Source organism: Finegoldia sp. P3-F-LR (assembly GCF_052932165.1).
Genome location: NZ_JBRFJE010000007.1, coordinates 1 through 81,178, shown reverse-complemented (window position 1 = coordinate 81,178; position 81,178 = coordinate 1). Strand labels below are relative to the sequence as shown.

Here is an 81,178-nt window from a genome sequence, read left to right as displayed (position 1 = left end):
ACATCTATTATTACAATAACGAAAGAATTCAGAAGAAAACAAAATGGATGCCACCTACAAAGTATAGGTTAGCATCCACTACAACTAATTAATTAAATATTGTGTCCAGTTTTATGGGTACACATCATGATTTGCCTGACCGATTTTTTGTTATAGTATAGATATAACAAATCAATTTAAAGGAGAGATGAGAACTTGATAAAATTTTTAGCACAATGTATTTGGTGGCAAGATATTAGAAAACCAAAGAAAATTTCTGAAAATATTTTAAGAATATTGTATATTGCATTAGAATTATTTATCAGCTGGTTGTTGATAATATATTTGACAAATTTCAGCTTGAATAAAGTTGTTTATGTGATTTTGTCTGTTTATGTAGTGTTATCTTTGTTGACATTCGGGGCTATTAAATCGTATGAGTTGGAAATATCTGAAGACAAACCTCTTTTATCTTGGGGATTGTGGATTTTGGGTTGGCCACTATCTTTAGTCGGGTTATTCTTTTTAGCTTTTAATAAAGAAAATATTTTGAAAAAAACTGAAAAATAATTTTAAGGAATTCTAAAACGAATTCCTTTTTTGTTTGTGATTGATGTGTGTTTGGGGTATTATATAAAGAGAGGTGATTTTATGTGTAATTGGGATTTGTCCAAGATGTATAAGGACAAGAACGCAATCGAAAAAGATATTAAATTAGTTAACGAAAATATTAATAAAATTGATGAATTGAAGAAAAATGAAAAGGATAATTTCGTAGAAATATTGGATTTATTTTTCGAAACTGATAGAGTTATGGATAATTTGTACACTTACGCTTCAATGAAAAAGGATGAAAACAGCAAGGTTTCTGAAAGTGTAAAATTGGAATTGGAATTATCATCATTGTACAACAAGCTACAATCAAGATTTTCTTTTGTTGAACCATTTGTTTTATCATTAAAAGAAGATGAACAAGACAAACTTATCAGAGAAAATCCAAGTTATGAAATATTCTTCAAAAAGATTTTGAGATTTAAGGAACACACTTTATCTGCAGAAGAAGAAAACATTATTTCTCTTATGAGTGAAGCTATGTCAAGCCCACACAATGATTTCTACAGTTTGCAAAACACAGATATGGAATTTCCTTATGTAGAATCAATCGATGAAAAGCTTACAAATGCTAATTTTGTTCCACTATTATCTAAGCTTCCACGTGAACAAAGAAAAGAAGTTTTTGAAAAATATTACGATGAATTAGCGAAGTACAACAATACATTTGGATCCACTTTGTATGCAAATATCAAAAATTTGGTTATACTATCTAAAATCAAAAAATACGACAGTGCAAGACAAATGGAATTATTCAACGACGATGTTGAAGAAGTTGTGTACGATAATTTAATCGACATTGTGCACGAATACTTGCCATACATGTATAAATACTACAAGGCAAGAACAAAATTGTTAGGATTAGATGAACACCACATGTACGATGTTTATGTTCCATCTACAAAAGGTTTTGACCGTGAAATCCCATTTGAAGAAGCTAAGAAAATGGTGATTGAAGCTGTAAAACCAATGGGAGAAGAATATCAATCTATCATGAAGAAAGCTTTTGAAGAAAATTGGATTGATGTATATCCAAAAGATGGCAAGAAGCCAGGCGCTTACAGTTGGGGATCATACGATTCTTATCCATACATTTTATTAAACTACACAAATGATGTGGATTCTGTGTTCACTTTGATTCACGAATTGGGTCATTCGATTCATTCATATTATTCAAGGGCTAACAATGAGTTCAAATATGCAGGTTATACTATATTTGTTGCAGAAGTTGCAAGTACTTGTAACGAAATGTTGTTGTTGGATTATATGATTAAAAATGCTAAAAATGATGATGAAAAATTATACTTGTTAGATCATCACATCAATTCATTCAAATCAACAATTTTCAGACAAACTATGTTTGCAGAATTTGAAAGAGAAACTCACAAATTAGTTGAAGAAGAAAAGGCATTAACTGGAGAAGATTTCAACGAAATTTACCTTAACTTAAACAAAAAATACTTCGGAGATAGTGTTGTATCAGATGATTTGATTAAGTACGAATGGTCAAGAATACCTCATTTCTACACTAATTTCTATGTGTACAAATACGCTACAGGTCTTAGCTCCTCATCCATCTTGTCACAAAAGATTTTATCTGGAAATGAACAAGATTTGGAAAACTACAAGAATTTCTTGAAAGATGGTAACAAAAATTATCCTCTAGTACAACTTAAAAACGCTGGTGCAAACATCAAAGATAAGGAAGTTTTGAGAACTGCTTTTGAAGTTTTTAAAGAAAAAGTATTAGAATTTGAAAAGATTGTCAATAAATAGGGAGAAATTCATGAAATATAAATCATTACACACATGTATCAGAGTAACTAATTTGCAAAAATCAATCGAGTTTTATGAAAAAGCATTGGGAATGGAAGTTACAAGCAAGAAAGATTTCCCTGAAGATGAGTTCACACTTGTGTATATGACAAGCGATCACAACTACGAAATAGAATTGACTTATAACTACGGGAAGACAGATTATACTCATGGAGATTTCTACGGTCACATGGCTTTTGAAGTTGAAGATTTGAAAAAATCACACGAATATCACAAATCTTTAGGTTATGAAGTTGATGAATTAGGTGGACTTGAAGGTGTTGCAACATTTTATTTCATGAAGGATCCAGATGGATTTAACATCGAAATAATTGGTAAATAGTATGAATCTTGAGTTAAAACATGTGAATAAATCTTTTGGAGATAACAAAGTTTTAACCGATATTTCATTTAAAGTTGAAAGCGGACGTGCTTTTGGGTTTTTGGGTAGAAATGGAGCCGGAAAAACTACAACTATGAGAATCATTACGGATGTTTTGAGTGCTGATAGTGGACAAGTTTTGATTAACGGCTCTCCCATTAATTATAATGAAGTTAATATCGGATATCTTCCAGAAGAAAGAGGGTTGTATTCCAACGAAAAAGTGTTTACACAATTGTATTATTTTGCCAGACTCAAAGGTACAGATAGAAGAAGTGCTCTTCAAAATGTAAGATATTGGCTTGACAGATTTGACCTTGCAAAATACAAGAACAGAAAATTGTCCACTTTATCAAAAGGTTTAAGGCAAAAAGTTCAAATCATTTCTGCTCTTTTAAATGATCCAGATATTTTGGTTCTTGATGAGCCGTTTTCTGGACTTGATCCAATCAATGCCCACGAACTAAAATTGGCTGTTGGAGAATTTATACAGAATCAAAAAATAGTTATATTCTCCAGCCATTTGATGAGTTATGTAGAAGAATTTTGCAGAGATATATGCGTTATTGAAGAAGGTAGAATTATTTTGAATGGGGATTTGAATGAAATCAAAACTTCTATGGCTGAGAAGAAGATGCTACTTAATGCAAACAACATGGGAATTTGGGAATTAAAAGAACTGTTAGAAGCAGAAAATTTGATTTATCCAGATGCAGTTGTCAGAGAGTTCAAACTTTTGGTTAGACTTACTGAAAATGTAACAAAAGAAGATATATTGGAATTTATGATGCTCAATCAGATTGACATCAATTGTTTCAGCCAATATGAACCAAGTCTTCAAGATGTGTTCGTGTCAAAGGTTGGTGTTACAGAATAATGAAAAAATTTAGTAGAGTATTTAATTTTGAATTTAACTCCATAATCAGACACAATTCTTACTTGATTGCGACATTGGTAATTACGGTATTGGTATTTGCTTTGTCTTTTTTGCCAAGATTTATGCCATCTATTTTTAATAACGCCAATGCAGGGGCAAACAAAAACGCAACCGTTGATATTAATGCACTCACTTTTAAAAACACATGCATTTATTCATCTAATAAGAATATTGATGTTGAATATTTGAAGACTATAATGGGATTGGATAGCAAAGATGTGCTTACATCTGAGGCTGATGTAAAAAAAGCTGTAGAAAATGGTGAATACAATATAGGATTTGTAGTAGAAACTCCAACAAAGTTCAATTCTTATATCAAAAACAAAGAATTTATGGACGATCATTCCGAAAGGTTTACAAGGACTTTGGAAAAGTATAATTACGACAAAAGTTTAATTAATAATGGAGTTGATCCTGGAATAATTGAAAAAAATTCAAAAGCGGAGATTAATTTTACAGAAAAAGTTTTGAATAAAGACAGGTCGCATTCATTTGTGTTTTCCATTGTTTTTGTTATTCTTTTCGATTTAATGATACTGTTCTACGGTAGTGTCATGAGTAACAATATTTCTAGAGAAAAGAAGGACAAGACAATTGAAGTGCTCTTATCATCTGCAAAACCAAGTGTGTTTGTGTTTGGCAAACTATTAAGTTCAGCAGTTTTGGGAATAATCCAATACTTTATATTTATTATTGCGGGAATAGTCGGAATATTTGTCAATAAAAACTATTATCCAGAAGGCATATGGACGTTTTTCACAAATACTTTGAGTCTAAAATTCTTGTTGACTATACTTTTGTTTGTAGTGTTTGGATTTGTTGTGTATTTGATTTTGTTCCAAATTCTTGGGCTTGCAGTCAAAAGAGCGGAAGAAGTTAATTTCCTAATAGTTCCAATATTTTTGGTACTCGTTGGATTATTCTTTGTAATAATCAATTCGTTAGGAAAAGACAGCGATATATTGATTAAAATATTATCATTTGTGCCTTTTTCATCTGCAACCTTGATGCCAGTTAGATTTTTATTGAATGATGTGAAGTTATTGGAAATAGGAATATCATTTGGATTGATGCTTGTAGTGATAGTTTTGTTGTTAATGAAAGTAATAAAAATGTATCGCAAAAGCGCAATGGAAAATATCGATTAAAACACTTGACAGAATATGCAAATAGTGTTAGTGTTATATTGTAACAATTATATAATTATCTTATTAAGAGCAGTGGAGGGAATGGGCCCTATGAAACTCAGCAACCTATTAAATTAGGTGCTAAATCCCACAGGAAATCCTGAAAGATAAGTTTACACATCCTTACCTTTTCAGGTGAGGATTTTTTTATGGAGGTATTATGAAAAACATATTTTTAACATCTGAATCAGTAACAGAAGGTCACCCAGACAAAGTTTGTGACCAAATTTCAGATGCAATATTAGATGCAATTATTAAAGAAGACAAAGATGCAAGGGTTGCTTGTGAAACTTGTTCAACAACAGGACTTGTTATGGTAATGGGAGAAATCACTACAACAAGTTACGTGGACATCAGATCAATAGTTAGAAAAACTTTGCAAGAAATCGGCTATGATAATGCAGATTATGGTATTGATGCAAGAACTTGCGCAATCATCACTTCATTGGAAGAACAATCTATAGATATCGCACAAGGCGTTGATGAATCTGAAGAATACAAGGGCAACAAATCAGACGAATACGATAGATATGGTGCAGGAGACCAAGGAATGGTATTCGGATATGCAACTAATGAAACAGAATCAGGATTGCCATTGCCATTGGAATTATCACACAAATTAGCTAGAAGACTTGCTACTGTAAGAAAAGAAAAAATCTTGAATTATTTGAGACCAGATGGCAAAACACAAGTAACTGTTGAATACGAAAACGACGCTCCAAAAAGAATTGAAGCTATCGTAGTTTCAACACAACACGATCCAGATGTTGATTACGAACAATTAAAAGAAGACATCAAAAGAGAAGTTATCTTGAAAATCGTAGATGAATCTTTGATTGATGAAAACACAAAATTCTTCATCAACCCAACAGGAAAATTCGTAATTGGTGGACCAATGGGAGATGCCGGACTTACAGGAAGAAAAATAATAGTAGATACTTACGGTGGATTCTGTAATCATGGTGGTGGAGCATTCAGTGGAAAGGACCCTACGAAAACAGATAGATCAGCAGCATATTTTGCAAGATATATCGCAAAAAATGTTGTAGCAGCTGGACTTTGCGACAAATGTGAAGTAGGTTTCTCTTATGCAATCGGAGTTGCAAAACCAATCAGTATGTTCATCAACACATTTGGAACGAATAAAATCGAAGAAGAAAAAATTATTGAAGCAATAAATGAAAACTTTGATGCAAGACCAAAAGCAATAATCGACAAATTGGATTTACAAAGACCTATTTACAGAGATGTTGCAAGCTATGGACATTTCGGACGTAATGATTTGGATTTATCATGGGAAAAATGTGACAAAGCTGAAGCTTTGAAGAAATATCTATAAAATAAAAATCAGTGAATGTTAAAATATTTCAACATTCACTGATTTTTTTAGTACTTTTTTAGTGCTCCAAAAAAATAGATAGCTAAAATTAGCTATCTAGAGTATGTTTGGCGGGAATTGGTAGGAATCGAACCTACCCGGGCAGCTCCTAACTACCTGAGACGGTTTTGAAGACCGCAGGGCACACCAGCACCCATCAATTCCCAAATACCTTAATATTATACCAAAAACAAAGTTAATTTACAAATTATTTTACAATTAATTCACAAAAATGTAATAAATACATAATAGATTAGGGCAATGCACAAGCAAAGCCCAGTTCTATTATTTAAAATCTTTTACTTTAACCCTGTCATTTTCAATTCTTTTAGTGTAGCCTTTAATGTCCAATGTTTCTAAAAGAGTGATTGCACTCTTTCTTGACATATTAAGCATATCTTTGAGTTCTTTTACATTCAAAGTTTTGTTGTTATTGAAATGATTATCGACAGTTTTGATGAATTTGTCGTAACATTTTTTAGAAATCAAAAAGTTATCTCTCAAAATTACGACGTCCTTTTGCAATAAAATTCCCAAAATAGTCTTGTCCTTTTGGTTGTGAACAACATTGTCTATCTTCAATAATTTGTCGAATTGGTTTTGACAAATATCTTGAAGCATTTTCTTTCTGATTTTTTCATCTTCATCACTTAACTGAACTTTGTGAGATTTAGAAGATATTATACCACTTTCTTCCATCAAAACCTCTTGATCGTTTAAGTCTTTAAGCATGTAATTGAAGAATGGTCTATCGTCATCAAGTTGTAATTTTTTAAGAAGTTCTTCCTTGTTAATACCAGGTAATAAAGGATTTGTCTTGTGGAATGATATCACAAACATTTTTAATTTACCTAATAATTTTAAGTAAGCTTCTTTTTCTAATACTTTATCATTTCTAATTACAACTTTATCTTCTTGTTTTAGTTCGTCTAATTCTTTTAAAACTTTGTCTTTTGATTCCGAAGAATAGAATACCAAGTCATCAATTTTAGTAGGAAAAATCTCGTCTCGCAGATAATTTAAGATGATGTCTTTGATTTTACCTTCTTCTTTGATCTTTAGATTTTCAATGATTTCTTCATCGAATAATTTATGTTTTCTAACAGAACCATCTATTATAATTCCGCCACCAATTGTAACTTGTGGTGAAAATTGTCTCAAAATAAATGGGTCAGATGTTTTTGCATAAATTTTTTCTTCAAGTCTTATTTGAACCAGTGCTTGAGTTCCTGGTTGGATTACTTGCTTATCAAGAGGAACAACTCTTCCGAAAATTTCTTTTGTTCCGTGGAATAGTCTGACTCTGTCCCAGTGGTTAAGTGGAGAGGCACTTTCAAGTAGCGTAAGTCTAACATCTATCATATTGAAAGCTTTCAATGAGTTTTTCTTAGCTATTACGTAACCTCTGTCTATTTCATCCAAATTAAGATTTATATTCAAAGCAACCCTCTGTGATGGGTGAGCGACGTTTACATTTTTATTGTGAACTTGAATATTTTTAATGTTGATATCTTTTTCTATTGGATAAATAAAAGATTCTCCCTTATGAATGTCTCCGTCTAATAAAGTTCCTGTAACAACTGTTCCAATTCCTTTTACGTTGAACTTTCTGTCGATATTCATTCTGTAATCTCTTTCTGCATGTTTTTGCTTTAAATTCTTGGATTCAGAATCTATCATTTGAATCAAATTATCTATTCCTCTTTTCGAAATAGAATCTACTTCGCAAATAGGACAATTTTCAAGGAAAGTTCCTTTTACTAATTCTTTAACTTGTTCGATTGTTTTTTCAGTTTCTTCATCAGTTGCCAAGTCTCTTTTGGTTAAAACGACGATGCCTTCGGTTTTATTTAAAAATCTAAGTATATCCAAATGTTCAACAGTTTGTGGCATAACGCCTTCTTTACTGTCAATACATAAAAGGATCATATCCATTCCAAAAGTACCGGTCATCATATTTTTTACGAATTTTTCGTGACCTGGTACGTCAATTATTCCAGCTCGTTGACCACTTGGAAGATCAAAATAGCTAAAACCTAAATCGATAGAAATTCCTCTCTTTTTTTCTTCCGGTAGTCTATCAGTGCTATTTCCGGTTAAAGCTTTTATTAATGTAGTTTTTCCATGATCAATATGGCCTGATGTACCTATAATAAAATCCATATAACCTCCAATTAATTTACTAATTCATATTATATCATATTTTTCTATTTTGTATAAAACATAAGGAAATTATTTTCATAAATTTTTGTACAAACATATTAATTTAATTAAATGAAGTAATAACAATTCAAACTTATCAATTACTTTATCAATATAACAAAGTTGATTATCCGAATAATGCATTACAAAGAATACTTATGCAATAAAAGTACGGGAATATGATAATATTTAAAATGATAATGAATATTAATGTGATTTTCAAATATAATACTAATTTACTTTAGGCAATATAAGTGGTATAATTTAAAATATAAAAGAAAAAATAATTTTAATAACGGAAGGAAAACAATTTTTTTAGGAGGATTTTAATGAGTTTTACATTTGACTTAAAAGAACATGCTTCTCAAGTCGAAGAATTTCGAGAATTTGTAAAAAGCAAAAAGGATATTAAAGGTCCTTTGATGCCCGTTTTACAACGTGCACAAGATGAATTTGGTTATTTGCCTAAGGAAATTATTACAATGATTTCTAAAATATTAGACATTCCTTTGTCAGAAATTTACGGTGTTATAACTTTTTATGCACAATTTTCTTTGATTCCAAAAGGAAAATACGATATTCAAGTTTGCGAAGGAACTGCTTGTTATGTAAAAGGAGCTCAAAGAGTTTCTGAAAAACTACAAGAGATTTTGAAGATTCCAGCAGGTAGCACTACTGAAGATCAAAAATTTTCCATCACACCATGTAGATGTGTTGGTTTGTGCGCATTAGCTCCAGTTATTGTTATTAACGGCGATGTGTACGGTAAGGTAGCTGTTAATGAATTAGAATCAATTATTAGTAAATATAATTAGTTATTAGGGGATTTGTTATGAATATTGAAAAACTTAATGAGATAAGAGACGAGTATGCAAAAAATATTAAAATGCGTGAACTCGTAAAGGATAAAATTTATGTTGAACATACTAATCCAAAAGAAAAACAAATAGTTGTGTGTGGTGGAGCTGGTTGTGAAGCTACAGGCGCTAAATCTTTGATTGATGAGTTTAACAAATATATAGAAGAAGAAAAAATTGAAAACGTAGTGGTTGTTCCAGTAGGATGTATTGGACTTTGCGAAACTGGTCCTAATGTTGTTGTATATCCTGAAGGAATTTTCTACACAAGAGTTAAATTATCAGATGTTAAGAGCATTGTCGATAAATCTATTATAAATGACGAAGTTGATGAAGACGTAGTTTACGAAAATGCAAAACAAGACGATAAGATTTTGAAATACAATTCAGTTGATTTCTACGATAAACAATTTAAGATAGCTTTAAGAAATGTAGAAAAAATTCAATTAGAATCTTTGAACGAATATATTGGTGCAGATGGTTATCAAGCTTTACATAAAGCCATTTTTGATTTAGACCAAAAAGAAATAATTGAAGAAATGAAGAAATCCGGATTGAGAGGTCGTGGAGGAGCAGGTTTCCCTACAGGTAGAAAATGGGAATCAGCTTATAAAGTAGAGAATAATCAAAAATATGTTATCTGCAACGCGGACGAAGGAGATCCTGGTGCTTTTATGGACAGAGCAATCCTTGAAGGAGACCCTCATTCAGTATTAGAAGGTATGGCTATTTGTGGTAGAGCTATAGGTGCTAATCAAGGTTTTATCTATGTCAGAGCAGAATATCCAATTGCAGTTAAAAGATTGAGAATTGCAATTCAACAAGCAAAAGAAATGAATCTTTTAGGAAACAATATTTTTGGATCTGATTTCTCATTCGATATCGAATTGAGATTGGGTTCTGGAGCTTTCGTTTGTGGTGAAGGTACTGCATTGATGGAATCTATCGAAGGTAGACGTGGAATGCCTCGTACTAAAATATTCAGAACTGCTGAAAGAGGATTGTGGGATAAGCCAACTATTATAAACAACGTTGAAACATTTGCTAACGTTCCAGCAATCATGTACAAAGGTGCAGATTGGTTTACAAGTTATGGTACAGAAGGTTCTCCAGGAACTAAAGTATTCGCTTTAGGTGGTAAAGTTGTAAACACTGGTTTGGTAGAAGTTCCAATGGGATCTACTTTGAGAGAAATAATATTTGATATCGGCGGCGGAATTAAAGATGGAAAGAAGTTCAAAGCTGTTCAAACAGGTGGACCATCTGGTGGATGTATTCCAGAAGAATTCCTGGATACCCCAGTTGATTTTGAATCGTTAGCAAAAATCGGTTCAATCATGGGATCAGGTGGAATGATTGTTATGGATGAAGACGACTGTATGGTAGATATTGCTAGATTCTTCCTTGAATTTACTGTAGATGAATCTTGCGGTAAGTGTGTTCCATGTCGTGAAGGTACTAAGAGAATGCTTGAAATTCTAGAAAAAATCACTTCCGGAAAAGGTGAAGATGGAGATATCGAAGCCTTAGAAGAATTGTGTGATACTATCACATCTGCTTCACTTTGTGGTCTTGGACAAACGGCTCCAAATCCAGTTATCTCAACATTAAAATACTTCAGAAATGAATATGAAGCTCACATTTACGATAAGAAATGTCCTGCTCATGCATGTAAGGCACTTTTATCATATGAAATTACAGACAAATGTATAGGTTGCACTAAATGTGCTAAAAATTGCCCTGTAAGTTGTATAGAAGGAGAAGTTAAGAAACAACACGTTATCGACAAATCTCAATGTATAAAATGTGGTAATTGCGAAACTGTATGTCCTGTTCACGCAGTAGTTAGGAGATAGATAGTATGATTACTGTAACTATTGATGGAAAAGTAATTCAAACTGATAAGCCTAAATTCATTATCGATTTAGCAAGAGAAAATGGAATAGATATTCCAAATTTATGTTACGATAAAAATTTGGCTGTAGTGAGCGCTTGTAGACTTTGTTTAGTTGAAGTTGAAGGAAGCAAAAAATTAATGACTGCTTGTTCTACTTTGGCAAAAGACAACATGGTTGTTCATACTAAAACTGATAGATTAATAAAACACAGACAAAGAATTCTTCAAATGTTGTTGGATTCTCATCCAAATGATTGCTTGACTTGTCAAAAATCCGGTGAATGTCAATTACAAAAATATTCTTATGAATATGGAGTAAAATTCAGAGAACATGACGGAGCAAGAAGAGAAAAATTAGTAGATGATTCTTCTCCATACATCATTAGAGATGATAGCAAGTGTATACTTTGTGGAAAGTGCGTAAGAACTTGTAATGTCATGGACGATAGAAAAATTCTTAATTTCTCAAATAGAGGATACGAAACAAGAATTAACTTAGATATTAACGATACATTTGAATCTTCTTATTGTATATCTTGCAATAGATGCGTAGTAGCTTGTCCAGTAGGTGCATTGATGGATAAGAGAGCTATGAATTTAGGAAGAAAATGGGAGTTAGAAACTAAGAAAGTTCAATGCAAAGTTTGCGAATACGGTTGTGAATTTGAAGTCTTGAGAAAAAATGGAAAGAATCTTGCATTAAGAGCATTAAGTCCAGAAAATGGCAGACCACTTTGCTTAAAGGGGAGATTGACTACAGAATTATTGAATGTGGACAACCCAAAACAACCTTACAAAAAGATAGGTGGAGAATTTGTCGAAGCTAGCTGGAATAATGTATTAGGTTTGGATAAGATTCTAGACAAAATCGAAAAAATAGATAATTAATGTATAAATAAATAGAATGAATAGGTGAAATAATGAATAGAGAACAATTAATATCAATTATTGATGATGCTGTAAATAGAGAAGATGATTCATATACATTTTACAAAGATGCAGCTGAAAAAGCCGAAGATCCACAAACTAAAAGTCTTTTTGAAAGGCTTAGTAAGGAAGAATTGAAACACAAAGATTACTTACAAAAATTTTTAGAAACTAAAGCTGAAACTATCAAAATTGATGATAGTGAAGATTATAATTTATCACAAGACATTGATAGACCAAGAATGACTACAGAAATGGACTTCAGAGATGCTATCAAATTAGCTATCAAAAGAGAAGAAGAAGCTATGCAATTGTACGCTGATATTGCAAATTCTTGCTTAGATAAAGCTGAACAAGATATTTTTGCTGGATTATCAAAAATGGAAAAATTGCATAAAACTGAACTAGAAGAAATATTTTTGAATGTAGGATTTAACGAAGTTTGGTAGGTGTAATATGTTAAATATAAATATTGATGGTATTGATGTTCAAGTTGAAGAGAATACCACTGTATTAGAAGCGGCGCATAAAATAGGGATTGATATTCCGACATTGTGCCACGATAAATACCTGAGCGAATTTGGTGGTTGTAGAATGTGCCTAGTTGAAATAGAAGGATCCAGAAAACTTCAAACGTCATGTTCTACAATGGTCAAAGACGGAATGGTTGTTAAGACAGAAACTGATCGTTTAGTAAAAACTAGACAAAATATACTTAAACTTTTGATGATGAATCACCCTAAAGATTGCCTAACTTGTTCAAAAGTTGGTAGTTGTAGATTACAAGACTTGTGCTACAGATATGGTGTTAAAAATCCAGAAGTATTAGGGAAATACGGTAATTATGACATAGAAGTTCAAAATCACGAAGTTGATGACACAAATCCATTGATTTTTAGGGACCAAAACAAATGTATTTTGTGTGGAAAATGCGTCAGAGTTTGTGAAGAAGTTCAATGTACACATACAGTAGATTTTAAAAATAGAGGATTTGATTCTTATATTTCTACAGCTTTTGATCTTCCTTTATCCAAGGAAAACTGTCGTATGTGTGGACAATGCATAAGCGTGTGTCCAACAGGTGCATTAATCAATAAACAATTAAAAGATACAAGACCTTGGGAAGTTGAAAAAGTTAAGACAACTTGTCCATTCTGTGGAACAGGATGTCAATTCAATTTAATTGTAAAAAATGGAAAAGTTCAAGGTGTTGAACCCTGTGATGGTTATGTAAACCAAAACGCACTTTGTATCAAAGGTCGTTTCCATACAGATATGATTCACTCGGACGAAAGATTGACTACTCCATTGATTAGAAAAAATGGAGAACTGGTTGAATGTAGTTGGGATGAAGCTATAGGTTATGTTGGAAATAAACTAAGAGATATCAAGATGGAATTTGGCCCAGATTCTATTGCTGGTTTAAGTTCTGCTAGATGTACAAACGAAGATAACTTTGTATTCCAAAAAATGATGAGAGCAGCGATTGGAACAAACAACGTCGATCACTGCGCCAGAACCTGACACGCTCCAACAGTTGCAGGTCTTGCAGCTACATTAGGAAGTGGAGCTATGACAAACTCTATAGAAGAAATTCTGGGTGCAGAATTATTGTTTGTTATAGGTTCTAATGCTACTGAAGCGCATCCTATTATTGGTAATAAGATGAAACAAGCAGTTAAAAAAGGAACTAAACTTATAGTTGTAGATCCAAGAAAAACTGGCTTGGCGGAAGAAGCGGATATTTGGTTAAGATTAAATCCAGGTACGGATGTATTCTTATTAAATGCTATGATGAAAGTTATCATAGAAGAAGGATTAGAAGCCAAAGATTATATTGAATCACGTGTTGAAAACTTTGAAGGCTTGAAGAAAACAGTAATGAAATACGATTTGGATGAAGCTGAAAAAGTTACAGGTGTGGACAAAGAATTAATCAGACAAGCAGCTTTGTTGTACGCAAAGACTGAAAAAGCTGGTATATTTTACACGCTTGGTATCACAGAACACACTCATGGAACAGAAAATGTAATGAGCTTGGCAAATCTAGGAATGCTAACTGGACACGTTGGAATTGAATCTGGAGGAATCAATCCTATCAGAGGTCAAAACAACGTACAAGGAGCATGTGATTTAGGAGCATTACCTAACACTTATCCTGCTTATGCAAAAGTTACTGATCCAAAAGCTCGTGAATTTTTCGAAAGCGTATGGAAGACTCCATTGAGTCCAAATCTTGGATACCAAATCCCTGAAATGTTTAATCAAGCAGTGAAGGGAAATGTTAAAGCAATGTATATAATGGGAGAAGATCCTGTTTTATCAGATCCAGATGCAAATCACGTTAAGAGAGCTTTGAACAATTTAGATTTGTTAGTAGTTCAAGATATATTTATGTCTGACACAGCAAAGCTTGCAGATGTTGTATTCCCTGCAACTTGCTACGCAGAAAAAGATGGAACTTTTACAAATACTGAAAGAAGAGTTCAAAGAGTTAGAAAAGCTGTTGCTCCTCCGGGACAAGCTAGAAATGACTGGTCAATTTTATGCGATGTAAGTAAAATCATCAATCCAAATGTATTCTTTGATTATGAAACGAGTGAAGATGTATTTGAAGAAATGAGAGTAACTATGCCAAGTTACAGAGGTATGACTTACGAAAGAATCGACAATGTTGGATTACAATGGCCATGTCCTACAACATCTCACCCTGGTACAAAATACTTGCACAAAGGAATATTTGCAAGAGGTCAAGGTCAAATGATGGAAATAGAATACAGACCATCAGAAGAATTGCCAGATGAAGATTATCCAATGATTTTAAGTACAGGAAGAATGTTGTATCATTACAATATAACTACGAGATACTCAAAAGATTTGGATGGAGTAAGTCCTTACGAACTTGCAGAAATCAATCCAGTGGATGCAGAAAGATTGGGAGTAAAAGATTTGGATACTATTAGAGTTACATCCAGAAGAGGAAGTATCGTAACTCGTGTTGTAGTAACTGACAGAGTGTTACCTAATATGATATTCATGACATTCCACTACAGAGAATCTCCAGTAAACGAAGTGACATCAAATCACTACGATCCAATTACAGGAACTGGTGAGTATAAAGTGTGTGCAATTCATGTTGAAAAAGTTGATTTGCATCCAGATCATGAGGATACAATTCAAAGATTTGTTAATATGGCAACTTTATTATCAGACGAACACAAAAAAGATAAAAAAGTAATTTAAACAAACAAAAAAAGATCTCAGATTTTTAAAATCTGGGATCTTTTAAATTGCGATTATTTTAAAATATCTTCAATCAATTTTAGAAATTTGTCGTTTGATTGCTCATCCAAAATACAAAATCTAAAAAAGTATTCACTCAAATTATTAAATGATGCACAGTCTCTTATGATAAGAGCATGAGGAATTAATTTTTCTCTTAATTCATGTGCAGTTAATTTTTTGTCCAATATTTCGCATAGTACGAAATTAGATTTTGAAGGATAAACTTTCAAGCAATCTATTTTTTCTAAAGTAGATATCATTTTTTCTTTTTCACTATTAATAAATTCGAACACGTTTTTGTGGTAATAAGTATCCGTGAACATCTCGCCACCAAGAATGTCGGCAAAGATATTTATGTTCCACAAATTGGTGTGTTTATTTATTTCATCGTAAAGTTTTTTATTTCCAGTTATTCCGTAACCCAATCTTATTCCTGCAGCTGCGAAAAACTTCGATGTAGAACGTATAACAAGTAGATTATCACATTTTTCAGTTAAATTTACTGCTGAATATTTGTCTACATCTGAAAACTCAACATAAGTTTCATCTATCATAAAATAGCAATTGCTTGATTTGATGAGTTCTTCAAGCTTTCTGTTTTCAATAGCGTATCCTGTTGGATTGTTAGGATTGGTTAATATTACAAGACTTACGTCATTTTCTTTTATCATTCTCGATAATTTCTCACAATCTATCGCAAAATCATTTGATTTATCCAAATCGTAAGAAATTATATTGGAGTTGATTTTGTTGAGTTCTCTTTCGTACTCAGAATAACTAGGGTTGAATATTATTGCGTTTTTTGGATTGATTAGAGATATAAATGATGAAATCAAATTAGTGCTACCAGATGTAAGCAAGATTTTGTCTCGTGATACGTTGGTGTATTTTTCAATAGATGATAATAATTGATCGTAATTTGGGTCAGGATATACTCCGACTTTATTAAGATTTTTTTCGAGCTTAGTCATGGCTTTAGGACTTGGCCCCAAAGGATTGACGTTTGAACTGAAATCCTTGATTTCATCTATATTAAATCCGTATTCTTTTTGAATTTCAAAAAGATTTGCTCCATGAGATGATTTCATTTTTTCTCCTTATAAAATATTAATACCTCTGGTTTTATCTAATAAAATTGAGATAGATTCTTCTCTGTTGATGTGGTGAATAAATTCGCTCATCAATTCGCTCATATCTACAGCGTGGAACCATTCTTTGTTTTTGATTGACTCTGGTACGTATGTTAAGTTTGTAGAATAAACTCCGTCGATGTAGCCTTCTTTATTCATTTGATCGAATTTGTCAGGACCTTCAGTAAATAGTGCGAAACTTACTGCGCAGAATATTCTGTTTGCTTTTTGTTTTTTCAATTGTTTTGCAATATCAATAACAGATCCACCTGAGGCAATCATATCGTCTACGATTAATATGTCTTTGCCTTCTACTTCACGTCCGATGTATTTGTGTTCAATAATAGGGTTCTTGCCATCGACTACTTTAGTGTAATCACGTCTTTTGTAGAATAATCCTATGTCTTGTTTTAAAATATTAGAATAATAAATTGCTCTATCCATTGCACCGGTATCCGGTGAAATAATAATCATATTTTTCTTGTCTAATTCATCAGTAGTAATATTTTCTTTTTCTAAGAAGTGAGTAACTATTTCTGCTGTAGGATAGATATTTTCAAATGTCATCAATGGGATTGCGTTTTGTACGTTTGGATCGTGTACATCAAATGTGTAAATTCCATCTACTCCCATGTCTTCTAATTCTTGAAGTGCCATTGCACAATCAAGTGATTCTCTGGATTTACGTCTGTGTTGACGTGATGAATATAAAAGAGGCATCATTACATTGATACGAGAAGCCTTTCCATTAATTGCGGAGATAACTCTTTTGATATCTTGGAAGTGTTCATCTGGACCGATTATAGTTTGTTCGCCAAACATATTGTACTTTAATCCATAATTTCCAACGTCTGAGATGATTAAAATATCACGACCTCTAACTGATTCATCGATTGTAACTTTTCCTTCACCGTTACTAAATCTGGATTCTGTTATCTTTAACAAATAACTTTCTGTTGCACCGTTTTTTTTCATTAAAAGTTCGTCAACTTCTTTTGCCAAACCTTCAATGTTCTTCATTGCTATGATTCCAAGTTCTCCGTATGGAAACTCTTCGAATTTTGATTCTGACATAAGTCCTCCTTAAATACTACATTATATATAAAGAATATCACAAACAATTTCCGTATTCAAATTTAAATAACACAAACTTTTTGATATAATCGGATAGGAAAGGTGTTTTATAAATGATGAATAATGATGATGAAAAATTCATGATGAAAGCTATCGAACAAGCGAAGATTGCATTTGATATGGACGAAGTTCCAGTTGGATGTGTTATTGTAAAAAATGGCGAAATAATTGCTCAAGCTTATAACAGTGTGGAAACAGATAACAATGCGACAATGCATGCAGAATTAAAAGCTATCAATCAAGCAACTAAAGTTATTGGAAATTTTAGGCTTGATGATTGCACAATGTATGTGACATTGGAGCCTTGTGTGATGTGCACAGGAGCCTTGATATATTCGAGGATACCAAAAGTTGTGTTCGGAGCCTTTGATAAAAAAAGAGGAGCTTGTGGGTCTTTACTATCATTAAATGATTACGAAGGACTCAATCATAAAATAGAAGTAAAAAGTAGTATCATGGAAAAAGAGTGCGTAGAATTGTTGCAGAGTTTTTTCAGGGGGATTCGTGAAAAAAATAGAAATAAATAGATTAAGTGATTATTTGAAAAAAACATACGGAACGAAAGTTTACAAATTACCGCTAGATGGTGGATTCAGTTGTCCTAATAGAAAAAATTCTAACGGTTGTATTTTCTGTTCTGAAAGTGGATCTGGTGAATTTACTTTTAATGAATATTCAATCAAGGACCAAGTCGAATTGCAAATTAAAAGATTATCTGAAAAGAAAAAAGCAGACAAATTCATTGCGTATTTTCAATCGTTCACCAATACTTACAAGCCAGTAAATGAACTTAGGGAAATTTACTCAGATGCTATTGATAACGAAAATGTGCTGGTGCTTGATATAGCCACCAGAGGAGACTGCTTAGATGATGAGAAGATAAAACTTTTGAGTGATATAAACAAACAGGTGGATGTGTGGGTTGAAATGGGCCTTCAATCCACTAAAAAGTCTACGATAGAATTAATCAATCGTGCTTAAAGCAATGATATTTATTTTGATATGGCAAAAAAACTTATGGATAATGACATTAAAGTAATCTCGCATGTAATTGCAGGCCTTCCCTATGAAAGTGAGGATGATTTTTTGGAAAGTGTGTATCAAACGCAAATGCATGATATTTGGGGAATCAAAATTCATTCATTATATATACAAACAGATTCAAGGTTGTACGATTATTATCTAAAAAATAAATTTAAAATTTTGACGATGGATGAATACACTGATTGGGTTGTAGATAGTTTCAAAATTTTAAATGAGGATACAGTTGTGCACCGATTGACAGGAGATGCTTACAAGCCAAAACTTTATCTTCCTAAATGGTCTTGTGATAAATTGAAAGTAATTTCTGAGATAAATAGTAAAATTAAAACATACAATACATAAAAAAATTTATTGAAGTTTTTGTGCGTTTGAAATATACTAACTTAGTATAGGAATATGGAGGGAATAACAAAAATGAAAATCCACATGGGATTAGATGTAGGTTCAACTACTGTCAAGCTTGTCATTATAAATGAAAACTACGAAATTTTATTTCAAGAATACACTAGACATCGTTCTGACATAGAAGAAACTACCAAAAATGTTCTTAAACAAGCATACGATTCACATCCAGAGTTCAAAAACAGCGATTGTACAATTATGGTCACTGGAAGTGGCGGAATGTATGTTGAAGATAATTTGAATATCGAATTTATACAAGAAGTTGTGGCTGGAACTACAGCTATTAAAAAATATATCCCTAATGCCGATGTGTGTATTGAGCTTGGGGGAGAAGACAGTAAGATAACTTATCTAAAAGGAAACGTAGAACAAAGAATGAACTCCATCTGCGCAGGTGGAACTGGAGCATTCATAGACCAAATGGCAGCTTTGTTAAAGACAGATGCATCTGGTCTTAACGAATTAGCCAAAGATTACAAGAAAATATTTTCGATTGCAAGTAGATGCGGAGTATATGCAAAAACTGACATTCAAGCTTTGATCAACCAAGGCGCAACAAAAGAAGACATGGCAGTTAGTGTTTTCCAATCTGTTGTCAATCAAACAATATCAAATCTTGCTTGTGGTAGACCTATTGAAGGAAATATCGTATTTTTGGGTGGACCACTTTATTTCTTATCAGAATTAAGAAATAGATTCATCACGACACTAGATGATGGTGTGAACACGTTCTACAGTCCTGAAAATGCTCAAGTATTTGTGGCATTGGGAGCAGCTATTGCATCAATGGATGAAAAAGTTGTGAAGTATGAGGATTTGTTGAACAGATCTTATGACAAAAAACAAGAAATTAGCGATGAGTTAATACTTGAGCCGTTATTTAAAAATGAGAAAGAAAAAGAAGAATTTTACGAAAATCACAAGAAATCAAACGTCAAATTCAAAAATCTTGACGAAGTACAAGGAAACTTGTATTTGGGGATTGATGCAGGTTCAACTACTAGTAAAATTGTAGTAATTGATGAAGATTGCAACATTGTTTACGATTTTTATGCAAATAACCAAGGAAATCCACTTGATTTAGTTAAGGAACAATTATCTGTAATTTATTCTAAACTAAATGATAACCAAAAAATTGCAAGTAGTGGTATAACAGGTTATGGAGAAGATTTTATAAAACAAGCTTTATCGGTCGATTTTGGTGAAGTAGAGACAATAGCGCATTTGACTGCTGCAAGATATTTTGATCCAGATGTTGATTTTGTTTTGGATATTGGCGGTCAAGACATGAAAGCTATGCATGTAAATGATGGAATAATTGATTCTATTCAATTAAATGAAGCGTGTTCTTCTGGTTGCGGATCATTTATTGAAACATTTGCTCATAGTTTGAATTTATCCGTACAAGAATTTCAACAAAAAGCACTTGAATCAGAGAATCCTGTAGATTTAGGTTCAAGATGTACAGTATTTATGAATTCGAAAGTAAAACAAGCGCAAAAAGAAGGCGCTAGTGTCAGTGATATTGCAGCGGGTTTATGTTATTCAGTAATCAAAAATGCAATCCAAAAAGTTATCAAACTTAGAGATCCATCAAAATTAGGTGAACATATCGTAGTTCAAGGTGGTACATTCTACGGGGATGCTATACTAAGAGCTTTCGAAAAAATTACAGGTAAAGTTCCTACAAGACCAAATATTTCTGGACTTATGGGAGCTATGGGAATGGCTTTGATTGCAAAAGAAAAATCAACAGGATATTCTACGATTTTATCTGAGGATGAACTTCAAAAATTTGAATATACTCAAGAACAAGCAGAATGTAAATATTGTTCTAACCATTGCAAATTAACTATCAACAAATTTGCAAATGGCAAAAAGTTTGTTACTGGAAATAGATGTGAAAGAGGAGCTGGAATTAGTCTGGATAAAAAAGACAAGCTTCCAAATATGTACGATTATAAAAACAAGAGATTATTTGGATATAAGAGCATTCCAAAAGATAAAGCAAGAGCAACTGTAGGAATTCCTAGAGTGTTGAATATGTACGAAAATTATCCTTTCTGGCATACATTCTTCACGAATTTAGGATACAGAGTTGTATTGTCTTCTAAATCATCAAGAGAAATTTACGAAAAAGGAATTTCTTCTATTACAAGTGAAACATGTTGCTATCCTGCAAAATTAGTTCACGGTCACATTGAAGATTTGTTAGAAAAAAATGTCGATATGATATTCTATCCTTCGGTATTTTTTGAAAAACAAGAATACGATAAGGCGAATAACCACATTAACTGTCCAGTAGTTACTGGATATCCGGAAGTTATTAAAAATAATGTCGATGGATTGAAAAACACGAAGTATTTCAACCCATTCATATCATTCCAAGATAAAAATAAATTAAAGACAAGACTTATCGACGAATTAAAAGAGCTAGGACTTTCTGATAAGGACATATCAAACAGCGTTGATAGAGCGTGGGATGAACTTGAAAAATACAGAAAAGATGTAAAGGTTGAAGGGAAGAAAGCTTTGTCCAAAATTCGTGAAATGGGCAAAAAAGCAATTGTGTTAGCTGGTAGACCATATCATGTCGATTCAGAAATAAATCATGGAATTCCTGAACTGATTACTTCATTAGGCCTTGGAGTTTTATCAGAAGATTCTATAATTGATTATGATGATGACGTTGATAGCGATTTGAGAGTATTGGATCAATGGGTATATCACTCCAGACTTTACAGAGCAGCAGAAATTGTTGGAAACAGTGAAGATTTGGAAATGGTTCAACTTAATTCATTCGGTTGCGGAATAGACGCTGTAACTACAGATCAAGTTAATGAAATATTGTCTGCTAAAGGAAAAATCTACACTGTATTAAAAATCGACGAAATTAGTAACTTAGGTGCTGTTAAAATCAGAATAAGATCATTGATACAAGCACTTGAAAAGAAAAACTTCGTTCCAAATGTTAAAAAATCATATCACGTTGAAAAAGTCGAATTCACTAAGAAAATGAAAGAAGAATACACGATCCTAGCACCACAAATGGCGCCGGATCACTTTGAAATAATGGAATCTTTATTCAAAGATAATGGCTATAAAGTGGAATTTTTGAAAGATGTTAATTCAAAAGTAATCGACGAGGGATTAAAATATGTAAACAACGACGCTTGTTATCCATCTATAACTGTTGTTGGACAAATGATGGAAGCTATAAATTCTGGTAGATATGACACTGACAAACTAGCTTTGTTAATGAGTCAAACTGGTGGAGCATGCAGAGCAAGTAACTATGTTGGTTTCATAAGAAAAGCATTAAAAGAAGCGGGATATGAAAATATTCCTGTAATTGCTATTTCTTGGCAAAATATCGAAACAAACGAAGGCTTTAACCTTTCTCCATTAGTATTACAAAAAATGATTGTTGCAGTATTATATGGGGACTTGATAATGAGATTATCAAACTTCACAAGAGCCTACGAAAAGGAAAAAGAAACTGATACTTTAAAACAAAAATGGATTGAAGAATGTCAAAAGAGAGTTTTGAAATCAAGTTCAAAACTATTTAGACAAACTGTCGATGAAATTATTGAAGATTTTTCAAAAATAGAATTATTGGATATACAAAAACCAAAAGTTGGTATTGTAGGAGAAATCCTCGTAAAATATCTTCCTCAAGCCAATAATAATTTGCAAGATTTATTGGAAAAAGAAGGCTGTGAAGTAGTAATGCCTGATTTGACAGATTTTGTACTTTATTGCTTGAGAAATGAATATCATAAGGGAAACTTCTTATCCAAATCCAAATTCACAGGATTCATGTGCAATATGGGAGTAAATTTGATTGAACATTACAGAAAATACATCAGAAACCAATTAATAAAATCGAAGTTTACTCATCCGCTTAAGATACAAGAACTTGAAGATTACGCACAAGAAGTTGTATCACTAGGAAATCAATACGGTGAAGGATGGTTGTTGACTGCAGAAATGATAGAATTAATTCATATCAATGCTAACAACATTGTATGTATTCAACCATTTGGTTGTCTTCCAAACCATATCACAGGAAAAGGAGTCATTAAGAGAATTAGACAATTGTATCCACAAGCAAACATAATTCCAATTGACTACGATCCTGGCGCAAGTGAAGTAAACCAAATTAATAGAATTAAACTTATGCTTTCACAAGCAAAGGAGAAAATTAATAATTAAAACTTACAAAAAATCAAATTTAATGTAAATTTTCATTGTTTTTGATATAATTAAATAAGTGTTATGGCAAAGCACCGGTGAATCCGAGTGCTTTGTTCATTAAGAAAGTAATTGGAGGAAAGAATGAAAAAAAGAGCTGTTATTGTCTTTTTTATTTCGCTAGCACTATTTTTGGGAGTTTATTTCGGTGCTGGTAAATTTTTGGGAAGCTTAAAAACAACTGGCTCTGATATTAAAGGCGATGAATTAGGAAAAAACAATGTAATTGAACAAAATATACCGGATGAATTTTTATTTGTCCTTCTAGGAATTGACAAAGAAGTAAGCACAACAGATCATCAAAGATCTGATACTATAATGGTTTGCAAAGTTAACTTTAATTCTGGTAATGTGGATATACTGTCTGTACCAAGAGATACTCAGATTAGATTGAATGGAAATATCCACAAAGTAAATGCTGCCCATGCTTATGAAGGAGCGAAGGGATCTTTAAAAGCGTTGAGAGATTTATTGGGAATAGATTTGGATTATTACGTTGAAGTTGATTTTGATAGTGTAGAACACATCGTAGATGCTATGGGTGGAGTTGAAGTTGATTCACCAGCTGAAATAGTTGTTGAATCAAGACATATCCGTATCCCAAAAGGAAAATCAAAACTAAACGGAGATGAAGCGTTACAATATGTGAGGGCACGTCATCCATTAGGTGGATCTGATGAAGCGAGAATTGAAAATCAACACTATTTTATAAAAACATTGATAGATCAATTATTGAGTCCTGCAAATATTACAAAAATGCCAAAGATGGTTGAAATATTCAAAAGAGATGTTAAAACGAATATTCCATTGGGAGATATGACGGCTTATCTTACAAAAATTCCTAACTTTTCATCTAGCAAAATACATAGCTATATACTACCTGGAGATTATAAAGATGATGGAATTAGTTGGTATATGGCGGATGAAGAACAATTACCAGAAATTGTAGACAGATTATTTGCTGAATACAAACTGGATGATCAAACCACTAATCAAGACAATGATAAAAAAGAAGATGAGGAAGAATCTCAAAATAATTAGTGGTTTTGTTTTTGGGAGGTATTTTTGTGGAAAGAAAGCAAGAACACATTGAAAATTATTTAAAATCAGAATACAAGGGCAACAATTTATTTGATTGTGTGTATTTAGAGCATACATCACTACCAGAATTAGATTTGAATGATGTCGATTTGTCGATGGAATTTAACGGCAAGAAAATTGACTATCCTTTTATGATAAACGCAATGACTGGTGGTGGAGATTCCTGTTGCGACATCAATGAAGACTTGGCTAGATTGTGTAAAACATTCAACATTCCAATGGCAGTTGGCAGTCAAAAAATTGCTCTTGTGGAAGATGAAGCGATTGAAAGTTTCGAACTTGTACGAGAAAATTTGATTAAAAACGAAAACATCGTAATAGGAAATCTTTCTGCAAGAGAAAGCTTGGAATCAGTTCAAAAAGCGATTGAGATGATAGATGCTGATATGTTTGGCCTTCACTTGAATCCAATTCAAGAATTGATTATGGAAGAAGGAGACCGAGAATTTTCCGGAATAAAAGATAACATTAAAAATATAGTAGAAAATGTAGATGTGCCTATAATCGTAAAAGAAGTAGGTTACGGAATGAACAAAAAAACAATCTATGATTTATACGATTTGGGTGTTAGATACATTGATATTGCTGGTTTTGGTGGAACAAATTTTTCTGAAATAGAAGATAATAGAAGATTCGATATGGAATTTTCTGAATTTTACTGTTGGGGGATTCCTACGGCGAAGATTTTATTGGACATGCAAGATAAACCTGACGATTTGTTTTTGATTGCAAGTGGTGGGATAAAAACATCAATTGATATTGTAAAAGCGCTAGTCCTTGGTGCAGATATGACAGCGATGAGTGGCGAAGTATTATCTTATTTAATGCATGGTGGTTATGAATTTGCTAAGGAATTTTTGGATAGCTTGATTTATAAATTAAAAATGCTTATGGTAATGCTCGGAGCAAAAAACATCAATGAGCTTAAAAATCTGGACTACAAAATATTTGGAAAATTAAAAGAAATTACAGAATAAATAAAGTCATACAAATTTGATTTTAATATCAAACTTGTATGACTTTTTTAAATGTATTTTTCTACTCTTTTTGTAACAAAACTAAAAACCAAAGCTTTTAACATATCTCCAGGTAAAAACACTATCATACCAGTGAATAATAATTTCCATAAGTCGAATTGTTTATTAGATAATTTGAACAATACTCCCATGTATATCACACCAAAAGCGTAAATTATAAGTGATGACACCATGAACATAATAAAAAGGTTTAATTGTGACAGGTTGCGGTCTTTGAATTTTACATAAAAAGTTTGTACTAAAAATCCTATTACATAACCAAAGCTAGGTGAAAATATTGCTTGTATACCACCCTTTCCTCCTGCAAAAACAGGAAGACCAATAAGCCCTAATACAATATACAATAAAACTGACATATTCGCGTATTTTTTGCTTAAATAATATCCAGATGATATTGCAAATAAACTTTGTAAGGAAATAGGAACTGGAAATAATGGAATTATTATATAAGATCCAATTACTATGAGTGCGCTAAACAAAGCGATTTTTATGAGTTCTTTTGTATCGATACTTCTACTCATCTTGCTTTTCTCTCATATCTTGTCTGTAATTTGCCATTACTTCGTGGAAAATTTCTGCTGATGTTGGTGGAGTATAACTTAAAGCATTTGCTCCAGCATTTATCGTATCAATAACATTTTGCTCATTATCACCGCCTGTTGCAATTATTGGAAATTCATATCCAACTTTTTTCCTGATTTCTTCAACTAAAAATGCAGTTTTCTTTCCACCAGATACATTTAAAATATCTGCACCAGAATTGATTTTTCCTTCGATATCATCATATGCAGATACTATTGTAGCGACGATAGGTATGTCTAAAACTTTTTTCATCTGAACAATAGTCTCGTTTTTCATAGGGGCATTTACGATTACTCCATATGCTCCTAACATCTCTGCTTGTAATGCCATATTTACACTTCTAATTCCAGATGTAATTCCACCACCTACTCCAGCAAAAACTGGAAGACTTGAAGACATTATTATAGCATTTGTGATTGATAATGTTGGTGTGAAAGGATATACTGCCATTATTGCGTGACCATTTGTATTATTAATTATTGCAATGTCTGTTGTAAAGACAAGAGTTTTTATTCTTTTACCTAAAACTGTTATGCCAGATGCTTTGTACATAGCTTCTGGAATATGTACCATTCTGTGTCTCAAATTAGATTTTACTTCTGGTATAAATTTCTTTTCCATAAGATGCCTCCATAAAATGAATTTCATATTTATATTATAATAGATAAAGCCATTCTAGCAAATCATAAAAACTAAAAAATATTTTGGGAATTTGTTGTAATTCTTAGAAGATTATGGTAATATATATAGGTAAATCCTTGCTCCGGATAGGGGCCAAATAGACCACAAGGAGGTGTCATATGAATAAATATGAATTAGTGCTAATCTTTAAGCCAGAATTATCAGAAGAAGACAGAAATACTGTATTCTCAAGAATTCAACAAGTAATTGACGAAAATGGTAAACTTGAAGAAGTTCACGATTGGGGAAAAAGAAAATTAGCTTATGAAATTAACTACATTAAAGAAGGATACTATTATATTGTAAACTTCGATTTAGATCCACAATTTGTTAAGGAAATCGAAAGAAGATGTAGATTATTCGACCAAATCATTAGATACATGGTTGTTAGAGTAGACGAACAATAATCGTAAGAGGAGGAAATGTTTTGAATAATGTTAGTTTGATGGGTAGATTGACAAGAGACCCTGAAGTGAGATATTCAGCGAATACTCAATTAGCTAACGCTAGATTTAGTGTTGCTGTAGATAGAAGATTATCTAAAGAAAAAAGAATGGAAGCTGAAAACAACAATCAACCAACTGCGGATTTTATCAACTGCGTTGCTTTTGGAAGAACTGCAGAAGTTATTGGACAATATTTCCACAAAGGAAATAGAATTGCGATTACAGGTCACATTCAAACGGGATCTTATGAAAACCAACAAGGACAAAGAATTTATACAACTGATGTAATTGTCGATCAATTTGATTTTGTTGAATCAAGTAATTCACAACCAAATTCAGGTAACTATCAAGGTTACAACAATAACCAATCATTCAACAATAATTCTTTCCAAAACAATAATTTCCAAAATTCAAACGATATTCATAAGAGTAATGACGATTTCGGAATGGGAGACAATGCAGTTCCGACTGATATTGACGAACTTCCATTCTAATAGTAGGAGGTTTTAAAGATATGCAAAGAAGATTTAGACCTAGAAAAAAGATAGATCCATTCCAAAAGGATAAAACAAAAGTTATTGATTATAAAGATGTAAATATGCTTAAAAACTATATCAGCGAAAGAGGTAAGATTTTACCAAGAAGAGTAACTGGATTAAACGCAAAACATCAAAGACAAATAACTGATGCTATCAAAAAAGCTAGACAAGTTGCACTATTACCATACAGTGCTGAATAAGACAAAATTAAGCTACCTTGATGGTAGCTTTTTTTACATATAAGGAGATATAAATGAGTTTAAAAATTGAAAAAACAACAACACCAAAACAAAAATACTCTAATAGTGAAGAATTGGGATTTGGAAAAATATTTACAGATCACATGTTAGTAATAGATTACGACAAAGAAAAAGGTTGGCACGATGAGAGGATAATTCCATATCAAAATATTTGTCTTGATCCTTCTTCTATGGTTTTTCATTACGGACAAACTGTTTTTGAAGGAATGAAAGCTTATAAAAATTACGGCAAAGTATATTTGTTTAGACCATTAGAAAATTTAAAAAGATTAAATAAAAGCAATGATAGATTGTGTATTCCAGAAATCGATGAAGAAAAAGTTTTGGAATATTTGTACAAATTTGTCGATTTGGAAAGAGATTGGATACCTGAAGAAGAAGGTTGCTCATTGTATATCAGACCTTTTATCATTGCAACTGATGCACAATTAGGAGTAAAGGTTAGTAATGAATACAAACTTATCATAATAGCTTCTCCAAGCGGATCTTATTACAAAAATGGTTTGAGCCCTGTTAGTATTTATGTAGAAAAAGATTATGTGAGAGCTGTAAGAGGTGGAATGGGAATGGCAAAAACTGGTGGAAATTATGCAGCTAGCATGAAAAGCCAAGATATTGCTCACGACAGAGGTTATTCACAAGTTTTATGGCTAGACGGTGTGGAAAGAAAATACATCGAAGAAGTAGGTGCGATGAATATATTCTTTGTGCTAAAAGACAAAGTTATAACGCCAATGATTAATGGAAGTATTTTGGAAGGAATAACTAGAAAATCTGTTATCGAATTACTAAGATACGAAGGTATGGAAGTTTCAGAAGAAAGAATTTCCATTGACGATATCGTAGATTATTACAAAAATGGAGAGCTTCTAGAAATATTTGGAACCGGAACTGCAGCTGTTATCAGTCCAGTTGGAAAGCTATTGTATGATGAATATGAAATGATTATTAACGATGGTCAAATCGGAAAGACTAGCCTTCACGTTTACGAAACATTAACTAATTTACAATTTGGAAAGATTGAAGATAACTTTAATTGGAGAGTTGAGATTTAAACGTTAAAGTCATTTTCCAAATAATTTTATCTTGTATTTATGGTATAATGAATACGATAAGTAATATTTGTCAGAGGAGTTAAAATGAATAAATACAGAAATATAGTATTGGCAATTTTAGATGCTATAATTATTAATATATCGTACGTTGTAGGATTGCTTTTAAGATTTGACGGACAAGTACCTCCAAGATACATGAGTTACTATCTTAAGTATGCAGCCGTAGTTACAATAATACAAATTTTGATACTTTTTATTTTCAAAATGTACAAGGTAATGTGGAGGTATGCAACATTTGAAGACTACCTAAAAGCTGGTGTATACACTGTTATTGCGAGTGTTGGTTCATCATTGTTTTTGATTTTGGTAAAATCAACGCTTCCAAGATCAAGCTTTTTGATTGCGCTTGTTTTTGAAGTTGTATTAATTTTAATAGTTCGTATGATTGCAAGAACTCAAACTGATAAAAAATCAGCTGTCGAACAAACTATCGAAGGACAAGTTAATTCAATGGTAATAGGAGCAGGTGCTGCGGGAGTTTTGGTTGTACGTGAGATGCTAAATCATCCTGAAATGAAATCTAAACCTGTGTGTATACTTGACGATGATAATACGAAAATAAACAAAAGCATATCTTCGGTTCCGGTTGTTGGTGACACAAGTGATATTGTTAAAAAGGCACATGAGTACAACGTTGAAGAAATTGTTCTAGCGATACCAACTATAGATTCAGAACGAAAGAAACAAATTCTTAATGAATGCGAAAAGCTTAATGCAAAAGTTAAAATAATGCCTGGTTATTATGAATTTATAGATTCCAAGGTTGATTTGAAAGATTTAAGAGATGTTCAAATCGAAGACTTGCTTGGACGTGACCAAGTAGTATTGGACAAAGAAATCCTTAATGAATTTTTGAACAATAAAGTCGTAATGGTAACTGGCGCAGGTGGATCAATAGGTAGTGAGCTTTGTAGACAAATATTAAAATATAAACCAAAAAAATTGGTGATGATTGATATCTATGAAAACACTACTTATGATATACAAAATGAAATTTTGAGAAATGATCCTGATGCACCAATTGATGTTATTATAGAGTCTATAAGAAACTTCGATAGAATGAATGCGATTTTTGGAATTCACAAACCAGATGTTGTGTTCCACGCTGCAGCTCACAAACACGTTCCTTTGATGGAACATTCACCACAAGCAGCTGTTTTGAACAATGTATTTGGAACGAAAAATATAATAGATTGCTGCGATATTCATAACGTCAAGAAATTCGTATTAATATCTACAGATAAGGCGGTTAATCCGACATCTGTAATGGGTTGCACAAAGAGAATTTGTGAACTATTAGTACAATCTAAAAATCAAATTTCTAAAACAGAGTATGTGGCAGTTAGATTTGGAAACGTACTTGGATCAAATGGTTCAGTAATTCCACTATTCAAAAAGCAAATTCAAGAAGGTGGACCAGTTACTGTTACTCATAAAGATATCATCAGATATTTCATGACAATTCCTGAAGCTTGTCAACTTGTTATGCAAGCTGGAGCAATGGCAGAAGGTGGAGAAATATTTGTGTTAGATATGGGGGATCCTGTTAAAATAGTAGATTTGGCTAAAAAATTGATAAAGTTATCAGGTTTGGAATTGGACAAAGATATCAAGATAGAATTTACAGGACTTAGACCTGGAGAGAAACTTTACGAAGAAACTTTGATTGAAGCTAATAATATAAGTAAGACAAAATATGATATGATATTTGTAGAAGAACCGGTGGTTCACGATATAGAAAAATTATCTGACGACTTAGTAGATTTGAAGAAAACTACAGAACAAAACTCTAAGTTAGTAATTGTAGAACAATTGCAAAAAATCGTACCAAATTATACTCCGGATGTAGAACATCAATAAAAGAGGTGGAATATGGCTGACAAGAAAAGAAAATCAAGTTACAGTGATATTAATAAAAAATACGATTTTTCAAGCGGAAGAGTTTCAGAAAGCGAAATGAGACGCAGAAAGAAAAACGCCGAGAAAAATCGTAGAGAAATGAGACGACAAAGAAATAGTTACAATCATGAACAAGACATGGGCAAAACGATAGTTTTGACTCCAGAAATGGTTGAAATGGAAAGAAAAAGAATAGCTAGACAAAAAAGAATAGCTAGAAAGAAAAAGTTGAGAAGAAGAAGAATTATTTCCGCAATCGTGGCAATAGTTTTGATACTTTTAATAGTTTTTGCGGTTAAGAAGGTTGCAAATAAAAATAACGCAAAACCAAAACAACAAACAACAATAACTAACCAAACACCAGTAAAACCACAACCGATTGTTCAATCATTAGTTAAGTTCTCAAAGACAAATAAAATGACTAATTTGTATGAAAAGAGCGAAAAAGTATCCACTGTCCTTGAACAAATCCCTAACAATGCATATGTAAAGTATTACTCAGATCAAGGAGATTTCTCATACGTAGTGTATAATGGAAAAAAAGGATATATTTTAAAATCTGATTTGTCAGATATAGAAAACAAAAATCAATTCAAAGTAATCAAAGGAGTTTTGATTGTAAACAGTGACTACACATTGCCATCAGATTACGATCCAGGAATTGATGAAGATGCTCGTAAATCATTTACTTTAATGGTTAATGATGCAAACAAAGACGGTGTAATACTAAGAAGTGTTAGCGATTATAGATCATTCGAACAACAATCTAAGTTAGAAGATGTAGAAGATGTAAAATTTGTAAAAGCTGGTACTTCTGAACATCAAACAGGGCTTGCTTATGATTTGATAGGTGAAGATTACACACTTAAATACAAATTAGATTTCTCAAAATCAAAAGAATACAAGTGGTTGATGGACAATGCTTATAAATACGGTTTTGTGTTGAGATATCCTGAAGGAAAGAAAGATACTACAGGATTAAGCTTTGCTCCCTGGCATTTTAGATATGTAGGAATTGATTTGGCGAAAATCATTCACGATCAAAATTTGACATTGGAAGAATACCTTAAAGTTGCAGATGAAAATGTAACAAACACAGACAACAACAAAGAAGATAGCGACAAACAAAACAACGAAGAAAAAGAACCATCAAATTCTGAAGAAAACTCTGAGAGAAAAACAGAAAATGATAACTCAAATAATAACAGAGATAATTCTGATAATGAAAACTCAGAGAACTCCGATAGGAAGAGAAACAATCAAAATTCTGAAGATAATGGACAAAATAATAATCAAAATGACAGAGATAACGACAACAACGACAACAATGATAACAATAATTAGAGGTGAAATATGATTTATTTAAACAATGAAAACTTTGATGAAGAAGTAATTCAAGCAAAAGGTAAAATTTTGGTAGATTTCTATGCGGATTGGTGTGGACCATGCCAAGGACTCGCTCCAATAATTGAAGAAATTGATGAAGAAAACAAAGACGAAAACATCAAAATCTGCAAACTAAATGTAGATGGAGCACAAGAAATTTCTAGAAAATACAAAGTAATGAGTATTCCTACAATTTTGGTATTTGAAGATGGAGAAATCATAAAATCTACTGTAGGTATGGTTGAAAAAGAATATATCTTGGATATGCTAAAATAACAAATCAAATATAAACAAATGAGAACTAATCTAGGACAAATAGATTAGTTCTTTTTAAAAAGTAAAAAATCGAAGAAAACACTTATATTTTTAAGAAAAAAATTGTATAATAATGGTGAGATAGAATATAAAGAAATTGTAAATTTTATGTAAAAACTTACAAATATTTTAAGTTATAAAATTATGGAGGTATAATATGATAAACAAAAAAATAATTAGCGTAGGTGCAGGAATAATAGCAGGAGCTATTGGTGGAAAAGTTTTAAATTCAAAGCTAGCTAAAAAAGCTGCTGTTAGTACAGTTGTTGGAGGATTAAAAGTTAAAGAATCTATCGATAAAACTGTTGAAAATATTAGAGTTTCTGCAGAAGATGTTATTGCAGAAGCAAAAGATGTAAAAGAAAGAGAAGAAAAAGAAGAAGCTAAGAAAAACGATGAAATGGACATCGAAAAAGTAGCTGAAGAACAAGAAGAAAAAACTGAAGAAAAAGTTGAAGATAAAAAAGAGGAAGAAAATAAATAATGAGAGCGTCAATAGCCCACAGAATAAAGGGCAGATGCCGTTTTGTTTATGAGGATGATTTAAAAAAAGAAAATCTTAATAAACTCAAATATTGTATAGAAGAAGTTAGTGGAGTGAGATCATGTAAGATTTCACTTCTTACTAATTCTATTACTGTTAGTTATGATGAAAACTGTGTTTCGAAATTGGCGAAGTTTATTCTTGATTTAGATATAGATACAATTGAGAATACATCAATAGATAATGTAGATTTTCAAGCACAATCAGAAAATGATTTGTTTAATATTCTGAGAAATGCGATGTATCGAAGAATCTTTTTCAAATATATGCTTCCTGCTCCAATAGGAACAGTTGCATTGTTCTTTAGAGCTTATCCGTTTATAAAAAATGGAATTAAATCTTTACTCAATAGAAAACTAAATGTTGAATTGTTGGATGCAACAGCTATTTCTGTATCTCTTGCAACAAGACAGTTTGCAGATGCTGCAAATATTATGTTCTTGTTAGGATTAGGTGAAGAAATAGAAGATTACACAATGAAAAAATCTCAAGAAAACTTGGCACATTCTTTGGCATTGAATATAGATAATGTATTTGTCGTTGAAAATGACGAAAAAATCATTAAAAATATTAAAGATGTTGAGATTGGAGATATTGTCGAAGTTGAAATGGGTAATAGTATTCCTGTTGATGGTAAAGTCATCAAAGGTGTTGCAATGGTAAACGAATCTTCATTCACCGGAGAATCAAATCCTGTCAAGAAAACGTCGGGTAGTGTTGTGTTAGCTGGAACTGCAATTGAAGAAGGTTCTATTCTAATCGAAACGGCAAAAAAACACGATGATTCAAGATTATCTCATATTATAAGTTTGATTTCAGAAAGTGAAAAGAACAAGTCACTCGCTCAAAAGAAAGCTGAGAACACGGCTGATAGTCTTGTGAAGTATTCATTTATAGGCACAGCATTGACTTATTTATTCACAAGAAATCTTCAAAAAGCTAAGTCCTTCTTAATGGTGGATTTCTCATGTGCATTAAAATTAACTATTCCAATTGCCGTAATGAAGGCGATTAGTCAAGCATCTGAAGAAAAAATCCTTGTAAAGGGCGGAAAATATTTGGAAAACTTGTCTGAAGCAAATACAATCGTGTTTGACAAAACTGGTACGTTGACAAAATCTGAGCCAAGAGTAGCAAAAGTAATAGCTCTCGATAAAATTTCGGAAAATGAGTGCTTAAGAATAGCGGCTTGTCTGGAAGAACATTTCCCACATTCGATTGCTAAAGCCGTGGTTGAACACGCAAAGCATAAAAATTTGAAGCACGAAGAAATGCACTCTAAACCAGAGTACATTGTTGCTCACGGAATCAGAACTAAGATTGTTGACAAGGATGCCTTGATTGGATCTGAACATTTTATTCTTGATGATGAGGGAATAAAAATTAATGATGAAACAAAACAAATTATAGATAAATTAAAAGAAGATTATTCGCTATTGTACTTGGCATTTGCCGGTAGATTAATCGCTGTAATTTGTATTGAAGATCCTCTAAGAGATGAGGCTTGTGATGTTGTAAAATCATTGAGAGATTTGTCGTTTAAAAACATCACGATGTTAACTGGCGATGCAGAAAATTCTGCTCACAGTGTTGCTTCACTATTGGATTTGGATTATTATCAATCACAAGTTTTACCTGAAGATAAGCAAAACTATATCTTGCAAGAAAAAGAAAAGGGAAATAAGGTTGTAATGATTGGCGATGGTATTAACGATTCTGTTGCATTATCTAGCGCAGATGTGGGAATTTCAATGCATCAAGGAGCAGATATTGCGAAGGAAATCTCGGATATTTCGATTGGATCAGACAGCTTAGAAGGGCTTGTTGATGTTGTAAAATTATCAAAAGCTATGAAAAATAGAATTGATTCTGATTATAGACAAATCGTAGGATTCAATTCAACTTTGATAATATTAGGAGTTATGGGAATATTGACCAATACTTCATCGGCACTCCTTCACAATTTATCAACGGTTATGATTGCCGGTAGAAATATGAATAAATACAAAATATAATTTAAATAAAAAAATCTCGTAATCGACAAATGTAATGCCTCTTTAAATCCGGACACGGAAATAAGGGGGCAGTACAAAATTGGTTACGAGATTTTTGTTTATTAATCTTTAATATTTTGTATACTTTTCGAAAGTATTATCAATTTTTTGTATGATATAATTTATTAAAGTGATTTTAAGGCTTCTATAGCTTTATCGTAATCAGGGTGATTTGTATTTTCTTTTACGTATTCAACGTATTTAACTTCGTTGTTTTCATCTAAAATTACAATACCTCTGTTAAGAAGACGGAATTCTTCCATAACGAAACCATACTTCAAACCAAAATCTAAATCTTTGTGATCGCTTAGGACTAATAGGTTGTCGATTCCTTCAGCTGCACAGAATCTTGATTGTGCAAATGGTAAATCACAGCTAATTGTAAATATAATTGTGTTGTCAAATTCACTAGCTTTTTTGTTGAATTCTTTAGTTTGGAATTCGCAAACACCAGTATCAATTGATGGTACTACAGAAATTAATTTTTTCTTTCCGTCATAATCAGATAATTTTACTGGTTTTAATTCTGCATTTAAGCAAGTGAAATCTTGCGCTTTATCTCCTACGTTTACTTTAGTTCCTAATAAAGTCACAGGGTTGTTTCCAAATGTTGTTTCTTGTCTTTTGTCCATGTTATAGACCTCCTTATAATTTCATTTTCATTCAAATGGTTTATACCCAAAAAATTATTTAAATAAACAAGAGGAGTTGATTTTAATGAGCACAGCTACAATTATTATTGTATTAATTAGCGTTGCGATTTTGGCGTTATTCTTTAAGATTTCTTTTAAATTGGGGATGCATGCACTTTCTGGTTTTGTAGGAATTTTTATTTTAAATATTTTCTTAAGTTTTTTTAATATGCATATTCCATATAATTTGATTGATATGTTGATTGTCGGTATTTTTGGAGTTCCGGGATTGGTTGTTTTATTCTTATATTACTTTGTTGTCTAGTAAGAAATTATCAACTAAAATATTAAATTTGTTGCGAAGAAATCACTTATTTGGTATAATTAATAGAGATTTTAGATTACTTAGGAGGAAAATAAATGACTAACTATAAATTAGATATGCAAAAAAGAGACAAAGTTGGCTCTAATGCAGTTAGAAAATTAAGAGTAAAAGAAATGGTTCCAGGAGTTATTTACGGAAAAGACTTAGAACCAATTAATGTATGTGTTGATGAAAAAGAGTTAAGAAAAGTTCACTTAATGGCAGGAACTTCAAGTTTAATCGATGTTAAAGTTGATGGTGAAGATCACACTGTAATTATAAGAGAAGTTCAAAAGCATCCATTTAAAAATCAATATGTTCACGTTGATTTCAAAGCAATCAAAATGGGAGAAGTTGCAAACTTTACTATTCCAGTTGTATTAGAAGGAAGAGATGAAATCAGAGTTCAACCATCTGTATTAATGCAATTCTTGGACGAAATCGAAATCGAATGTTTACCAAAGAACTTACCAAACGAAGCTGTTGTATCAGTTATTGATATGCAAATTGGCGATACTTTCGAAGTAAAGGATTTGGATGTATTCAAAAATGCTGACATAACAGTTCTTGAAGACGAAACTGAAGCAGTATGTTCATTATCTGAACCAAAAGAAGAAGTAATTGATGATGAAGATGAAGAAGTATCTGCAGATGTTCCAACAGTTGGTGAAACTGAAGAAGAAGACGCAGAATAATAAATAGAAAAAATAAAGCGAGTTAACTCGCTTTTTTTATAGGATAAATTATGTTTATTACTTTTGAAGGTCCTGACGGCAGTGGGAAATCAACCATAATTCAAAAAGTTTACGATTATTTAATCGAGAATAATTACGATGTAATTAAAACTAGAGAGCCTGGTGGAAGTCCCATTGCTGAAAAGATCAGGAATTTGATACTTGATACTGAAAACACCGAAATGGGTTATAGAACAGAAGCCTTGTTATATGCAGCTTCTAGGGCACAACATGTTGAAGAAACAATTCTACCTGCATTAAACGAGAATAAAATTGTTTTGTGTGATAGATTTCTTATATCTTCCCTTGCATACCAAGGTGTAGGAAGAGATTTGGGAATTGAAAATGTTAGAAAAATTAATGAATTTGGTATAAATGGAGTGTTTCCTGATTTCGTTTTGTTTTTCGATGTTGATCCTATTACTACTTTGAAGAGAAAATCTTCCTTGGATACAGCAGATAGACTTGAAAAAGAGGGTAATAATTTCCATGAAAGGGTATATAATGGATATAAAGAGATTCTAAATTCTGAAAAGAATATAGAAATTATTGATGCAACTCAATCTGTAGAAGACGTATTTAATCAATGTATAAAAGTTTTAAAAAGGAGAAATGTTTTATGAAACTAGTTGTTGCAATTGTTCAAGATCAAGATGTATATAATTTAAATGCAGATCTTACTGAAGCTGGTTTTAGAATTACAAAGTTGGCTTCAACTGGCGGATTTTTGAAGACAGGAAACAGCACTTTGTTAATAGGTACTGAAGATGAAAATGTAGATAAATGTTTGGAAATCATTGAAAATGATTGCAAATCAAGAGAAACTACAACTTCAATGCTTTCTGTTAGTATGCCAGGAACTAACTACATATCATATCCTGTAGAGGTTATGGTAGGTGGAGCTACTGTATTTTTACTAGAAGTAGATAAGTATTTGAGATTTTAGGTGATTTTATGAAACTTATAGTTGTAATTATGGAAGATGACTTGAGCCATATTCTTTCAAAAGAATTGTTGGAGAACAAAATTTCTTCTACTAAATTATCATCAACAGGTGGTTTTTTGAAAAAAGGAAATACTACAATGTTGATAGGTACTGATGTGGAAAAAGAACAATCTATTTTAGATTTGATTAAAAAAGTATGTGACGAAAATGATATTGAGTCTGATAATGAATCAAAGGCTAATATTTTCGTTATGGATTTAGAGGATTTTAAAAAGTTTTAATGTTACCGAAAAACAAAACTTTGATAAATCAAGTCAAGAATAATAAAATTTCTAACCAATATTTACTATATGGTGAGAATTTAAGCGAAATAAATTATGATGCTGAGGCTTTGATATACAATTTACTTGTTAGTAATTCAAATTTGAAGTTGAAGTTTGACAGAGATAAGTTATCCGATCTGTTGGTTATAGAACCTGAGAAAAATTCTATAACCATAGACAAAATCAGAGATATTTCAAAATTTGTATCCACAAAGCCTTTTGAATCTAATAACAAGGTCGTGTTGATAAAACAGGCTGATTTGATGAGGACAGAGGCTTCTAACGCTCTTTTAAAAAATTTGGAAGAGCCAAAGCCTTTTGTGTATTTTATATTACTTACAGACAATAAGAATAAACTTCTCAAAACTATTATTTCCAGATGCCAAGTAATTAATTATCTAAGTGAAAAAGAAAATGAAGAATTTGATTATACGATAGCTTTGGACATTTTGGATAAATCTATGGGGCAAAATCTTCTTACAATGTTAGATTCTAAGGAATATTTGTCAGATTTTCAAAAAGACACAGATGTATTGTTTGATTTTTTGATGGAGTTTTATTCGTCGTTTTTGAAATTTGTGAAGACTAAGGACGAGTCTTCTTTGAATAAAGATTTTGTGAAATTGTACAAGAAATATCCAAATGCTAATGAGAGAATTATCGTGGATACTTTGGACAAGATTGAGTCTGTAAGAGGATATTTTAAAGTTAATGCGAATTTTGAGCTTTCTATGGAAGAGCTTTTATTGTATATAATGGAGGAAAACTATGCTTGATGCAACTGGTGTTAGTTTTAGACAAGCTGGTAAAGTGTATTACTTCGACTCCAATAATCTTCAATATAAACTAGGAGATCATGTAATTGTAGAGACTGCTCGTGGTATTGAGTATGGGGTTGTTGTAAAAGAAAATTTTGAAATTAATGAAAAAGAATTATCGTCTGATCTTAAACCAATTATAAGATTGGCCGATAGTGCAGATGATTATATTTATATGGAAAATAAGAAGAAAGCTAAGGAATCTATCGAAGTCTGCAAAGAAAAGGTAAAAGAATTCGGCTTGGATATGAAATTAGTGGACTGTGAATATACATTTGATAACAATAAGGTTATTTTTTATTTTACTTCAGATGAAAGAGTTGATTTTAGGGAATTAGTAAAAGAATTAGCGAGAATTTTCAGAATCAGAATAGAATTGAGACAAATTGGAGTGAGAGATCAAGCAAAGATTGCAGGAGGAATTGGTCCTTGTGGTCAAAGATGCTGCTGCAACAGATATATGAGAAATTTCAATCCAGTTAGTATCAAAATGGCAAAAGACCAATCATTATCTCTCAATCCTTCAAAAATCAGTGGACTTTGTGGAAGACTTATGTGTTGTTTGAATTATGAGCAAGAAGGCTATGAGTGCAAATTAAAGAAAATGCCACACGTTGGTCAAAAAGTTACTACTGAGATGGGCGAAGGAGTTGTGACTGAAACTAATACTCTTTTGGAATCTGTGAAAGTAAAAGTGATGACAGAGGATGAAACAGAAGAATTAATTCAAGTAAATGTAGACGAACTAATCGATTTTAATAAGTGCGGTGGATGTAATCATAAATGTCATTAAACACTTGCATTTATTCTAATAGTGTGTAATAATGATTGTAGAGCATAAATACATAATACGCTCTAAAATTACAAGGGGGTAAAGCAATATGGCTTATAAAATTTCTGACGATTGTATCGCTTGCGGACAATGTAAACCTGAATGTCCAGTAGATTGTATTTCTGAAGGGGACATTTATACAATTGATCAAGACGCATGTATCGATTGTGGTTCTTGTGCTGACGTATGTCCAGTAGATGCTCCACATCAAGACTGCTAATTTTAGGGGAGAATTAGACTACTCATTTTTGAGTGGTCTATTTTTTTAATATGAAAAGAGAACATTTTATACCAAAAACAGATTTAAAAATAATTGCTGATGATGAGAAATTTTCTTTTACGATTGATTCCATTTTACTCACAGATTTTGCAAAAATGAAAAAAGGCACCAATCTAATTGATATTGGCTGTGGGACGGGAATATTGATGTTGAGATGTAATGCAATGTATAATTTGTCAAAATGCATCGGAATTGAAATTCAAAAAGATGTTGCAGATATGTTGGTTGAAACAATCACGATTAATAATTTGGAAAATGTCGATATTATCAATGATGATTTTAAAAATGTCTACATCAAAAACGATTCAATCGACAATATAATAGTTAACCCTCCTTATCAAAAAAATGGTCATGGTATTTCTAATAAAAATACTAATTTTCACACATCGAGATACGATAATGAGATGAAATTGGAAGATTTATTTGAATTTGCTAAGTTAAAGCTCAAATCAAACAGGTCTTTGTTTATGATAAATAGATGTGAGAGATTGGTCGATTTATTAAGTATTGCAAGAAAATATAATATGGAAGCAAAGAGAATTAGGTTTGTGCAATCGAGAATTAATGATAAGCCCAATCTTGTCATGATACAATTTGTGAAAAATCAGAAACCTTTCTTGACTTTTGAGAAAAATCTGATTATTTACGATGGTGAAGACTACACGGAAGAAGTGATGAATATATATGGAATTACAAAAGTCTAAAATTTACGTCGTGCCTACTCCAATTGGAAACTTGGCAGATATGACTTTGAGGTCGTTGGACGTTTTGAAGAATGTGGATGTGATTTATTGCGAAGATACCAGAAATACATCGAAATTACTGAATTATTACGACATCAAAACGCCTCTTGTAAGTTATCACAAACATAACGAACAAAGCAGATCAGAAGAAATTATCGACAAAATTTTATTGGAAAATATAAATTGTGCGGTAGTAAGTGATGCGGGGATGCCTTCTATCAGTGATCCGGGACAAATTTTATTGGAAAAAGCTATTGATCGTGATGTCGATATTGAAGTGCTGCCAGGTGCAAGTGCTGCAATTACTGCTTTGGTGAGAAGTGGATTCGATAGTTTGCAATTTGCATTCTTAGGATTCGTACCTAGGAAAAACGCTGACAAAAATAAGTTTTACGAACAAATCAAAAACGCGACTATGACCACAATAATATACGAATCAGTTCATAGAATTGAGGCGACAGTGCAAGAACTCAGTGAGTTTTTGGAAGATAGAAAGATTTGTGTTTTAAGAGAACTAACGAAAATTCACGAGTCCGTTATGAAAGGGACTTGTGCTGAAGTTATCGAAATGTTAAAAAACGAAACTGTAAAAGGTGAATTTGTAATTGTAATCGACAAACTCATTGAAGAAGATGAAGATATAGATGTAAAAGAAAAACTTACAGAACTCATCAATGATGGAATGTCAAAAAAACAAGCAGTGAAAATCGTCAGCGATGTGTACGGTTTGAAGAAAAATGATGTCTACAAAGAGAGCTTAGAATTATGATTTCAAAAGATTTGATGGATGAAGTCTCTCATTTAAATGAGAGACTTAAAAATAGAAAAAATGTCTCTCGATTAAACAGAAAAGATGTAAGAAATTTAGTTACAAATGAGATTGGGAACATCAAAGTTTATGATAGATTTGATGTTAATAAGTTAAAAGAAATTAAAGAATCAGGTAGTATTTGCGTCGTAGATGGCTCAGTTAATAGAATCGGGGCAAATTATCCAAACTATGTGGAGTTTTTTCAGTCTATGGCTCTTCTAAGTTCTGATCAAGAACCTTTGGTTAAGGCGGATATTTTGTGTCCGTTGGTGGATGAATATTCGGAACGTGATCAATTCCAAATCTCAAAAGAAAAATTGTGTGCGACAGAACTTGCTGTAGCGATTGAAGCAGTTTCACATCACGACATCAAAATACTTATGATGGATGGAACTTTAATGAGATATAGCCTTGAAGCGGAAGATTTATATGAAGATTTGGTGAAACTTTGTGATATGAAAGGTGTTTTGTTAGTTGGAGTTGTCGAGGAAATCAGCACGAAGATTATCATGAACACTTTTAACGAAAATGATAATTATGTGGGGATGCTTTTCGACAGGGAAGCTTTGTTCAATGCATTGGATATGGATGAAGGGTTTGTCGTAAAAAACCATAAATCCAGAAAAGAAGAGTACAATATAGAACAAGCTTTCATCAGAACTTCCAAGGATCCTTGTGTAATAGCTATCGACATTCCTTCACAAAACATGGATGATTTTGATGAAATAATTTCTTTTGTGCTTACGATGTCCGATGAAAATACAAGAGGAGTGCCATTTTTGTTAGATTTGGTAGACAAGAAAACTAGGATTGACAACAAACAAGCTGAAATATTGGCGAAGAAATACTTGGATACAGAAATGTACCAATCGATATTTAGATCTCAAAGGAGTAAAAGAGTTATATAATGAATGATTTAGACTTTAGAGTAGTCGGAATGACCGACCAAATCGAATGTTTTGTAGCTAGTAAATACGATAGACTTAGAATCAATGAGTATATGATTGTGGAAGATATCAAACAAGGGGATATTTTGTGTCAAGTCACAGAAACTCACAGTGTTAATGAATTTATGGAGTCAAACACCGCCGATTCTTATATAACCAAAGAACAAATTCTAAAACTTCAAGCAGTAGGATACAACATTTCTGAAGGAATCAAATACATTTACAAATTCAGAGTGATGGACGATCCAGCATTTGCGATTGAAGCAGGATCTACAGTTAGAAAACCAAAGTTCGATGAGATTAAACACTTGTTTTATTCTGGTATAATTGACAAATCACTTGAAATAGGAATTATAAAAAATACTGAAGAGATTTATAAAACATGTCCTGAAGAATACAAAAATTTGCTTAAAATCATGGATTCTAACCAAAAAATCCACGACCAAGAAGAATTGGTGTATTTATTTAATTATTACAATATGATTGAATATCCGCATATTGGTATTTTTGGAGGATCAGGATCTGGTAAATCATACGGGCTGAGAGTAGTAATTGAAGAATTAATGAAAAAATATGTTCCTACGATAGTGTTTGATCCACATAATCAAATGGTATTTAAGGATAGAACGCTTGAAAATTATGGGGTTGATTTTTCTGACAAATTTGAAGTTTTAAAAGTTGGGGAAGATTTGGGGATTAATTTTCCTGATTTGAACAGATATGAGCTTATCAGTTTGATAGAAACACAAGGAGAACTCACGGAATCCATGAAATCTGCTTATGAAGCTATCCTTGATAAAGACGCAATAACACAATCGAGTGCTAATGCATTTTTGGGTTATTTGACAACCATATCCAGAACCTTGTCAGATAAGGAAGATGACACGACGGGATACTATGAAAGATTTTCACAACTTGTAAACGTGGATTCACTTCAAGCTGTTATCAGGAGATTTAATAGATTACTGAACACAGATATATTTTTGAACACTTCACAAAAACTTTTCGAAGCATTAAAAGACGGTAAAACAGTTATCATACAGGGTACGCAAAAGATGCTAAATTTGTATGCATCGTACGCAGTAAATTCTTGTTACAGAAAAAGAAGAAGATATGTAGATGCTATGACAAACGAATATTTTCCGATTATTTGTATGGTTTTTGATGAAGCCCACAATTTCTGTGGCAGCGATCAAATATCTGTTACAAGAAGAATAATTAAAGAGATTGCCCAAGAAGGTAGAAAATACGGAGTGTTCCTAATATTAGCATCGCAAAGAATGGCCGCAATCGAGCAGACTACAATTGCACAGTTGTCTACAAAATTTATTTTTAGAATTTCAACCGAAAAGGACCTTGAAGTTATCAGAAAAGAAACTGATTTGTCATCTGAAGAAATACGAAGACTTCCATATCTATCAAATGGTGATGTATTCATTTCCCAAGCTCAAATCGGAAAAACATTATTTGCAAGAATTAGACTTGCATACACTACACAACCGAAATTTAAAAATCCTTTTGATGAAATGTATCGAATGCTGGAAATAAATGTTCAAAAGAAAAATGAATCGGATATGGAATTATTTAAAATGTTGAAAGAAGATAACGTATTTCCAATAACTCTTGATTTATTTAGGATTTGTAAGATTGTTGAAGAAAGACACAATATAAAACTGAGTGTTAGTGAATTGGAAGACAAATTAAATAAACTTAGCAATGATGGATATATTACCAAGAAAAAATCTATAATGGGAGAAAGTTACTATTTAAAAGAGGAGTAATATGAAAGTTAGTTTAAATACGAAAGTTATGAACGTTTTTTGTGGGACAAATTCAAAAATAAGATTGAACAAGTTATTCGATTATATGCTTGAATGTTCCATTAAACAGGAAGAAATTCTTAAAGAAGAGCTTAAAGATTTGAATGGGAGTTGGATTATATATCAATGGGATGTTGATATACATGACATGCCTGAAAGATTTGACGATTTGACAATACAAACTTACCACACTTATACTAGAAAATTCTACGCTTTTCGTAACTACGATGTTTTTAAAAACGGAGAACTAATTGTAAGAGCTAAAACAAAATGGCTACTTGTAAATCCTGAAAAGAAGCTTCCAATTAGGATAAGCGATACACTTGGAGAGATTTACGGAAGAGAAGATGGTTATGAAATAATAGAAAAAGATGTGGAAATGTTAGACGGCGATTATAAAAAGTGTGGCGAATATATTGTAAGAAAAACGGATATAGATTACAATTATCACGCAAACAATGCTAGATATATCGAATGGATTGAAAATTATCTGGACGATGACACAATTAAAAAGGTGGAAGTTGTATATAAGAAAGAACTTAAACTAGGTGAAAGTGTGGAGATTTATAGATTAGTAGAAGATTCCGTCATTTGTTTCAAATTAATTACAGATGGAGTTTTGAAAACAATTATAAAAATTACGAAATAAATTTTAACTCACAAAATGAATTTTTTGTTTTGTGAGTTTTTTTCTTTTAAATTTTAGAAAATAGCCAAAATTTCGTAAAAAAAATAATTGACAAAATAAAACTGTTGTTATATAATTCTAAGATACAGTATAAAAATGGATAATTATGCTATAAAGTAGATTATTTAGGAGTTTAAGATAGTATAAGGGGTGAAGTATATGCATACTGAAAAGTATGGAGTAACGGACAGAGTTAGCTTTTCTAGGAACAAAAATGTTTTGGGACTTCCAAATCTTATTGGTATTCAAACTGACAGTTTCGATTGGTTTGTAAAAAAAGGTATTAAGGAAGTTTTTGAAGATATTAGTCCTATAAAAGATTATGCGGGAAGTCTTGTTTTGGAATTTGTGGATTATTATTTTGAGGAAAATCCAAAATATACAATCCAAGAGGCAAAAGACAGAGATACTAACTATTCTTGCCCGTTAAAAGTGAAAGTAAGATTAATTAACACCGACACAGAAGAAGTAAAAGAACAAGAAGTTTTTATGGGTGATTTCCCTTTGATGACAGACAGCGGTACATTTATCATCAATGGTGCTGAAAGGGTAATTGTAAGCCAACTTGTAAGAAGTCCTGGTGTTTACTTCGCCGAAGAAATTGATAAATCAGGTAACAGCAACTTCGCATCTACAGTTATTCCAAACAGAGGTGCTTGGCTTGAAATGGATACTGATGCAAGTGGTGTAGTGAATATTAGAATCGACAGAACTAGAAAACTACCTGTTACTACATTACTTAGAGCTTTATTATTTGACACTGATGAAGAAATAATTGAAGCTATGGGAGATTCTGAAATTTTAAGAAAAACTCTCGAAAAAGAAATTTCAAAAGACAGAGAAAGTGCTTTAATTGAAATTTATAAGAAATTAAAACCGGGAGATCCTGCATCTTTAGAAAGTGCAGAACCTTTGATAAATAATATGTTCTTCGACAGTAGAAGATACGACTTAGCAAAGGTAGGACGTTACAAATTCAATAAAAAATTATCTTTGAGAGACAGAATTACTAATCAAAAAGCAAAAGAAGATGTTGTAGATACATCAACAGGAGAAATATTAGCTACTGCAGGAGATTTGATTACTGAAGAAATGGCAATCGAAATCGAAAACGCAGGCATAAATGTTGTTGATGTTATCGGACACGAAGGTCAAAGTGTTCGTGTTATTGGTAACCACTTTGTCGATTTGGATAGTTTTGGTTTGGATATGGATTTATCTGATTTGAATTTGTCAGAAAAAGTTTATTATCCTATTATGGAAAAAATCTTGGAAGAAAATGATGACGAAAAATCAATCAGAAGAGCAATTGAAGAAAATGTTCACCAATTATCTCCAATTCATATAATCCATTCAGATATTTTGGCATCCATTAATTACGAATTCAACTTATTCTTTGGAATTGGTTCAACTGATGATATCGACCATTTAGGTAACAGACGTGTAAGAACTATTGGTGAATTGTTGCAAAATCAATTTAGAATTGGTTTATCAAGAATGGAAAGAGTTGTAAGAGAAAGAATGAGTACACAAGACCCAGACTTGGCAACTCCACAATCATTAATAAACGTTCGTCCAGTTACTGCAGCAATCAAAGAGTTCTTTGGTTCAAGTCAGTTGTCACAATTCATGGAACAAACAAACCCATTGGCAGAACTTACTCACAAGAGAAGATTGTCAGCTTTAGGACCAGGTGGTTTGTCAAGAGACAGAGCAGGCGTTGAAGTTCGTGACGTTCACGACTCTCACTATGGTAGAATCTGTCCAATAGAAACACCAGAAGGACCAAACATCGGTCTTATAACTTCCATGACAACTTATTCTACTACTAATGAATATGGATTCTTAGAAACTCCATACAGACGTGTTGACAAAGAAACTGGAGAAGTTACTGAAGATATTGTTTATTTGACAGCTGATGAAGAAGATAAATATATAATTGCACAAGCGAACGAACCATTGGATGAAAACTCTAGATTTGTAAATGAAAGAGTTTCTGGTCGTGGTATCAACGGCGAAAATGATATTTATCCAAGAGAACTTATCGACTACATGGACGTTAGTCCGCAACAAATCGTATCTGTAGGTACAGCTATGATTCCTTTCTTGGAAAACGACGATGCTACTCGTGCATTGATGGGCTCAAACATGCAAAGACAAGCAGTTCCATTGTTGGCAACTCAAGCACCAATTATCGGTACTGGAATTGAACACAAAGCTGCTAAGGACTCTGGTGTAGTAGTTAAAGCAAAACACAAAGGTACAGTTACAAAAGTTTCTTCTGATATGATTGAAATAACTCGTGATGAAGATAGAAAAGTTGACAAGTACACTATTCGTAAATTTAAAAAGGCAAACCAAGGTACAACTTTCAACCAAAGACCTATCGTAAATAAAGGGGACAAGGTTGATGTTGATGATATAATCGCAGACGGTCCAAGTACAAACATGGGAGAAATGGCTTTAGGTAAGAACATTCTCATTGCATTCATGACTTGGGAAGGATACAACTACGAAGATGCGATGTTATTAAACGAAAAATTAGTTGTTGATGATGTATTGACATCAGTTCATATAGAAGAACACGAATCAGAAGCTCGTGAAACAAAATTAGGCGCTGAAGAAATCACTAAAGATATTCCAAATGTCGGAGAAGATATGAGAAAGAATCTTGATGATGAAGGAATTATTAGAATTGGTGCTGAAGTAAAATCAGGAGATATTTTAGTTGGTAAAGTTACTCCAAAAGGAGAAACAGAATTATCTGCTGAAGAAAGATTATTGAGAGCTATATTTGGCGAAAAAGCTAGAGAAGTAAGAGACACTTCATTGAGAGTTCCTCATGGCGAATCAGGTGTTGTTGTTGATGTTAAAACTTATTCAAGAGCAAACGGCGATGAATTATCACCAGGTGTTAACAAGGTAGTTAGAGTATACGTGGCTACTAAGAGAAAAATCATGGTTGGGGATAAAATGTGTGGTCGTCACGGTAACAAAGGTGTCGTTTCAAGAATTATGCCAGAAGAAGACATGCCATACTTACCGGATGGTACACCAGTTCAAGTAGTTCTTAACCCATTAGGGGTACCAAGTCGTATGAACATCGGACAAGTACTTGAAGTTCATTTGGGACTTGCAGCTAGTAAATTAGGTTGGAAAGTTGCTACACCAGTATTTGATGGTGCAAGTGACATTGAAATAGAAGATGCTTTGGAAGAAGCAGGATATCCAAAGACAGGAAAGATTTGGTTAAGAGATGGTAGAAGTGGAGAATACTTCGACAACCCAGTAACTGTAGGATACATGTATATGTTGAAACTACACCACATGGTTGCAGAAAAAATCCACGCTAGATCAACTGGACCATACTCTCTTGTAACTCAACAACCATTGGGTGGTAAAGCTCAATTTGGTGGTCAAAGATTTGGAGAAATGGAAGTTTGGGCATTAGAAGCATATGGTGCAGCTCATACTCTTCAAGAAATTTTAACTGTAAAATCAGATGATGTTGTAGGTCGTGTTAAAACTTACGAAGCTATTATTAAGGGCGAAAACATTCCTGAACCAGGAATTCCAGAATCATTCAAAGTTTTAATTAAAGAACTTCAATCATTATCTTTGGATGTTAAATTACTTGATGAAAATAATGAAGAAGTCGAATTGATAGAAGAAGACGATGATTCTACAGAATTCGGCAGCGATGATAGACTATAAGAAAGGAGAGGGCTCCTTGGTACAAAAAAATACTTTTGAAGCTATGAAAATTGGTTTGGCTTCACCAGACAAAATCAGACAATGGTCTTGGGGAGAAGTTAAAAAACCAGAAACTATAAATTATAGAACACTAAAACCTGAAAAAGAAGGTTTATTCTGTGAAAAAATATTTGGACCTACAAAAGATTACGAATGTAATTGTGGTAAATACAAAAGAATAAGATACAAGGGTATTGTATGCGAGAAATGTGGTGTAGAAGTTACTAAATCAAAAGTTAGACGTGAAAGAATGGGACACATTGAACTTGCAACTCCTGTAAGTCATATCTGGTATTTCAAAGGAATTCCATCACGTATGGGATTGTTATTGGATATGAGTCCTAGAGCACTTGAAAAAGTTCTTTATTTTGCATCATTTGTAGTAATAGATCCAGGTAAAACTGATTTATACGAAAAACAATTATTAACTGAACAAGAATACGAAGAATACTGTGATAAGTACGAAGAAGATGTTGATTTCAGAGCCAAAATGGGAGCTGAAGCAATCAAAGAACTTCTTCAAAAAATAGACTTACAAGAAGAATACAAAAATTTAACTGAAACTTTCGAAGGGGCAACTGGACAAAAGAAAGTTAGGATTTTAAGAAGACTTGAAGTTGTAGAAGCATTCATTGAATCAAAGAATGATCCTTCATGGATGATTATGGATGTAATCCCAGTTATTCCACCGGATATCAGACCAATGGTACAACTTGAAGGTGGAAGATTTGCTACTAGTGATTTGAATGATTTATACAGAAGGGTTATTAACAGAAATAATCGTCTAAAAAGATTATTGGACATTGGATCTCCTGAAATCATTGTAAGAAACGAAAAAAGAATGCTTCAAGAAGCAGTAGATGCACTTATAGATAATGGTAGACGTGGTAAACCTGTAACAGGACCTGGTAACAGACCGTTAAAGAGTTTGTCAGATATGCTTAAAGGTAAATCTGGTCGTTTCAGACAAAACTTGTTAGGTAAGAGAGTTGACTATTCTGGTCGTTCAGTAATAGTTATCGGACCAAACTTGAAATTCTATCAATGCGGTCTTCCTAAGAAAATGGCTCTTGAATTGTTCAAACCATTTGTAATTAGAGAATTAGTTAAAAGAGAAATTTCACATAACGTTAAGAATGCTAAGAAATTAGTTGAAAGAGAAAACGACAAAGTGTGGGATGTTTTGGAAGATATTATAGTCGATCATCCAGTATTGTTAAACCGTGCACCGACATTGCACAGACTTGGTATTCAAGCATTTGAACCAATATTAGTTGAAGGAAAAGCTATCAAACTTCACCCATTAGTATGTACTGCATACAATGCGGACTTTGACGGTGACCAAATGGCAGTCCATTTGCCACTATCTCCAGAGGCACAAGCAGAAGCTAGACTTTTGATGTTAAGTACGAACAACATTCTTGCACCAAAAGATGGTAAGCCAATCACGACTCCTTCACAAGATATGGTATTGGGCTCATTCTATATGACTACAAGAAAAGAAGGTCAAAAAGGACAAGGCCTAATCTTCAAAGATATAGATGAAATGATGTTAGCTTATGCAATGCATTATGTAACATTGCAAACAATAGTAAAAGTTAAACGTGACAGTGTGAATAACGATGGTACAAGTAAAATTGTAGAAAGCACTGTTGGTAGATTTATCTTCAACGAAGGAATCCCTCAAGATTTGGGTATGGTGAACAGAGAAGAAGATCCATATTCACTTGAAGTTGATTTGCAAGTAGACAAGAAAATGCTATCTAAAATCATCGATTTAACTTTCAGAAAATATGGAAATATTAGAACTGCTGAATTGTTAGATTACATCAAATCTATGGGATACAAGTATTCTACAATTGGTGCGTTGACAATATCAATGGGAGATATTACAATTCCAGATTCAAAGAAAGTTATCATTGAACAATCTGAACAAAGAATTGATATGGTTCAAGATATCTATCTTCAAGGGGATATTACAAACGAAGAAAGATACAAGAAAGTTATCGAAATTTGGGAACAATGTATTAAAGATGTAACTAAAGCATTGATGACAAACCTTCCTGCTGATAATAACTTGAATATAATGGCCGTTTCTGGAGCCCGTGGTAGTGAAAACCAAATCAGACAATTAGGTGGTATGCGTGGTCTTATGTCCGATACTGCTGGTAATACAATCGAAATTCCTATCACATCAAACTTCCGTGAAGGTCTTTCAGTACAAGAGTTCTTTATTTCAACACACGGTTCAAGAAAAGGTCTATCAGATACAGCGCTTAGAACTGCAGACTCTGGATATTTGACAAGAAGACTTGTAGATGTATCGCAAGATGTAATCATAACTGAAGATGATTGTGGTACTGATGAATATATAGTTGCAAAAGAAATCAAAGACGGTAACAGACAAGTTGAAGATTTGAAATCTAGAATTATTGGTAGATACGCATTCGAAGATATTCTCGATTTGGATACTGGAGAAATCATAGTTCATAAAAATGATATGATCAATGAAGCTATTGCGGAAAGAATAGAATCAAAAGGTATCAAAGAAGTTAAGGTAAGAAGTGTTCTTGGATGTAAGATGAAACACGGTGTTTGTGCTAAATGTTACGGTAGAAACTTAGCTACTGGTAAGCCTGTAAACATTGGTGAAGCAGTTGGTATAATTGCCGCACAATCAATAGGTGAACCAGGTACACAATTGACAATGAGAACTTTCCACTCAGGTGGTATCGCCGGAGTAGGAATCACATCAGGTCTTCCTAGAGTTGAAGAATTATTTGAAGCTCGTAAACCAAAAGGACTTGCTTACATTACTGAAATAGAAGGTACTGTAAAAATCCAAGAAAACAAAAAGAGAAATGATGTTATCGTAACTGCTGAAGACGGCGAAGAAAAAGTTTATCAAATTCCATACGGCGCTCACATTAGAGTTAACGACGGAGATCATGTTGAAAAGGGAGAACCATTAACAGAAGGTTCAATCAATCCACAAGATATTCTTAGAGTTAACGGGGCTGAAGGCGTTCGTGATTATATAATTAGAGAAGTTCAAAAAGTTTACAGATTACAAGGTGTAGACATTGACGATAAGCACATTGAAATAATAATCAGACAAATGATGAGCAAAATTAAAATCGAAGAAAGCGGAGATTCAGGGTTCTTATCAGGTAGTGTAGTAGATGCGAGAGATTTCAAGATGACTAATGAACAACTTGTCAAAGAAGGAAAAACTCCTGCAACAGGAACTCATTCACTAATGGGTATCACAAAAGCATCACTTGCAACTGAAAGTTTCTTATCTGCAGCATCATTCCAAGAAACTACAAGAGTATTAACAGAAACATCTATTAAAGGAAAAGTTGATCACTTAATAGGCTTAAAAGAAAATGTAATAATTGGTAAACTAATACCTGCCGGTACAGGAATAGCAAAATATGACAGAATTGAAGTAGATTATGACGGTAAAGCTGAAGAAGATATGATTGAAGCTGAAAAAGCACAAGAAATAAATGAATCTGAAGTAGAGGAAGAATCTACAGTAAAATCTGGAAATTACGAATTATTACAAGATGAAGATAAATAATATTTAAGAATTAAGGGATGTGTATTAGCATCCCTTTTTTTATAAAATTGAGGAGTTTTGATGAAAAAGGATACAAACATCATAGAAATAAAAAACTTAAGTTTTCAATATGAAGGTTCATCAAAAAAAGTATTAAAAAACTTAAACATAGATATTAAAGAGGGAGAATTCATCTGCGTATTAGGCCACAACGGATCTGGGAAGTCTACATTAGCAAAACTCATTAATGCTCAATATATTCCAACAGAAGGGGATATTTTAGTTGGGAATATGAATACAAAAGATGATGATAGCTTGTGGGATATTCGTGAAATGTGTGGGATGGTATTCCAAAATCCTGACAACCAATTGGTAGCGACAATCGTTGAAGAGGACGTGGCATTTGGGCCTGAAAATTTGGGAGTTCCAAGAGAAGAACTTCGCAAGAGAGTAGATGAATGTCTTGAACTTGTGGGAATGAGTGAGTACAAGCGACATTCACCAGCACTATTATCTGGAGGTCAAAAACAAAGAATTGCTATTGCAGGCATATTAGCAATGAATCCAAAGTGTTTATTAATGGATGAACCAACGGCAATGCTCGATCCACAAGGACGAAAAGACATATTAGATACTGTGTTGAAATTAAGAGAAATGGGCAAAACTATAATCCATATTACTCATTACATGGAAGAATGTGTAAATGCAGACAGAATAATCGTGATCAATGAAGGAAATGTAGTTCTAGAAGGAACTCCTAGGAAAGTTTTCTCAAATGTTGTACAAATGAAAGAAATTGGCCTAGATGTTCCAGAACCTACAGAAATAAGCTACCTTTTAAATAAATCAAATATAAATGTCAGAGCTGATGTCCTTACTGTAGACGAACTCGTTGAAGCTTTGGAGAGTGTTAGGTGATAGATATGAAGATAGAATGCAAAAATTTAGAACATATTTATAACAAATCAAATCCATTTGAAAAAGTAGCCCTCAAAGATATCAATTTAGAGATAAATCTTGGAGAATTTATTGGAATTATAGGACACACTGGAAGCGGCAAATCAACACTAGCACAACATTTGAATGGATTATTGGAACCAACAGGTGGCGATGTTTTGGTTGACGGAATATCAACCAAGACAAAAGTAAAAACAGATATAAGAAAAAATGTTGGATTAGTATTCCAATATCCAGAGTATCAACTGTTTGAAGAAACTTGCTACAAAGACATTGAATTTGGTCCGAAAAATTTGGGGCTTACAGATGAAGAAATCAAAGAACGTGTAGAGTGGGCTTGCGATGCTGTTGGATTAGATGTTGAACACATGAAAGAAAAATCACCATTTGAATTATCTGGCGGACAAAAAAGAAGAGTAGCAATCGCCGGTGTTTTGGCGATGAAACCAAAATTTTTAGTACTAGATGAACCAACTGCAGGGCTCGATCCATTGGGACGCGATATGATTTTAAATCAAATAAAACAACTTTTTGAAAGAGAAGACATGACAGTTATTTTGGTAAGCCATAGCATGGAAGATATCGCAAAACTTTGCAACAGAGTAATTGTTATCGACAAAAGTCAGATCTTTATGGATGATAAGCCGGAAGTTGTGTTTAGCAAAGAAAAAGAGCTAAAAGAAATTGGACTTAGCATCCCACAATCGACACAAGTTGTGAGAAGATTGAAAGAAAAAGGACTAGATGTCAAAACGGATTGCTTGAATGTTGAACAAGCTTATGAAAGCATAAAAAAAGCTATGGAGGCAAAATCATGATAAAAGATATAACAGTTGGTCAATATTTTGCATCTGATAGTATTATTCACAAGCTTGATCCAAGAGTAAAGGTAACATTTGTATTTTTATATATTATTGCGATATTTCTTATAAGTAAACTTTGGGTATACGCACCTGTATTGGTGTTCCTAATAGCTATAATCAAAATTTCAAAAATAAAACCAAATTTTGTATTCAAAGGAGTTAAACCACTTCTCCCAATTATTTTGTTGACATTTATACTTAACGTATTGATGACACCGGGTGAAGTTGTTTGGAAATGGAAAATATTTACTGTTACAAAATCCGGATTGAACTTGGGATTTTTTATGGCATTTAGATTGATATTCTTGGTTTTAGGTACGAGTTTATTGACCTTGACAACATCACCAATCGAATTGACAGATGCTATGGAAAAAATGCTTCATCCTTTTGCTAAAATAGGATTTCCTGCTCATCAATTTGCAATGATGATGACAATAGCACTTAGGTTTATTCCGACACTATTTGAAGAAACAGACAAAATAATGAAAGCTCAAATGGCTAGAGGCGCAGATTTTGAATCGGGAAATATAATCAAGAGAGCTAAAAACCTCGTACCACTTCTAGTTCCACTGTTTATAAATGCTTTAAAAATAGCAGGAGAACTTGCAATAGCCATGGAAGCTAGATGTTATCGTGGAGGAGAAGGAAGGACAAGACTTAATGAATTATCGTATCAAAAACGAGATTTCATAGCTTATGGAGTTATTATTTTATTATTCATTTTAATTATTGTGAGTAGAATAATATGAAAAACATAAAATTGACAGTTCAATATGACGGTTCAAAATTTTACGGATGGCAGAAGTTGAATGATTTGCCATCCGTACAATTAGAAATAGAAAAAGCAGTGACAAAAATGGTTAATCAACCAGTCAAAATAAATGGAGCTGGAAGAACTGACAAAGGAGTTCATGCAAAAGGTCAAGTATGTAACTTCATTGTTGACACAGATATTTCAGCAAACCAATTTCTAATGGGAGTCAACCACTTCACGAGTGATTCAATTGTCATAGTAAAATCAGAAGAAGTGGATTTGGATTTTCATGCGAGATTTAGTGCAAAATCAAAGACATATAAATACATTTTATGCAACAAATACTATATGGAGCCTTGGTTTAATGATTATAAGGGTCACAGAAAATACTACTTAGATTTTGATTTGTTGCTAAAATGCAGAGATATACTCATTGGAAAACATGATTTTACATCATTCGTTAATGATTTGGAAGAAGATACGAATCCAATTAGAACTATTGATGAGATTACAATCGAAAGAATAGACGACGATATTGTATTTACATTTAAGGCGGAAAGCTTTCTTAGGAATATGGTTAGAATTTTGGTTGGAAGCATGGTTGATGTAGCCAGAGGGAGAAAAAGCATAGAATGGCTTAAAAATGCTTTGGAAAATAAAGACAGACAGTCTGCAGGAATTACGATTGAACCTTGTGGATTGTATTTAATGGATATCGAATATTAAAAGGGGGAGTAAATGAAAAACTTTACCAGAAAACTCATCAGCGTACTTATGATACTAATGATGATGTTTGTTTTCATTGACACCGAATCTTTTGCAGAAAAAGATACATTTGTAATAGGAATGGAGGCGAACTACGCACCGTTTAACTGGTCACAATCGACAGATGAAAATGGAGCCTATCCTATTGAAAACAGCAAGGGTGAATATGCAAACGGATACGACTTGCAAATAGCTAAAAAAATCGCCGACAGTTTGGGCAAGAAATTAGTTGTAGTAAAAATGGAGTGGGACGGACTTGCACCGGCAGTTATGAGCGGAAAAGTTGATGCGATAATTGCAGGAATGAGTCCAACAAAAGAAAGAAAAGAACAAATTGATTTTTCGGATACTTATTACAGTTCTGATTTGGTAATTGTAACAAAAAAAGACAGTAAATATATCAAAGCAAAATCATTAAATGATTTAAAAGATTTTAAAATTACTGGTCAATTGAACACATTCCACTATACAGTAATTGATCAAATCAAAGATTGCGACAAACTACCAGCAATGGAAAGTTTTCCATCAATGCTGTCTGCAGTTTTGGCGGAGAAGATAGATGGATATGTGGCCGAAAAACCACAAGCATTAAGTGCAGAAGCATCTAATGCTGAGCTTTCATACATTGAATTTGAAAAAGGTTCGGGATTTGAAACATCAGCTGAAGATACATCAATTGCAATCGGTGTGAAGAAAAATTCTGATTTGACAGAAAAAATCAATGAAGCTTTGAAGAAAATAAGTCCAGAAGAAAGAGATAAGTTGATGCAGGAAATGGTAAGATTGAACGTGGAAAAAGACCAACCACAAGGATTCTTATCAAAAGTAAAAAGCATTTTTAATGAATACGGATCACTTTTCTTAAAAGGTGCTTTGATGACATTGTTTATAGCCAGTGTATCGACAATTATTGGATTTCTAATCGGAATACTGGTTGCAGTTATTAGAAATATGAAACTAGATAAAGATAAAAATAAATTCACTTATTATCTTCACAAAGTTATCAATTTTATTCTAGCTTGCTATGTTGAAATATTCAGAGGAACACCAATGATGGTACAATCAATGTTGATTTATTTTGGAGCCAAATTATATCTTGGAATAGACATGGCGCCAATTAGTGCAGCTTTGTTCATTGTTAGTGTCAACACAGGAGCTTATTTGTCTGAAGTTGTACGTGGTGGAATTAACTCTGTGGATGTCGGACAAATGGAAGCTTGTAAGGCTTTGGGAATGACACACGGTCAATCCATGATTAATGTAATTTTGCCACAAGCAATCAAAAATATTTTGCCTTCTATAGGAAATGAGTTTGTAATCAACATTAAGGATACATCGGTATTGAACGTAATCAGTGTTACAGAATTATTCTTCGTATCTAAATCAATTGCAGGCTCAACGTATAATATATTTGAAACTTATGCAGTTACTTGCATTATATATTTCGTGTTGACATTCTCTTTAACAAGACTTTTATTATTTATTGAAAAGAAATCAAATAACAGAGAATACGTAATGGAAGCTACTACTGGAGGAATGTTCAATGGAAAATAAAATAATAGAATTACAGCATTTGAAAAAAAGTTACGACGGAGTAGAAGTTCTAAAAGATATCAACTTTACGATATCAAAAGGAGAAGTTCTATCTATAATCGGATCATCAGGTTCTGGTAAGTCTACTATGTTAAGATGCATCAATTTACTTGAAAAACCAACAGGTGGAGATATTTTATATCATGGAGAATCCATACTTTCTTCCAAATTTAATCAAAATAAATTCAGATCTAAAGTAGGTATGGTATTTCAACAATTTTATTTGTTTGAAAACATGAGTGTAATGGATAATTGCACTGTCGCTCAAATCAAAGTTTTGAATAGAGACAAGGAATCGGCTGTTAAAGAAGCTAAAAAATATTTGGAACTTGTAGGAATGATTGACCATGCACATAAGAAACCAAGCATGTTATCAGGTGGACAAAAACAAAGAGTTGCTATTGCAAGAGCACTGTGTATGAATCCAGAAGTTTTATTGTTTGACGAACCAACATCTGCACTAGATCCTGAAATGGTTAACGACGTATTGCAAGTAATGTCAAAACTTGCAGAATCTGGAATGACAATGGTAGTAGTAACACATGAAATGCAATTCGCAAGAGATGTGTCTACAAGAGTTTGTTTCATGAATGAAGGCTACATCATTGAAGATACAGATCCAAAAACAATGTTCACAAATCCAAAACACGAAAGAGTTAAAGAATTTTTGAAGAATTATTTGAATAACTAAAATAGACGCCCTTTATCACATACGATAAAGGGCGTTAATTTTATCTAATATTTCTAATGTAATTGTGAATTACATAATTGTTGTTATATTTGCTATACAAATTATACGGACTGTAGATTGAATTGAATTGAAGTTTATCTGAACTACCAAATGAAACCTTCAAATCAAACGAAGTGTTTGGATTTGATTCACACCAAGCTTTTACTGTGAAATCTGTTGGTGATGTTGCAGTTTGTTGTTTTATAAACATGGTTGCAACACCATTCGAATCAGTTGTTTTAGTAATTGTTTGATCGAATCCTTTTTGATTTCTAATTCTAATATTTAATTTTAAATTTGCGATTTTCTTGTCGTTTTCATCTGTAGCAAATATTTTAATGTTCGCTGTATCAGTAAGATTATAAGATTTTTTATCTGTTTCGAACTTTAACTTTACGGTTTGTTTTGTTTCAGGTTTGTTTTCAGTATCTTTTACAATAAGTGTTGTATTTGCTGAAGAATTTTTGTAGCCTGTTTTTGAAACTGTGGCTTCAATATAATATCTTCCTGGTTTTTCTGGTCTGAATGTGTAGTAACAATTACCGTAGCTATCAGTTCTAAATCTTTTTTCTTGTTTATTATCATTTTCATCAGTGATGCTTAATACTACATCTGCACCTGAAATTCTTCTTGTATTAGTCTTAGAAGTTACAGTTATCATAGAATTTTGGTTCAATTTGATTTCTGTATTGTCCAAATCAACTTTAGTTTCAAAAGTTATTCTGTTATCTTTTACTTCAAAATTTACATTATCTTCGTTAGTATTGCCTTTTGAATCTGTAGCTGTGATATTTACATCGTAAGTTCCAGCTTCATCTAATTCGTCGGATTTTAAATATAGTATAGATTGTCCACGGTAGTTTGTAGTCAATTCTTTTTCTATTAATTTCTTAGACGGTTTGGTAATTGTGAATTTGACTTTTGCATCTTTTATGTTTCTTTTGTTTGAATCTGTTACTACAGCGGAAATATTATTAGTATTACCTATAGATATTGAATTTCTGTAGACATTGGACTTAATATTTACTGCCATATTGCTTTCAGGGCTGTCACCTTCTACATAAATTACAGCAAAGTTTGAAACGTTTGAACCGTCTTTTGATTTGGCAAATATTTTTACTTTACCTGGATTGTTGCATACAACCATAGCGTTATCTACTGATGCGATGTTTTCGTCCGAACTTTCCCAAGTTATATCGCGGTTTTTGGCATTTGCAGGTAATATTCTAGTATCAATTCTGAATTTGTCGCCTACTTTTGTTTTTTTATAGGAAGGATACATAATAATACTTTGGACTTTGACATCCTTGTCAACACTATCATCAATATTTGGCTTTTCATTTTCTAGTACGTTAACTCTGATGTATTGCAAAATTCTAGGATTGTCTGCAGACTTAACAGTTACATAACATTGTCCGGGACTTAAAGCTCTTATTAATCCAGAATTATCTACAGCACACACATTCGTATTAGAGGATGACCACATCAATTCCTTGTTTGTCGCATTTTCTGGATAAACTTTTGTATTTATTTGAGAATCTTCTCCAACTCTTAAAGTAATATTGTCTTCTGACACTGTGATTTTATTTACTCTAATTTCTTGATCAGGTTCAGGAACATCTGGTTGTGGAGTAGGATCCACTGGATCAGGGTCTGGTGTTGGATTGACATTGGTTCCTGAATAAGGTTTTGTGAAAGCTTTCAAGCATACATTTGCGTTTGCTCTGTTTCTCGCCAAATCAGACCAATTATATCCATCGTTAGAAATAAATGATTGATTGTATCCAGCTCTTGCTCTTGAAGAATATCCGTAAATCATAGATTCAATTGGAATAGGGTAGCTGTAACCAGGAGTTGTAAGTTTTACAATTGGTGCAAAATAAGCTCCTGCATTTATTTTTTGTGGATTGAATTTGACAGTTGTATATCCTGCGTTTTCCACAGTTCCACGTGCAACCAAAACTTTATCATTGAAACCACTATTTCCACCGATATTTGTATTTACATAAATTTCGTATTGGGCACCGTTTGATGGAACGAAGAAACCAACCTCGTCGATTTGGCTAGTTCTACTAACAGGACCAAAAATATTTGAAAACCAACCAGTTTGATTGTAGCCGATGCTATCTGTCATTCCCAAATCATCATAATACCAGATGGATTTATTTCTATCTTTTTCTTTTAAAACAAAAATACAGTTTCCCTTAGAAATGTGAGCATCATAATACGATACATGATAATATCCACCTTGATTTCCCCAACGATCGCCCCAACTATTTTTTACAAGCCAAGCACCATCTCCAGGAGGAGTTATACCGAAATTGTATCTTGAATAATCATCGTCCCATCCTATAATAGTTACAGCGTGATTTTGCCAACCATAACCAGGATTGTAATGACTCATAGTATAGAAATTAGTATAATTTGTGTCACCATTTACAGTTGTGTAAGATGCACCGTATCTCATTATCGCTCTTTTTAATCTGTCACGATCTTGATTATTGTTTACATCTGGAATGTACAAAGCTTCCTTCAATTCCTTTGCTGGAAGTAAATTATAGGGAGAGCTAAAATCGTAAGCAGAATAAGGATCATCTTTTTCCCAAATTGGTCCAGACCATCTTGATAGATAAGCTGCAGCGACTGCTCTTGTACCACCTTGATCAGGACCCCAGTCAAAACCATGAGTGTTTCTCAAATGTTTTTCAGAAAAATCTGTGAATTGACCATTTGTGAGCATATTCGATTCTGCAGAACCATAAGTAGCAAACGCCCAACATGATCCGTTTGGTCCCTGAGCTTTTACTGGAGTAACTCTGTTGTGCTGACGCAAATCGTAGTTTGCAGGAATTCCATAAGCCTTTTGTCTTGGAATGTCTTCTTTTTGATTAAACAAATCGTAGTTTGTATTAACCAAGAAAGGATCTTCGTTTGAACCGTAGTTTTTAGTAGTCTTAGGACTACTCATTTGTCTGCTAAATGCGGGATTACGAGGCGCTTCAGAAAAATCGATTTCTTTTACAGTTAAATCATCGTTTAATTTGAATTTGTTTTGACTTTCTGCAAAACTTGTAGAAAACAGTGATTGCAACGTAAAAACCGCAATAAAAAGCAATAAATTTTTTCTTTTCATATTCAACTCCTTGCAATGATTTTAAATATTAATTCAGGGTTAAAATAGTATACTTAACACTATTAAGAATTAACAACTATATTATACTACTTTTGGAAGAATAAATATATATCTTCGAAAATTCAAAAAAATGATGAATATTGTGATTTTCAGTCATTTAACACTGTAGTATGTTAAAATCCATTTTAAAAAATGTAAATTTTTAAATAATTAATGTAAAATTTCCTTAATAATATAGATTTTTTGAAATTATGTGATATAATAAAATCAACAAATACCAAAAACTAAATTAATAAATATCTAGATTCAAAATAATTTTAAGAATTAGAGCATATTTATTAAGGCTATTAATTTAGTAGCATATTTCAATAGGAGGGCGTTATGAAAATTAAAAAGTTTTTGAGTCTACTACTAGGAACAGTTCTAGTTTCATCGATGTTAGTTACTGGTCCAACGTTTGCAGATGAAAACAAAAATTCTAAACTAGAATTAAGTCCCGTTGAAAATAGTTTTAAAGAAAATTCCAAGGATGACGAATTGTTAATCTCTCCATTGAAGACATCTTACGATTCAGTTCGTTCAGCTTCTAGAGCAGCATTGCCAGCAAAATATGATTTGAGAAAAACTAACAGAGTTTCCTCAGTCAAAAATCAAGGACAAAATGGTTCTTGCTGGACATTTGCTACATATGGTTCCATGGAATCTTATTTAAAATTATTTGGAAAAGAATTTGATTTTAGTGAAAAACACATGAGAAACATGCATGGGTTCGATTGGGGTCCAAATGATGGAGGTAACAGAGATATTGCAACATCATATCTTGCTAGAGGGACAGGTCCGATTTTAGAAAAAGACGATCCTTACGATGCTTACATTAATGTTTCACCTACAAATGTGAAAAGAGCATTTGATTTGGATAAAGTTATTTATCTACCTGATGTTCACAATGCAAATGAAACTAATGTTATCAAACAAGCTATTATGGAATATGGTGGAGTGTATACAACTTTAAGTTCTCAAAAATATTACGAAAAGAAAGAAACTAAAAGTTACTACAATCCTGGAAGCGGAAAAGCAGATCACGCAGGAACAATTGTAGGATGGGATGATAACTTTTCAAAAAATTTATTCCAAGCAAAGGCTCCTGGAGATGGAGCATGGATTGTAAAAAATAGTTGGGGAACAAGCTTCATGGATGGCGGTTACTACTACGTATCGTATTACGATGGTTTCTGTGGAAAATCCAATGCAGTGTTTATTCCTCAAAGGAAAGATCCTAATGCGGTAATTTCACAATACGACGATTTCGGAGCAACAAGAAGTGTTGGATACAATATGCAAGGATACATTGCAAATGTATTTACTTCTAATGAAGATCAAACAATTTACCAAGCGGGTTTATTCACAGTTGCTATGAATACACAATACAAATTGTACATTGTAAGAGATTTACAATCTACAGATGATTTGGCAGCTAAAAGAGAAGAAATCGGCAGCGGTGTGATTGAATACCCAGGATATTACACATTAAATACTACCCAAATCAAAGTAAAAAAAGGCGAAAGATTTGCAATAGTAGCGTACATGGATTCATCAGCTGCTAATTACAAATATCCAATGCCTATTGAAATGCCGATTGCAGATTATGCTTCCAAAGCAAAAGCGCAAGAAGGTCAATCTTATGTTTCATCACAAGGAGACAAATGGACTGATTTGACTAAGGAAGTTAAAAACGCAAATGCTTGTATAAAAGCTATCGGAACTACTGGAGAAGTACTTCCAAGAGATACAGTTCCAGAAGTTGATCCGGATGAAGTAATCGAAGAGCCAACTTCAATCACTGTAAAAGAAGGTAGTCAAGGATTCATTAGCGTTAAGAAAAAAGGAAAACTTCATGCGACAGTTCAACCAGAAAAATTCAACAACGATCCGGTTGTTTTTGAATCATTGGACAAAAATGTTGCAGTTGTTAAAAACGACGGAACAGTTTATCCAGTAAATGTTGGTAATGCAAATATTTTGATAAAAACAGTCGATGGAAAAATTACACAAAGATTTAATCTATTGGTAGCTCCAGAAGGAATTAGAGTTCCTGATAGAAAAATGATTGAGGTAATTGGGGATAATGATTACGATCCAAAAACAGATCCAGATAATACAGAAATCCCAGTTATACCGCCTAAACCACCGATAGATAATCAAGAACTAGATCCTAAAGTTGTTAGAAGTTTGGGAGTATCAGTTCCATCAGTGACTATTAAACAAGGCGATAAGTTTAATTTGGATCCAAAAATTTTAACTTATCCACAAACTGCTACAAGAAATTTTGATTTCAATATAAGTAACCATGACATAATTGACATCGATTCAAAATCAGTGATTACTGCTAAAAAAATCGGAAGAACAAAGTTAGATATCAAAACAAAAGAAGGATTACAAACAAGCATTACAATAATTGTAATACCAAAAGAAAAAGGCGAAATTACTGTAGAAAAATTTGCACCATCTAAAAGACACGCCGGAATATTCACTGTATTTATAGATGCAAAAGAAGGAGACAGAGGATATTCTGGTCCAGCAAAACTAACAGTAAAAAGTGGCAATAGAAAATTAAATAGAACAATATATTTCAACTCAGGTCATGCACAATCTAAATTCCACGGAGGACAATTTGGAGTGTGGAGAAAAGATTTCGAAGCGACTATAACTATTAGAAATCATGAAGAGACAGTAAAATTTGGGTTTTAATCAATAACGGGTAGTGCCGATTGTTAAACAAAATATTTAGTTCATAGGAGGGAAATATGAAACATTTAAAGAAATCATTAGCAATGATTTTAGTGTTTGCTATGACTTTTATAGCTGTTGCACCTTTGAGTGAGGTTTTCGCAGATTCTTTGGAAGTACAACAAGAAGAACCTAAACTTGAAATCTCAGAATTAAAAGAAGGTTTGACACAAGCTGTAAAATCAGTTGAAGACATAGAACCAGCTGATGAAAAGTACAAGGAAGTTATGGATCAGTTTTATGAAGCACATGATTTCTTAGACAAAGAAATCAAAGTAGCCGAAATGAAACAACGCCAAGCAGTAGGAAGTGGTGAAGCTGTAGGAGCATTAGAAAACACAATCTATGATTTATCTACAATTCCAGTAAGAGTACAATTGATGATTAGAATTGGTAGAGCAATTAGATTTGCAACTACTGAATTATCTAACAAAGTCGTAGCAGCTCACACTAAAATCACAGAATATATAATAACTGGTTTATTATATGCTGTTAATCCTTTTGCTAGTGAAGCTCAAATTATGGATTACATCCAAAAATTTGACCAATTAGAACAAGAATTGTTAGCTTATCCTGATTTAGGGCCAAATGATATAGCCACTATCTACAAAAAAGCTGCAGTTTGGAGAGAAATCAGAGAAGCTAAAAAAGTACGTGCTTCAAGAACAAGATTTGGTAATTCATTTATCGTAAGAGAATTAAGTGAAGAAATTTCAAAAACAGTAAGTTTGCAATTTAGAATCACAGTAAAATGTGGTGAATTAGATGAACAAGTTAAGAAACTTCACGAAGCAATGGAAAAAATTACTGGACCAAAAATCAAAGCTGAAAAAATTGAATTTAAAGAAGGCAATATGGGAGCCATCTCAATCAATAAAACAACAACAATCAGCCCAGTAGTAAGACCAAACGAAGTTAAAGACAAAGAAGTGTTCATTTACTCGTCAAATGCATTCATGGCAAGAGTCGTTGGAAAAACAATCATTCCACTTAGAACTGGAACTGTTATGATTACAGTAATTTCAAAAGATGGATGTGCAAAATCAAACTTTGAACTTCACATCGTAGAACCTGGTCACAGCGTAGAAGGAATTCCATTCTTACAAGCTACAGGAGAAAATTCAGAATATCTTAACACTAATACAAATGGTGGTGGAGTAGTTGGAGATAACTCTTCAGTTGGAAAAGATATTTATGAAGTTAAAAATATTGGTTTCTCAGTAAAATCTACTACATTAAAAGTTGGAGATACATTTGATTTAGCATCAAAAACATTTGTATTCCCTGAAAATGCATTAGAAAAAGAAGTTTCTTATAAGTCAGATAACGAAGCTATCGCAACAGTTAATGAAAAAGGAACAATCGAAGCAGTTGCAGAAGGATCAACTACAATAACTGCAACTACAAAAAACGGAGTAACTAATAAATTCAAACTAAACGTAATCAAAAAAGTTGACAAAGACGAATATCAAATAACAGAAATCAACCCTTCAGAAAGAAAAGCTGGAATATTCTCAATTGAATTCAAAGCAACTAAAAATGGTAAAAAGTACAACGGACCAGCAAAAGTAACAGTGTCAAACACTAAAAAAGCAATTGAAAGAGAAGTTTACTTCAACAACGGAGTTGCATCAGTTAAATACAACGGATTTGAATTTGGAACATGGGTTAAAGATTTCAACGTTAAAATCGAATTAAAAGACCAAGTAAAAACATTTGAACTAAATTATTAGGAGATGAAAAATATGTTAAAAAAAGCATTATCAGTAGTATTACTATCTAGTATGTTATTGGGAACAGTAGCACCAGCAGTATCTTATGCTCAAGAAGATAAACTTGAAATCGTTCAAGGAGCAGAAGAAACTGAAAAATTAGGAATTGATGAAGCAGAAGTTTACAAAAGACAAATCAAATCAATTCAAAACGAAGTTAACTCAATCCAAGTTAAAAGAGAAGACGAACAAGAAATGGTTGACAAATTCAACGAAACTTCTCTTGAAATCAGCGAAAAAATAGACCAAACAGCAGTAGGAATGGGAGTAGCAGATGTTTATGATTTATCATCTATTCCACAAAGATTATTGTTACTAGGAAGAATGGGAAGAGCAATCAGATTTGCTACAACTCAATTAAGATACAAAGTAGATGCAGCTCACGCAGAAATCGCTGAATACATCTTCGGAGGATTCGTAATCGCAGCATCTCCATTCCACACAGTTGAAGATATGAAAGTTTACATGGCACAATTCGAAGCATTATCACAAAAATTACTTAGCTACCCAGATGCTGGATTAAATGATACTGCTAACATCTATGTAAGATCTGATTTAGATCACAAATTAGCAAAAGCTAGATCATTAAAATTCCATGAATTAAAGAATATGTCTGGTGCAGTAATCGATAAATTAACTGCAGAAATTAGAGAAATAACTGCTTTAAGATTAAGACCACAAGCAACTGTAGCTGAAATTTATCAATTAAGTGACAGATTAGACCAAGCAGTATTTGAAGCATTGAACAGCGAAGATTACAGAGCAAGTAAAACTGAAATTGAAGCTTTAAAAGAAGCTATGAACAAAGCTATAAGAGCTAGAAGACATGGCGACAAGAGAGCAGAAGTTGGAAAAGCAATTGATCGTGCAAAACAAGAATTGGCAAAAATTAGACCATCAAGTGTAATTGCAGCTCAATTAGTACAACAATTCCAAACTTACTATGAATAAAATTTATTAAGATTAGAAAAATAGTAGATTAATAGTAAAAAGCCACCATATGGTGGCTTTTGTTGTATTTACTATAAAATTATTTCACAACAACTGCATATTTTTTGATGTTGTATCTTTTATCAAAAAGTGAGCGGGATATCCAATATCCATTTGGTTTATCCTCTGCTGGATCTACGATGTGCATTCTGTTTTTATCGTAACCATCAACTACCATTACGTGTGCGTTGTAGAGGGCATTTTTTCCCCAGAAATAATCTTTAAATGTTGGATTTCTAAAATTGTATGTGCCGAAAAATATTACTGGGTTTCCTTTTGAGATTTCTTCTCTTATATATTCTGAAGATTTGCCAGAAATATTTTCTGCGTTTGCGTATTTATTAGCCCATTTTGTTAAAGGTTCTGGAAGTATTGATTGGTAAATTCTTTCATCGATATTAAAAGGTGAACCTGCGAATCCATGATTTGGGTTGTTGTCTTTTGCAAGTGGCATTTCTTTTATAAATTGGTTAATATTCGTGTTAGTTTTAATGTTTTTGTAGTGGAGACATTGAAGTAATGATGCTGCTTCGCATCCCATTGGTAAACCTGCTTTGTTTTGGTTGATTTGTGCAACATTTAATAATACGTAGTCTTTTTTAGGTGGAGTTTTTCCGATTATTTCATCATATTTAAGATGAAGTCCACCACCGATTAATGTTATTTTATTTGGATTTAATTTATCAAAGAAATTTTTCTCTGATTTTGTTAGATTGTTTTTTGTTGATGCAAATATTATCGGACTTTTTTCATTTGCTGCAAGTGGTGCCACTGTAACGCAGTCTATAAGTTCAGAAAATCTTTGTTCACCGTTTTTGGCTAAGAAAATAGATTTTGAATTTTTGAAGAATGCGTCGGCTATTTTCATACTTGTATCATTTCTATTTTCCCCATAAATAATTATTGGATTTGGGAAATTTTTGGATAATTTTGCTGTTGCTCCGCCTATTAAATAAGTGTTGTTGAATGTATAGTTTGCATATTTTTCTTCAAATGATTTTATGTCATTTCCGACGAATAAAATTGGACTATTCATACGACATGCAGCTGCACTGACACTTGCTGAATCTACGATTGATTTGGTAGAGTGAACTAAAAATGCGCTGTCGAACTGTTTTGTTTGGTTGAGATTAGAAAGTTCTTTTGATATTTCAAATGATGTATCAATTCTGTCTTTTCCAGATATTCTTCTTACATTATAACCTTGTTTTATTAGATTTGTTTCTTGTGATTTGGAAATACTTTGAGTGCCACCTACAAGTATAATATTTGTAGATTTAAGTCTTTGAATTTCTTTTAATGTAGATTGGTTAATTTTAGCAAAATCTGTTAAAAGTATCGGGCTATTTATTTTATGTGCCAAGACTCCTACAGATAACGAATCTGCGATTTTTTCTGAATTTACGATTATAACTGTGTCTGATGTTTTTGGATAAGATTTTTTTGATATTTGTATAGCTGTTTCGTATCTATTTTTTCCTTCGATTGAAGCTTTTTCGATTTGCTTTATAGCTGATGTTGGTTGTGATATGAAAATCGCTAATAAAAAAGCTAATGCAATGATTTTAAAATTTTTAAGGTTTTTCATTTTTAACTCCTAACCTAAAGATCTAAGGGGTCCGATATATTCAAGCTCACTCCATCCAATATATACTCTTGTAAGATGAGGAAAGAATACTGAAATTATTTTGAAAAGCAAATCCTCTTGTCCGTAGACTCTTACTTGTGAGTAGTTTAGATGCAAAATTACAAAGAAATTTATTATTGGAATTAGTAGTGCCAGGGATGCGATTCCTGTTCCATAAACTATTTTGAACAATAGCCAGATATTTAATAATGGTACAAAACTCCACAATCCAAATATTCCAGCTTTTTCAAACATTTTACACAATCCTATTGCATTTATTACATATAAAAATAATACAATTGTTGTTGTAATCACTTTAATCACTCCTTTATATTATTATAGCATTTTTAAAACAATTTATTGGTATTAGCGTGAGAAATTTTGTATAATTTTCATAAATATTTGACAAATTATTAAAAATATAATATTATAATTCTATTAAAAGCTGTGATCAGAACGGAATATTTTCATTGATTTCACAGAGAATCCTGTTTGGTGAGAGGGATAAATTAAGAAATATTCGAATCATCTGAAAGAAGCTCACAGATCTAATAGGTCTGTGCGTATTACTTGACGTTACAAGAAATGAGAGGTTTACACAATTAGGGTGGTACCGCGGTTTATTCGTCCCTTGGAATTAATTTCCAAGGGATTTTTTAATTATTTTATAAGGAGATTTGTTTATGAAAAAGTTTAAGGAGCTTTCTAAGAAACCTGTTAAAGAACGTGAACAGGCTACTAGTAAGTATTGGAAAGAGATTGATCTTTTGAATGAAACTTACAACAGTAGAGATGAAGAAAATAGATATGTATTTTACGATGGCCCTCCAACTGCAAATGGAAAACCAGGAATTCATCACGTTATTAGTAGAACTTTAAAAGATATGACTTGCAGATACAAGACTATGCAAGGATACAAAGTTTATAAAAAAGCTGGTTGGGATACTCATGGTCTTCCAGTTGAGATCGAAGTTGAAAAGAAACTTGGTCTTCACGATAAAAAAGAAATCGAAAATTACGGAGTAGAAAAGTTCAACGAAGAATGTAAGAAATCTGTATTTTCTTACAGAGAAAAATGGCAAGAAATGTCAGATAGAATGGCATACAATGTGGATATGGATGATCCATATATTACTTTGGACAATAATTACATTGAATCAGTATGGGCATTGCTTGACAAAATGTACAAGGACGGATTGATTTATGAAGGAGCGAAAATTCTTCCATATTGTCCAAGATGTGGTACTGGTCTTGCATCACATGAAGTTGCCCAAGGATATGAAAATATCAAAACTACAACAGCATATGTTAAATTCAAAAGAAAAAATGCAGATGAATATTTCTTAGCGTGGACTACAACTCCTTGGACATTGCCATCAAATGTTTGTTTGACAGTTCATCCAGATATTGACTATATTTTGGCAGAAAAAGACGGAGAAAAAATATATCTTGCAAAAAACAAAGCACACGATTTGTTGGGCCACGAAGGCGAAGACTACACTTTAATCAAAGAATTAAAAGGTAAAGACATGGAGTATATGGAATACGAACAACTTTTACCTATTTATGATGTTAACAAAAAAGCATTTTATGTGACTTTGGCAGATTATGTAACTGTTGAAGATGGTACAGGAATTGTTCACACAGCGCCAGCTTTTGGGGAAGACGACTATCAAACAGGAAGAAGATACGATTTGCCTTTAATCAATCCTGTTGATGAAGAAGGAAAATTCGTTGGCGGTCCATGGGATGGTCAACATGTTATGGATACAGATCCAGAAGTTTTACAAAGATTAAAAGAAGAAAACAAATTATTTAGAAAACAAAAAATTGAACACAATTATCCTCACTGCTGGAGATGCCACACACCACTTATCTATTATTCAAAACCTTCATGGTATATAGAAGTTAGCAAATTAAAAGATAAATTAGTTGAAAACAATAACGGTGTGAACTGGTATCCAGATCATGTTGGAGAAGGAAGATTTGGAAATTGGCTAGAAAATATAAAAGACTGGGCGATTTCTAGAAACAGATATTGGGGAACTCCATTAAATATTTGGAAATGTGATAAATGTAATCATACACTTTCTGTTGGTTCAAGAAAAGAATTAAAAGAGTTAGCTATTGAAGATATAGATGAAAATATCGAACTTCACAGACCATACGTTGACGATGTTCACATTAGATGTCCAGAATGTGGCGAAATAATGACTAGAGAAAAAGACGTTATTGACGTTTGGTTTGACTCTGGAGCTATGCCTTTTGCACAACAACACTGGCCATTTGAACATACAGATGATTTTGATAAAGTGTTCCCAGCAGATTTCATCAACGAAGGAATTGACCAAACACGTGGATGGTTCTATTCATTGTTAGCTATTTCTACAATGATTACAGGAAAAGCACCATACAAAAATGTTTTGGTAAATGATTTAATCTTAGATAAAGATGGAAAGAAGATGAGTAAATCGAGAGGAAACACAATTGATCCTATCGAATTATTCGATAAATACGGCGCAGATGTTGTTAGGTTCTACTCACTTTATGTATCTCCACCATGGATTCCTACAAAATTCGATGTAAGTGGATTACAAGAAGTTGAAAGTAAATTCTTCAGATCATTCAGAAACACTTATAACTTCTTCCAAATGTATGCGACAACAGATGAGACAGATCCTACAGAATATTTTGTAGAATACAAAGACAGAGCCGTAATTGACAAGTGGATTTTGTCTAAGTTTGCAAATCTACAAAAATTCTACTTTGAAAATATGGATCAATTTGAATATACAAAAGTTGCCAGAGAAATTTCTAACTTTGTAATCGAAGATTTATCAAACTGGTACATCAGACGTAACAGAAGAAGATTCTGGAAAACTGAAATGGATACTGATAAAAAAGCTGTTTACAACACAACTTATGAAATTTTAGTTGGACTTACAAAATTAATTGCTCCATTTACTCCATTTATAGCAGAAGAAATGTATCACGATTTAACTGGCGAAAAATCAGTTCACTTAGCTTATTTCGATAAGGTAAATGAAGATTTAATAGACAACAAGCTAGAAGAAAAGATGGAAATGGTAAGAACTTTTGTAACTCTTGCAAGAGCTTCTCGTGAAGAAGTGAATATTAAAGTTCGTCAACCATTGAAGAAAATCGTCCTAGATGAAAGATTTAAGGATAAGATTGAAGAGTTCAAGGATTTAATCAAAGAAGAAATCAACTTAAAAGATATCGAATACAAGAAGGATTTATCAGAATTCATGAATTACGAACTAAAACCTAACTTCAAAGTTGCAGGTAGTATTCTTGGTAAACACATCAAATCTTTTGGAAATTATTTGAAAGATATAAACGCAAAAGATTTCGTTTCAAAACTTGACAAATCAGATTTGAATATTAAATTAGACGATGAAGACATCGACATTAAGAGAGATTACGTTGATGTAAGAATCAACTCCAAAGAAGGCTTTGATGTGACAATGCAAGGAGATTATTTTGTAATCTTGGACACAGAAATCACTGACGATTTGTTAATGGAAGGATATGCTCGTGAGCTTGTAAGTAAAGTTCAACAAATGAGAAAATCAAATGACTTTGATGTATTGGATAATATAATCATTAAAATTAATCCGACAGATGATATTAAAAAAGCGATTGAACAATATGAAGACTTCATAAAAGATGAAACATTAACTGTCGACATTATTATTGATGAAAATGTGGACGGGGAAGATGTAGATTTGAATGGAGAAAATGTTAAAATTGAAGTTATAAGAAAATAACGAATTAGCCTACTGATTAATTTCGGTAGGCTTTTTTTGCATTCAAAAGTATACAAAAAGTCAACAAGTGAAAAAAACTTATTGTAAACTGTACTACACTAATGGTATACTTATATCATATGAGGTGGAAGATGAAAAACAAAAACACAATTTTAAGACCAATTTTAGTATTTGCATTTAGTTTAGGAGTAATTTTTTTCATAAAAAACAAAATTGGAGCAGATGATGCTTTTGATGTAATAAAAAAGATAGGACCAGTTTTCATAACAGCATGTGTTTTGACTATGTTTATGTTTTTTCTACTCGAAGCTATATCATACAAATATCTTCTAAGTATACAAGGTTATGATGTATCGTTTAAAAGATGCTTTGGATATACATTTACGGATTATTTTTTTAGTATGATATCTCCAGGAGGTAGTCTTGGACAACCGTTGCAATATCATACAATGAGAACGGATAATATTGATTCATTGACTACAATTAATTCACTACTTTCTTTTAATTGGATTTATCATTTGTCTATGGTAATTATTTTCTTTGTAGCAATGATTTTTGGATTAGTAGGTAAAATTGCGGCGATTTCTGAATTTAAATATTTGGTTATATATGGAATAGTGTGTCAATTGGTCTTGGTAATTGGAATAGGTTTTTTGATGTTTGATAGTGAATTAGCGGCTAGAGTAATTAGATTTTTCAACACGGTATTTTCTAAATTTAAACTTTTGAAACGTTTCAGTAAATCAGAAGAAGATATTACAAAAACAATTGAAGAACACAAAAATTTCGGAAAATTTTTGATAAATAACAAAAAAGTTTTTGCGAAATTATTGTGCATTTCGATGCCGATGCTTTTGTTTTCATTTGCAATTCCTGCAATCTTATACAAATCATTTGGACTAAATTCATATAATTTTATGACTCTGGTTCTAATCCAAGCTGTGGTTACAATTTCATTCGAAAGTGTTCATATTCCTGGAGGTGTAGGAGTTATCGAAGGTAGCATGATGCTTGTGTATTCTTCTTTTATGCCAAAATCATTGGCGTTTAGTATTATGGCAATCAATAGATTTGTTACATTTTACTTAGCGGTTCCTTTTTCAGGGCTATACTTTTTATTAGTGAAGACTAATCGTAAAAATTATCAGAAAAACAACAGTCTTATAAAACTGAATCAAGAACAGTAGATCGATCTATTAATTTAGGTCGTTTTTTATTAAAAAATAATACGTGATAAATATTTTTTTAGTCAAATGGGTATATTATATATGCTCAATATATTTGGTGCATGATATTGTACTTATTAAAAATAACAAATTTTATCATTGATTTTGAGGGGAGTTATGATATGATAAATAAAAGAAATATTTTTTTAAGTACATAATGAAAAGCTTTTATCAATGAAAACAAATCCGTATTTTATGGATTTTATATATAAAAAATTTTATAAGGGGTGAAAGGTTTGAAAGAGTTTTATAATAAGTATTTTATGAAACAAAAAATGATGCATCCTGTTATGTTTGCTCTTTTGCCGATTGCTTTAGTGGCGATATATTTTTATGGGCTAAGAGTGTTAGCTTTGTTTTTGCTAAACATAATTGTTGCATGCCTTGTTGAATATTTATCTAACGCGAAGATATTCAAAAGAAACAAAATATCTGAAGCAGCTATTGTCACATCCTGTTTGTATACAATGACATTACCACCATCTATTCCTTTTTGGATTTCAGCGGTTGGTATAGCGTTTGGTATATTTTTCGGGAAGATGGTTTTTGGAGGATTCGCAAAAAATGTTTTCAATCCAGCCTTAGTGGCTCGTGTATTTATTTATGTTAATTTTCCTCAACAAATGACTATTTATTGGAACAAAGCTGTAGGTGGTTTTCCTGGAGGATTTGGAACTTACTTAACTCAATCATTGGATTCTATGACACAACCAACTCCAATGACAGCATTTAAGGTTAACTCAGCATTTGAAACAATTCCAACTATGCTTTTAGGACAAATTCCTGGCGTTATCGGCGAAACTTGCAAAGTTTTGATTATTATTGGAGCGATTTATTTGATTTATAAAAAAGTTGCAAGTTGGCAAATTATGGCAGGAAGTGTGCTTGGTTTTTGCGCATTAAGTTTAATTTTTAACGCAGTAGGTGTAACCTCTGTTCCTAATCCTATTTACGGAATGTTAATGGGAGGATTCTTATTCGGTACAGTGTTCATGGCGACAGATCCAGTATCTGCAGCTAAGACTCCAATTGGTAAATGGATTTATGGTTTCATAATAGGAATTGTAACTGTAATTATAAGAGGATTTGCACTATTTGCAGGTGGTGTTATGTTTGCAGTTCTTATTGGCAATACTTTTGCACCAATAATTGATTATTGTGTAAATAAAGTTAAAGCTAATAAAAAAGCAAAAGCAAATAAGGAGGTCAAGGTTAATGGCTAAGAAAAAATCAGTCGTATATCCAGTAATTTTTATGTTGGGATTGACACTAGTTTTGACATTAGCGTTGGCTTTGTTAAATCATGTTACAACTCCTACAATAGAATTCAATCAAGATATCGAATTAAAACAAAAAATTTTAAATGTATTTAATATCTTACCTGAAGATACTTCTGCATCAAACATTGACAAGACTTTCAAAGACAATGTCGAAGAAGAAGACTATAAGGGTAATAAACTTTACATTTTAAAACAAGATGGCGAAGAAAAAGCTTATGCAGTTCCTATCAACGGGCCAGGTCTTTGGGGTTCAATCAGTGGATATGTAGGAATAACTAAAGATATGAAAAAACTTGTTGGAATAGAATTCATTAAACAAAACGAAACTCCTGGTTTGGGTGGACGTATTACAGAAGATGAATACAAAAACCAATATAGAGATTTGGATATTTCAAAGCCAGTTGACGGTAAAATTGTAATCAATAAACCAGCAAACGGTGGGAATATTGATGCTATAAGTGGTGCAACTCAAACATCTACATTTGTTGTTAATATGATTAATGAAGATGTGAATGACTTTATTGAGAATGGAGGTAAATAATGGCTAATTCAAATAAATATACTAAATTATTGAAAAATGGATTGCTTGATGACAACCCTGTTCTTATTCAAATTATTGGAATTTGTTCCACATTAGCAGTAACAAACTTGTGTATGAACTCCGTGGTTATGGGACTCGCCCTAGCGTTTGTTACAGGATGTTCTTCGTTTGTGATTAGTTTACTTAGAAAAGTAACTCCAAAACACATTCGTATGATGGTTCAAGTATTTATTATTTCGTTCTTCGTAATAATAGTTGATATTTTCTTAAAGGCTTACATGCCAGAAATGAGTAAAACATTAGGACCTTATGTTGGATTGATTATTACCAACTGTATAATAATGGGACGTGCAGAAGCATTTGCTATAAGTAACGATCCTGTAAGTAGTTTTGTAGATGGTGTGGCATCAGGTTTGGGTTATACTGTAGTTCTTGTGCTTATAGCTTTAGTCAGAGAATTATTGGGATTCGGTAGTGTATTTGGATTTAGAATAATGCCTGAAAGTTTTGTGCCTTGGACAATGATGGTTATGCCACCAGCAGCATTCTTCATTTTACCTATTGTTATGTGGATTGCTAATGCTCATCTTAAAAAGGAAGGAGATGCTAAGTAATGACAATTAGTCCTTTAGTTATATTTTTTGCATCAATCTTTACTTCAAACATGATTTTCTCAAACTTTTTGGGAATGTGTTCATTCATAGCAGTAAGTAAAGAAATTGAAACTGCAACAGGATTGGGAATAGCTGTAACATTCGTATTGACAATCACAACTATAATCAACTTTTTCTTATACAAATTAGTTGTTAGATTTAATATAGAATATTTGAGATATATAATATTTATTATATCGATAGCAGCATTTGTTCAATTATTGGAAATGATTTTGGAAAAATACATTCCGAACTTGTATTACGCATTGGGAATATTCTTGCCACTTATCACAGTAAACTGTGCGATTTTAGGGGTAAGTTTGTTCATGGTAATCAGAAACTACAACTTCTTGCAAACAGTTGGATTTGCAATAGGAAGTGGACTTGGTTGGATGCTAGCAATTGTATCAATGGCAGGAATTAGATCCAAAATCAAAGATTCATCTGTGCCAAAAGGTCTCCAAGGATCTCCTCTAACTTTAATTATAACTGGAATCATGGCGATGGCATTCATCGGATTCTCTGGTATAGTTCAAATATCATAAGGAGGAATCATGGGACAAATAATTATTACAACAATTGTAGTGTCTGTGTTGTGTGCATTATTTGCATTGTTGCTTTCATTTGCAGATAAATACATTGCAGATTATGGTGAAGTAAAACTAACTATTAATAACGATAAAGAATTTACGGTAGATGGTGGAGATAGTTTATTATCTACACTTAGAAACCAAAAAGTATTCATTCCATCAGCTTGTGGTGGAAAGGGATCATGCGGGTACTGTAAAGTAAAAGTTTTGGATGGAGCAGGTCCTGTACTTGCTACAGAAAAACCAATGTTAACAGAAGATGAACTTAACGATAGCGTTAGATTATCTTGTCAAGTAAAAGTTAAAAAAGATATTTCGATTCAAATTCCAGAAGAATTATTTAATGTAAAAGAATACGAAACAACTCTTGTTGAAAAGTTACCTTTGACTGACAGAATAACTAAGTTTAGATTTGAACTTCCAGAAGGAGAAACAATCAAATTTAAACCAGGTCAATATGTACAATTAAAAGCAGAAGAATATCCAAAAGGCGATGGATATGAAGGATCAGATGAAGAAGTATTCAGAGCATATTCTATTGCGTCTAGTATTAGAGATGAAAAACATATAGAATTGTTAATTGGTTATACCAAGGGTATCTGTACAACTTATTGCCACAAAGTTCTTAAAGAAGGCGATAAGGTTACTATTAATGGTCCTTATGGTGATTTCTACTATCATGATGAAGATACTGAAATTATATTGGGAGCAGCTGGAACTGGCTTCGCACCAATAAGATCTATCCTTAACCATATGAGAGATCATGATGTTAAGAGAAAAGCAAGATTCTACTTTGGGGCCAAAACTCCAGATGATTTATTCTTGTTAGATGAATTGAAAGAATTTGAAGAAGATTTGTACGATTTCAAATTTATCCCAGTATTGTCAAGAACAACTCCTGAAATGAATTGGGAAGGAGAAACTGGACATGCTGACGATGCAATCAAGAAATATTGCAAAGAAACTGGTAAGAACAGCTCAGCTTACCTATGCGGTTCACCAAGAATGATAGAGTCTTTGACAAAAGCATTGAACGAAGTTGGAGTAACTGACGACAGAATTTATTACGATAACTTCTAAAATACAAAGATCGATTGAAAACTGATTGTGAGTCAGAATTCAATCGATCTTTTTTTAGATAAATTTAGTTCTAAATTTGTTTGGTTTGATTTTTGGGGTTTCTTCGCTGTGACCTAAAGCAAGTGCACAAGTTATTTCATAATCTTCATCGATGTCTATAGATTGTAAGAATTTTCTAATGTGTTCGCTATCATAAGAATCATAAAATTGATTAATCCAAACATTTGCTACATTTAGTTCACAAGCTTTTAACATCATATTTTGCATTATACATCCACAGTCGAATTTTCTATTTCTGTTATCGTGTGGACTCAAAATCAAAATCATATTTTTGCAATTATAAAATCCGTTGTAGTTTTCATTGTTTAAGTGCTTTCTGATGTATTTTAATAAGCTTTCCATTGTACTATCATCAGAAATAGCGACGATTATGTTGTCTTGTTTATTCATACCGGTTGGAGCATAGGTTCCAGCTTCTACGATTTTTTTCATATCTTCTATTGATACTTTTTTAGATGTAAATTTTCTTCTCGATCTTCTGTTTTTGATAATATCCATAATTGCCTCCTATATGTTATAATTTTAATACTGGAGGAGATATTTTGCAATTTGTTAAAACAAAAGAAGATTGCCAAAATCTAATGGATGTCGTCGCTGACACTGCAAGAATTTTGCTCGAGAGTGGTGCAGAAACATATCGTGTAGAAGATACAGCTTTTAGAATGAGTAAAAGTATTCAAAAAGTTAATAAAATAAATGTATTCGTATCTTATACATGTATAATTATATGTTTGAGTTTTGATTTTGGAGATCTTGTTACTATGAGAAGAACAATTCCAAAGGCGACAAATTTGTGGAAAATTCATCAAATCAATAATTTTTCCAGAAATTTTGTAAAAGATGTGTACACTTTGGATGAATCAATAGAAATAATAAACAAAATAGATAATAGAGCTGTAGATAAAAAATTATACATCCTAGGGGCATCCGCAGCTTCAGGATTATTTGCACATTTATTAGTAGGTGGCATTATTGAACCTGTCGTAGCTTTCTTTATATCTATATTAGAAATGCTAGTTTTTAGATTTTTTCAACGAAAAGAAAACCCACAATTTGTTAATACATATATTACAGTTGCGTTTATGACATTTCTAACTTTAGTTACATTGAAAATTTTTGGAATGTTTAGTGTGGCTTTGGATATGAACAGTATTATCGTTGGATGTATCATGCCGTTTGTTCCTGGCGTTTCCATTACAAACTCTGTAAGAGATGTACTTAGTGGGGACTTATTATCTGGGATAAGTTCTATGATTAACGCTGTGATTACAGCGTTGAGTATAGCTCTAGGTGTTGGTAGTATATTGTATTTTGCGGTTATGATGGAGGCGATTTAATGATATATATAATTATAGAATCAATCATTTCATCATTTGCCACATTAGGATTTTCGCTATTTTACGATTCACCAAAAAGGTCTTATAAAATAGTTATGGTATCTGGATTTGTAGCGTGGTTTGTTTACAAATATTTAACAATGATTTTAAACAATAAATTTATCGCAGCTCTGTTTGCATCAATTGCCGTAGGAATAATAGGAGAGATAGCTTCAAGAAAAGTTCACATGCCAGTCACAGTTTTTGTAATACCAGGAATAATTTCTTTGGTTCCAGGGGCAGATATGTATTACACAATGTATTACACAATTCAGCAAAATTCTAAACTAGCTTTTTCACATGCGAGAAATGCAATGTTATTTGCCGCCAGTATAGCTCTTGGAATACTTGTAGCATCCTTATCATCTAAGTCGATTAAGCATAATACAATAGAGCATTTACAAACAAATTCGATTTTTAAAATAAAAAACAAAAAAACACTTGACAATAAATAAAAACCTTGATATTATATAAAAGCACTTTGAGTTAAGTGCTTTTTAAATTACTTAAAAGAAAGTAATGCATGTAAAACGAAAATAAAAAAAGTTTTACAAAACACTTGACAAAATGAAATGATGATAGTAAACTATAATAGTTCACTAAAGTAACATTTCAAGAAAACACATTTTGAAAGAAAAATATTTCGAAAAAGTGTTGACAAAGAAAAGTTAGTATGATATACTAACAAAGTCGTTACGAAAGTGCGAAGAAAGTTGTCACTAAGACAACAAACTATAGAACCTTAATAAATCAAATAAAGTAAATACTTTGAGAGAAGTACAAACCAAACAATAATTCGGTGAGAATAAAAAAAGCAAAAGTCAGCTGAAAAGCTAGCTTCAAACAAACATTAAATTGAGAGTTTGATCCTGGCTCAGGACGAACGCTGGCGGCGTGCTTAACACATGCAAGTCGAACGGGATTTAGTAGACAGAAGCTTCGGCGGAAGATTACTAATGAGAGTGGCGAACGGGTGAGTAACGCGTGAGCAACCTGCCTATGACAGTGGGATAGCCTCGGGAAACCGGGATTAATACCGCATAAAATCGTAGAAACACATGTTTTAACGGTCAAAGATTTATCGGTCATAGATGGGCTCGCGTCTGATTAGCTAGTTGGTGAGATAACAGCCCACCAAGGCGACGATCAGTAGCCGGTCTGAGAGGATGAACGGCCACATTGGAACTGAGACACGGTCCAAACTCCTACGGGAGGCAGCAGTGGGGAATATTGCACAATGGGGGAAACCCTGATGCAGCGACGCCGCGTGAACGAAGAAGGTATTCGTATCGTAAAGTTCTGTCCTATGGGAAGATAATGACAGTACCATAGAAGAAAGCTCCGGCTAAATACGTGCCAGCAGCCGCGGTAATACGTATGGAGCGAGCGTTGTCCGGAATTATTGGGCGTAAAGGGTACGCAGGCGGTTTAATAAGTCGAATGTTAAAGATCGGGGCTCAACCCCGTAAAGCATTGGAAACTGATAAACTTGAGTAGTGGAGAGGAAAGTGGAATTCCTAGTGTAGTGGTGAAATACGTAGATATTAGGAGGAATACCAGTAGCGAAGGCGACTTTCTGGACACAAACTGACGCTGAGGTACGAAAGCGTGGGGAGCAAACAGGATTAGATACCCTGGTAGTCCACGCCGTAAACGATGAATGCTAGGTGTTGGGGGTCAAACCTCGGTGCCGAAGTTAACACATTAAGCATTCCGCCTGGGGAGTACGCACGCAAGTGTGAAACTCAAAGGAATTGACGGGGACCCGCACAAGCAGCGGAGCATGTGGTTTAATTCGATGCAACGCGAAGAACCTTACCAGGGCTTGACATGTGGGTGAAAGGTATAGAGATATACCCCTCTCTTTATGAGACATCCATACAGGTGGTGCATGGTTGTCGTCAGCTCGTGTCGTGAGATGTTGGGTTAAGTCCCGCAACGAGCGCAACCCCTATACTTAGTTACCAGCG

The 81,178-nt window shown here is 32.7% G+C and carries 69 protein-coding genes, 1 tRNA gene, 1 rRNA gene, 1 pseudogene and 1 riboswitch; of the genes and pseudogenes, 61 read left to right on the top strand and 11 right to left on the bottom strand.

What is annotated here, in order from left to right; all coding sequences use genetic code 11:
• Positions 1-2: 2 nt before the first annotated feature.
• The 7 genes from ACU68U_RS04265 to metK all read left to right on the top strand — a co-directional run bounded on the left by ACU68U_RS04265 (position 3) and on the right by metK (position 6,251).
• Positions 3-92 carry a hypothetical protein gene (locus ACU68U_RS04265; protein WP_420896855.1) on the top strand — a complete coding sequence of 30 codons (90 nt, stop codon included), beginning with the start codon at positions 3-5 and terminating at the stop codon, positions 90-92.
• 103 nt (positions 93-195) lie between these two features.
• Positions 196-549, top strand: coding sequence for a hypothetical protein (locus ACU68U_RS04260; RefSeq protein WP_446762814.1), 354 nt, complete (start codon positions 196-198; stop codon positions 547-549).
• An 81-nt stretch (positions 550-630) separates the two neighbouring features.
• Positions 631-2,367 carry an oligoendopeptidase F gene (pepF, locus tag ACU68U_RS04255; RefSeq protein ID WP_094207407.1) on the top strand — a complete coding sequence of 579 codons (1,737 nt, stop codon included), beginning with the start codon at positions 631-633 and terminating at the stop codon, positions 2,365-2,367.
• A 10-nt stretch (positions 2,368-2,377) separates the two neighbouring features.
• Positions 2,378-2,749 carry a VOC family protein gene (locus ACU68U_RS04250; RefSeq protein WP_094207406.1) on the top strand — a complete coding sequence of 124 codons (372 nt, stop codon included), beginning with the start codon at positions 2,378-2,380 and terminating at the stop codon, positions 2,747-2,749.
• 1 nt (position 2,750) lies between these two features.
• Positions 2,751-3,665 (top strand): ABC transporter ATP-binding protein, encoded by a 915-nt coding sequence (locus tag ACU68U_RS04245; RefSeq protein WP_102163657.1) that lies wholly within the window; start codon positions 2,751-2,753, stop codon positions 3,663-3,665.
• Positions 3,665-4,873 carry an ABC transporter permease gene (locus ACU68U_RS04240; RefSeq protein ID WP_446762813.1) on the top strand — a complete coding sequence of 403 codons (1,209 nt, stop codon included), beginning with the start codon at positions 3,665-3,667 and terminating at the stop codon, positions 4,871-4,873. The genes ACU68U_RS04245 and ACU68U_RS04240 overlap by 1 nt, the downstream gene beginning before the upstream one ends.
• Positions 4,874-4,930: 57 nt before the next feature.
• A riboswitch (SAM riboswitch) is annotated at positions 4,931-5,026 on the top strand.
• A 46-nt stretch (positions 5,027-5,072) separates the two neighbouring features.
• Positions 5,073-6,251, top strand: a complete 1,179-nt coding sequence (gene metK, locus ACU68U_RS04235; RefSeq protein WP_446762812.1) for a methionine adenosyltransferase — start codon at positions 5,073-5,075, stop codon at positions 6,249-6,251.
• A 108-nt stretch (positions 6,252-6,359) separates the two neighbouring features.
• On the opposite strand, the gene ACU68U_RS04230 is transcribed toward metK, so the two are convergent.
• Positions 6,360-6,456: transfer RNA gene (locus ACU68U_RS04230), tRNA-Sec, on the bottom strand.
• 119 nt (positions 6,457-6,575) lie between these two features.
• Complete coding sequence (gene selB / locus ACU68U_RS04225) at positions 6,576-8,453, bottom strand: selenocysteine-specific translation elongation factor (RefSeq protein ID WP_316445590.1); 1,878 nt, start codon at positions 8,451-8,453, stop codon at positions 6,576-6,578.
• Between the two features lie 368 nt (positions 8,454-8,821).
• Between selB and ACU68U_RS04220 the strand changes: the two genes are divergently transcribed.
• The 5 genes and pseudogenes from ACU68U_RS04220 to fdhF all read left to right on the top strand — a co-directional run.
• Entirely contained in the window at positions 8,822-9,307 is a 486-nt protein-coding gene (locus tag ACU68U_RS04220; protein WP_446762811.1) for an NADH-quinone oxidoreductase subunit NuoE family protein, read from the top strand.
• 17 nt (positions 9,308-9,324) lie between these two features.
• On the top strand, positions 9,325-11,205 hold the full coding sequence (locus ACU68U_RS04215) for an NADH-ubiquinone oxidoreductase-F iron-sulfur binding region domain-containing protein (RefSeq protein WP_446762810.1): 1,881 nt from the start codon (positions 9,325-9,327) through the stop codon (positions 11,203-11,205).
• A 5-nt stretch (positions 11,206-11,210) separates the two neighbouring features.
• Positions 11,211-12,134: a 2Fe-2S iron-sulfur cluster-binding protein gene (locus ACU68U_RS04210; RefSeq protein ID WP_094207399.1), complete on the top strand. Its 924-nt coding sequence runs from the start codon at positions 11,211-11,213 to the stop codon at positions 12,132-12,134.
• 32 nt (positions 12,135-12,166) lie between these two features.
• Entirely contained in the window at positions 12,167-12,622 is a 456-nt protein-coding gene (locus tag ACU68U_RS04205; RefSeq protein WP_094203933.1) for a ferritin-like domain-containing protein, read from the top strand.
• Between the two features lie 7 nt (positions 12,623-12,629).
• A pseudogene (gene fdhF / locus ACU68U_RS04200) lies at positions 12,630-15,320 on the top strand (formate dehydrogenase subunit alpha); the annotation flags it as partial.
• A 149-nt stretch (positions 15,321-15,469) separates the two neighbouring features.
• On the opposite strand, the gene ACU68U_RS04195 reads toward fdhF, so the two are convergent.
• Positions 15,470-16,546 carry a pyridoxal phosphate-dependent aminotransferase gene (locus tag ACU68U_RS04195; protein ID WP_446762809.1) on the bottom strand — a complete coding sequence of 359 codons (1,077 nt, stop codon included), beginning with the start codon at positions 16,544-16,546 and terminating at the stop codon, positions 15,470-15,472.
• Between the two features lie 9 nt (positions 16,547-16,555).
• The gene (locus ACU68U_RS04190; protein WP_094207395.1) at positions 16,556-17,662 is read right to left on the bottom strand and encodes a ribose-phosphate pyrophosphokinase; all 1,107 of its coding nucleotides are present in this window, start codon (positions 17,660-17,662) and stop codon (positions 16,556-16,558) included.
• Between the two features lie 113 nt (positions 17,663-17,775).
• Between ACU68U_RS04190 and tadA the strand changes: the two genes are divergently transcribed.
• From tadA to fni, 6 genes are all read left to right on the top strand, one after another.
• Positions 17,776-18,249, top strand: a complete 474-nt coding sequence (tadA, locus tag ACU68U_RS04185) for a tRNA adenosine(34) deaminase TadA (protein WP_274983529.1) — start codon at positions 17,776-17,778, stop codon at positions 18,247-18,249.
• Positions 18,227-18,703: a radical SAM protein gene (locus ACU68U_RS04180; protein WP_446762808.1), complete on the top strand. Its 477-nt coding sequence runs from the start codon at positions 18,227-18,229 to the stop codon at positions 18,701-18,703. Before tadA ends, ACU68U_RS04180 begins: the two co-directional genes overlap by 23 nt.
• 21 nt (positions 18,704-18,724) lie before the next feature.
• A complete protein-coding gene (locus tag ACU68U_RS04175) occupies positions 18,725-19,108 on the top strand; it encodes a hypothetical protein (protein ID WP_446762807.1) in 384 nt (127 codons plus the stop codon).
• A gap of 72 nt (positions 19,109-19,180) precedes the next feature.
• Entirely contained in the window at positions 19,181-23,386 is a 4,206-nt protein-coding gene (locus tag ACU68U_RS04170; protein ID WP_154272235.1) for an acyl-CoA dehydratase activase-related protein, read from the top strand.
• 123 nt (positions 23,387-23,509) lie between these two features.
• Positions 23,510-24,466, top strand: coding sequence for an LCP family protein (locus ACU68U_RS04165; RefSeq protein WP_154272234.1), 957 nt, complete (start codon positions 23,510-23,512; stop codon positions 24,464-24,466).
• 26 nt (positions 24,467-24,492) lie between these two features.
• The gene (fni, locus tag ACU68U_RS04160; protein ID WP_156849731.1) at positions 24,493-25,503 is read left to right on the top strand and encodes a type 2 isopentenyl-diphosphate Delta-isomerase; all 1,011 of its coding nucleotides are present in this window, start codon (positions 24,493-24,495) and stop codon (positions 25,501-25,503) included.
• A 47-nt stretch (positions 25,504-25,550) separates the two neighbouring features.
• On the opposite strand, the gene ACU68U_RS04155 is transcribed toward fni, so the two are convergent.
• The gene (locus ACU68U_RS04155) at positions 25,551-26,084 is read right to left on the bottom strand and encodes a biotin transporter BioY (protein WP_154272232.1); all 534 of its coding nucleotides are present in this window, start codon (positions 26,082-26,084) and stop codon (positions 25,551-25,553) included.
• Complete coding sequence (locus ACU68U_RS04150) at positions 26,077-26,766, bottom strand: hydrolase (protein ID WP_094207389.1); 690 nt, start codon at positions 26,764-26,766, stop codon at positions 26,077-26,079. The genes ACU68U_RS04155 and ACU68U_RS04150 overlap by 8 nt, the downstream gene beginning before the upstream one ends.
• Before the next feature lie 179 nt (positions 26,767-26,945).
• On the opposite strand from ACU68U_RS04150, the gene rpsF reads away from it, so the two are divergent.
• From rpsF to ACU68U_RS04105, 9 genes are all read left to right on the top strand, one after another.
• Positions 26,946-27,233: a 30S ribosomal protein S6 gene (rpsF, locus tag ACU68U_RS04145; protein ID WP_002835043.1), complete on the top strand. Its 288-nt coding sequence runs from the start codon at positions 26,946-26,948 to the stop codon at positions 27,231-27,233.
• A gap of 20 nt (positions 27,234-27,253) precedes the next feature.
• A complete protein-coding gene (locus ACU68U_RS04140) occupies positions 27,254-27,766 on the top strand; it encodes a single-stranded DNA-binding protein (RefSeq protein WP_002835042.1) in 513 nt (170 codons plus the stop codon).
• A gap of 20 nt (positions 27,767-27,786) precedes the next feature.
• On the top strand, positions 27,787-28,011 hold the full coding sequence (gene rpsR, locus ACU68U_RS04135; protein WP_002835041.1) for a 30S ribosomal protein S18: 225 nt from the start codon (positions 27,787-27,789) through the stop codon (positions 28,009-28,011).
• A gap of 53 nt (positions 28,012-28,064) precedes the next feature.
• Complete coding sequence (locus tag ACU68U_RS04130; protein WP_446762806.1) at positions 28,065-29,126, top strand: branched-chain amino acid aminotransferase; 1,062 nt, start codon at positions 28,065-28,067, stop codon at positions 29,124-29,126.
• 84 nt (positions 29,127-29,210) lie between these two features.
• Positions 29,211-31,046: a polysaccharide biosynthesis protein gene (locus tag ACU68U_RS04125; RefSeq protein ID WP_094207387.1), complete on the top strand. Its 1,836-nt coding sequence runs from the start codon at positions 29,211-29,213 to the stop codon at positions 31,044-31,046.
• 12 nt (positions 31,047-31,058) lie between these two features.
• The gene (locus ACU68U_RS04120; RefSeq protein ID WP_094207386.1) at positions 31,059-32,429 is read left to right on the top strand and encodes a D-alanyl-D-alanine carboxypeptidase family protein; all 1,371 of its coding nucleotides are present in this window, start codon (positions 31,059-31,061) and stop codon (positions 32,427-32,429) included.
• A gap of 9 nt (positions 32,430-32,438) precedes the next feature.
• Positions 32,439-32,747, top strand: coding sequence for a thioredoxin (trxA, locus tag ACU68U_RS04115; RefSeq protein ID WP_002835037.1), 309 nt, complete (start codon positions 32,439-32,441; stop codon positions 32,745-32,747).
• A 196-nt stretch (positions 32,748-32,943) separates the two neighbouring features.
• Positions 32,944-33,270, top strand: a complete 327-nt coding sequence (locus ACU68U_RS04110) for a DUF6110 family protein (protein ID WP_094207385.1) — start codon at positions 32,944-32,946, stop codon at positions 33,268-33,270.
• Positions 33,270-35,345 carry a heavy metal translocating P-type ATPase gene (locus ACU68U_RS04105; RefSeq protein WP_094207384.1) on the top strand — a complete coding sequence of 692 codons (2,076 nt, stop codon included), beginning with the start codon at positions 33,270-33,272 and terminating at the stop codon, positions 35,343-35,345. The genes ACU68U_RS04110 and ACU68U_RS04105 overlap by 1 nt, the downstream gene beginning before the upstream one ends.
• 164 nt (positions 35,346-35,509) lie before the next feature.
• Here ACU68U_RS04105 and tpx read toward each other — a convergent pair whose 3' ends face one another.
• The gene (gene tpx / locus ACU68U_RS04100; RefSeq protein WP_094206001.1) at positions 35,510-36,016 is read right to left on the bottom strand and encodes a thiol peroxidase; all 507 of its coding nucleotides are present in this window, start codon (positions 36,014-36,016) and stop codon (positions 35,510-35,512) included.
• An 85-nt stretch (positions 36,017-36,101) separates the two neighbouring features.
• Between tpx and ACU68U_RS04095 the strand changes: the two genes are divergently transcribed.
• The 21 genes from ACU68U_RS04095 to ACU68U_RS03995 all read left to right on the top strand — a co-directional run bounded on the left by ACU68U_RS04095 (position 36,102) and on the right by ACU68U_RS03995 (position 58,263).
• The gene (locus ACU68U_RS04095) at positions 36,102-36,341 is read left to right on the top strand and encodes a pro-sigmaK processing inhibitor BofA family protein (protein ID WP_094207383.1); all 240 of its coding nucleotides are present in this window, start codon (positions 36,102-36,104) and stop codon (positions 36,339-36,341) included.
• A gap of 95 nt (positions 36,342-36,436) precedes the next feature.
• Positions 36,437-37,075 (top strand): 50S ribosomal protein L25, encoded by a 639-nt coding sequence (locus ACU68U_RS04090; RefSeq protein WP_094207382.1) that lies wholly within the window; start codon positions 36,437-36,439, stop codon positions 37,073-37,075.
• A 50-nt stretch (positions 37,076-37,125) separates the two neighbouring features.
• Positions 37,126-37,737: a dTMP kinase gene (gene tmk, locus ACU68U_RS04085; RefSeq protein WP_094207381.1), complete on the top strand. Its 612-nt coding sequence runs from the start codon at positions 37,126-37,128 to the stop codon at positions 37,735-37,737.
• Positions 37,734-38,060 carry a cyclic-di-AMP receptor gene (locus ACU68U_RS04080; RefSeq protein WP_002837271.1) on the top strand — a complete coding sequence of 109 codons (327 nt, stop codon included), beginning with the start codon at positions 37,734-37,736 and terminating at the stop codon, positions 38,058-38,060. The genes tmk and ACU68U_RS04080 overlap by 4 nt, the downstream gene beginning before the upstream one ends.
• Positions 38,061-38,068: 8 nt before the next feature.
• Positions 38,069-38,341, top strand: coding sequence for a cyclic-di-AMP receptor (locus ACU68U_RS04075; protein ID WP_002835026.1), 273 nt, complete (start codon positions 38,069-38,071; stop codon positions 38,339-38,341).
• On the top strand, positions 38,341-39,159 hold the full coding sequence (locus ACU68U_RS04070; RefSeq protein WP_446762805.1) for a DNA polymerase III subunit delta: 819 nt from the start codon (positions 38,341-38,343) through the stop codon (positions 39,157-39,159). Before ACU68U_RS04075 ends, ACU68U_RS04070 begins: the two co-directional genes overlap by 1 nt.
• Positions 39,152-39,994: a PSP1 domain-containing protein gene (locus ACU68U_RS04065; RefSeq protein WP_154272224.1), complete on the top strand. Its 843-nt coding sequence runs from the start codon at positions 39,152-39,154 to the stop codon at positions 39,992-39,994. Before ACU68U_RS04070 ends, ACU68U_RS04065 begins: the two co-directional genes overlap by 8 nt.
• Before the next feature lie 88 nt (positions 39,995-40,082).
• Complete coding sequence (locus ACU68U_RS04060; RefSeq protein ID WP_002835022.1) at positions 40,083-40,253, top strand: DUF362 domain-containing protein; 171 nt, start codon at positions 40,083-40,085, stop codon at positions 40,251-40,253.
• A gap of 50 nt (positions 40,254-40,303) precedes the next feature.
• Positions 40,304-41,017, top strand: coding sequence for a tRNA1(Val) (adenine(37)-N6)-methyltransferase (locus tag ACU68U_RS04055; protein ID WP_094206016.1), 714 nt, complete (start codon positions 40,304-40,306; stop codon positions 41,015-41,017).
• Positions 40,998-41,825: a 16S rRNA (cytidine(1402)-2'-O)-methyltransferase gene (gene rsmI / locus ACU68U_RS04050; RefSeq protein ID WP_094205994.1), complete on the top strand. Its 828-nt coding sequence runs from the start codon at positions 40,998-41,000 to the stop codon at positions 41,823-41,825. The genes ACU68U_RS04055 and rsmI overlap by 20 nt, the downstream gene beginning before the upstream one ends.
• Complete coding sequence (locus ACU68U_RS04045) at positions 41,822-42,775, top strand: DNA double-strand break repair nuclease NurA (RefSeq protein WP_154272223.1); 954 nt, start codon at positions 41,822-41,824, stop codon at positions 42,773-42,775. Before rsmI ends, ACU68U_RS04045 begins: the two co-directional genes overlap by 4 nt.
• Positions 42,775-44,595 (top strand): ATP-binding protein, encoded by a 1,821-nt coding sequence (locus ACU68U_RS04040; protein WP_446762804.1) that lies wholly within the window; start codon positions 42,775-42,777, stop codon positions 44,593-44,595. Before ACU68U_RS04045 ends, ACU68U_RS04040 begins: the two co-directional genes overlap by 1 nt.
• Before the next feature lies 1 nt (position 44,596).
• Positions 44,597-45,283, top strand: a complete 687-nt coding sequence (locus ACU68U_RS04035; RefSeq protein WP_094205991.1) for an acyl-[acyl-carrier-protein] thioesterase — start codon at positions 44,597-44,599, stop codon at positions 45,281-45,283.
• Positions 45,284-45,481: 198 nt separating this feature from the next.
• Positions 45,482-49,036 carry a DNA-directed RNA polymerase subunit beta gene (rpoB, locus tag ACU68U_RS04030; RefSeq protein ID WP_154272221.1) on the top strand — a complete coding sequence of 1,185 codons (3,555 nt, stop codon included), beginning with the start codon at positions 45,482-45,484 and terminating at the stop codon, positions 49,034-49,036.
• A 16-nt stretch (positions 49,037-49,052) separates the two neighbouring features.
• Positions 49,053-52,661, top strand: a complete 3,609-nt coding sequence (gene rpoC, locus ACU68U_RS04025; RefSeq protein WP_446762815.1) for a DNA-directed RNA polymerase subunit beta' — start codon at positions 49,053-49,055, stop codon at positions 52,659-52,661.
• 60 nt (positions 52,662-52,721) lie between these two features.
• Positions 52,722-53,558, top strand: coding sequence for an energy-coupling factor transporter ATPase (locus ACU68U_RS04020; protein ID WP_446762803.1), 837 nt, complete (start codon positions 52,722-52,724; stop codon positions 53,556-53,558).
• Positions 53,559-53,563: 5 nt separating this feature from the next.
• Positions 53,564-54,415, top strand: coding sequence for an energy-coupling factor transporter ATPase (locus tag ACU68U_RS04015; protein ID WP_094203907.1), 852 nt, complete (start codon positions 53,564-53,566; stop codon positions 54,413-54,415).
• On the top strand, positions 54,412-55,209 hold the full coding sequence (locus ACU68U_RS04010) for an energy-coupling factor transporter transmembrane component T family protein (RefSeq protein WP_446762802.1): 798 nt from the start codon (positions 54,412-54,414) through the stop codon (positions 55,207-55,209). Before ACU68U_RS04015 ends, ACU68U_RS04010 begins: the two co-directional genes overlap by 4 nt.
• On the top strand, positions 55,206-55,940 hold the full coding sequence (gene truA / locus ACU68U_RS04005) for a tRNA pseudouridine(38-40) synthase TruA (protein ID WP_446762801.1): 735 nt from the start codon (positions 55,206-55,208) through the stop codon (positions 55,938-55,940). The genes ACU68U_RS04010 and truA overlap by 4 nt, the downstream gene beginning before the upstream one ends.
• Positions 55,941-55,952: 12 nt before the next feature.
• Positions 55,953-57,533, top strand: a complete 1,581-nt coding sequence (locus ACU68U_RS04000) for an ABC transporter permease subunit (RefSeq protein WP_274983538.1) — start codon at positions 55,953-55,955, stop codon at positions 57,531-57,533.
• Complete coding sequence (locus tag ACU68U_RS03995) at positions 57,523-58,263, top strand: amino acid ABC transporter ATP-binding protein (protein ID WP_154271615.1); 741 nt, start codon at positions 57,523-57,525, stop codon at positions 58,261-58,263. Before ACU68U_RS04000 ends, ACU68U_RS03995 begins: the two co-directional genes overlap by 11 nt.
• 40 nt (positions 58,264-58,303) lie before the next feature.
• Here ACU68U_RS03995 and ACU68U_RS03990 read toward each other — a convergent pair whose 3' ends face one another.
• Positions 58,304-61,435, bottom strand: coding sequence for a lectin like domain-containing protein (locus ACU68U_RS03990; RefSeq protein WP_446762800.1), 3,132 nt, complete (start codon positions 61,433-61,435; stop codon positions 58,304-58,306).
• A gap of 381 nt (positions 61,436-61,816) precedes the next feature.
• Between ACU68U_RS03990 and ACU68U_RS03985 the strand changes: the two genes are divergently transcribed.
• From ACU68U_RS03985 to ACU68U_RS03975, 3 genes are read left to right on the top strand one after another with little or no spacing between them, the layout of a single operon-like run.
• Complete coding sequence (locus ACU68U_RS03985; RefSeq protein WP_154272215.1) at positions 61,817-64,183, top strand: lectin like domain-containing protein; 2,367 nt, start codon at positions 61,817-61,819, stop codon at positions 64,181-64,183.
• 56 nt (positions 64,184-64,239) lie between these two features.
• Positions 64,240-65,955, top strand: a complete 1,716-nt coding sequence (locus tag ACU68U_RS03980; RefSeq protein ID WP_446762799.1) for a CAMP factor family pore-forming toxin — start codon at positions 64,240-64,242, stop codon at positions 65,953-65,955.
• A gap of 12 nt (positions 65,956-65,967) precedes the next feature.
• The gene (locus ACU68U_RS03975) at positions 65,968-66,945 is read left to right on the top strand and encodes a CAMP factor family pore-forming toxin (RefSeq protein ID WP_446762798.1); all 978 of its coding nucleotides are present in this window, start codon (positions 65,968-65,970) and stop codon (positions 66,943-66,945) included.
• A gap of 79 nt (positions 66,946-67,024) precedes the next feature.
• Here the strand turns inward: ACU68U_RS03975 and ACU68U_RS03970 are convergent, their stop codons facing one another.
• Together ACU68U_RS03970 and ACU68U_RS03965 are read right to left on the bottom strand one after the other, a co-directional pair.
• Positions 67,025-68,572 carry a cell wall-binding repeat-containing protein gene (locus tag ACU68U_RS03970; protein ID WP_446762797.1) on the bottom strand — a complete coding sequence of 516 codons (1,548 nt, stop codon included), beginning with the start codon at positions 68,570-68,572 and terminating at the stop codon, positions 67,025-67,027.
• 9 nt (positions 68,573-68,581) lie between these two features.
• Positions 68,582-68,926 (bottom strand): DUF5684 domain-containing protein, encoded by a 345-nt coding sequence (locus ACU68U_RS03965; RefSeq protein WP_316445506.1) that lies wholly within the window; start codon positions 68,924-68,926, stop codon positions 68,582-68,584.
• Positions 68,927-69,294: 368 nt separating this feature from the next.
• On the opposite strand from ACU68U_RS03965, the gene ileS reads away from it, so the two are divergent.
• From ileS to ACU68U_RS03930, 7 genes are all read left to right on the top strand, one after another.
• A complete protein-coding gene (gene ileS, locus ACU68U_RS03960) occupies positions 69,295-72,402 on the top strand; it encodes an isoleucine--tRNA ligase (protein ID WP_446762796.1) in 3,108 nt (1,035 codons plus the stop codon).
• A 131-nt stretch (positions 72,403-72,533) separates the two neighbouring features.
• On the top strand, positions 72,534-73,589 hold the full coding sequence (locus ACU68U_RS03955; protein WP_446762795.1) for a lysylphosphatidylglycerol synthase transmembrane domain-containing protein: 1,056 nt from the start codon (positions 72,534-72,536) through the stop codon (positions 73,587-73,589).
• Positions 73,590-73,855: 266 nt separating this feature from the next.
• Positions 73,856-74,851 (top strand): RnfABCDGE type electron transport complex subunit D, encoded by a 996-nt coding sequence (locus tag ACU68U_RS03950; protein ID WP_242428101.1) that lies wholly within the window; start codon positions 73,856-73,858, stop codon positions 74,849-74,851.
• A complete protein-coding gene (locus ACU68U_RS03945) occupies positions 74,844-75,449 on the top strand; it encodes an FMN-binding protein (RefSeq protein WP_094207357.1) in 606 nt (201 codons plus the stop codon). The genes ACU68U_RS03950 and ACU68U_RS03945 overlap by 8 nt, the downstream gene beginning before the upstream one ends.
• Positions 75,449-76,063: an NADH:ubiquinone reductase (Na(+)-transporting) subunit D gene (gene nqrD, locus ACU68U_RS03940; protein ID WP_094207356.1), complete on the top strand. Its 615-nt coding sequence runs from the start codon at positions 75,449-75,451 to the stop codon at positions 76,061-76,063. Before ACU68U_RS03945 ends, nqrD begins: the two co-directional genes overlap by 1 nt.
• A complete protein-coding gene (locus ACU68U_RS03935) occupies positions 76,063-76,647 on the top strand; it encodes an NADH:ubiquinone reductase (Na(+)-transporting) subunit E (RefSeq protein ID WP_002837117.1) in 585 nt (194 codons plus the stop codon). Before nqrD ends, ACU68U_RS03935 begins: the two co-directional genes overlap by 1 nt.
• 9 nt (positions 76,648-76,656) lie before the next feature.
• A complete protein-coding gene (locus ACU68U_RS03930; protein WP_094205972.1) occupies positions 76,657-77,772 on the top strand; it encodes an NADH:ubiquinone reductase (Na(+)-transporting) subunit F in 1,116 nt (371 codons plus the stop codon).
• Positions 77,773-77,826: 54 nt separating this feature from the next.
• On the opposite strand, the gene ACU68U_RS03925 is transcribed toward ACU68U_RS03930, so the two are convergent.
• Positions 77,827-78,330: a nitroreductase family protein gene (locus ACU68U_RS03925; RefSeq protein ID WP_094207355.1), complete on the bottom strand. Its 504-nt coding sequence runs from the start codon at positions 78,328-78,330 to the stop codon at positions 77,827-77,829.
• 44 nt (positions 78,331-78,374) lie between these two features.
• Here ACU68U_RS03925 and ACU68U_RS03920 point away from each other — a divergent pair, with 44 nt between their 5' ends.
• From ACU68U_RS03920 to ACU68U_RS03910, 3 genes are all read left to right on the top strand, one after another.
• Entirely contained in the window at positions 78,375-79,169 is a 795-nt protein-coding gene (locus tag ACU68U_RS03920) for a threonine/serine ThrE exporter family protein (protein ID WP_094207354.1), read from the top strand.
• Positions 79,169-79,663, top strand: a complete 495-nt coding sequence (locus tag ACU68U_RS03915) for a threonine/serine exporter family protein (protein ID WP_094207353.1) — start codon at positions 79,169-79,171, stop codon at positions 79,661-79,663. The genes ACU68U_RS03920 and ACU68U_RS03915 overlap by 1 nt, the downstream gene beginning before the upstream one ends.
• 396 nt (positions 79,664-80,059) lie before the next feature.
• Positions 80,060-81,178 (top strand): 16S ribosomal RNA (locus ACU68U_RS03910); the annotation flags it as partial.

What these genes read in the sequence shown, in the direction of transcription:
- pepF (WP_094207407.1), top strand. Translation starts at nt 631, where the DNA reads ATGTGTAATTGGGATTTGTCCAAGATGTATAAGGACAAGAACGCAATC.
- ACU68U_RS04250 (WP_094207406.1), top strand. Translation starts at nt 2,378, where the DNA reads ATGAAATATAAATCATTACACACATGTATCAGAGTAACTAATTTGCAA.
- ACU68U_RS04245 (WP_102163657.1), top strand. Translation starts at nt 2,751, where the DNA reads ATGAATCTTGAGTTAAAACATGTGAATAAATCTTTTGGAGATAACAAA.
- ACU68U_RS04240 (WP_446762813.1), top strand. Translation starts at nt 3,665, where the DNA reads ATGAAAAAATTTAGTAGAGTATTTAATTTTGAATTTAACTCCATAATC.
- metK (WP_446762812.1), top strand. Translation starts at nt 5,073, where the DNA reads ATGAAAAACATATTTTTAACATCTGAATCAGTAACAGAAGGTCACCCA.
- selB (WP_316445590.1), bottom strand. Translation starts at nt 8,453, where the DNA reads ATGGATTTTATTATAGGTACATCAGGCCATATTGATCATGGAAAAACT.
- ACU68U_RS04220 (WP_446762811.1), top strand. Translation starts at nt 8,822, where the DNA reads ATGAGTTTTACATTTGACTTAAAAGAACATGCTTCTCAAGTCGAAGAA.
- ACU68U_RS04215 (WP_446762810.1), top strand. Translation starts at nt 9,325, where the DNA reads ATGAATATTGAAAAACTTAATGAGATAAGAGACGAGTATGCAAAAAAT.
- ACU68U_RS04210 (WP_094207399.1), top strand. Translation starts at nt 11,211, where the DNA reads ATGATTACTGTAACTATTGATGGAAAAGTAATTCAAACTGATAAGCCT.
- ACU68U_RS04205 (WP_094203933.1), top strand. Translation starts at nt 12,167, where the DNA reads ATGAATAGAGAACAATTAATATCAATTATTGATGATGCTGTAAATAGA.
- ACU68U_RS04195 (WP_446762809.1), bottom strand. Translation starts at nt 16,546, where the DNA reads ATGAAATCATCTCATGGAGCAAATCTTTTTGAAATTCAAAAAGAATAC.
- ACU68U_RS04190 (WP_094207395.1), bottom strand. Translation starts at nt 17,662, where the DNA reads ATGTCAGAATCAAAATTCGAAGAGTTTCCATACGGAGAACTTGGAATC.
- tadA (WP_274983529.1), top strand. Translation starts at nt 17,776, where the DNA reads ATGATGAATAATGATGATGAAAAATTCATGATGAAAGCTATCGAACAA.
- ACU68U_RS04175 (WP_446762807.1), top strand. Translation starts at nt 18,725, where the DNA reads ATGGCAAAAAAACTTATGGATAATGACATTAAAGTAATCTCGCATGTA.
- ACU68U_RS04170 (WP_154272235.1), top strand. Translation starts at nt 19,181, where the DNA reads ATGAAAATCCACATGGGATTAGATGTAGGTTCAACTACTGTCAAGCTT.
- ACU68U_RS04165 (WP_154272234.1), top strand. Translation starts at nt 23,510, where the DNA reads ATGAAAAAAAGAGCTGTTATTGTCTTTTTTATTTCGCTAGCACTATTT.
- ACU68U_RS04155 (WP_154272232.1), bottom strand. Translation starts at nt 26,084, where the DNA reads ATGAGTAGAAGTATCGATACAAAAGAACTCATAAAAATCGCTTTGTTT.
- ACU68U_RS04150 (WP_094207389.1), bottom strand. Translation starts at nt 26,766, where the DNA reads ATGGAAAAGAAATTTATACCAGAAGTAAAATCTAATTTGAGACACAGA.
- rpsF (WP_002835043.1), top strand. Translation starts at nt 26,946, where the DNA reads ATGAATAAATATGAATTAGTGCTAATCTTTAAGCCAGAATTATCAGAA.
- rpsR (WP_002835041.1), top strand. Translation starts at nt 27,787, where the DNA reads ATGCAAAGAAGATTTAGACCTAGAAAAAAGATAGATCCATTCCAAAAG.
- ACU68U_RS04130 (WP_446762806.1), top strand. Translation starts at nt 28,065, where the DNA reads ATGAGTTTAAAAATTGAAAAAACAACAACACCAAAACAAAAATACTCT.
- ACU68U_RS04125 (WP_094207387.1), top strand. Translation starts at nt 29,211, where the DNA reads ATGAATAAATACAGAAATATAGTATTGGCAATTTTAGATGCTATAATT.
- ACU68U_RS04120 (WP_094207386.1), top strand. Translation starts at nt 31,059, where the DNA reads ATGGCTGACAAGAAAAGAAAATCAAGTTACAGTGATATTAATAAAAAA.
- trxA (WP_002835037.1), top strand. Translation starts at nt 32,439, where the DNA reads ATGATTTATTTAAACAATGAAAACTTTGATGAAGAAGTAATTCAAGCA.
- ACU68U_RS04110 (WP_094207385.1), top strand. Translation starts at nt 32,944, where the DNA reads ATGATAAACAAAAAAATAATTAGCGTAGGTGCAGGAATAATAGCAGGA.
- ACU68U_RS04105 (WP_094207384.1), top strand. Translation starts at nt 33,270, where the DNA reads ATGAGAGCGTCAATAGCCCACAGAATAAAGGGCAGATGCCGTTTTGTT.
- tpx (WP_094206001.1), bottom strand. Translation starts at nt 36,016, where the DNA reads ATGGACAAAAGACAAGAAACAACATTTGGAAACAACCCTGTGACTTTA.
- ACU68U_RS04095 (WP_094207383.1), top strand. Translation starts at nt 36,102, where the DNA reads ATGAGCACAGCTACAATTATTATTGTATTAATTAGCGTTGCGATTTTG.
- ACU68U_RS04090 (WP_094207382.1), top strand. Translation starts at nt 36,437, where the DNA reads ATGACTAACTATAAATTAGATATGCAAAAAAGAGACAAAGTTGGCTCT.
- tmk (WP_094207381.1), top strand. Translation starts at nt 37,126, where the DNA reads ATGTTTATTACTTTTGAAGGTCCTGACGGCAGTGGGAAATCAACCATA.
- ACU68U_RS04080 (WP_002837271.1), top strand. Translation starts at nt 37,734, where the DNA reads ATGAAACTAGTTGTTGCAATTGTTCAAGATCAAGATGTATATAATTTA.
- ACU68U_RS04075 (WP_002835026.1), top strand. Translation starts at nt 38,069, where the DNA reads ATGAAACTTATAGTTGTAATTATGGAAGATGACTTGAGCCATATTCTT.
- ACU68U_RS04070 (WP_446762805.1), top strand. Translation starts at nt 38,341, where the DNA reads ATGTTACCGAAAAACAAAACTTTGATAAATCAAGTCAAGAATAATAAA.
- ACU68U_RS04065 (WP_154272224.1), top strand. Translation starts at nt 39,152, where the DNA reads ATGCTTGATGCAACTGGTGTTAGTTTTAGACAAGCTGGTAAAGTGTAT.
- ACU68U_RS04060 (WP_002835022.1), top strand. Translation starts at nt 40,083, where the DNA reads ATGGCTTATAAAATTTCTGACGATTGTATCGCTTGCGGACAATGTAAA.
- ACU68U_RS04055 (WP_094206016.1), top strand. Translation starts at nt 40,304, where the DNA reads ATGAAAAGAGAACATTTTATACCAAAAACAGATTTAAAAATAATTGCT.
- rsmI (WP_094205994.1), top strand. Translation starts at nt 40,998, where the DNA reads ATGGAATTACAAAAGTCTAAAATTTACGTCGTGCCTACTCCAATTGGA.
- ACU68U_RS04045 (WP_154272223.1), top strand. Translation starts at nt 41,822, where the DNA reads ATGATTTCAAAAGATTTGATGGATGAAGTCTCTCATTTAAATGAGAGA.
- ACU68U_RS04040 (WP_446762804.1), top strand. Translation starts at nt 42,775, where the DNA reads ATGAATGATTTAGACTTTAGAGTAGTCGGAATGACCGACCAAATCGAA.
- ACU68U_RS04035 (WP_094205991.1), top strand. Translation starts at nt 44,597, where the DNA reads ATGAAAGTTAGTTTAAATACGAAAGTTATGAACGTTTTTTGTGGGACA.
- rpoB (WP_154272221.1), top strand. Translation starts at nt 45,482, where the DNA reads ATGCATACTGAAAAGTATGGAGTAACGGACAGAGTTAGCTTTTCTAGG.
- ACU68U_RS04020 (WP_446762803.1), top strand. Translation starts at nt 52,722, where the DNA reads ATGAAAAAGGATACAAACATCATAGAAATAAAAAACTTAAGTTTTCAA.
- ACU68U_RS04015 (WP_094203907.1), top strand. Translation starts at nt 53,564, where the DNA reads ATGAAGATAGAATGCAAAAATTTAGAACATATTTATAACAAATCAAAT.
- ACU68U_RS04010 (WP_446762802.1), top strand. Translation starts at nt 54,412, where the DNA reads ATGATAAAAGATATAACAGTTGGTCAATATTTTGCATCTGATAGTATT.
- truA (WP_446762801.1), top strand. Translation starts at nt 55,206, where the DNA reads ATGAAAAACATAAAATTGACAGTTCAATATGACGGTTCAAAATTTTAC.
- ACU68U_RS04000 (WP_274983538.1), top strand. Translation starts at nt 55,953, where the DNA reads ATGAAAAACTTTACCAGAAAACTCATCAGCGTACTTATGATACTAATG.
- ACU68U_RS03995 (WP_154271615.1), top strand. Translation starts at nt 57,523, where the DNA reads ATGGAAAATAAAATAATAGAATTACAGCATTTGAAAAAAAGTTACGAC.
- ACU68U_RS03990 (WP_446762800.1), bottom strand. Translation starts at nt 61,435, where the DNA reads ATGAAAAGAAAAAATTTATTGCTTTTTATTGCGGTTTTTACGTTGCAA.
- ACU68U_RS03985 (WP_154272215.1), top strand. Translation starts at nt 61,817, where the DNA reads ATGAAAATTAAAAAGTTTTTGAGTCTACTACTAGGAACAGTTCTAGTT.
- ACU68U_RS03980 (WP_446762799.1), top strand. Translation starts at nt 64,240, where the DNA reads ATGAAACATTTAAAGAAATCATTAGCAATGATTTTAGTGTTTGCTATG.
- ACU68U_RS03975 (WP_446762798.1), top strand. Translation starts at nt 65,968, where the DNA reads ATGTTAAAAAAAGCATTATCAGTAGTATTACTATCTAGTATGTTATTG.
- ACU68U_RS03970 (WP_446762797.1), bottom strand. Translation starts at nt 68,572, where the DNA reads ATGAAAAACCTTAAAAATTTTAAAATCATTGCATTAGCTTTTTTATTA.
- ileS (WP_446762796.1), top strand. Translation starts at nt 69,295, where the DNA reads ATGAAAAAGTTTAAGGAGCTTTCTAAGAAACCTGTTAAAGAACGTGAA.
- ACU68U_RS03955 (WP_446762795.1), top strand. Translation starts at nt 72,534, where the DNA reads ATGAAAAACAAAAACACAATTTTAAGACCAATTTTAGTATTTGCATTT.
- ACU68U_RS03945 (WP_094207357.1), top strand. Translation starts at nt 74,844, where the DNA reads ATGGCTAAGAAAAAATCAGTCGTATATCCAGTAATTTTTATGTTGGGA.
- nqrD (WP_094207356.1), top strand. Translation starts at nt 75,449, where the DNA reads ATGGCTAATTCAAATAAATATACTAAATTATTGAAAAATGGATTGCTT.
- ACU68U_RS03935 (WP_002837117.1), top strand. Translation starts at nt 76,063, where the DNA reads ATGACAATTAGTCCTTTAGTTATATTTTTTGCATCAATCTTTACTTCA.
- ACU68U_RS03930 (WP_094205972.1), top strand. Translation starts at nt 76,657, where the DNA reads ATGGGACAAATAATTATTACAACAATTGTAGTGTCTGTGTTGTGTGCA.
- ACU68U_RS03925 (WP_094207355.1), bottom strand. Translation starts at nt 78,330, where the DNA reads ATGGATATTATCAAAAACAGAAGATCGAGAAGAAAATTTACATCTAAA.
- ACU68U_RS03915 (WP_094207353.1), top strand. Translation starts at nt 79,169, where the DNA reads ATGATATATATAATTATAGAATCAATCATTTCATCATTTGCCACATTA.